101 protein-coding genes and 2 tRNA genes (2 of these 103 running past the window's edge) are annotated in these 114,894 nt (G+C 61.1%); 31 read left to right on the forward strand and 72 right to left on the reverse strand.

The window, feature by feature from the left end; translation table 11 throughout:
- A protein-coding gene (locus tag DESLA_RS0114115) for a lytic transglycosylase domain-containing protein (RefSeq protein ID WP_028572967.1) crosses the window boundary here: on the reverse strand, positions 1–1,522 show its 5' portion. The gene continues 101 nt to the left of window position 1, outside the view; 1,522 of the gene's 1,623 nt are visible here — the first part of the coding sequence; its start codon is at positions 1,520–1,522; its stop codon lies off the left edge, out of view.
- A 159-nt stretch (positions 1,523–1,681) separates the two neighbouring features.
- On the opposite strand from DESLA_RS0114115, the gene DESLA_RS0114120 reads away from it, so the two are divergent.
- Positions 1,682–2,443 (forward strand): TrmH family RNA methyltransferase, encoded by a 762-nt coding sequence (locus DESLA_RS0114120; RefSeq protein ID WP_035263251.1) that lies wholly within the window; start codon positions 1,682–1,684, stop codon positions 2,441–2,443.
- A 59-nt stretch (positions 2,444–2,502) separates the two neighbouring features.
- Here the strand turns inward: DESLA_RS0114120 and DESLA_RS0114125 are convergent, their stop codons facing one another.
- The gene (locus DESLA_RS0114125) at positions 2,503–3,597 is read right to left on the reverse strand and encodes a microcin C ABC transporter permease YejB (protein WP_028572969.1); all 1,095 of its coding nucleotides are present in this window, start codon (positions 3,595–3,597) and stop codon (positions 2,503–2,505) included.
- Between the two features lie 70 nt (positions 3,598–3,667).
- Complete coding sequence (locus DESLA_RS0114130; RefSeq protein ID WP_028572970.1) at positions 3,668–5,476, reverse strand: extracellular solute-binding protein; 1,809 nt, start codon at positions 5,474–5,476, stop codon at positions 3,668–3,670.
- Positions 5,477–5,670: 194 nt separating this feature from the next.
- Here DESLA_RS0114130 and DESLA_RS20635 point away from each other — a divergent pair, with 194 nt between their 5' ends.
- Complete coding sequence (locus DESLA_RS20635) at positions 5,671–6,435, forward strand: M48 family metallopeptidase (protein WP_169732634.1); 765 nt, start codon at positions 5,671–5,673, stop codon at positions 6,433–6,435.
- 82 nt (positions 6,436–6,517) lie between these two features.
- On the opposite strand, the gene DESLA_RS21900 is transcribed toward DESLA_RS20635, so the two are convergent.
- The 13 genes from DESLA_RS21900 to DESLA_RS23490 all read right to left on the reverse strand — a co-directional run bounded on the left by DESLA_RS21900 (position 6,518) and on the right by DESLA_RS23490 (position 25,070).
- Positions 6,518–7,531 (reverse strand): GDSL-type esterase/lipase family protein, encoded by a 1,014-nt coding sequence (locus DESLA_RS21900; RefSeq protein ID WP_084032093.1) that lies wholly within the window; start codon positions 7,529–7,531, stop codon positions 6,518–6,520.
- A 226-nt stretch (positions 7,532–7,757) separates the two neighbouring features.
- A complete protein-coding gene (locus DESLA_RS0114145; RefSeq protein WP_028572972.1) occupies positions 7,758–8,861 on the reverse strand; it encodes an NADH:ubiquinone reductase (Na(+)-transporting) subunit F in 1,104 nt (367 codons plus the stop codon).
- A gap of 72 nt (positions 8,862–8,933) precedes the next feature.
- Positions 8,934–9,542 carry an electron transport complex protein RnfA gene (locus DESLA_RS0114150; RefSeq protein WP_051434705.1) on the reverse strand — a complete coding sequence of 203 codons (609 nt, stop codon included), beginning with the start codon at positions 9,540–9,542 and terminating at the stop codon, positions 8,934–8,936.
- Between the two features lie 114 nt (positions 9,543–9,656).
- Positions 9,657–10,934, reverse strand: coding sequence for a phenylacetate--CoA ligase family protein (locus DESLA_RS0114155; RefSeq protein ID WP_245590067.1), 1,278 nt, complete (start codon positions 10,932–10,934; stop codon positions 9,657–9,659).
- Between the two features lie 185 nt (positions 10,935–11,119).
- Positions 11,120–12,400 (reverse strand): MFS transporter, encoded by a 1,281-nt coding sequence (locus DESLA_RS0114160; RefSeq protein ID WP_084032094.1) that lies wholly within the window; start codon positions 12,398–12,400, stop codon positions 11,120–11,122.
- A gap of 51 nt (positions 12,401–12,451) precedes the next feature.
- The gene (locus tag DESLA_RS20645) at positions 12,452–12,946 is read right to left on the reverse strand and encodes a hypothetical protein (RefSeq protein WP_035261870.1); all 495 of its coding nucleotides are present in this window, start codon (positions 12,944–12,946) and stop codon (positions 12,452–12,454) included.
- Between the two features lie 372 nt (positions 12,947–13,318).
- Positions 13,319–13,633 carry a cupin domain-containing protein gene (locus DESLA_RS0114170; RefSeq protein WP_028572976.1) on the reverse strand — a complete coding sequence of 105 codons (315 nt, stop codon included), beginning with the start codon at positions 13,631–13,633 and terminating at the stop codon, positions 13,319–13,321.
- A gap of 208 nt (positions 13,634–13,841) precedes the next feature.
- The gene (locus tag DESLA_RS0114175) at positions 13,842–14,660 is read right to left on the reverse strand and encodes a 4Fe-4S dicluster domain-containing protein (protein ID WP_211239060.1); all 819 of its coding nucleotides are present in this window, start codon (positions 14,658–14,660) and stop codon (positions 13,842–13,844) included.
- A 209-nt stretch (positions 14,661–14,869) separates the two neighbouring features.
- Positions 14,870–16,498: a hydroxylamine reductase gene (hcp, locus tag DESLA_RS0114180; protein ID WP_028572978.1), complete on the reverse strand. Its 1,629-nt coding sequence runs from the start codon at positions 16,496–16,498 to the stop codon at positions 14,870–14,872.
- A 255-nt stretch (positions 16,499–16,753) separates the two neighbouring features.
- A complete protein-coding gene (locus DESLA_RS0114185) occupies positions 16,754–19,843 on the reverse strand; it encodes an efflux RND transporter permease subunit (protein ID WP_028572979.1) in 3,090 nt (1,029 codons plus the stop codon).
- Between the two features lie 2 nt (positions 19,844–19,845).
- Complete coding sequence (locus DESLA_RS20650) at positions 19,846–21,075, reverse strand: efflux RND transporter periplasmic adaptor subunit (protein WP_051434707.1); 1,230 nt, start codon at positions 21,073–21,075, stop codon at positions 19,846–19,848.
- 33 nt (positions 21,076–21,108) lie between these two features.
- Complete coding sequence (locus DESLA_RS21905; RefSeq protein WP_051434708.1) at positions 21,109–22,818, reverse strand: sensor histidine kinase; 1,710 nt, start codon at positions 22,816–22,818, stop codon at positions 21,109–21,111.
- Between the two features lie 134 nt (positions 22,819–22,952).
- The gene (locus DESLA_RS23490) at positions 22,953–25,070 is read right to left on the reverse strand and encodes a methyl-accepting chemotaxis protein (RefSeq protein ID WP_051434709.1); all 2,118 of its coding nucleotides are present in this window, start codon (positions 25,068–25,070) and stop codon (positions 22,953–22,955) included.
- 374 nt (positions 25,071–25,444) lie between these two features.
- Between DESLA_RS23490 and DESLA_RS0114210 the strand changes: the two genes are divergently transcribed.
- The 3 genes from DESLA_RS0114210 (at position 25,445) to DESLA_RS0114220 (ending at position 27,671) form a co-directional block, all read left to right on the forward strand.
- Positions 25,445–26,788, forward strand: coding sequence for a 4Fe-4S binding protein (locus DESLA_RS0114210; protein WP_051434710.1), 1,344 nt, complete (start codon positions 25,445–25,447; stop codon positions 26,786–26,788).
- Positions 26,789–26,880: 92 nt separating this feature from the next.
- Positions 26,881–27,198 (forward strand): type II toxin-antitoxin system PrlF family antitoxin, encoded by a 318-nt coding sequence (locus DESLA_RS0114215; protein WP_028572981.1) that lies wholly within the window; start codon positions 26,881–26,883, stop codon positions 27,196–27,198.
- Positions 27,198–27,671: a type II toxin-antitoxin system YhaV family toxin gene (locus DESLA_RS0114220; RefSeq protein WP_028572982.1), complete on the forward strand. Its 474-nt coding sequence runs from the start codon at positions 27,198–27,200 to the stop codon at positions 27,669–27,671. Before DESLA_RS0114215 ends, DESLA_RS0114220 begins: the two co-directional genes overlap by 1 nt.
- A gap of 34 nt (positions 27,672–27,705) precedes the next feature.
- On the opposite strand, the gene DESLA_RS0114225 is transcribed toward DESLA_RS0114220, so the two are convergent.
- From DESLA_RS0114225 to DESLA_RS22995, 3 genes are all read right to left on the reverse strand, one after another.
- On the reverse strand, positions 27,706–29,157 hold the full coding sequence (locus tag DESLA_RS0114225; protein WP_028572983.1) for a TrkH family potassium uptake protein: 1,452 nt from the start codon (positions 29,155–29,157) through the stop codon (positions 27,706–27,708).
- A gap of 82 nt (positions 29,158–29,239) precedes the next feature.
- Entirely contained in the window at positions 29,240–30,604 is a 1,365-nt protein-coding gene (gene trkA / locus DESLA_RS0114230) for a Trk system potassium transporter TrkA (protein ID WP_028572984.1), read from the reverse strand.
- Between the two features lie 78 nt (positions 30,605–30,682).
- Positions 30,683–30,856, reverse strand: coding sequence for a hypothetical protein (locus DESLA_RS22995; RefSeq protein WP_156932977.1), 174 nt, complete (start codon positions 30,854–30,856; stop codon positions 30,683–30,685).
- 283 nt (positions 30,857–31,139) lie between these two features.
- Between DESLA_RS22995 and DESLA_RS20665 the strand changes: the two genes are divergently transcribed.
- From DESLA_RS20665 to chrA, 6 genes are all read left to right on the forward strand, one after another.
- A complete protein-coding gene (locus tag DESLA_RS20665) occupies positions 31,140–32,651 on the forward strand; it encodes a cation:proton antiporter family protein (protein WP_245590068.1) in 1,512 nt (503 codons plus the stop codon).
- Positions 32,652–32,747: 96 nt separating this feature from the next.
- Positions 32,748–33,800 (forward strand): magnesium/cobalt transporter CorA, encoded by a 1,053-nt coding sequence (corA, locus tag DESLA_RS0114245; protein ID WP_211239061.1) that lies wholly within the window; start codon positions 32,748–32,750, stop codon positions 33,798–33,800.
- A gap of 95 nt (positions 33,801–33,895) precedes the next feature.
- Positions 33,896–34,264, forward strand: a complete 369-nt coding sequence (locus tag DESLA_RS20670) for a PadR family transcriptional regulator (protein WP_245590069.1) — start codon at positions 33,896–33,898, stop codon at positions 34,262–34,264.
- Positions 34,265–34,276: 12 nt separating this feature from the next.
- A complete protein-coding gene (locus DESLA_RS0114255; protein ID WP_028572986.1) occupies positions 34,277–34,918 on the forward strand; it encodes an ABC transporter ATP-binding protein in 642 nt (213 codons plus the stop codon).
- Positions 34,915–35,691: an ABC transporter permease gene (locus DESLA_RS0114260; RefSeq protein ID WP_028572987.1), complete on the forward strand. Its 777-nt coding sequence runs from the start codon at positions 34,915–34,917 to the stop codon at positions 35,689–35,691. The genes DESLA_RS0114255 and DESLA_RS0114260 overlap by 4 nt, the downstream gene beginning before the upstream one ends.
- Before the next feature lie 85 nt (positions 35,692–35,776).
- Positions 35,777–36,994, forward strand: a complete 1,218-nt coding sequence (gene chrA / locus DESLA_RS0114265) for a chromate efflux transporter (RefSeq protein WP_028572988.1) — start codon at positions 35,777–35,779, stop codon at positions 36,992–36,994.
- A gap of 39 nt (positions 36,995–37,033) precedes the next feature.
- Here the strand turns inward: chrA and DESLA_RS0114270 are convergent, their stop codons facing one another.
- From DESLA_RS0114270 to tsoR, 6 genes are read right to left on the reverse strand one after another with little or no spacing between them, the layout of a single operon-like run.
- A complete protein-coding gene (locus DESLA_RS0114270; protein WP_028572989.1) occupies positions 37,034–37,816 on the reverse strand; it encodes a sterol desaturase family protein in 783 nt (260 codons plus the stop codon).
- Positions 37,817–37,863: 47 nt separating this feature from the next.
- Complete coding sequence (gene tsoC, locus DESLA_RS0114275) at positions 37,864–38,121, reverse strand: NEPxGxxU motif selenoprotein TsoC (protein WP_337833230.1); 258 nt, start codon at positions 38,119–38,121, stop codon at positions 37,864–37,866.
- Positions 38,122–38,178: 57 nt separating this feature from the next.
- Positions 38,179–38,469 carry an NEPxGxxU motif selenoprotein TsoC gene (gene tsoC / locus DESLA_RS20675; protein WP_376797690.1) on the reverse strand — a complete coding sequence of 97 codons (291 nt, stop codon included), beginning with the start codon at positions 38,467–38,469 and terminating at the stop codon, positions 38,179–38,181.
- A 2-nt stretch (positions 38,470–38,471) separates the two neighbouring features.
- A complete protein-coding gene (gene tsoB, locus DESLA_RS0114285; RefSeq protein ID WP_332113277.1) occupies positions 38,472–40,226 on the reverse strand; it encodes a rhodanese/DsbD fusion-like selenoprotein TsoB in 1,755 nt (584 codons plus the stop codon).
- A 29-nt stretch (positions 40,227–40,255) separates the two neighbouring features.
- Positions 40,256–40,717: an LULAXC motif selenoprotein TsoA gene (gene tsoA, locus DESLA_RS23610; protein WP_334290378.1), complete on the reverse strand. Its 462-nt coding sequence runs from the start codon at positions 40,715–40,717 to the stop codon at positions 40,256–40,258.
- Between the two features lie 18 nt (positions 40,718–40,735).
- Entirely contained in the window at positions 40,736–41,062 is a 327-nt protein-coding gene (gene tsoR, locus DESLA_RS0114305; RefSeq protein WP_156932978.1) for an ArsR/SmtB-type metalloregulator TsoR, read from the reverse strand.
- 471 nt (positions 41,063–41,533) lie between these two features.
- On the opposite strand from tsoR, the gene DESLA_RS20680 reads away from it, so the two are divergent.
- The 3 genes from DESLA_RS20680 to DESLA_RS0114325 are packed head-to-tail and all read left to right on the forward strand — an operon-like array spanning position 41,534 to position 44,390.
- Positions 41,534–42,850, forward strand: coding sequence for a multiheme c-type cytochrome (locus tag DESLA_RS20680; protein WP_051434902.1), 1,317 nt, complete (start codon positions 41,534–41,536; stop codon positions 42,848–42,850).
- Between the two features lie 36 nt (positions 42,851–42,886).
- Positions 42,887–43,561 carry a hypothetical protein gene (locus tag DESLA_RS20685; RefSeq protein ID WP_051434711.1) on the forward strand — a complete coding sequence of 225 codons (675 nt, stop codon included), beginning with the start codon at positions 42,887–42,889 and terminating at the stop codon, positions 43,559–43,561.
- Positions 43,548–44,390, forward strand: coding sequence for a formate dehydrogenase subunit gamma (locus tag DESLA_RS0114325; protein WP_035261874.1), 843 nt, complete (start codon positions 43,548–43,550; stop codon positions 44,388–44,390). The genes DESLA_RS20685 and DESLA_RS0114325 overlap by 14 nt, the downstream gene beginning before the upstream one ends.
- 96 nt (positions 44,391–44,486) lie before the next feature.
- On the opposite strand, the gene msrB is transcribed toward DESLA_RS0114325, so the two are convergent.
- From msrB to DESLA_RS0114380, 9 genes are all read right to left on the reverse strand, one after another.
- Positions 44,487–45,668: a peptide-methionine (R)-S-oxide reductase MsrB gene (gene msrB, locus DESLA_RS0114330; RefSeq protein ID WP_028572998.1), complete on the reverse strand. Its 1,182-nt coding sequence runs from the start codon at positions 45,666–45,668 to the stop codon at positions 44,487–44,489.
- An 81-nt stretch (positions 45,669–45,749) separates the two neighbouring features.
- Positions 45,750–47,237 (reverse strand): sensor histidine kinase, encoded by a 1,488-nt coding sequence (locus DESLA_RS0114335; protein ID WP_028572999.1) that lies wholly within the window; start codon positions 47,235–47,237, stop codon positions 45,750–45,752.
- Between the two features lie 3 nt (positions 47,238–47,240).
- Positions 47,241–47,942, reverse strand: coding sequence for a winged helix-turn-helix domain-containing protein (locus DESLA_RS0114340; RefSeq protein WP_028573000.1), 702 nt, complete (start codon positions 47,940–47,942; stop codon positions 47,241–47,243).
- 93 nt (positions 47,943–48,035) lie between these two features.
- Positions 48,036–48,860 (reverse strand): alpha/beta fold hydrolase, encoded by an 825-nt coding sequence (locus tag DESLA_RS0114345; protein WP_028573001.1) that lies wholly within the window; start codon positions 48,858–48,860, stop codon positions 48,036–48,038.
- Between the two features lie 76 nt (positions 48,861–48,936).
- Entirely contained in the window at positions 48,937–50,556 is a 1,620-nt protein-coding gene (locus DESLA_RS22550; protein WP_084032096.1) for a hypothetical protein, read from the reverse strand.
- 100 nt (positions 50,557–50,656) lie between these two features.
- Positions 50,657–53,743 carry a type I restriction endonuclease subunit R gene (locus DESLA_RS0114365; RefSeq protein WP_028573003.1) on the reverse strand — a complete coding sequence of 1,029 codons (3,087 nt, stop codon included), beginning with the start codon at positions 53,741–53,743 and terminating at the stop codon, positions 50,657–50,659.
- Positions 53,740–54,405 carry a four helix bundle suffix domain-containing protein gene (locus DESLA_RS0114370; RefSeq protein ID WP_051434712.1) on the reverse strand — a complete coding sequence of 222 codons (666 nt, stop codon included), beginning with the start codon at positions 54,403–54,405 and terminating at the stop codon, positions 53,740–53,742. The genes DESLA_RS0114365 and DESLA_RS0114370 overlap by 4 nt, the downstream gene beginning before the upstream one ends.
- The gene (locus DESLA_RS0114375) at positions 54,402–55,742 is read right to left on the reverse strand and encodes a restriction endonuclease subunit S (protein ID WP_028573005.1); all 1,341 of its coding nucleotides are present in this window, start codon (positions 55,740–55,742) and stop codon (positions 54,402–54,404) included. The genes DESLA_RS0114370 and DESLA_RS0114375 overlap by 4 nt, the downstream gene beginning before the upstream one ends.
- Positions 55,732–57,414, reverse strand: a complete 1,683-nt coding sequence (locus DESLA_RS0114380) for a type I restriction-modification system subunit M (protein ID WP_028573006.1) — start codon at positions 57,412–57,414, stop codon at positions 55,732–55,734. Before DESLA_RS0114380 ends, DESLA_RS0114375 begins: the two co-directional genes overlap by 11 nt.
- 301 nt (positions 57,415–57,715) lie before the next feature.
- Here DESLA_RS0114380 and DESLA_RS0114385 point away from each other — a divergent pair, with 301 nt between their 5' ends.
- The 3 genes from DESLA_RS0114385 to DESLA_RS20690 all read left to right on the forward strand — a co-directional run bounded on the left by DESLA_RS0114385 (position 57,716) and on the right by DESLA_RS20690 (position 60,023).
- Positions 57,716–58,675, forward strand: coding sequence for a patatin-like phospholipase family protein (locus tag DESLA_RS0114385; protein WP_169732635.1), 960 nt, complete (start codon positions 57,716–57,718; stop codon positions 58,673–58,675).
- A gap of 55 nt (positions 58,676–58,730) precedes the next feature.
- Entirely contained in the window at positions 58,731–59,186 is a 456-nt protein-coding gene (locus tag DESLA_RS0114390) for a YaiI/YqxD family protein (protein WP_028573008.1), read from the forward strand.
- Positions 59,187–59,291: 105 nt separating this feature from the next.
- Complete coding sequence (locus DESLA_RS20690) at positions 59,292–60,023, forward strand: ferredoxin-like domain-containing protein (protein WP_084032097.1); 732 nt, start codon at positions 59,292–59,294, stop codon at positions 60,021–60,023.
- On the opposite strand, the gene DESLA_RS0114400 is transcribed toward DESLA_RS20690, so the two are convergent.
- Both DESLA_RS0114400 and DESLA_RS0114405 read right to left on the reverse strand, forming a co-directional pair.
- Complete coding sequence (locus tag DESLA_RS0114400) at positions 59,953–60,792, reverse strand: transposase (protein ID WP_028573009.1); 840 nt, start codon at positions 60,790–60,792, stop codon at positions 59,953–59,955. The two genes, DESLA_RS20690 and DESLA_RS0114400, sit on opposite strands and share 71 nt — an antisense overlap.
- A 5-nt stretch (positions 60,793–60,797) precedes the next feature.
- Complete coding sequence (locus tag DESLA_RS0114405; protein WP_028573010.1) at positions 60,798–60,992, reverse strand: ferredoxin; 195 nt, start codon at positions 60,990–60,992, stop codon at positions 60,798–60,800.
- A 222-nt stretch (positions 60,993–61,214) separates the two neighbouring features.
- Between DESLA_RS0114405 and purD the strand changes: the two genes are divergently transcribed.
- Positions 61,215–62,492, forward strand: a complete 1,278-nt coding sequence (gene purD / locus DESLA_RS0114415; RefSeq protein ID WP_028573011.1) for a phosphoribosylamine--glycine ligase — start codon at positions 61,215–61,217, stop codon at positions 62,490–62,492.
- 96 nt (positions 62,493–62,588) lie between these two features.
- Here the strand turns inward: purD and DESLA_RS0114420 are convergent, their stop codons facing one another.
- Positions 62,589–63,806 carry a methyltransferase domain-containing protein gene (locus DESLA_RS0114420; protein WP_156932980.1) on the reverse strand — a complete coding sequence of 406 codons (1,218 nt, stop codon included), beginning with the start codon at positions 63,804–63,806 and terminating at the stop codon, positions 62,589–62,591.
- Positions 63,807–64,033: 227 nt separating this feature from the next.
- Positions 64,034–66,094: an elongation factor G gene (fusA, locus tag DESLA_RS0114425; RefSeq protein WP_028573013.1), complete on the reverse strand. Its 2,061-nt coding sequence runs from the start codon at positions 66,092–66,094 to the stop codon at positions 64,034–64,036.
- Between the two features lie 120 nt (positions 66,095–66,214).
- Between fusA and DESLA_RS0114430 the strand changes: the two genes are divergently transcribed.
- The gene (locus tag DESLA_RS0114430; RefSeq protein ID WP_156932981.1) at positions 66,215–67,273 is read left to right on the forward strand and encodes a hypothetical protein; all 1,059 of its coding nucleotides are present in this window, start codon (positions 66,215–66,217) and stop codon (positions 67,271–67,273) included.
- 24 nt (positions 67,274–67,297) lie between these two features.
- Here DESLA_RS0114430 and DESLA_RS0114435 read toward each other — a convergent pair whose 3' ends face one another.
- On the reverse strand, positions 67,298–67,651 hold the full coding sequence (locus DESLA_RS0114435; protein ID WP_035261878.1) for a DVU0772 family protein: 354 nt from the start codon (positions 67,649–67,651) through the stop codon (positions 67,298–67,300).
- 221 nt (positions 67,652–67,872) lie between these two features.
- Positions 67,873–68,079, reverse strand: coding sequence for a hypothetical protein (locus tag DESLA_RS0114445; protein WP_028573016.1), 207 nt, complete (start codon positions 68,077–68,079; stop codon positions 67,873–67,875).
- Positions 68,080–68,336: 257 nt separating this feature from the next.
- Between DESLA_RS0114445 and DESLA_RS0114450 the strand changes: the two genes are divergently transcribed.
- From DESLA_RS0114450 to DESLA_RS0114465, 4 genes are all read left to right on the forward strand, one after another.
- The gene (locus tag DESLA_RS0114450; RefSeq protein ID WP_028573017.1) at positions 68,337–69,377 is read left to right on the forward strand and encodes a response regulator; all 1,041 of its coding nucleotides are present in this window, start codon (positions 68,337–68,339) and stop codon (positions 69,375–69,377) included.
- Positions 69,374–71,470 carry an ATPase, T2SS/T4P/T4SS family gene (locus DESLA_RS20695; RefSeq protein ID WP_084032099.1) on the forward strand — a complete coding sequence of 699 codons (2,097 nt, stop codon included), beginning with the start codon at positions 69,374–69,376 and terminating at the stop codon, positions 71,468–71,470. The genes DESLA_RS0114450 and DESLA_RS20695 overlap by 4 nt, the downstream gene beginning before the upstream one ends.
- Positions 71,471–71,544: 74 nt before the next feature.
- Entirely contained in the window at positions 71,545–71,868 is a 324-nt protein-coding gene (locus tag DESLA_RS20700) for a hypothetical protein (RefSeq protein WP_035261882.1), read from the forward strand.
- A 5-nt stretch (positions 71,869–71,873) separates the two neighbouring features.
- Entirely contained in the window at positions 71,874–72,641 is a 768-nt protein-coding gene (locus tag DESLA_RS0114465) for an HD domain-containing protein (RefSeq protein ID WP_051434904.1), read from the forward strand.
- A gap of 96 nt (positions 72,642–72,737) precedes the next feature.
- Here DESLA_RS0114465 and DESLA_RS23230 read toward each other — a convergent pair whose 3' ends face one another.
- Both DESLA_RS23230 and DESLA_RS0114475 read right to left on the reverse strand, forming a co-directional pair.
- Positions 72,738–72,896 carry a hypothetical protein gene (locus DESLA_RS23230; RefSeq protein ID WP_169732636.1) on the reverse strand — a complete coding sequence of 53 codons (159 nt, stop codon included), beginning with the start codon at positions 72,894–72,896 and terminating at the stop codon, positions 72,738–72,740.
- A 51-nt stretch (positions 72,897–72,947) separates the two neighbouring features.
- Complete coding sequence (locus DESLA_RS0114475) at positions 72,948–73,577, reverse strand: LexA family transcriptional regulator (RefSeq protein ID WP_028573019.1); 630 nt, start codon at positions 73,575–73,577, stop codon at positions 72,948–72,950.
- Positions 73,578–73,776: 199 nt separating this feature from the next.
- Between DESLA_RS0114475 and DESLA_RS0114480 the strand changes: the two genes are divergently transcribed.
- Positions 73,777–74,886 (forward strand): aminotransferase class I/II-fold pyridoxal phosphate-dependent enzyme, encoded by a 1,110-nt coding sequence (locus DESLA_RS0114480; protein WP_028573020.1) that lies wholly within the window; start codon positions 73,777–73,779, stop codon positions 74,884–74,886.
- Between the two features lie 48 nt (positions 74,887–74,934).
- Here the strand turns inward: DESLA_RS0114480 and DESLA_RS0114485 are convergent, their stop codons facing one another.
- From DESLA_RS0114485 to rfaD, 12 genes are all read right to left on the reverse strand, one after another.
- Positions 74,935–76,446: a glycine betaine uptake BCCT transporter gene (locus tag DESLA_RS0114485; protein ID WP_028573021.1), complete on the reverse strand. Its 1,512-nt coding sequence runs from the start codon at positions 76,444–76,446 to the stop codon at positions 74,935–74,937.
- Positions 76,447–76,493: 47 nt separating this feature from the next.
- Complete coding sequence (locus DESLA_RS0114490) at positions 76,494–77,291, reverse strand: universal stress protein (RefSeq protein WP_028573022.1); 798 nt, start codon at positions 77,289–77,291, stop codon at positions 76,494–76,496.
- A 271-nt stretch (positions 77,292–77,562) separates the two neighbouring features.
- Complete coding sequence (locus tag DESLA_RS0114495) at positions 77,563–78,507, reverse strand: ADP-ribosylglycohydrolase family protein (RefSeq protein WP_028573023.1); 945 nt, start codon at positions 78,505–78,507, stop codon at positions 77,563–77,565.
- Positions 78,508–78,510: 3 nt separating this feature from the next.
- Positions 78,511–78,792 (reverse strand): CopG family antitoxin, encoded by a 282-nt coding sequence (locus DESLA_RS0114500; protein WP_028573024.1) that lies wholly within the window; start codon positions 78,790–78,792, stop codon positions 78,511–78,513.
- Positions 78,789–79,025: a BrnT family toxin gene (locus tag DESLA_RS0114505; RefSeq protein ID WP_245590072.1), complete on the reverse strand. Its 237-nt coding sequence runs from the start codon at positions 79,023–79,025 to the stop codon at positions 78,789–78,791. Before DESLA_RS0114505 ends, DESLA_RS0114500 begins: the two co-directional genes overlap by 4 nt.
- A 125-nt stretch (positions 79,026–79,150) precedes the next feature.
- Positions 79,151–80,470 (reverse strand): CgeB family protein, encoded by a 1,320-nt coding sequence (locus DESLA_RS0114510; protein WP_028573026.1) that lies wholly within the window; start codon positions 80,468–80,470, stop codon positions 79,151–79,153.
- Complete coding sequence (locus DESLA_RS20705; RefSeq protein ID WP_035263276.1) at positions 80,467–81,714, reverse strand: glycosyltransferase family 9 protein; 1,248 nt, start codon at positions 81,712–81,714, stop codon at positions 80,467–80,469. The genes DESLA_RS0114510 and DESLA_RS20705 overlap by 4 nt, the downstream gene beginning before the upstream one ends.
- 200 nt (positions 81,715–81,914) lie before the next feature.
- Positions 81,915–82,589, reverse strand: a complete 675-nt coding sequence (gene rpe, locus DESLA_RS0114525; protein WP_028573027.1) for a ribulose-phosphate 3-epimerase — start codon at positions 82,587–82,589, stop codon at positions 81,915–81,917.
- Between the two features lie 10 nt (positions 82,590–82,599).
- Positions 82,600–83,604, reverse strand: coding sequence for a class II fructose-bisphosphatase (gene glpX / locus DESLA_RS0114530; RefSeq protein WP_028573028.1), 1,005 nt, complete (start codon positions 83,602–83,604; stop codon positions 82,600–82,602).
- Positions 83,605–83,766: 162 nt separating this feature from the next.
- Positions 83,767–84,726 (reverse strand): hypothetical protein, encoded by a 960-nt coding sequence (locus DESLA_RS0114535; protein WP_028573029.1) that lies wholly within the window; start codon positions 84,724–84,726, stop codon positions 83,767–83,769.
- 9 nt (positions 84,727–84,735) lie between these two features.
- The gene (locus DESLA_RS0114540; RefSeq protein WP_051434714.1) at positions 84,736–86,505 is read right to left on the reverse strand and encodes an AMP-binding protein; all 1,770 of its coding nucleotides are present in this window, start codon (positions 86,503–86,505) and stop codon (positions 84,736–84,738) included.
- Positions 86,506–86,569: 64 nt separating this feature from the next.
- Positions 86,570–87,544, reverse strand: coding sequence for an ADP-glyceromanno-heptose 6-epimerase (gene rfaD / locus DESLA_RS0114545; protein WP_028573031.1), 975 nt, complete (start codon positions 87,542–87,544; stop codon positions 86,570–86,572).
- A 168-nt stretch (positions 87,545–87,712) separates the two neighbouring features.
- On the opposite strand from rfaD, the gene DESLA_RS23000 reads away from it, so the two are divergent.
- From DESLA_RS23000 to cobJ, 6 genes are all read left to right on the forward strand, one after another.
- Positions 87,713–87,853, forward strand: coding sequence for a hypothetical protein (locus tag DESLA_RS23000; protein ID WP_156932982.1), 141 nt, complete (start codon positions 87,713–87,715; stop codon positions 87,851–87,853).
- A 199-nt stretch (positions 87,854–88,052) separates the two neighbouring features.
- Positions 88,053–88,469 carry a Ros/MucR family transcriptional regulator gene (locus DESLA_RS0114555; RefSeq protein ID WP_028573032.1) on the forward strand — a complete coding sequence of 139 codons (417 nt, stop codon included), beginning with the start codon at positions 88,053–88,055 and terminating at the stop codon, positions 88,467–88,469.
- 275 nt (positions 88,470–88,744) lie between these two features.
- Positions 88,745–89,236: a siroheme decarboxylase subunit beta gene (ahbB, locus tag DESLA_RS0114565; RefSeq protein ID WP_028573033.1), complete on the forward strand. Its 492-nt coding sequence runs from the start codon at positions 88,745–88,747 to the stop codon at positions 89,234–89,236.
- Positions 89,237–89,457: 221 nt separating this feature from the next.
- On the forward strand, positions 89,458–90,726 hold the full coding sequence (gene hemL / locus DESLA_RS0114570) for a glutamate-1-semialdehyde 2,1-aminomutase (protein ID WP_028573034.1): 1,269 nt from the start codon (positions 89,458–89,460) through the stop codon (positions 90,724–90,726).
- The gene (locus tag DESLA_RS0114575) at positions 90,701–91,858 is read left to right on the forward strand and encodes a cobalt-precorrin 5A hydrolase (RefSeq protein WP_051434715.1); all 1,158 of its coding nucleotides are present in this window, start codon (positions 90,701–90,703) and stop codon (positions 91,856–91,858) included. The genes hemL and DESLA_RS0114575 overlap by 26 nt, the downstream gene beginning before the upstream one ends.
- A 31-nt stretch (positions 91,859–91,889) precedes the next feature.
- Positions 91,890–92,684 carry a precorrin-3B C(17)-methyltransferase gene (cobJ, locus tag DESLA_RS0114580; RefSeq protein WP_051434716.1) on the forward strand — a complete coding sequence of 265 codons (795 nt, stop codon included), beginning with the start codon at positions 91,890–91,892 and terminating at the stop codon, positions 92,682–92,684.
- A gap of 281 nt (positions 92,685–92,965) precedes the next feature.
- Here the strand turns inward: cobJ and rbp are convergent, their stop codons facing one another.
- The 18 genes from rbp to DESLA_RS20735 all read right to left on the reverse strand — a co-directional run bounded on the left by rbp (position 92,966) and on the right by DESLA_RS20735 (position 114,105).
- The gene (gene rbp, locus DESLA_RS0114585) at positions 92,966–93,295 is read right to left on the reverse strand and encodes an RNA-binding regulator (protein ID WP_028573037.1); all 330 of its coding nucleotides are present in this window, start codon (positions 93,293–93,295) and stop codon (positions 92,966–92,968) included.
- Positions 93,296–93,657: 362 nt separating this feature from the next.
- A tRNA-Asp gene (locus DESLA_RS0114590) sits at positions 93,658–93,734 on the reverse strand.
- A 10-nt stretch (positions 93,735–93,744) separates the two neighbouring features.
- Positions 93,745–93,820: transfer RNA gene (locus DESLA_RS0114595), tRNA-Val, on the reverse strand.
- A gap of 87 nt (positions 93,821–93,907) precedes the next feature.
- Positions 93,908–97,432 carry a PAS domain S-box protein gene (locus DESLA_RS21915; RefSeq protein WP_051434717.1) on the reverse strand — a complete coding sequence of 1,175 codons (3,525 nt, stop codon included), beginning with the start codon at positions 97,430–97,432 and terminating at the stop codon, positions 93,908–93,910.
- A gap of 242 nt (positions 97,433–97,674) precedes the next feature.
- Entirely contained in the window at positions 97,675–98,631 is a 957-nt protein-coding gene (cysK, locus tag DESLA_RS0114605; RefSeq protein ID WP_028573038.1) for a cysteine synthase A, read from the reverse strand.
- Between the two features lie 201 nt (positions 98,632–98,832).
- Entirely contained in the window at positions 98,833–100,122 is a 1,290-nt protein-coding gene (locus tag DESLA_RS0114610) for an O-acetylhomoserine aminocarboxypropyltransferase/cysteine synthase family protein (RefSeq protein WP_028573039.1), read from the reverse strand.
- 56 nt (positions 100,123–100,178) lie between these two features.
- On the reverse strand, positions 100,179–100,622 hold the full coding sequence (locus DESLA_RS20715; RefSeq protein ID WP_035261900.1) for an RrF2 family transcriptional regulator: 444 nt from the start codon (positions 100,620–100,622) through the stop codon (positions 100,179–100,181).
- 24 nt (positions 100,623–100,646) lie between these two features.
- A complete protein-coding gene (locus tag DESLA_RS0114620; protein ID WP_028573040.1) occupies positions 100,647–101,279 on the reverse strand; it encodes an AAA family ATPase in 633 nt (210 codons plus the stop codon).
- Positions 101,276–104,677, reverse strand: coding sequence for a hybrid sensor histidine kinase/response regulator (locus tag DESLA_RS21920; protein WP_051434718.1), 3,402 nt, complete (start codon positions 104,675–104,677; stop codon positions 101,276–101,278). Before DESLA_RS21920 ends, DESLA_RS0114620 begins: the two co-directional genes overlap by 4 nt.
- A 34-nt stretch (positions 104,678–104,711) precedes the next feature.
- Positions 104,712–105,563, reverse strand: coding sequence for a phosphate/phosphite/phosphonate ABC transporter substrate-binding protein (locus DESLA_RS0114630; RefSeq protein WP_028573041.1), 852 nt, complete (start codon positions 105,561–105,563; stop codon positions 104,712–104,714).
- Between the two features lie 21 nt (positions 105,564–105,584).
- On the reverse strand, positions 105,585–105,725 hold the full coding sequence (locus DESLA_RS22555; protein WP_211239062.1) for a GGDEF domain-containing protein: 141 nt from the start codon (positions 105,723–105,725) through the stop codon (positions 105,585–105,587).
- Positions 105,726–105,727: 2 nt separating this feature from the next.
- Positions 105,728–106,927, reverse strand: a complete 1,200-nt coding sequence (gene alr / locus DESLA_RS20725; RefSeq protein ID WP_084032229.1) for an alanine racemase — start codon at positions 106,925–106,927, stop codon at positions 105,728–105,730.
- A 56-nt stretch (positions 106,928–106,983) separates the two neighbouring features.
- On the reverse strand, positions 106,984–107,523 hold the full coding sequence (locus DESLA_RS0114645; protein WP_028573042.1) for a hypothetical protein: 540 nt from the start codon (positions 107,521–107,523) through the stop codon (positions 106,984–106,986).
- Positions 107,524–107,604: 81 nt separating this feature from the next.
- Positions 107,605–107,976 carry a hypothetical protein gene (locus DESLA_RS0114650; protein WP_028573043.1) on the reverse strand — a complete coding sequence of 124 codons (372 nt, stop codon included), beginning with the start codon at positions 107,974–107,976 and terminating at the stop codon, positions 107,605–107,607.
- 517 nt (positions 107,977–108,493) lie between these two features.
- A complete protein-coding gene (locus tag DESLA_RS0114655; RefSeq protein WP_028573044.1) occupies positions 108,494–110,884 on the reverse strand; it encodes an SLC13 family permease in 2,391 nt (796 codons plus the stop codon).
- 27 nt (positions 110,885–110,911) lie between these two features.
- On the reverse strand, positions 110,912–111,874 hold the full coding sequence (locus DESLA_RS20730) for a pseudouridine synthase (protein WP_051434719.1): 963 nt from the start codon (positions 111,872–111,874) through the stop codon (positions 110,912–110,914).
- 12 nt (positions 111,875–111,886) lie between these two features.
- Positions 111,887–113,569: an FG-GAP repeat domain-containing protein gene (locus tag DESLA_RS0114665; protein WP_028573045.1), complete on the reverse strand. Its 1,683-nt coding sequence runs from the start codon at positions 113,567–113,569 to the stop codon at positions 111,887–111,889.
- Between the two features lie 32 nt (positions 113,570–113,601).
- Positions 113,602–114,105 (reverse strand): hypothetical protein, encoded by a 504-nt coding sequence (locus DESLA_RS20735; RefSeq protein WP_156932984.1) that lies wholly within the window; start codon positions 114,103–114,105, stop codon positions 113,602–113,604.
- Positions 114,106–114,255: 150 nt separating this feature from the next.
- Between DESLA_RS20735 and DESLA_RS0114675 the strand changes: the two genes are divergently transcribed.
- A protein-coding gene (locus tag DESLA_RS0114675) for an RsmB/NOP family class I SAM-dependent RNA methyltransferase (protein ID WP_028573046.1) crosses the window boundary here: on the forward strand, positions 114,256–114,894 show its 5' portion. Its footprint extends 756 nt past the window's final position; the window shows 639 of its 1,395 coding nt (coding positions 1–639); it begins with the start codon at positions 114,256–114,258; the stop codon falls past the right edge of the window.

Raw genomic sequence — 114,894 nt, forward strand, 5'->3', positions numbered from 1 at the left:
GCTGGGCGATGCGCCACAAGGTGTCGCCGCTGCGGACCCGGTATTGGACCACATTGGTCGCGGCAGACGCTGTCCGTGTACCTGAGCGTTCGATCTGGGGGATGTACAAGCGTTGCCCGACGCGTAAGGTAGAGCCGGTCGTTATGCCGTTGGCCTGGGCCAGGGTTTGAACGGTGACGCCGTGTCGCCTGGACAGGCTCCACAAGGTGTCTCCGGACTGGACCACGTGATTGGCCCGTTGGCTGGCCCGTTCCCGGGTTGCGGAGGCTCCCCCGGTTTGCTGCGCAGCGGCCACTGCTGCTGGGGATGCCGGGACCATGACCGATTCACCGATTCGTAAGGTATTGCTGGTCCGGTTATTGATTCGTTTCAATACATCAATTGGCGTGTCGAAGCGGGAGGCGAGGACATACCACGAATCACCACGACGTACCTGGTAACGATGAAACCCTGAAAACGGAGCAGCTGCGGGTTTTTTAAGGTAGGCCTGCACGGTTGCCTGCTTGTCCTCGGGTACGAAGATGGACAGGTTCATTCCCGGAGGGCTGACCTGACGGCGAAACGCGGGGTTGAGTTGGCGAAAGGTGTCCCAGTTCATGCCGCAGGAGTTGGCCAGGGCTACGAGGTCGGTCCCGCCCTTGATCTCAATTTCCGCCAGTTTCGGGGTGTTGTCCCAGTCGATGGGATCAAAACCCAGTTCTTCCAGGTTTTGGATAATTTTCAAAATGGCCATGAACTTGGGGACGTAGTGCCGAGTTTCCAAAGCCAGCAGGTTGTTGATGGCGGCTAGGTCGAAGTAGTTGTCCGTCCCGCTGCGCTGCATGGCCCTGGAAATACGTCCCTCCCCGGCGTTGTAGGCGGCCAGGGCCAGGTTCCAGTCCCCGAACATGTCATACAGCCGGGAGAGGTAGGCGGCGGCGGCATGGGTGGACATTCGGGGGTCGCGGCGTTGATCGAGCCACCAATCAAAGGTCATGCCGAAGGATTGACCGGTCCTGGGCATGAATTGCCACATGCCTCCGGCGCCGGCACGGGAATAGGCCATGGGATTGTAGCCGCTTTCCAGGAACGGAAGATAAATCAAATCATGAGGCAAGCCGTATTCGGCGAAGATGTCGCGGACCTCGGGAAGAAACCGCTCGGACCGCTTCAACCACATATCGAAACGATCCCGCCCTTCATGGGTGAAGTAGCGAAAAAAACGTTCGACTTCCTTGGTCTCCTGAATATCCAGGACGAATTCGAACTCCAGAGGCGACTCCAGGGCCTTTTGCTCCGCTTCCGTCAGCGGAGTGTCGGTATCCACGTCGATCCGACCGTACGCATCAAGGGGAGGGTCCAGGAGAGAACGGTGTTCTTCCCCATCAAGCAGGATCGAAGCGCCGGGTTGTCCTTCGGCGACGATTCGAGCATCCTTGACCCCATCGGGCAACGCGTTCTGGGGAGACGGTTTTTGATGGCCCGCACAGGCGGACAGCAGTAATACCGTCACCAAGGCGAGGAAAGACAGTCGGATGTTCATGTGGTCTCCATGGGCATGGGGGCTCGTGAGGGATATGGGTGAGCGATCCCATTGATATTTCAAAAAGATTTCCTGATTAAGTCGTTACCAGCGTGGTCATTTAACGGAAAACATACTGAAATGCAAGATAAAATTCTGAAAAGAGCACAGAGCGACAACATGAAGCAAGATATTGACGAAGATCGAGGCTGTTGGACCGTGGGACGCAAACCGGTTCAAGAGATCTTATTTTCCAAACCGGAGCAGGTGGACCTGGTCTATATCCAGGACGGGGTCAGGTCGCATGCCCTGGAACGCATCGTGGACGTCTGCAAGAGCCAGAAAGTCCGCTACCGCAAGGTCTCTGATGCGGAGATGCGGCGTATTCATTCCGGAAACCATCAGGGCGTGCTGGCCCGGATATTTCAACCGGGCTTCACGAACATGGCCGCTGTCCTGGAACGGGCCGCGACGGCTCCCCTGCCACTGGTCCTGGCCTTGGATCAGGTCCAGGATCCCGGGAACCTGGGGACCCTGGCCAGGACCATGGTCGCCCTGAGTGGAGCGGGAATCATCCTGCCCAAAAATCGAACGGCGTTCCCAGGTGCCGTGGCCGCCAAAGCCAGCGCCGGAGCATTGAGCCGACTGCCCATCGCCCATGTGACCAACCTGGCCAGAAGCCTGGAATACTGCGCGGATCAGGGCTTTACGGTGTACGGAACGGTGGTCGGTGTCGGCGCGGAAAATCTGTTCTCGTTCACCCCGACCTTTCCGGCCGTGCTGGTGCTGGGCAACGAGGACAAGGGCATTCGGCCCAACGTCCTCAAGCGGTGCGATCGTAAACTGTTCATCCCCATGCCGGGGGAGATGCAATCCCTGAACGTGGCTCAGGCCGGCGCCATGGCCCTGGCCATGTTCGCCCGGGCCAAGACGTTGGGCTGATCGGGTATTGAGCTGATTGGGTGTTGAGCTGATCGGGCGAAGATCGTGATGGGGTGAGATCACCCCCGGGACTCGAAGTCGATCCGGGGGTCGATCAGGGTGTACATCAGGTCGCCTGCCAGATTGAGCAGGAGTCCCAGGAGGGTGAAGATGTACAGGGTTCCGAACATCACCGGATAGTCCCGGTTGATGGCCGCCTCGAAGCCCAGCAGGCCAAGCCCGTCCAGGGAGAAAATCACCTCGATGAGCAGGGCGCTGGTGAACAGGATGCCGATGAAGGCGCTGGGGAAACCGGCGACCACGATGAGCATGGCGTTGCGGAACACGTGGCCGTAGAGCACCCGCCGTTCCGCGAGGCCCTTGGAGCGGGCCGTAATCACGTATTGCTTGTTGATCTCTTCCAGGAAGGAGTTTTTGGTGAGCATGGTCAGACCGGCGAATCCGCCGATGACCATGGCCGCCACGGGCAGGGTCAGATGCCAGAAATAATCCAGAACACGCATGGGCCAGTTCAGTTCGTGCCAGTTCTCCGACGTCAGGCCGCGCAAGGGAAACAGGTCCAGAAAACTGCCTCCGGCAAACAACACGATCAGGAGGACGGCGAACAAAAAACCGGGAATGGCGTAACCTACGACGACCACGGCGCTGGTGGCCACGTCGAAGGCGGACCCGTCCCGAACCGCCTTGCGAATCCCCAGGGGAATGGAAATGGCGTAAACCAACAGGGTCGTCCACAGCCCCAGGGATATGGAAACGGGCATTTTCTGGAGAATCAGCGAAACCACGGTTTGGTCGCGGTAAAAGCTCTGACCGAAGTCGAATCGCAGGTAATTCCCTATCATTTGGACGAATCGGGTCACCGGGGGCTGGTCGAACCCATACATCCGCTCCAGTTCCGCGATCAGCTCCGGATCGATGCCTTGGGCTCCGCGATATCGGGACTGGTCCGCTTCCGAAAGATGGACGGCCTGCATCTCGCCCCGGTCCGTGCCGGCGATGCGCCCCGTGGCCGCGACGTCATGGCCGCGCAGTTGCGCGATCACCCGCTCCACCGGACCGCCGGGCGCGGCCTGGATAATGATGAAGTTCAGGACCATGATCCCCAGCAGCGTGGGAATCATCAGCAGCAGACGGCGCAGGATGTAGGCGGTCACGGCGGGTTTCTCGGCGAACGACGGGTTCGACAGTTCTGGCTGGCTGAAGGAATCTTGGGCCTGAGGGCGGCTACTTCGCCCACCAGGAGTCCAGGGCCAGGCCGTACCTGGGGTTGATCTCCGGCCGGGCGAGTTTGTCCCAATAGGCCACGCGAAATTCTCTGGAGTGCCAATGCGGGACGACATAGTGGCCCCGGAGCAGCACCCTGTCCAGAGCCCGGGTGCGGGTGATCAGGCTGTCCCGATCCGGAGCGCCGATGACCAGATCCACCAGCTCGTCCACAACCGGATCACGGATTCCGGCGATGTTCCGGGAGCCCGGAGTAGCCGCCGCCTCGGAGGTCCAAAAGTCGCGTTGCTCGTTGCCTGGAGACAAAGATTGGGGGAACAGACCCACGGTCATGTCGAAGTCGAAGTCATTCATCCGGTTCTGGTATTGAGTTGCGTCCACGGTGCGCACCCGTGCGGTGATGCCCAGCCGTTCCAGGTTGCGGGCATAGGGCAGGCAAACCCGCTCAAAGACCGAATCGTTGAGCAGGATTTCGAATTCCATGGCCTCCCCTCCGGAAGCGTGGCGCAGCTTGCGGTCCCGACCTGAAATGGTCCAACCGGCCTGCTCCAAGAGGCCCAAGGCCCGACGGAGGTTTTCGCGGATATTGCCGGACCCGTCCGTGGCCGAGGGCTGAAATTTCGCGGTGAAGATCTCTTCCGGCAAAATGTCCCGGCGAGGCTCCAGCAGGGCCAGTTCCTCCGGGGAAGGCAGGCCGGAAGAGGCCAGTTCAGAGTTGGAGAAGTAGCTTCTGGTCCGGGTGTAGGCACCGTGAAAGAGATTGGCGTTGGACCATTCGAAGTCGAAGACCTCGGCCAGAGCCTCCCGGACCAGGGGGTCGCGGAACATCGGTCGGCGGGTGTTGAAGACGAAGCCCTGCATGCCCGTGGGCAATTCGTGGGCAATCTCCTCCATCACGATCCGGCCCTGGCGCAGGGCCGGCCCGTCATACCCCGTGGCCCAATTCCGGGCCACATTTTCCTGTCGGAAGTCGTATTGCCCGGCCTTGAACGCTTCCAGGGCCACGTTCACATCCCGGTAATAGTCGTAACGCATGACGTCGAAGTTGTACCGACCACGGTTCACGGGCAGGTCCGCGGCCCAGTGGTCCTGCACCCGCTCGTAGGTGATGGACCGTCCGGGTTCCACACGAACGATGCGGTACGGGCCGCTGCCCAAGGGGATGTCCAGGGTCGTGCGTTCAAAATCACGGTTTTCCCAATACGCTTTGGACAGAACGGGCATCTGGCCGATGATCAGAGGCAGTTCGCGGTTCACTGCTTCCCCGAAAGAAAAGCGGACTTGGCGGGGGCCGATTTCTTCCGCGGAGGCCACGTTGGCGTAATAGGCCCGGTAGAACGGATGGCCTTTGGTCTGAAGCAGGTGCAGGGTGAAAATGACATCCTCCACCGTGATGGGCGAGCCGTCATGGAACCGGGCCTCCTCCCGCAAAGTGAACGCCACCCAGGAGTGATCCTCCGGGATTCGCATGCTTTCGGCGATCAGGCCGTATTCTGAAAACGGCTCGTCCTGGGACCGGTCCGTCAAGGTCTCGAAGATCATCCCGATGCCCAAAGGGGGCGTGCCGCGCAGGATAAAGGGATTCAGGCTGTCGAAGGTCCCGATGCCGGCGAGCCGCAACTCTCCGCCCTTGGGCGCTTCCGGATCGACATATTCGAAATGGGAAAAATCAGGCGGATATTTCAGATCATAATGCAAGGCCAGCCCATGTCGCCAGGGCGGTTCAGCGCCGGATGACGCGGGCGCGGCCAGGAACAGGGTGAAAACCAGAAGCAGGGCAAATCGGAAATGAAGCTGGAGTGCGGGCATGGGTCCTCGCTTTGCATGATCATGGGCGAAGTTGAGATGGAGCTCTTTCGCCTAAGGCTTTCCAGGAGAATACGGAACCATGAATGGCGAAGCAAGGGGATTCGAAAAGGAATCGAGGTAAGCGGGACTGCTCGTTCCGCGGCCCCTGCCCTTTCGCGATGACACCTGGGGTGGACTGGGCTATGATGGGAAGCATGCAGCGCGTTGAACTGGCCGACGGGCGGTCCTGTCCTTACCGGATTCAGGAGTCCGGTCGCGCCCGAAGAATCCGGCTCAGGCTGTCCGCCGCCGAGGGCATGGTGGTGATCGTGCCCGCCGGGGCGGTTCCGCCTCGCGAGGATCTGGAGCGACTGATCCAGACCAAATCCCGCTGGATCGCCCGCCATCTGCATCGGTTCGCACAACAGGAACGCACGGCGCGGGCCGGGAATCTCGCGTTGCCGGGATGTATCCATCTTCCGGCCTTAAATGAACGCTGGGATGTCCGATATGCCGGTCCGGATGTGAATCAAGCGCCATCGTCGACCCGGGTGCGCGTCGCGACCCAAGGTGTGCTCCAGGTTTGCGGGCCGGAGTCGGGCCGACACGAAGACCGCGCCCAAGCGCTTCGGGCCTGGGTCCGCGCCAAGGCCGCCGCCGTGTTGCCGGGTTGGCTGGGCGAACTGGCGCGTGAACTGCGGATGCCCTTTTCCAGGGTCACCGTCCGCGACCAGCGCACGCGGTGGGGAAGCTGCTCCCGTCACGGGCGCATAAGCCTGAATTGCAAACTGCTTTTCCTGCCCCGTACCTGGACCCGCTACGTCCTGGTCCATGAACTCTGCCACACCCGAATCATGAATCACGGTCCGGACTTCTGGGCCCTGGTGGCCATGCACGAGACGCAAGCGCTGCGTATCCGCGCTGAAATGCGTACGGCTTGGCGGAAACTGCCGGCCTGGTTGACCATGTCGTTGAACTGAAGACAAAAAATCTTCCGTCGTTCCCGCCCTTCGGAGGTCTCGTGCTATCCACTCCGACTGCCTGGTCGCCCTGCCGACGCATTCATTTATTGCGCTTGGCCAGTGAAAACCTCGCGCTTCTCGCCGGGTACGTATTTCGACCACGTCGGCCAAGGAAGAAAAGCGCGAACAGGCTCGCGAGCACGATCAACCAATCTCCAGTGAGTCGGTCATGAGCGGCAATGGTGCAGCCGCCGCCACCGCCACCGCCGTTTTCGTTCTCCGCTTCAAGAATTTTTTCGTAAAAGGTTTGAGCGATGATTTCCATTCCGGCGCTGTTGGGGTGCAGTCCGTCGGGGAGGAGGTACTGGCCTTCCCAGCCAAGGACCGGGGCCACGTCGGCCACGAGATAGCCGAACTCAGCGGCTCTGGCTTTGATGACTTCGTTCAGGTTGAGGATGGCGTTTTTTCTGCCGATTTTTGGTCCGTCCACCGGGGTGATCGTAGACATGACGGGTATGGATTTGTTCTCCGTTGCCTTCCGGGCAATGGTTAACAAATCGTTGGCAATAGTGTGAGCGGATCGTTCCATGACGTCGTTGGCGCCGTACATGATCAAGACGTAACCGGGTTTGAAGCGCCGCAGAAAATAGTCGGTGACTTGCACGCCATGATAAGCGCGTGCGCCCCCGGAGCCCCCATTGACCACTGTTCTTCCGATCAGTGCCTGCAATTGGGCCGGGTACGTCTCTTCCTGCGTTACGAAGGGGTATCCGGCGGTGATGCTGTCACCCAGGGCCACGATGACGTTGGGGTCGTTGTCGCCGAAATCATGAGCTGGAACCGACTCACGCTGCGGAGTGGTCGCTCTTTTTGAAAGGAGGTCCTCGAACGCGAAGGCTGGCTGTACCGCTAGGGCGAGCAGCAGGGTGAAAATCCCCAGGACGGCGATGATCATTCGATGCATGACGGTGTTCTCCGTTGAACAATAGAGTGGCGCGGAAAAGGGGCTTTCTGGATACATTGCCGACGCCGTGCCGGGGGTTTTGACCCTTGGCGAAGGGCCCCTCGGCACGGAAACCGCGGTCATGACGACCTCAATTTCGAGGTTGTTCATGAATAGCTGGCAGTTGTTAGTCGCTGCCAGCCAGCCATGTCAACCACCGTTTCGCGACGGCAAGATGAGGATCGTGTTCAAGCAAAGATGTGGAGTCCGTACGTCAGGAACACGTCGAATGGCGTGAAAAATGCGGGCGAGGATGGAGCGATCCTTCGCGAGGTGCCCCGGCTCGGGGAGGGCCCTGTGGGGAGTGGGTGTCGAAGATGTGGTGGACGGTGATCAGCTACTCAAACTTGTCGTAGAAAATGTTCGGTTCCTGAAGGCCGCGCTGTTTCATGGCGTCGACGCAGGCGTCGATGAGGTTGGAGGAGCCGCAAAGGTAGGCTTCGTAGGCCGTGGCGTCCGAAATGTACTTGGGCAGGACCGCGGGGATGCGGCCGCGTTCACCCTTCCAGTCGGAATCGGGATCTTCCCTGGTCAGGCAAGGCACGTAGCGGAAGTTGGGCAGCTCCTTTTCCAGGGCGAAGAGTTCCTCGGTGAAGAACAGGTCGTCCTGATTGCGGCCGCTGAAAAAGTAGATCGCCTCACGGTCGTCTCCGCGTTCGCGCATGTCTCGCAGAATACTCCAGATCGGGGCCATGCCGCTGCCTCCGGCCAGAAATACCGCCGGGGCCTTGGTGTCGGAGAGCTTGAAGTCGCCGAAGGGACCGCTCAAGAAAACCTCCTCCCCTTCCTCAAGAAGGTCGAAAACCCAGGTGGTGCAGATACCATCGGGCACCTTGCGGATGATCACTTCCACATGGCGGTTGTCCGAGGGGATGGAGGAGATGGAGTAGGCGCGCATGACCGCGTCGCGGCCCGCGTACTCCCGCGACTCCAGCTGGATGTACTGCCCCGCGACGAAGTCGATGGATTCCGGCTGGTTCAAGGCGATGCGCAGTTCCACCACGTCGTAGGTCAGCTTGCGCTTGTGCACCAGCTTGCCCTGGAAGCGCTTGGCCAGGAACAGTTCGTCCGGGATGGCCAGCTTGATGTCTCCGCGGACCTTGACCTGACAGGACAGTCGGACGTTGGCCTTGAGATCCTCGGGTGTCAGGTAGGGCTCTTCCACCGGACTGACCATCCCTCCGCCGTCCAGGACCTTGACCTTGCAGTAAGCGCAACTGCCCCGTCCGCCGCAGGCCGAGGGAATGAAGATGTCGTTGTCGGCCAGACTGGAGAGCAGGGAGGAACCGCCGGTGACCAACAGGGACTTCTTGCCGTCGTTGATGTCCAGGGTGCAGGGGCCGTAGTTCAGGATGCGGCGTTCGGCAAAGACGAGCAGGATGGCCAGCAGGAGGGTCATGCCGGACAGAAAGCCGACGGCGAGACCGATGGAAGCGAACATAAAACGTCGTGTGGATGGAGGTTGGGAGGAAGCGCCGTGTTCGTGGCGTCGTTTCGGTTCTGGACGTCGTCGTTAAATCCGGATCATGCCGGAAAATCCGACAAAGGCCAGGGACATGATCCCGATGACGATCAGGGTGATCCCCGGCCCGGCCAGTCCGCGGGGCAGGGCTTGCTCGTTGATCTTCTCGCGGATGCCGCCGATGATGGCGATGGCCAGGGCCCAGCCCGTGCCGGCTCCGGCCCCGTAAGCCAAGGTCTGGAGCAGGTTGTAGGGCGTGCCCAGCATGAACAGCGAGACGCCGAGGATGGCGCAGTTGACCGTGATCAACGGCAGGAATATCCCCAGGGCGTTGTAGAGCCCCTCGGAGATGCGTTCCACGACCATTTCCACGAACTGGACGAAAGCGGCGATGACCACGATGAACACGATCAGTCGCAAATACTCCAGCTCCAGGGGCACCAGCAGATACCTGTAGACGAGATAATTCAGCCCCGAGGTGCAGGTGGTCACGAAAATCACCGCCGCCCCCAGTCCCAGACTGGTGTCCACTTTCTTGGACACGCCCAGGACCGAGCACATGCCCAGGAAACGGGTCAGAAGAATATTGTCCGTAAAGGCCGCGGAAATAAAAATGAGCATGACCGAGGCAAAGCTGGTCAGGTTGGCGGCGTCTTCCATGCGTCCCTCCTCAGGGGAAAACCGGTTCGGGAACTCTTAGACCGGCTCAATTCGTCTGGCAAGCACCCGGGGGCGATGCACCGGGCCGATGGGGTTTCGGCCGCGGACCACGTTCTACTTCCCATCTTCATACGTCCGTTCATCCACCAAAGGCGGAGCATTTTCACCCAGCCTTTCACCGTCGCCGAGAATTCTTACTTCCGGGCGCAGCTTCAACCCTTCCTGGAACACGGCCTGGATTTTTTCCGGTTCCACGGCCTCGCTGAGCTCCACCCGCAGTTCCAGGCGGTCCTTGCCCTTGGGGTTGGACACCACCACCTGCCACCGGGCCACGGGCGGGATACGGCACATGGCCTGGGCCACCTGGTGCGGATAGATGAACTGTCCCTTGACCTTGGCCGTGTCGTCGGCCCGGCCCAGGATGCCGGCCAGTTTGGGGGCGGTGCGTCCGCAAGCGCAAGGTTCGGTGACCAGCCGGGAAAGGTCCCCGGTGGCGAAGCGAATCAGCGGATACACGGGATTGAACGGGGTGACCACCACCTCGCCGATCTCGCCGGCTGGAAGCGGCTCGCCGGTTTTTGGGTCGCAGATTTCCACCAGACAGCGCGAGGACAGGTGCATCCCGCCAAGGGCCGGGCACTCGTAGGCGATGCAGCCCAAATCCGCGGTGCCGTACCCCTGACGGACCAGCATGCCGAAACTGCTTTCCAGGTCCTGGCGCACGGACTCGGTCAGCCGTTCGGCGGCCACGAAGGCGGTTTTGAGCTGGAAGTCCCGACGCGGGTCCTTGCCCTGCCCCACTGCCTTGTCCCGGATGACTTTCAAAAAGCTGGCCATGCCCACGAACCCGGTCACCGGCCAAGCGGTCATGATCTCCACCTGCTGCATGGTATTGCCCGGTCCGGCCGGGATTACGGCGCAGCCAAGTTCGCGGAGCGGCTCCTCCAGCATCAGTCCGGCCGGAGTAAGATGATAGCCGAAGGTCATCTGCACCAGGTCGGACTTGCGAAAACCCGCGGCGTAAAACGCCTCGGTCCAACCCCAAAAATCCCGGCCAGGGCCTTCGGGGTCGGCGATGGGTCCGGGGGAAAAGTAGAGTCGGCGCAGATCGCCCAGGTCCGTGGTCAGCAGCCCGCCCAGACGCGGACCGGAGCATTGCAGGTCGATCAACTGCTTCTTGCGCAGCACCGGAATACGGGACCAGTCTTGCGGAGAATCGATGTCCTCCGGCGTCAGCCCAACGCCCTCCAGCCTGGCCTTGAACGCGGGCGCCTCAATCCAGGCGCGGCGGACCAGATCCCTGGCCGCCCGCCATTTACCGTCTCGGCGTTGCTCCTCGGGTTCCCGCTCCATTTCGTGAAACATGCCGTCCTTGCGCGATGCGTCGTCCATGGATAGCTCCTTTCTTCTGGTTCTGATGTCGATGCGGTGGGAGGCCCTGTGAAAGGCTCGGGCGGCGCGCCCACGTCCGGCTTTCCTACCGTCCCCGGCATGGTTAACCCGAACAAGGCGAATGTTCAACATCGTGGCCGATGAAAACGTGCCCCAAACCGTTATCTGATCCGTTGTCCGAACCGTCAATTGGGCCGGAGAAACCCGCGGACGAGCACCAGGACGATCAGGCCGGTCATGGCCGAGGCCGCCGCGATGGCGGAGAAGCCGAAAGACACGTAGAGCAGGCCGGCCAAGGCGCTGCCCGCGGCGTATCCGATGTTTTCCAGGGACGCGGACAGGCTCAGGTAGCGGCCCAGTTCTCCGGCGGGAACCAGTTCGGTTTGCAGGGCCCGAAAGGCGCTGCCCCGGGCCGCGGCGCAACCCATGATCAGGGCGAAGAGCAGGTACGCACCGCCGGGCCAATGGAGCAGCAACGGACTGACGAGCATGAACAGCCCCACTCCCAGGGAGCCGAAGATGATCAAGCCGGAGCGCCCGATCCGGTCCGAGAGCCGGCCCATGACCACGCTGCTGATCACCACGGCCACGCCGCCGATGGAAAAGACCCAGGCTACTTGCTGGCTGGTCAGCAGCAGGGAGCGCTCCATCCATAATGGAAAGAACGGGACGAACAACCCCATGCCGCCGAAAAGACAGACTCCAACCCCGCACCCGGCCAGCAACCGGGGAGTCGTCAGATGCCGGCGCATGTCCCTGAGCATTGCCGGCCAGGAGATGGACGGGGTGGGCGGCAGGGTCGGCATCCAGCGCCAGGCCAGCCAGCCCGCTGCGGTCATGAGCAGCCCCAGCAAGACGAAGGGCAGGCGGTCGTCCATGACCCCGGAGAGAAAGGCCCCGGCCGGGACCCCGAAGATCTGTCCGGCGGCGAAGCCGCTGATGATCCAGCCCGTGGCCCATCCGCGATGGGACGGAGGGATGTAGTCCCCAACCGCGGCCAGAGTCCCGGTGGTCAGGGCGCCGCCGACGGTTCCGGCCAGGACCCGCATCAGGAGCATGGCCGAGTAGGAGTGGGCCCACCAATGGGCGAAGAGCACCAGGGCCATCAGGCCGCTGGCCAGCATCAACAGGCGCTTGCGCCCGAGGCGGTCGGAAATGGGCCCCCAAAACAGGGTGCAGACGCCCATGGAGATGGCGTACCCGGAAATCAGCCAGCCCAGATGGACCTCCGGAACAGCAAGGCGGACACTGATCTGGGGCAGCAACGGAGCCACGATCATGAATTGGCTCCAGGTGGCGAAGAGCAGCACCCACAATACCGCGAGGATCTTGCGGGAGGAGGCCGGGTCGTAAGATGCCGTCGGATCAGCCGGTCCGCTTGGAGGGCTTCCTGGCGGGCCTGGCGAGGGATTGTTCTCGGTGGCGCGCGCGGGAAGCGGGACGGAAGGATCGCTGACGGGTGACATGAGGGTGCGAAAGCGGCGGTGCGCCGCTACGGAAGGCTCCCGGCGGTCGGATCAGGACTTTCCAGAGGCTTCGGGCGCTTCGGCGCAACACCGCAGCATTTTCAAGCCGTCCTCGAACAGCACTTCGATCATGTTCGGCTTGATGAACCGCTGAACGTACCCCGGGCCGAAAACCGAGTGGCTGATGACGTCGCCGTCCTCAAAGGCCGCGGTCATGGCGTAGGGCTTGACGTCCGCCGGGGCAGTTGCGGCGATCTTGCCTTCCCAAAGGGCCAGGGCCTCGGGAGAGGGCTTTTTGGGACCCGCGGGTTTCTTGGTCGCTGAAGCCCTGGGCTTTTTTTCAGCCGGTGCTTTGGGCTGGGCGGCGGCTTTGGGAGCAGGGGGCGCCTTGGGGGGGCGGTGAGCGTGTTGCCCTCCACACACCTTGCATTGCACCTTGCCGATTTTTTCATCGATCATGACCACCACATGGTGGTCCGTGACGGTTTTGCATTTGCGACATGCCGATTCGACCGAACTGCCGGCCTGGATGGTTTCGGTGTTCATAACGATCCTTCTGAGGGTCACGTCGCTCCGAAGAGTCCGTGACCGCTGTTCCGGGTAAAAAAAGCCACAAGGAGCGTTTCCCCTTGTGGCGCGCCAAACTTGAAATCTTATCCGTTTCCCATCAAACAGGCAATGGCCGCGAAAATCGTCCTCGTGCTCAGCCGGCCCAGCTGGTTGACAACCACTTCCCCGACCCCGCGGTAATCGTGGAATGCACCTCCACCCTGTTGGTTCCGCCTCTTTGCCGAGGCCTTGGTGCTGGATACCAGCAGCTGAATCCGTCGATTCCGATTCGGCCTCCAGGCGATCACAAATAAACGGGCCGGACTGAAAAGTCCGGCCCGTTTATTTGTTCACTGGTGATGGAATTCATCAAATCGGCGGAGCGATGGTCACCAAGGTCCGCATGTCCGTGGTCGCCTTGATGCCGTGGGGCACGCTGATGTCGCAGACCAGGACGTCGCCGGGCTTGGCCGGGAGGGTTCCGTCCTTGGCCAGGAATTCCCCTTCGCCTTCAACGATCAGGATCGAAAGCTGACCTTCAATGTCGTGGGAATGGATGGGCAGTTGCTGCCCGGCCTTGAAGTTGAAGTTCAGGATTTTGAAGTAGGGGGAATCGTGCACCAGAAACTTGCTCAGCCCCAGGTCGTTGAAGCCATTGGCTTCGAACAGATTGATCTTCTTCATGACGGTACTCCTTGGTTTAAAGGTGTTGTATCTCCTCAGCACATCTTGTGTCCCCTCTTGCTCCGGCAATCGGGGTCGGGGTCGCTATCGGTATCGGAGTCGGAATCGAAACAAGAAGAATTTGGAACGCATCCCAGCGTTTTCGATCCCGATTCCGATTCCGACCCCGGCAATAGAATTACTTCGTGCTGAGTAGCTGCACTCGCTCTTACAAAGGCTGCATGCCCTTGAACTCCGCCCTGCCTTGAGGAGCTACTCGGCCTTGGCGGGTGATCACGATTTCCTGGTACGGAATGTGTTTGCCGGAGACGAGCAGGGCCCGGCGGACGATTTCGGCCAGCCCGGCGCAGCAGGGCACTTCCATGGACAACACGGTGATGCTGTTGATCCCGGCCTGGTTGAAGATGTCGACGAAGCGCTCGACATAGCTTTGGGCGTCGTCGAACTTGGGGCAGCCGAGCATGATCACCTTGCCGGGCAGCAGTTCCTGGTGCAGGGCCGGGTAGGCGGCCGGAGCGCAATCCGCGGCCACCAGCAGGTTCGCGCCCTTCAAAAACGGTGCGTGCGGGGGGATCAGCCGAATCTGGACCGGCCAGTGGGTCAGGGCCGAGACCGGTTGATCCGTGGAACGCGGGCCTGAAGCGGCCGCGGAAACGCTGGGCGCGGGCTTGGCCGGGGCAAAGGTGGCCATGGCCGAGCCGGGGCATCCGCAGCCCAGGGTTGGGGCCGCTTTCGGCTTCGGGTCGGCTTGCGCCTGCTCCGCGGCCTTGAGTTCGTGCAGCCGCTCCTCCACGGCTTCCTCGTCAAACGCGTCGGCCTCGCGTTTGACGACCGTGATGGCGTCCTTGGGGCAGGTGCCCAGACAGGCGCCCAGTCCGTCGCAGTATTTCTCGGCCACCAATCTGGCCTTGCCGTCAATGATTTCAATGGCCCCTTCGGCGCAGCCGGGCACGCAGATGCCGCAGCCGTCGCACAGGTCTTCGTCGATGCGTACGATATCTCTCATTTCTTTCAGGTGCGTCGTCATGGTTCGGCTCTCCTTGTTGTCGCGGTTGGCGATCGCGCCGGACGTGCTTCCCGTGCGCGTGCGTCCTGTATGCCGCATTGAGGATTCGGCCGCCTTGACCTGGGTCAAGTTTGGAAAAAGGAATTGTTTTCTCTGGATGCCCAAAACGTAACCAAAAACAAAAAAGGGGGCGTTGCGCCCCCCTTTCACTCAGTTTCCTCGCCCCCCAGCTAGCCGAGAATGGTCTTCAGGTCTTCGTCCGGGGTGGTGATGGGTTTGATGTTGAAGGTGTCCACCAGGACCTGGAGCACGTTGGGCGAGGTGAAGGCCGGCAGTGAGGGTCCGAGGCGGATGTCCTGGATGCCCAGGTGCAGCAGGGTCAGCAGGATGGCCACGGCCTTTTGCTCGTACCAGGACAGGACCAGGGACAGGGGCAGCTCGTTCACGCCCACGCCGAAGGCCTTGGACAGGGCCACGGCCACCTGGATGGCCGAGTAGGCGTCGTTGCACTGGCCCATGTCCAGCAGCCTGGGCAGGCCGTCGATGGCGCCCAGATCCTTGTCGAAGAAACGGAACTTGCCGCAGGCCAGGGTCAGGACCACGCAGTCCGACGGGACCTTTTCCACGAACTCGGTGTAGTAGTTGCGGCCGGGCTTGGCCCCGTCGCAGCCGGCCACCAGGAAGAAGTGCCGAATCTTCTTGTTCTTGACCAGGTCGATAACCTTGTCCGCCGCGGAAAGCACCGCGTTGCGGGCAAAGCCGGTCATCACGGTCTTGTCGGGACCTTCCTCGGTGAAGCCGGGCATTTCCAGGGCCTTGGCGATCACCGGGCCGAACTCTCCGTTTTTGACGTGTTGCACTCCGGGAAAGCCCACCAGACCGGTGGTGAAGATGTTGCCCTTATAGCTTTCCTGAGGGCGCTGGATGCAGTTGGTGGTCATCAGAATGGCCCCGGGAAAAGCGCTGAATTCCTTCTGCTGGTTCTGCCAGGCCGTGCCGTAGTGGCCATGAAAGTGCGGGTAGGCCTTCAGCTTGGGATAACCGTGGGCCGGGAGCATTTCACCGTGAGTGTAGATGGTGATGTCCTTGCCTTCGGTCTGCTTGAGCAACTCTTCCAGATCCTTCAGGTCGTGACCCGAAACCAGGATGGCCTTGCCCTTTTTCGGCCCCAGGGGAACGGACGTGGGAACCGGGTCGCCGTAGGCGCCGGTATTGGCCGCATCCAAAATTTCCATGGTTTTCAGGTTGACTTCGCCGCAGCGCAGCACCAGGCCCAGCCAGTCCTGCAGCTCCAGATCCGTGCGGGTCATGGTGGCCAGGGCTTCATGAATGAAGGCGTAGACGGAGTCGTCCGTTTGCCCGAGAATGCGGGCATGATCCGCGTACGCCGAGACTCCCTTGATGCCGAACAACAGGGTGTGCTTCAGGGAGCGCTTGTCCGGGTCGGTCACCTTGTCGTTGTGCAGCCCGTGCTCTTCGCCCTGGTGGACCAGTCCGTCCATGCTCGGGGCGGGTTCAAACGCGGATTCGGGTGAATCGAATTCCGCGACGCCGCCCGCGGCCTTGACCCTGGCCCGCAGCTCCTCGCGATAGGCCACGGCCTGCTTGATCAGGGGCACGAACCGCTCCGGATCGAAGTCCACGTTGGTCAACGTGGAAAACAGCGCCTCACAGGCAAAGGCATCGGCCTCGGCGCTCTTCACGCCCACCTTGCGGCCCTCATGGGCCACCAGTCCCAGCCCTTGCAGCGCATACACCAGCAAGTCCTGCAACGCGGCAACGTCCGGCTGTTTGCCGCACACGCCGACCTTTTCGCATCCCTGTCCCTTGGCCGTCTGTTCACACTGGTAACAAAACATGGTCATGATCCGCCTCCTCTGAATCTATGGTTGGTGAAAGGGTCTTTCGTCGAACACGATTCCAGTTATACAGTAGTTCGTACGTCGCGCCTTGATCTATGTCAAAAAGCTCCAAAGCCGCTTGAGAGTATTGGATTTTTTGACAAAAATCACCAACGATATCAAATAGTTGAGTCGTATGCCAAACCATGGCAAACATGGCCGGGATGCCCGCCTTCTTCGGGCTTGATATGGGGCACCGCGTTATCACGCCGTTCATTTTTGGGAATCTCTTTTCTCCAGAGCCACGAACAAGGTCGGGATGACGATCAGGGTGAGGACCGTGGAGGCGGTGACGCCGCCGATGATCACGGTGGCGATGGGAGAAAACCGCTCCGCGCCCACGGCCATTTCCAAGGCCAGGGGGAGCATGCCCGCGATGGTGGACAGACTGGTCATCATGATCGGCCGAAATCGGGTGCTCACTGCCTCGATGACGGCTTCCTCAGGTTCCAGGCCGTCCTGAATTCTGCCGCGGGCCAGGTCCAGCAGGATGATGGCGTTGTTCACCACGATGCCCACCAGCAAGATGATGCCCAAAAGCGCGGGCATGGACACGTATTTTCCGGCAATGATCAAGGCCGCGCCGACCCCTGTGAACTGCAGGGGAATGGCGGACATCACGGTCAGGGGGTGCTTGAAGCTGGAAAACTGGATCACCAGGATCAGATACACGGCCAATCCGGCCAGGGCCAAGGCGCGCAGCATGCGTGCGCGGGCTTCCGCGAAATCGCTCTGCTCACCAGCCAGAACCGTCTGATACCCGGGTGGGGGAGTGAACTCCCGCAACCGGGCGGAGACGTCTGCGACCACTTCGGAAAGCGGGCGTCCGAAATGAAATCCATGCACCTCCACGGTGCGTTGTCCGTTTTCCCGGGTCAGGATGCGCGGCCCCAAACCGTGCTCCAGCCGAGCGATTTCACGCAGCGGAACCGGGCCGCGGGGCGTGTTCAGCAGGATGTTTTCCAGGTCTTCCAGGTGTTGCCGATTCGCATGGGCATAGCGCACCACGATGTCCAGGTCACGGCGCGGGGATTGACGCAGGTTCGTGGCCACTTGGCCGTCCAGGGCCTGATGCGCGATGCGGGCGGCCTGGCTTCCGGTCAGGCCCAGTTCCGCGACCCGTTGATGGTCCAGATGGACCTTGATTTGCGGCGTGTCCAGGCTCCAGTTCGCGTACAGGTCGGAAATTCCGGGGACGCCGCCCAGGTGGCGCAGCAGTTCTTTCGCGGTTCGATCCAGCAGGACCGGATCGTTGCCCGAAACGCGCACGACGATGGAGGCGCTGGTGGAGGCCCTGGCCGTGCCGCCCATTTCCTTGGGCACCCCGAGGGTCACGCCGGGGGTGCGTTCCAGAATGCGGCGGACCTGGTCCATGATCTGCCACTGGCTTTCCAGACGCTCGGTGCGTGGGGTCAGGTCCACGGCGAATTCGGCCTGGTTCACGCCCATGGCCCCGCGGTCCCCCATGGCCCGGGCGCCGACTTCGTGTCCGGCGCGCAGCGTGGTGCGCAGGACGACGGGATTGTCCACCAGAAACCGTTCCGCCACGTTCACGGCCCGTAGAGTGTCTTCCAGTGGAGTGCCCGGCGCGAGATCCACCAGCACCCGGAAACTGCCCGAGTCGAACCGAGGCAGCATCTCGCTGCCGGACAGGCGCAGCATGGCCAGCCCGGCGATCAGCAAGGCCGCGGCCAGGATCAGGGTCAGCCGGGGATGGCGCAGGGAGGACCGCAGACCGGCCAGGTACAGGACGCGCACGCCGGAAAACCAGCGGGTCAAAATCGCGCCCAGCCCGGCCTGAAAGCCCGTTTCGCGGGGCGGCTTGAGCCAGTACGCGCCCAGCAGGGGGATCAGGGTCACGGATATGAAAAAAGACGAGGCCAGGGCAAAGGCCAGAGTCATGGACAACGGGCCGAACATCTTGCCGATGAAGCCGCCCAGAAACATCAACGGCAGGAGCACGCCCAGGGTGGTCAGGGTTCCTCCCAGCTTGGCGGCGAACAACTCCGACACGCCGTCCACGGCCGCGGTTCGCGGGGCCTTGCCCAGCACGGCCATTTGGCGGTGAATATTCTCCAGGATCACGATGCCGTCGTCCACCAGCAGCCCGATGGCCAGAACCAGGGCGGACATGGTGACCATGTTCAGATCCAGCCCGGCCAGCTGCATCAGGGAGAACGTGGCCAGGAAGGCCGTGGGGATGGACAGAGCGATGATCGCTGCTTGGCGCAGATTGGCCAGAAACAGGAACACGATGAGCACGGTCAGGAGCACGGCGAAAAACACCGTGCGGGTCATGTCCGCGATGACCCGTTCCGTGAACTCCGAATCATCCCCGGCAACGGCCATGTCCACCCCGGGGTGGCCCAGGCGTAACTCGGCCAGGGCCTCGCGCACCAGCCGGGCCGTTTCCACGGTGTTGGCCTCGTCGCGCTTGATCACCTGCACGGCGATGGCCGGTCGGCCGTCATGGCGAAAGGCGGAGCGATCCTCTCCGGGCCGGAACCGCACGTCGGCCACGTCGCCCAGGAAAACCCGCTGATCGCCCTTGGCGACAAGAACCAGACCGCGGGCGTCCTCGGGGCCGCGGATCGGCTCCTCGAACCGGATCACGCTTTCCAGCCCGCCGTGCTCGATGCGTCCGCCCGGAGCGGAAATGTTCCAGTTTCGCAGAGTGCGGACAACGTGGTCGAAATCCAGCCCCAGGGACTCCAGCCGGTCCCGATGCACGGCCACGTGCAGCTCGCGTTTGGACCCGCCGAAGACGTCCACCGCGGCGATGCCGGGAAGACGCTGGATGCGTTCCCGGATTTCGTTGTCCGCGAGTTCCCGCACCTCGTCCAATGGTATTTCAGGGGGCGTGCCCGGCGAGCTCAGGGCCACGGTGATGATGGGCTTGTCCGATGTGGAAAATTCCAGCACCTGGGGCTCGCCCACGGCGGCGGGCAGGTCGCGACGCACGCGGCCGACCGCGTTCTGGACATCCACCGCGGCCAGGGCCGAGACCCTGTCGTACTGGAATTCCAGGCGGATCACGGACAGATTGGTCTGGCTGGTGGAACTGATCCGCGTCACGCCGTCCAGTCCGGTGAATTCCTCCTCCAGCAACTTGGTCAGGTCTAGGTCAACGTCTTCGGCGGCCATGCCGGGGTATTCGGTGATCACGGTCACCGTGGGCGGGTTGGTGTCCGGAAACAATTGGACCGGAAGCTGGAATCGCGCCTGGACGCCCAGGATCATCACGGCCGCGAGCAGGGCGAGGACAGCGTGTTTGTGCCGCAAGACCAGCTCCGGCCAACGCATGGTCACCTTCCTCCCTCGGGCTCCTGGGGCGCTTTCGGCTCTCGAGCTTCTCCGGGTTCTGAAGCAACAAAGACCGCCTCTCCCGTGGCCAATCGAGGATTAAAGGTGGTGATCAACCTCTCGCCGGGAGCCAGACCGGACAGCACCTGAACCCAGCCCTGCCGGGATGGACCCAGCTCAAGATCCCGGCGCACGGCGACCCCGCCTTCCACGACAAAGGCCCTGGCCGAAGTCTGCCCTCGGTGGATGGCCCTAGCCGGGATCAGGATCACCTCCTCTTCGTCCGTGTGCTCCAGCACGGCGCGCACGGCCATGCCGGGACGCACGGTCCCGCCGGGGTGACCGGTCGATGCGTCCGGAGGAAAAAAAGCGCTCAGGGTCAGATTACGTGTGGCCGGGTCCAGGGTCGGATGCACCAGCTCTACCCGGCTGGGCCAGGTTTGGCCCACTGCCGGAACGCCCAGGGACACGGGTTGCCCGGCATGAATGTCGGACGCATCGCCCTGGGATACAGCCACCACGGCCTTAAGCCGTTCCTGGCTGGTCAACGCGATCAGGGGCGCTCCGATGCCGACGAACTCCCCTTCGTGCACGAACACTTCCTGCACGAGTCCGGCAAAAGGAGCCTGCTCACGGGCATAGTCGACCTTGGCCCGGGCAAGATCCAGAGCGGCTCGTGCCTCACGGGCCTGGGCTTGCAAGGCGTGTACGCGCTGCCGCGCAGCATCCAGGGCCGCCTGGGCGATGCCGTCCTGGCGGAAGAGTTCGTTTTCCCGCAGCAAGGTGGTCTGCGCCAGGTCCAGCTCCCCGGCGATCCGTTCCTCCAAAGCCATCAGGCGCTCCACCTCCCGGCGCGATTCCGTGTCGTCCAGGAGGACGAGCTCCGCGCCCCGGGATACGGCCTGACCTTCCCGCAAGGCGAAGGCAAGCACCTTGCCCGGAACCCTGGCCGAGACCACGGCTCGCGTGTCCGCCTCCACCGTGCCCTGATACTCCCGGGTCAGGACGAAGGGCGCGGTTTGAACGGACATGACCTCCACGGCAATGGGCGGAGGGATTCGGGCCGGTTCCGGATGCAGACGCGCTTGCATCCGCTGCGCAACGCCCAGGCCGATCCATACGACCAAGCCGATAAGGAGCAACGCCACGATCAGGCGCGACGCGACGGATGTCATGCCTCCCGTCGACTCAACGGCGACCCCGTCCGCATGACTCATGTCCACTTGCTTCATGCCGCATCTCTTTGTGATGGTTGCTACACGAGGTCATGCCCGCCCTTTTGGCAGCGTAAAAAAAACGGTCGTTCCCTGTCCTGGTTTGCTTTCCATCCAGATTCGACCACCGTGCTTTTCGATGAACTGTTTGCAGATGACCAGGCCGAGGCCGGTACCCTTTTCGCCTTCCGTCCCAAGCTGGCGCTTGTCCCTGGAAATGGTGAAGAGGTTCGACAGCTTTTCCTTGTTTATGCCGATACCGCTATCCTTCACGGCCATCTGAATAACGTCGCCTTCTTGTCGGGCCGTGACGAGAATTTCTCCGCCACGGGGCGTGAATTTCACGGCATTGAAGAGCAGATTGCGAATGACGGTGTTGATCATCGGCTTGTCGATCATGGCCGTCATGTCGCGGGGGATATCAATGATGATGGAGATGTCCTTCTGGTCGGCCACGCCCTGGGTCGAATTCAGGCTGATGCTCGCCAGTTCATGCATACTGGATGGCTCAAGGATAAACTCCATGTTGCCTTGACCCATGCGCGCCCATTGCATCAGATCATCAAGCAGAGCCATCATGTGGTTTGTGTTTTTGTGCAACTCTGAAGCCAGACGGGTTACCTCCTGTTCGGAAAAGACATCAATATCCTCGGCAAGCATCTGTGTTGAGGTCATCAGTCCGGTCAAAGGGGATTTCAGGTCATGGGCGATAATGGAAAAGAGTCTGTCTTTGTCCTCATTGGATATCCGCAACTGCTGGTTGACCAGCCTGATCATCTCTTCGGCCTGTTCGCGTTCAGCCATTTCTCTTCGCAGCTTGGCATTGGACGTTTCAAGTTCCATCGTCCGTCGGCGAACACGATCTTCAAGTTCGTTTCGTTCAATTTGGAGAGCTTTGGACATGCTGTTGAACGTGTTGGCGAGGTCGACCAGTTCCGTGCCTTTTGGCGGCTTGATCTGCTCTCCCAGGTGCGCGGGGTCCGTGGCAATGGCCTGGGCCTTGTCGCGAAGATACCCCAACGGATTGAATATCCAGCGTTTGTTCAGGATCACGGTCACGCAGAAAAGGCCCACGAGTACGGTCCCGAACGCAATGGCCAACTGCAAGGTGAGTTGATTGACGGAGGTGTATGCCGCCTCAAGAGGAATCCGAATGGACACGGCTGAGACGACCTCGTCCTCTGTCCGATGAAAGCTGCGCTCCGAGCCGTAAGCTTCCACCATGCCCCGCGGGGCACGCTCCGGTTCGGAGTGGCAACGAAGACATGTTGCTTCCATGGTTTCGCCGCGTTGCAGAACGGTGAAGTAGGGTTCACCGTCGAATATCCGGATTTCAGACAGAAGATCCAGTTCGTCGTCCCGGTTCAGCCTTTTAATGAACTCCCGCTCCAGGGCGTCGGCTTCGTTGTCCGGGTGACGCGCGTCGATCGCCGCCTCCTTGTAATAATAAGGAATGTCATGCAATCCTTTAAAGTACTCTTCCATTTCACGCACGGCATATGATGAGGACATCCATACCGGTTCGAACTGTTCGCCCAGTTCAGGCGCGTTCGTCGCGGCGAAGTCAAACAGGATCGGCTTGAGTTGATGCGAGAAGTAGGTATGTACGGCCAGCCTGGAATCCAGAATCACCTGGGCCTTGTCTTGGGCTTCCCGCAAGGCATGCTCTTTCATTCTGGCATTCACAAAGAGAATCGTGATCAAGGCGGCGACAAGAATGACTCCCCCTATAGTCAAGGCCAGGCGGGAATTTATGCTCATACGTCCTCCTGTCGTTCATCGAAAAGAACCGGTGCTTCATGATTGCCGTCGGTGCACGGTGCAGGTGCATCGTCTCTCTACGCGGTTAGGACATTCAGCGTACGGCACGGAAGAGCCGTGTCAAGCAATAGCCTCTACCCCTTGGCCATGACCTCCACCAGACGTTGCAGTTCCTGAGCCTGTTCAGCCAACTCGTTCACCGCCGAGGCCGACTCGTCCATTCCCGCTGCGGTTTCGTCGGCAACCTGGTTGACCTCGGAAATGGCCCGATTGATTTCCTCGCTGGCCGCGGACTGTTCCTCGCTGGCCGCGGCGATGGAGCTGACCTGATCCGATGTGTCCGCCACCAGCTCGACGATCCGCTCCAGGGTCTTGCCGGAATCGTTGGCCAGGCCCGTGGCGTCCTGGATGATGGTCACGGACTGATCCACGCTCTGGGCGTTGACCTGGGTCACGGACTGGATGCCATGGATGGCCTGTTCCACTTCCTTGGTGGCGACCATGGTCTTTTCGGCCAGTTTGCGCACCTCGTCGGCCACCACGGCGAAGCCGCGTCCGGCGTCCCCGGCCCGGGCCGCCTCAATGGCAGCGTTCAGGGCCAGAAGGTTGGTCTGGTCCGCGATGTCGTTGATCACGCCGATGATCCGTCCGATGCCGTCCGCGGCCTTGGCCAGCTCGCCCATGTTCGTCTTGAGTTCCGTGGCTTGATCCTGGACCCGGCCGATGGCGCCCACCACCTTGCGCACCGCGTCCGCTCCGGCCAGGGCGTCCTGGCGGGCCGAATCCGCGGACTGGGCCGCGTTGGAGGCGTTTCTGGCCACTTCCAGAACCGTGGCGTTCATTTCCTCCATGGCCGTGGCCGTTTCGGTGATCCGCTCTTTCTGTGTTTTGGCTCCCTGGGACGAATGCTCCACTTGGGCGCTGAGTTCCTGGGAAGCGGAGCTGAGCCGCTCCACCACGTGTTCGATCTTGGCCGCGGCCTGGATCATGCCTTCCTTCTTGGCCCGCTCGGCCTGGGCCCGGGCCGCCTCGGCCTCGGATGTGGCCTGTCTGGCCCGTTCGGCCTCCTGGGCCGCTTCCGTGGTCTTGGCCTCGGCCTCGGCGATTTTCTCCTTCAAGGCGTCGACCATGGTCCGCAGCGCGTCGCACAACACGCCGATCTCGTCGCCCTGGCGGATGGTCAGTTTCTGGCTCAGGTCCCCCTGGGCCACGGCCCGGGCGAAGCTCACGGTCCGGCTCACGGGACCGGAAATGCCGCGCATGATGGCCGCGGCCAGCAACCCGGTCACGACCAGGGCCGCCGCGATCAGCGCGGACACCAGCGCAAAGGCGCTCCTGGCCTGTCTGGCCAAGTCCTCGGCCATGGCTTCCATGTCCCGAGCCGAGGTGTCCTCAATACGCTTCAACCCCTCAATGCGCGACGTGGAGTCACGGAACCATTGCCCCGCGTCTCCGGCCAACGTCCCGCCCTCCATGCTGGAGAAGACGCGATCCCGCCACGGCGCCACCCGCGGGCCGTGTTCGTTCATGACGTTCGTTAAGGCTGTTCGCTGGGTCGGCGGCGCGTAGGCGACGAACACGTCGAACAGTTCATCCTGACGGACCAACACGTTCAGCCAGCGCCGTAACTGTTCTCCGGTCATCCTTTGCGCGGTGAAGATATTGGACAGAATAGCCCGTTCCTGGCCGGCATATTCCTTGGCTTGCAACAGGGCCGCGTAGGCCACGGCGACCCGGGTGGCGTCGCTGTCGTCGGTGGCGTTGGGCATGGCCCGGATCGAGGCCATCAGGCTTTCAATTAATCCGGTATACTTGTCCACGGTTTGAATACCGGTGATGTTGCGCGCGGAAACCTCGGCGCGGAACTCCCGCAGTCGCCCCAGTTCACGGGACTGCGCCTGGGCCTGGGACCGCACGTTCTCCAGCCCTGCCAGCCCGGTGTCCACGAAATCCTGAAAAGCCGCCAAGCTCTGGTCCGTGCGACGAAGCTGCGCGTTCAGCTCAGCGCCGAACTCGCGGCCCTGGGAACTGACGAATCCGGCGGAAAGCCCCCGCTCCACCTGCATGTCGTGGATCAGGTTGCCGATTCTGACCGAAAGCAGGATCATTTGCTCCAGCCGCTGCATGTCCGCCATGGTTTGCCGACGCTCCTTGAGCACTACGCCGGATATGATCAGCATGGCCGCGATGGGCACGATAATCAACAGCATCAGTTTGACGCTGATCCGCAAGTCGCCCAATATTCTTTGCATTCCGCACCTCCGTCGCTTGATTGTCGGCCTGATTATCGGCTTGGTCGTCCGCCCCGTCGCCCGGAGCAGTTCATGATCGCATTTATCTTCCCGTCTGAACCACTTTCCTGGAAATCCGTCAACACGTCGGGTTAGTATCGAAGATTTGGCACAAGCTCTTTCGAGTCTCTCCCCGGCACGTCACCAAAGACGAATCGTCCAACGAGCTTGTCTCGACTCTGGCCCTCGCGGCAATCCCGCGCCTTGATCTGAATCAAATTGTGTAACGTTGAAGAGCAAAAAGGGACGAGATCAAAAATTGATCCAGATCAAGGCCGGCGCGAAGATTTTCGGCCTATCAATGAGTCTCTCTTCCCTCGGACCACGGAGCCCGTATGACCTCGCCCACATCTCCATTGCGCACCACCCTGCGTACTTTTGGAGCCTTGACCCTGCCGACCTTGTCCTGCCTGTTGCTGGCGGCCCATTACCTGCGTTCCGGCGACCTGGGAATGGTGGCGGTCTGCCTGGCCTTGCCCGGCCTGTTTTTTCTTCGCCAGGCCTGGGTGCGTCCGGTGCTGCAAGCGGCCTTTGCAGCGGGCATGGCCGTCTGGGTACTGGCCATGATGGACCTGATCCAGTTTCGCCAAGTGGTCGGCCTGCCCTGGCTGCGGCTGGCCCTGATCCTCGGCTCGGTGGCCATGGTCACGGGCAGCGGAGCCTTGTTTTTCGAAACCCGCGTTCTTCGAGAACGCTTCCGCCGAAGGCCGGAAGCGGCATTGGTCCAGGCCGGGGCGTTTCTGCTCACGGTTTGCGCTTTGGTGCTGGCCCAGGCCAAGGTTTCCTTTCCGATCCTGCTCGCGGACCGCTTTTTCCCGGGCTTCGGCGTGCTCCAAATTCTGGGCATGGGCCTCTATGCGGCGTGGATCGCGGGCAAGCTGACGGATCCGGAGAGGGCTCCGCTGGTGCGTGCCCGGATGTGGCTGTTCTTTTCCCTGGTCTTTTTCGGCCAACTGGCCCTGGGTTTAGCGGGATGGGAGCGGTTCTTGATGACCGGGGACCTGCATCTGCCGGTTCCGGCCTTGATCCTGGCCGGACCGATCTATCGCGGGGAGGGGATCTTCATGCTCACTCTCTTTCTGAGCACGGTTCTCCTGGTGGGGCCGGCCTGGTGCAGCCATCTCTGCTACATCGGGGCCTGGGACCACCAGGCGGCCTTGCGGACCAAACGTCCGCAAGGCCTGCCGTCCTGGGCCTTCCCTGCCCGCCTGAGTATTTTCGCGCTTGTGATGGTTACGGCCCTGGGGTTGCGCCTGATGGGCGTACACTGGACCTGGGCCGTGACGTTGGCCGCCGGATTCGGACTGGTGGGAGTGGGGATCATGGCCGCAATATCCCGTAAAGTGGGCGTGATGGCCCATTGCACGGTCTTTTGTCCGATAGGGTTGGCCGCGGTGGCCCTGGGGCGACTGCTGCCCTGGCGGCTGCGCATCAACCGGGACTGCGACGCCTGCGGTCGCTGCGCCCGGGTCTGCCGGTACGGCGCCCTGGAGCCGGAACACCTCGTCAACCGGAAACCCGGCCTGTCCTGTACCCTCTGCGGAGACTGCATCCACCGCTGCCGCGACGGTCGGTTGACCTACGGCTTTGCCCGGCTCTCGTCGGTCGCATCTCACCAATTGTTCGTCCTGCTGATCAGCACCTTGCATGCCGTGTTCCTGGCCACGGCCAGGATTTGATTCGAGTCGAAAAGAATGGTTCGGATCAAAAATCAGGGTTGACGCCGCAATGCACGCGCATTACCTTCAACCAATGCCATGAAGGAGGTATCATGCCAGCATCAACTTTGTTTGAGTCAACTCTGACAGAACGCTACCAAACCACCATTCCCAAGGTCGTTCGGGAAACCCTTGGACTCGGGAAAGGGGATAGGCTCAGGTACAGCATTGACGCGGGGGAAGTGTTCATTGCTCGTGTCGACGAGGAGGAAAATGATCCCGTGCTGGAGGAATTCCTCGCATTTCTGGTCCGAGACATGGAACAACATCCAGAACGGATTCAGGCGATAGACAGTGGTCTAGCCCAACGGATCACGTCGTTGGCGCAAAATATTCAAGTGGATCTTGACCAGCCGTTGGAAGAAGATTGATGAGCGACGCTGCACGGCCACTCGTCGTCAATGGATGGTCAATTTACGCCCACCCTTTGTTCCTGGACCAGTTAGAACGGCTTGCCGCGCAAGTGGCAAGTCTGAGGGACAAGGACCCACGAGGGTACCAGAAAAAAAATATCGCCAAACGTCTTGCCGCCATCTCCAAGCTGGCCTTCGAGATCATTCCCCAAGACCCGCGGCGTCCGGAATACCGCCAGGGCGGAACGCTGGGCGGCCAACGCAAGCACTGGCTCCGAGCCAAGTTTTTTCAACAATACCGGCTCTTCTTCCGTTATCATCAGAAAAAGCGAATCATTCTCTATGCCTGGGTCAACGACGAGCAGACAAAAAGGGCGTACGACAGTGGAAACGACGCTTACAAGGTCTTCCGGAAAATGCTCGACAAAGGATGCCCTCCGGAAGACTGGGAAAGCCTTCTGGCCCAATCGAAGGCGCACTCGAAGACATAATCGGCACAACAGCGCCTGCTCAGGACTTTAACCGTCACGCCCTCCAGAAGGCCGGCAGCAGGAAGATGATCACGGCGTAGAGTTCCAGCCGTCCCAGGAGCATGCCCCAGGCGAGCAGCCACTTGGCCGCGGCGGGCAGGTGGGCGAAGTTCTGCGCCGGCCCAACGTCGCCGAAGCCCGGGCCGATGTTGCCCATGGCCGCGATGGCCGCGCTGAAGGAGGTGACCATATCCAGCCCCATGGCCGCCAACAGCAGGGACAGCACCAGGTACAGGGCCGCGAACAGGCCCAGAAAACCCCAGATTCCGCTGATTACGCTTTCCTCCACGGGCTTGCCGCTCATCTTGACCTGGACCACGGCCTGGGGATGGATGACCCGGAAGCTTTCCCTGTACATATGCCTGGCCGCCAGGAGCACGCGCATGCACTTCACCCCTCCGGAAGTGGACCCGGCGCATCCGCCGATGAACATGGCCGCGAAAAGAAGAGCCCCTGCCAGTGGCGGCCAAAGGGCGAAGTCCGCCGTGGCGTAGCCGGTGGTGGTGATGATGGAGACCAGGTTAAAGGCACTGTACAGGAACGCTTCACCCAGGGTTTCGTAGGTCCGGTTTGTCCAAAGCGTCACGCCGATCACGGCAATGGCGCCCAGGACCAGCAGAGTGAAGAATCGAGCTTCGGAATTGCGCCACAACGCCAGAGGACGTCCGCGCAGGGCTTGGTAGTGCAGAGCGAAATTGATCGCGCCCAGGAACATGAACACCGTGACCACCAGATGCAGATAAGCGCTCTGGTAATGGCCCATGGACAGATTCTTGGTGGAATAGCCGCCCGTGGCAATGGTGGCGAACATGTGGCACAGGGCGTCGAAGAGGTTCATCCCGCCCAGAAGCAGCAAACCCACCAGCACGGCGGAAAAGAGCAGGTAGACCTTCCACAGCGACAGGGCCGCGGCCCGGACCCGGGGCTTGATCCGGTCCTGTCTGCCGCCGGAAAATTCGGCCCGGTAGAGGTGCATGCCGCCCACCCCGAGGATGGGCAGTACGGCCACGGACAGCACGATGATGCCCATGCCGCCGATCCATTGGGTCATGCTGCGCCAGAACAGCAGACCCGGAGCCACGACTTCGATATCCGTGAGCACGGAGGAGCCCGTGGTGGTGAAGCCGGAGACCGACTCGAAAAAGGCGTCCGTAAAGGTGTCGAACACGCCGCCGAGGTAGAAAGGCAGGGCCCCGACCAGCCCGGCGCTGATCCAGCACAGGGCCACCACGCTCATGGCCTCCCGGCTGGTCACGGTTTCCGGAGCGTGCTTGCGCCAAACCAGGTACAGCGCCAGCCCCGCGAGGCTGACCGAGACCATGGAGACCAGCAGGGGCGTGACGCCCGCATCCCCGTAATACAGCGAACAAGCCAGGGCCGGGAGCATGAGCAGGCCCACGGCGGCGATGATCACGCCGGTGTAGGAGAGGATGCCTCGCCAGTGCATATGTTTCCCTTGCAATAACCTGTGAGGGGTGGCTTGTGGTTGTTGCGGACGAATCTCCAGGCACAGGCCACGGATCACGACCTCAGATGTATTCCAGTTTGACGGCCAGGACCCGCTCCACTTTGGAGATGTTCGCCCGGGTGGAGAGGATCACGATTCTGTCACCGGGCCGGATCACGCTTTCCCCGTCCGGAATGATCACCTCTTCGCCGCGGATCACGCAGAGAATCAAGGCGCCCTTGGGGAAGCGCAGGTCCTTGATCGGCTTGTGGACAATGGGCGACTTTTCTTGGGCCACGGCTTCCAGGGCCTCGGCTTCTTCGCCGCGGATGAAGACCGAGGAAATGACCTTGCCCCGGCGGACATGGCGGTAAATGGTGTGGACCGCGGATATCCGGGGACTGATCACGTTTTCCAGGCCGATGGCCCGGACCAGGGGAATGTAGGCGAACTTGTTGATTCGGGTGATGGTCTTGGCCGCGCCCAGCCGTTTGGCCAGCAGGGAGAGCAGGACGTTGGTCTCCTCGCCGCCGGTCAGGGCGATGAAGGCGTCGGTTTCCCGGATGCCTTCCTCCTGAAGCAGGTCCCCGTCCGAGCCGTCGCCGTGGAGCACGATGGTCTTGTCCAATTCTCCGGCCAGCTTTTCACAGCGTTGCGGGTCGCGTTCAATGAGCTTGACGGACAGGCCTTTGCGTTCCAAGGCCTTGGCGGCCAAGAGCCCCACGCTGCCTCCGCCGACGATCATGGCGTTGCGGACCTTTGTCGTGCAAGGGGAAAACAGAGGCAGGACGCGCTCGACCCGGTCGCCGGCGCAGATGAAGTAGACCACGTCCTCCCTGCGCAAGGCGTCCGGGCCGGTGGGTATCAGCAACCTCTCGTCGCGGACAATGGCCGCGACGATGAACCGGTCGTCCCGGTAGCGATCCGGGATATCCATCAGCCGCACGCCGATCAGCGGGCTGTCCGGACAGACCCGCACCCCGATCAGCTTGACCCGTCCCCCGGCGAACGGGTTGACCTCCATGGCCCCGGGAACCTCCAGCATCCGTTCCAGGGCCAGAACCACTTCCTGATCCGGATTGATCACATGAGCGATGTTCAGGATTTCCCGGGTCAAGGTGGATTTGTAGTGCAGGTATTCCTGGTTGCGGATCCGGGCCAGTTTGGTCAAGTCCGGGGCCAGGGCCCGGGCGAACAGACAGGCCGTGAGGTTGGTTTCATCGCTGTCCGTGACCGCCAGCAGCAGCTTGGCCTGCTGAATCCCGGCCTGCTCCAAGAGCACCGGGCTGCTCCCGGACCCCAGAATGGTCTGCACGTCCAGGTGATCGTTGATCCGCCTGAGAGCCTCCGGGCTCTTGTCGATGACCACCACGTCCTTGTGCTCCAGTGAGAGGCGTTGAGCCACGTGAAAGCCGATTTCCCCGGCCCCGATGATCACAATGCGCATACGGCGGATGCTCCTTGTCGAAATTGCCGGCCCGTTTCGTAAGCCTTCCAAATGGGCTCCATACGCCCGGCAGGACCATCACGCAAGAAAACCCTCCGGAGGCTCCACGGCAAGTTTGTTCTCATCGAAATCCAAATCGAAATCCAAATCGCGATCCAAATCGCGATCCAAATCGCGATCGAAATCGCGATCGAAATCGAAACTTGAAAAATGCTGTGCATCACCCCGTGATTGCGTCATCTTCTTGGACATGATGTTCGATTTCGATCACGATTTCGATTTCGATACCGATTCAGATAGCGGGTGAGAGTCGAACAAATCTGCCCCCTCCGGTGGCCATTGACACCCTTTCTTGATGTTTGCGTGGGGTTTTGTCACAAGCCGCTTGGCGATTTGGACGCCGCGGATTACCGCGACCATCTTGGTCGCTGTTTTTCGCGCCATTTATCTCTCTTTCCGGAGTTCAATCAATGCTCATTATTTTAGTCAGCTTCGCCTTTGTCTTCGGCTTGGCCCTGACCCGGAGCTGCCGCCCATGGTCGGATTCCTCGTGGCCGGGTTCGCCTACAACATGGCCGGTCTTCTGCCGCCTGCCGGACTGGATATGGTGGCGGACCTGGGCATCACGTTGTTGTTGTTTTCCATCGGACTGAAGCTGGACGTCCGCGGTCTGCTCAAGGCCGAGATCTGGGCCGGCGCCACGGCTCAGATGCTCCTGACCACGGCCTTCATGTGCGGGGTTCTGCTCTTGGGGCAGTACTGGCTGGATACTCCGCTAATGGACATGACCTGGCAGACGATTTTGGTGCTGGGTTTCGCCCTGTCCTTTTCCAGCACGGTGTTCGCGGTCAAGGTGCTGGAGGAGAAAGGCGATCTGACGGCCTTTTACGGTCGGATCGCCATCGGGATTCTGATCATGCAGGACCTCTTCGCCGTACTTTTTCTGAGCGCTTCAGAGGGCAAGGTCCCAAGCGTCTGGGCCTTGAGCGTGCTGGCCCTTCCGTTGTTGCGACCGGTGCTCTACCGGCTCCTGGACATGGCCGGCCGGGGCGAGCTGTTCATCCTGTGCGGACTGTTTATTGCGCTGGGCGTCGGGGCCGAAGGCTTTGCCCTGGTCGGCCTGAAGCCGGATCTCGGCGCGTTGGTGGTGGGCGTGCTGATCGCCGGGCATCCCCGGGCCTCGGAACTGTCCAAGGCCCTTTTCGGCTTCAAGGAATTGATGCTGGTGGGCTTTTTTCTCTCCATCGGCATGACGGGCTTGCCCACGCTGGAAATGCTGGTCGCCTCCGTGCTGCTCTGCCTGCTCCTGCCCGTGAAAACGGGCATCTATCACTTCATCGTCAGCCGCTTCGGCCTGCGGGCGCGTTCCAGCCTCTTCGCCTCGTTGTCCCTGACCAACTATTCGGAATTCGGGCTGATCGTGGCGGCCATTGCCGTGGGCCAGGGGCTGCTCTCCGCGGACTGGCTGCTGATCACGGCCATGACCGTAAGCATCAGCTTCGCCATTTCCGCTCCGCTGAGCACCCATTCCGAGTTCGTCTACCGCCGGATGTTCACCTGGCTGTGTCGATTTGAGCGGGATTATTGCCACCCTCACGACGCACCCATCGACCTTGGCGAGGTGAAGGCCGTGGTTCTGGGAATGGGGCGCATCGGCACCGGAGCATACGACGAGCTCCAAAAAACCTATGGCAAGCAAATCTGTGGCGTGGAGCACGCCCCGGAGCGGGTGGACTTCAACCGCGGGCAGGGCCGCAACGTGATCCTGGGCGATGCCTGCGACACCGAGTTCTGGCTGAAACTGCGCAAGGACATCCAACTGGAGTTGGTCATCCTGGCCATGCCCAACCACCAAGGCAACATCTACGCGGCGCAACAGCTGCGCAACCTGGGCTTCAACTGCCAAGTCGCGGCCATTGCCCGGTTCCCGGAGGAAGTGGAAGAACTGTCCGCCATCGGCGTCTGCACGGCCTTCAACATGTACGAACAGGCCGGGACGGGCCTGGCTCGCAGCGCTCTTGAAGGATGCCGGTTGGCGCAAGAGTGACGGCGGAACGGTTCAAGCAAAGCTGCCGCCGCGTTGCTTTCTTCCTTGTGGACGTGCCAGGCGAAGGATTGGTGAAAACGGATGAGAAGCAAATTCATGAAGAGTCGACAGGCCAAGGTCGGGGCCGCTCCGGGTACCATGGTGCATGTGGGGGAGCGAATGGCCGACAAGACTTCTTTGCGGGTGGTGACGTACAACGCGGCGGAGGTGCGGACCTGGCCTCCCCGCGACAGCGCCGAGGGCATTTTCCCATCCATTGGGCAGGGGGTCACGTGGATCAACGTGGACGGCCTGCACCAAGTTGACGTGGTCACAACCCTGGGTCGCGAATTCAACCTGTCCGCCCTGGTTCTGGAAGATATCCTGAACACCGATCACCGGCCCAAACTGGAGATCCACGACGACTTCCTGTTTATCGTCGTCAAGATGCTGGTTCCCGAACCAGCCCGTGACTCCTTCCGTGTCGAACAGCTCAGCCTGATCCTGGGCGATGCCTTTCTGCTGTCGTTCCAGGAATCGGAAGGGGACGTTTTCGATGCGATACGCCGGCGCATCACCATCGGCAAAGGTCGCATCCGCCAGAGTGGTCCCGACTATCTGGCCTATGCCCTGCTGGACGCCGTGGTGGACAATTACTTTCTGGTCCTGGAAACCATCAGCACGGAATTGGAACGCCTGGAGGAAGCCCTGCTGTCCGCCCCCGGGCCGAGCGACCTGCATCGTTTCCACCGCCTGCGACGGGAGGCGATCCTTTTGCGCCGGATCATCTGGCCGCTCCGGGAGGCCCTCGCCGGCCTGATCCGCGACGACTCCGCCCTGATCAAGCCCGAGACCCGCGTCTTTTTACGCGACGTTCACGACCACGCCGTTCAGGCCATGGACATCGTGGAAAGCCTCCGGGACCTGGCGTCCAGCCTTTTGGAACTGCACCTCTCCCGAAACAGCCAGCGCATGAACGAGACCATCAAGGTGCTCACCCTGATCGCCACGATCTTCATCCCCCTGACCTTCATCGCCGGAGTCTACGGCATGAATTTCGAATTCATGCCCGAACTGCGCTGGCCATGGGGCTATCCCTTGATCCTGCTGTTCATGCTGGGCGTGGCCGTGACCATGCTGCTGTATTTCAAGCGCAGACACTGGTTGTAGCTGCAAATAAATCTCCCGAGAGTCGATGTCGGCGCTTGCGCAGCAGGCCGGGAAACATTATATCGAATTTCGATATCGAATAAAGGCGGTCTGCCATGCCCCGAGAAAGCTCCACCAAAATGTTGGAACACCACGACCTGCTCTCCGGGCTGGTCCGGCTGCACGTGCTGCACCACGCCGCGGAGCAGGAAATTTACGGGCAGTGGATGATCGACGAGCTGGCCGAGCACGGGTATCGGCTGAGTCCGGGGACCCTGTACCCGATGCTGCACGCCATGGAACGCAAGGGGTACCTGGTCTCCCGCACGGAAAAGAACGGGAAGGTGACGCGCAAGTTCTACCGGGCCACGGCAAAGGGGCTGGAGGGTTTGGCCGTGGCCAAGGAACGGCTGCGGGAGCTTGTGGGCGAAACCATGCCGGAGCATGCGGAAGTTCGGAAACAAGGCGCTCCGAAAACCGGTTAGGGAGATCAACGGTTGTTTGAATTCATCGACGTGCACTATGACAACATTCTGGACCTGCCGCACCTGGTGCTCGGCACGGAACAGGTCACCTCCCTGGTGGGGGCCAGCGGCAGCGGCAAGACCACGGTGTTGCGCCTGCTGAACAAGATGATCTCGCCCACCCGCGGACGTATCCTGTTCCAGGGCGAGGACCTGACTCAAAGGGACTCGGTCCGCCACCGTCGCGACGTGGTCATGCTTTCCCAGAGTCCGGCGATCTTCGAGGGCACGCTGGGGGACAATCTGCGGGCCGGGTCGCGGTTTCAGGAAAAGGAACCGCCCGGCGACGGTGATCTGAAAAGATTATTGGAGCAGGTCCGCCTGGCCAAGCCCCTGGACGAGGCGGCAGACAAGCTTTCCGGCGGGGAGCGCCAGCGGCTGGCCCTGGCCCGGGTGCTCCTGCTGGAACCCCGGGTCTATCTGCTGGACGAGCCCTCCTCGGCCCTGGACGAGGAAACCGAACAACTGATCTTCGACATGCTCACCGCCCATGTCCGGGCAGCGGGCAAGACCATCATCATGGTCACCCATTCCAAGGCCATGGCCCGGAAGTACTCGGACACGATCATCGAGATGTCCGGGGGGAAAGTGCGTCGAGAGGAGGCTCGTCCATGAACGACGTCATTGATCTGACCATGCTCCAGGTCGGCCTGGCCTACATCTTCGTGCTTATCGTCCTGGCCATCGTCCGTTTCCGGGGCATCGGCCGCGAGAAGGAAATCGTACTGTCCTCGTTGCGCATGACGCTGCAACTGGTCCTGGTCGGGTACGTGCTGGTCTACGTGTTCGACAATCCGAGCCCGTACGTCACCGGCCTGATCATCGTGGTCATGGAAGCGTTCGCGATCCACACAATATTCCGGAAATTCCGGGACAGGCTGACCAATCCCCTGCGCAAGGTCATCGCCTTTGCCATGTGCTTCGGCACCCTGACCTGCATCGTCTATTTCCTGCTGGTGGTGGTCCGCGTCACGCCCTGGTACGAACCCAGGTACTTCATACCCATCGCCGGGATGATCATCGGCAATTCCATGACCGGCATCTCCCTGGGCGTGAAGTCGCTGCTGGAGGGCATGACCACCCGCAAGCACCTGGTGGAGGAAGCCCTGATTCTCGGCGCCACGCCCAAAGCCGCCACCCGAGGGATCGTCAACGGGGCCTTTGACTCGGCCATCATGCCGACCATCAACTCCATGGTCGGCATGGGCATCGTTTTTCTGCCGGGAATGATGACCGGCCAGATCCTCTCCGGCACCGTCCCGACCACGGCCATTGCCTACCAGATCGCCATCATGCTCGGCATCCTCGGCGCCGTGGCCCTGACCATCATCACCATGCTGCAGCTGGGCTGCCGCACGTTTTTCAACAAGCAGGACCAGTTGGTGTGACGCGGAACCGATTCCCCCAGGAGCGGCTTTCAAGTTTTTCCTCTGAGCATCAAGGACACACCGAACTCTCATCAGGAGTTGACCAATGGATGACCATCCAACGAACACCCGGCGAATTTGGGAGGTTTTCAAGGCCTTTCTTGCTTTAGGCCTGACCTCCTTCGGCGGTCCCATCGCCCATCTGGGTTATTTCCGGACGGAGTTCGTGGCTCGGCGGAAGTGGCTGAACGAGTCGAGCTACGCCGATCTGGTGGCCATGTGCCAGTTCCTGCCCGGCCCGGCCAGCAGCCAGGTCGGGTTCGCCCTGGGGCTGATGCGGGCAGGGCCGTTGGGGGCCGCCGCGGCCTGGCTGGCCTTCACCCTGCCCTCGGCCGTGATCCTGGTGCTCTTCGCCTACGGGGCCGCGGTCATGGGCGGGCCCATCGGCATGGGCGTGATTCACGGGCTGAAGATCGTGGCCGTGGCCATCGTGGCCCATGCGGTCTGGGGCATGGCCAAAAACCTCTGTCCGGATCGGGAACGGGCCGGGATCGCCCTGGGGGCCGTGCTGATCATCGTCTTCACGGGCGGGGCCCTGGGCCAGGTCGCCGCCATCATCGTCGGGGCCCTGGCCGGATTGTGGTTGTGCCGGGCCAAGGCGGACCACTGCGCGGAGCGGGCCCATTTTCCGGTTTCCCGGGCCGCCGGCTTTGTTTCCCTGGCGCTTTTCCTGCTCCTGCTGCTGGGACTTCCGTTGCTGACAACACTCACCTCGGCCCAGGGGCCGGCCCTGGTCGATTCCTTCTACCGGGCCGGGGCCCTGGTCTTTGGCGGCGGCCACGTGGTCCTGCCGCTTCTGGAAGCCGGAGTGGTGCAGCCCGGCTGGGTCACGCCGGATCAATTCCTAGCGGGCTACGGCGCGGCCCAGGCCGTGCCCGGACCGCTGTTCACCTTCGCGGCCTATCTCGGCGCGGTGGTCGAACCGGCCCCCAACGGCCTGCTCGGAGCCCTGCTCGCCCTGGTCGCGGTTTTCGCGCCGGGTTTTCTGCTCCTGGTGGCCGTGCTGCCGTTCTGGAACGACTTCTGCCGCGTCGAGGGCGCGCAGGCCCTGATGCGCGGGGCCAACGCCGCTGTGGTCGGCATTCTCGGGGCGGCCCTGTACCACCCGGTCTGGACCAGCGCCATTCTCGGGCCGTATGAATTCGCCCTGGCCCTGACGGGGTTCGTGCTGCTGGAAAAGTGGAAAGCCCCGTCCTGGGCCGTGGTGATCATCTCCGCACTGGGCGGCTTGCTGATCAGCCTGGCAAAGGGAACGGCCCTGTAATGCAGCGCCACGGATGGACAGACTGGAGCCGGCCGGCCCTCACACAAACGGCATGAGCAGCAGCTTGCGGAGTTTTTGGAAGTTCGCGTCGCGGAAAATGTTCAGGCCGATGGGCATGTGTTCGTGGCCCTGGGCGGGCTGGTCCTGGTAGGTTCGAAACAGGCGGTCCCACCAGGGGAAGTTGAACCCGAAGTTCCTGTTCGCTTCCTTCATGTTCGTGGAGTGGTGAACTCGGTGCATGTCCGGCGTGACCACCAGCCGCCGCAGCCGGGCGTCCGCGGCCAGGGGCAGACGGATGTTGGAGTGATTGAACATGGAGACGCCGTTAAGCATGATTTCAAAGACGATCACCGCCAGGGCCGGTGGCCCCAGGACAAGTACAACCAGCAACTTGATGCCCATGGACAGGATGTATTCCAGGGGGTGAAAGCGCACCCCGGTGGTCAGGTCGAAGACCGTGTCCGCGTGGTGCACTCTATGGATGCGCCACAGGGGTATCCAATAGTGCAAGGCCCGGTGCTGGAAATAGATGACCAGGTCAAGCAGCAGCAGGCCCGCGATGAACTGCCCGGGATAGGGGAGGGGCACGTTGTTCAGCAGCCCCCAGCCCCGCTCCGTCGCCAGCAGGGCCAGCCCCACGGGCAGGACCGGAAACAGGATGCGCAGCAGCAGCAAGGAGCCCGCGACCAGGCCGAGGTTGCCCACCCAGCGGATCATCCGTTGGGGAGGCGTTCGCCGACGAGGAAAGAGGTGCTCGGCGATCCCGAAGAGCAGCAAAGCGCCCGCGAAAAACGCCAAACGCCACCAGTGTTCGTGTTCCATGCGCTTCTCCGCGATGCCCGGTTGATGGCCTTTCTCCGAACCGCCGGTCAGGAGAAAATGCGGCTCAGGAAGCCTTTTTTCACCTTTTCCGGTTCCGGCAGGCCCAGGTGTCGGCAGATGCAACACTCCAGCTCGTGCTCATCCACGTCCTTGCCCTCGACCACGATCTCGTCGTTGACCATTACAGCCGGCGCCACGGGCAGATCCAAGGCAAAATACTCGTCAGTGGAGTACTCCGCGATGGGCTTGGAAATGGTCTCCACCTCAATGGCGTATTTCTCGCCCAGACCGGGCGAGATTTTCAGGAAATGCTTTCAAGGTTTGCCTCGTGGTTCGTTCAGAAAAAACCGTACCAGGACCATTCAATGGCCTCCTTGGATTGTGGGGTCCGCGTCCAATTGATCCCGCACCGCCGCGAAAATCTGACCTTCCTCCATAAAACCGCCGCTGATGAGCACGTGGTCGTTGATCATGATTCCGGGAGCCACCGGCAGGCCGAGACTTTTGTACGCCTCGGTGTGAAACTCCTCGCGGGGTTTGGAGACGATCTCCGTTTCCACGCCGTTAAGCCGGCCCAACCTGGGCAGCACGGACAGATAGTGCTGTCAGGTCTTGCCCCGGGGTTCATTCAGAAAAAAACGCACCTTGACCATGATCATTCCTCCCGTGAATCGGTGTTGAGCAGTTGATCCATGCGCCCTGCGAAAGCCTCAGGGGCGAGAAAGTCCACCAGCCGCAGGTCCGGGCGCTCTCGGCCCCGGGCGTCGAGAAAGACGATGGTCGGCACGCCGCGGACCCGGTACTCGCGCAACAGCCGCTCATGCAGCGGATTGCCGCCCCGGGTCACGTCGATCTTGATCATGACCATGTTCCGAGCGCGTTCGACCACGTCCGGATGGTGGAAGGTCACGGCTTCCAGCTCCCGACACGGCGCGCACCAGGTGGCGGAGAAGTCGATGATGACCGGCTTGTCCTGTTCCCGGGCCTGTTCCAGCAGTCTTTCGGAATAGGGCTGCCACTCCACCCCGGCGCCGCGTACGGCCCAGGAACCCACCAGGAGCACGGCCAGAAGCAGCCCGGCCAGGCCCACGCCGTTCTTGATCCAGGGGAAAGCTCGAAAGGTAGCCGTGGAGCGGTCCACCCAGGCCAGATGCACGGCCGCGGCCATGGCCACCCCGACCATCAGGAACAGGCCCCAGGGCTCGCCCAGCAGCGGGCGGACGAAATAGGCGGCCATGCCCACCAGGACCCAGCCCATCAGCTTGCGCACCCAGATCATCCATTCCCCGGAGCGGGGCAAACGCTGGAGGTTGCCGGAAAACACGGCCAGCACGAACAGCGGGATGCCCAGACCAAGACTGAGGGTGAAAAAGACCAGAAAGCCGATCCAGGGGCTGCCCATGGTCGCCACCCAGGTCAGCAGACCCAGGACGAACGGCCCGATGCACGGCGCGGCCACCACGCCCAAAGTCAGGCCCATGAACAGGGTGCCCACGTACCCGGCCCGGGATTTGGACGCGGCCCGGGTCAGGGCCGCGGGCATGCGCAGCTCCCAGAAGCCGAACAGGCTCATGGCAAAGGCCACCAAAACCAGGGCGATGACCCCAAGGACCAGAGGATTCTGGAGCAGCCCGCCCATCAAGCCCCCGGTCATGGCCGCCACCGTGCCCAGGATGGAATTGGTCAGGGCCAGTCCGCCGATGTACAGCAGCCCGTGGGCGATCAGCCCGGCCTTGCCCTGCTCGTCCCGCCCGGCGAAATAGGACACGGTGATGGGAATCAGCGGATAGACGCAAGGCGTCAAATTCAGGGCCATGCCGCCGAAAAAGATGCCCAGCAGGGTCCAGACCATGGCCCAGCCGGACAAGGGGCCCGGCGCTTCCGGAGCAAACGGGGCCTCGGCGTGGCCGTCGTCGAACTCTGGCAGGGTGGCTGCCGTGGGATACCCTTTCTCCTCCCACTCCCGAAAACCCAACGGATCGCGATAAACGTTCACATAACCCAAGGAGACGGCCACCCGGGCCGCCGAGTCGCTGCGGACTCAGGCCAGACCGTCTCAGTAAAAGACGATGGTCCGCTCCTTGTCCTCGCCCAGGACGGCCCGCAGGTCGTCTTTCTTGCTCCATCTGGCCCACCAGGTGGGTTCCATGGAAAAGACCACGGCCCCTTCCATGTGCCCGGGGGCGAACTCCCATTCCTGGCGGGTGTCCACCAGCAGCAGGTCCGGGTCCCTCTGGTACAGCTCCCAAAGCTCGTCCGTGGTGATCACGCCGTACCCGCCGCGCTCGGCCTCGGCCAGGACGTCGTCCCAGCCGGCGTCTTGCGGCGTCACGGCCCGGCTGGTCAGCCACAGGGCGCTTCCGGCGGCGATCACGAAAAGAAGAAGTCCGAGTACGATGCGCTTCGACATGACGGCCTCCTTTGGGGTTGGAATGCGGCCTACTTGATCCGGCCTTCATGCCGCAGCTTTGCCAGGAGGAAGTCGGCCCCGGAGCGGGAAAGCCCTACGGCTTCGGCCACCTGGTCCGCTTCCAGAGTGCCCGAACGGGCCATGTGCAGCACTTCCTCCTCCAGCTCTTCCAGCCAGTTCTCGAACAGCACCAGGATTTCCGGGTGAGCGATGGCCATCAGCTGCCGGGAGCGGGCCACCTTGTCCACAAGGCTTTGGCACATTTTTGTTGGATCGACACCTTCGTCCATGCATTCGGCCAGTCAGAGGTGGACCATGCTGCTGACCTTGTCTTCCCCCTGTTCCGTGCCTTGCCCCCCGGTCATGCCGACGATGATTGTCAGCCGCTGTTCGTCGGAAAGCAGGGGAAAGACCTCCGCGGCCGCGTCGGCCACGACCCGGGCCGCCTCTTCCGGAGGCATGGTGCGTAGGATGTTGCGAAAGTTGTTCATTGTCGCTTGTCTCCGTGGTCAAAAGGATTTTTTCTCGGCAAGCAGAGCCTGGGCCAACGCGCTCAAGGTCCGCAGGATGAACAGGATTTCCTCGGAAGCCAGGGTGTAGAAGATGAAGGGCCCGCGCCGCTCCACCCGGACCAGCAGGGCCCGCTTGAGTTCCTTCAGGTGATGCGAGACCAGGGGTTGGGAAAGGTCCAGGACCTCGGCGATCTGGTTCACGGACTGCTCTCCTTGACCCAGGTGACACAAAATCCGCAGCCGGTTGGCGTCGGACAGCACCTTGGACAGAAAGGCCGCGTCGGCGAGTTGCTCTCGGGGAATGCAGGCAGGCTTCGTCATCATGACCTCAACGAGAAATAAGCATATAAACAGATATTGATATATTGACTGGAAACGATACGGTCAAGGGCTGGAGCGAAATGGATTTCAACTCGCGGTTGACTTAAATTGATGGATTGATTCATAGATGAAGGAACTATTCAGCACATCCTGGGTAGAGCCTCATCCCGATGCTGGATTCCCGCCTTCGCGGGAATGAGTTTTTTTCCCTGTTGCCTGAATCAGTCGTACCCGCGAAGGCGGATATCCTGGACGCTTATACTCGGATGAACCGGTAGTTACGAACAAACATAATCGCAATTTCCGTCCGGGATTTTTTCCCGTCTCCCGGGATTTTCTTCGTCTAGAATTAGGAGATTCCCCTACAGACAAGACCAACCTACATGCTATTGAGTTGGTATGCTTTTCACGCCCAGGCGCACGGCTGCGGTCAATTATCAGTTCCACCCCAACATCCTTATCAAGGAGGTCGGCATGAAGCGCAAGATTACCGTACTGGTTATGGCGGGTTTTTGGATAGCGGCCGTGGGGCTTTTCGCCTGCGGCAGGGAGCAGGCCGTGGATGTTCGCGAGGTCAAGGCCCAGCCCAAGGAATTCGTCGGATCGGACACCTGTCGCAACTGTCACCTGGAACACTACGACTCCTGGAGAATGACCCTGCACAGTCGGATGCTCATCGACGTGCGGGAGAACCCTTACGCCATCCTGGCGGATATGAACCCCGACCTGATCCGGGCCGACCTGGAAAAGGTCAAGGACCGGCTCAAGGTTCCGGTGGAGGACGTCTACATCCCGACCAAGGATGAAATCCTCTACACCATCGGCACGCAGTGGAAACAACGCTACATCGTCCAGAAAGACGGCAAATATCATGTGGCGCCGGTCCAGTACAATATCGCCACCAAACGCTGGGTCAACTATTACGACGACGCCTGGGACAAGCGGGACTGGCTGGTGCGCTGCGGCGGTTGCCACGCCACGGGCGTGGACCTGGACAACTACACGTTCGCCGAGACATCCATCGGCTGCGAGGCCTGCCACGGCCCCGGCTCGCAACATACGGCTCTTCCACGCACTGCTTTGTTCGAGAAACGGGAAACCATCATCAACCCGGCCAAGCTCACCGCGGGCATCGCCGTGCAGATCTGCGGCTCCTGCCACACCCGTGGCAATGCCAAGCATGAAACGTACCCTGAAGCCGGCTGGCCCGTGGGGTTCACCCCGGGCATGGTCATGGAGCCGATTTATGAAAGCTCCTACGACAAGGCGGACATGCGGCGTCTTTACCCGGACTACGCTTCCCGCTCACACCACCAGCAGTATATAGACTGGATGCAGTCCGAGCATGCCGTGCAGGGCGTGACCTGCACCTCCTGTCACTCCGTACACCGTCTGGGTATTTCCCCCACCAGGTTCCAGACCAAGGAAGCCGGGTCCAGCCAGTGTCTGAGCTGCCATACCATGGTTAACGCCAATCGGGCCCATTCCATCCATTCCTTCGCCAACTGCCTGGGCTGTCACATGCCGCGCATCGCCAGCACGGCCGAGCCCAACGACATCCGCAGCCACACCTTCAACGCCAGGGCGCCCATGGACACCATTGACGACCCGAACCTGCCCAATTCCTGTCAGATTTGCCACTATCACAAGGACGACGATCTGGCCGAGTTGCAGCGTAAGTATGAAATCCTGACCCAGTTGCCACAGCCCCAAGGAATGATGATTCCCGCGGTAACGTACGATACATTCACGGAACGTCCCGGAACCGCTCCCGTGGCCAGCCCGGAATAATGTTCAGGGGAGATTCAAACCAACAAGGGGGATGTCATGATCATCAAAAAAGCGACGCCCCTGCTCTTCATTCTGATGCTGCTCCTGCCCGAACCGGTGTTCGGGCAGGAGGAGATGGCCTCCCGGTACTACCGCTATCGCAGCACGGAAATGAGTACGGGCGTTTACGAGGAGTACGAAGTCCGACCCCGGTCCATGGGCCGGGTCGACGCCGTCGGGGAAGTTCAGGGCCGAGGCCTCAGCAGGATCGACGAAGAGGAAAGCCGGGCCTTGAACCGGATGTTTCTGAACGACGCGCACCAGGGGCTGCGGTTTTACGAACAACGCCGCTGCGTGTCCTGCCATGTCGAGGAGGCGCGCAACAACCGCCACTACGTCCGGCACGGCATCACCTGTCGCCAGTGCCACGGCGAGGAGCCCATCGCCAGCAGCAACCACTTTTTTTCCCGGTTGAACAACATTCGCCAGCATACCCACGTCTGCGCCAAATGCCACGAAGGAGCCTCCGCCTCCTTTGCCCTGTACAAGGTGCACGAGCCCAATCCGGCCATGATCAGCACCGCGGACGTTCTTCCGCTGCTGTTTTATGCCTTCTGGATCATGATCGCCGTGGCCGTGGGCACCTTTGCCCTGTTCCTGCCGCACACCTTCTTGTGGGGCGTGCGGGAACTGTTCATCAAGAAAGCGAGGTCCGACGATGAGCAGCACTGAGAGCAGCACTAACGCCAAAATCCGGATCAAGCGGTTCACCGCGACGCAACGATTGTTTCACTTGGTGCTCATGGTCACCTTCCTGGTCCAGTCCGCCACCGGGCTGGCCAGGATGTACCACGAGACGGCCTGGGGGCAGGGTCTCGGGAATATTTTCGGCGGATTCGAGGCCTCCCTGACCGTGCACATCTACGTGGGCATCTTCATGGTCTGCGCGTTCGTGGTCCATGTCCTCTATGCACTGCTCAACATGGTCATCAACCGAACCGGCCTGTTCGGGCCGGATTCCCTGCTGCCCCGGTTCGCCGACCTGAAGCAGGCCGGGCAGCACGTGGGCTGGATTCTCGGTCTTTCCAGGCATCCGCCGTTGGATCGCTGGGGATACTGGGAAAAATTCGACTATTGGGCTGTTTTCTGGGGTATGGTCATCCTGGGCGGGACCGGCCTGCTCCTGGCCTATCCCCTGGCGTCCAGCAACTACATGCCCGGCTGGGGGCTGAACGTGGCCTTCTGGGTGCACCGCATCGAGGCCATCCTGGCCATGGCCCATATCTTCGTCATCCACTTCTTCATCGCCCATCTGCGGCGCAGCAACTTCCCCATGGACCGGACCATCTTCCAGGGCAGCGCGGACCTGCGCGTCGCCGCGCACGAACGTCCGGCCTGGTTGGCCCGGCTGAAGGAATCCGGCAAGCTGGACCAGATGATCGTGGGGGAGGCTCCGGTCTACAAACGGGCCGTCTTCCTGATCATCGGCTTCGCCGCCGTGGCCGCCGGCGTGTACATGCTCATCGGCGGGCTGGTTCACGCGCCCCTGATTACGTGGTGATGAAAGAGAAACAACCGGCGTACCCCAACACCAAAAACGCCCCTCCGCTCGACGAGCGGAGGGGCGTTTTTACGACATCGGTGCATCCGGTTATCTTCACTGATCCACTTCACTGATCAGGGCGCCGTAGCCCTGCTCTTCCATCTCTTCGATTGGGATGAACCTCAGCGCCGCGGAGTTCATGCAATAACGCAGGCCGGTTGGAGCCGGACCATCGGCGAATACGTGTCCCAGATGAGAGTCCGCGTAGCGGCTGCGGATTTCGGTGCGAACCGAAAAAAAGCCTCTGTCTTCTTTCTCCACCACCCAATCCGGGTTGATAGGTTTGGTAAAGCTGGGCCAGCCGGTGCCGGAGTCATACTTGTCGCGGGATGAGAACAGCGGTTCGCCGGATACAATATCCACATAGATACCCGGCCGCTTTTCATCATTGTATGCGTTCTTAAAGGGGGGCTCCGTACCGTCTTTTTGGGTGACGTTGTACTGCACCTTGGTCAGCCGAGCCCTGAGTACCCTGTCGTCCGGTTTTTCAAAGGTAGCGGGGTTGAATCCCTCCACCTGGATTTGCCGACGGTTGGATTCGCCACGATCAGCCTGCCCGGGGCCATCACCGATTTGCGGACGATACCGGGAGTAATCTACTTCCATATCTTCTCCCCAGACGGATTCGATGAATTGGTAGCGTCCCGAGTTGAAGGTATAATACTTGTAGCGCAGCGGATTTTTCTTGGAGTAATCCTGGTGGTACTCCTCGGCCTCGTAGAAGACTTTGAAAGGGACGATCTCGATCACGACCGGAGCGGCATAGCGGCCGGACTCCTCCAGTGCCTTCACTGAGGCTTCCGCGGCCAGTTTCTGCTCCTGGTCATGATAGAAAATCGCCGGGCGATATTGCCTGCCGCGGTCCACGTACTGGCCTTCGGCATCCGTGGGGTTGGCGGTCCGCCACAGCGCCTGAAGCAGTCCTTCGTAGGTGATCACCGTTGGGTCATAATAGACCTGTACGACCTCGGTATGGCCGGTGCGACCACCCGCGACCTCCTTGTAGGTCGGGTTTTTCTCTTCGCCTCCGCTGTAACCGGATACCGCCTCGACCACGCCGGGGACTTTTTCAAAGGCTTCCTCCACACACCAGAAGCACCCACCAGCGAAGGTGGCAAGAGCCAGATCACGATCGACCGGGGCATACTTCGAGTCCATGTCGCTGGAAGCGCTCAGTTGGAATCCCGCCAATGCCATGACAGCCGCTGTGAACATCAGGAACAGATACCGTTTCATAATCTTAACCTCCTGTTTGTGAATACAGTAATCTGTTTTGCATGAAATTCATCACAGCCGGTTCACCAGTTGATAACATTTTTATAACGACGGCTCAGTGGGAATGTAGACCGGTAACAGGATGCAGAAGGATGCGCCCCCCGCGGCACGATTTTCAACACGGATATCACCGCCCTGAAGCGCCATGATCCTGCGGGCAATCGCCAAGCCGAGCCCGGCATGGCCGGCGCCGGAAGACGCACCCCGATAGAAAGGCTCAAAGATATGTGGCAGGTCCTGCTCTGGAATGCCCGGGCCGGTGTCGTGCACGCAAACCCCCGGTACACCGCCCTCCTGACCAACGACCACTTCAATATGACCCCCAGCGGGGCTGTAAGCAATGGCATTGCCGATCAGATTATCCAGCACCCGTTCGGTCATGGCAAGGTCCGCGTAGGCTGTCGGCAAATCCGGATCTCCGCTCAGGGTAAGCTCCAGTTGACTGTCCCGCGCTGCCTGGCCGTGTTTCTGAACCACGTCGTGCACCAGTTCCGCCAGTGGGAACGGCTCCGGCACGGGCTGCTTCTCACGGGCCTCAAGGGCGGCAAGCTCAAAAAGCTCATCAACCAGGCGGCTTAAATGCCGACCTTCCTTGAGGGCGATATCAAGCAAGCGGTCCTGTTCTTGCGGACTAAGACGATCGCGTCGTAATTTCAGGCTTTCGATGTAGCCCTGCATGGAAGCCAGCGGTGTGCGCAGATCATGGGACACCTGGGCGACCAGCTGACGGCGCTGGGCATCCTTTTCCGTCAGCTGTTCGATCTGGGAGGCAATCCGGCGCGCCATCTCGTCAAAGGTAACGCCCAGGTAGTCGATCTCGTCACGCACCACGGGCCGCTTGTCGCGCCAAGTGACGGGCGGCTTCCGGCTCATGTCGCTGTTCTCGAAGGCCTCCACCAACCGCGTCAAGTCTGTCAGGCGGCGGGTCAGCAAACGAAAAATCGCCAGCCCCGCGACCAGCACCACCGCCAGGCTGACCAGCAAAGCCCAGGCGCTCAGCGCCAGCACCCGCCCACCCCGTGCCATGGTTTCCGCGGCATCGTATTCCTCACCGCGCAGCACCACATAAAGATATCCATCCGGATTCTCTTCCGACGGCACCGGGGTCACGGAAAAAACTTTCTGTCGATCATGACTACGGGGATCGTCGCCCAGTACGGGGTAACGGTTCATGTCCTCCAGCAGTCGGCGAAGCGGTTCCAGCGAGACCTGTTTCCGTTTGATCTTTGCCGGATCAGCCGAATAGGAAAGGATGGTTCCATCCAGATCCAGCAGATATATTTCGATGCTCGGGTTGATGGTCATGTACAGTGCGAACAGCTCTTCCAGGGCACTCCGGTCAAGCTGTCCCTCGCTGACCAGGTTCCTGTCCGACACCAGATTCCTTGCCAGGTCCCGGTGCAACTCCTGGTTTACTGACGCACTGTATTCACGCAACGAATAGAGGCTGATAAAGGTATACAGCAGGCCGACGGCCAGTAACAACACAAACAGCCCCGCGGCCAGCCGGGTGTAGAGCGTTTTCAGCATGAATTATTCCCGAAAGCGATAGCCCACCCCCCAAACGGTCTGGATAAACTCCGGTCGGGCCGGATTCGTTTCGATCTTGCCCCGCAGGCGATTGATGTGGGTATTGACGGTATGCTCGTAACCTTCGTGGGTGTAACCCCACACCGTGTCCAGCAGCTGGACACGGCTGAACACCCGGCCAGGATGGCTGGCAAAGTGCCAGAGCAGCTCAAACTCCCGTACGGTGAGTTCCACCTCCCGGTCCCTTACAAACACCCGGCGGCGCACCGGATCAATCCGCAGACCTTCGACCGTCAACTCGTTATTGCTGGTTCCTACGGCCGACGCGGATGCCATGGCATCCACCCGCCGGAACAGGGCCTTCACCCTCGCGGAGAGTTCGGCCACGCTGAAGGGTTTGGTGAGGTAATCATCCGCTCCGATTTCCAGCCCCAGAACCCGGTCCAACTCCGTGTTTTTAGCCGTCAGCATCAGCACCGGAACATACCCCGATCCGGCCCGGATCTCGCGACACACGGACAACCCATCCATTCCAGGCAACATCAGATCGAGAATCACAAGGTCGATATCCCCTTCACGAAACCGTTCAAGACCCGTATCACCCCGGTCACAAAGAACGGGGTTCATGCCAAGCTCGGCCACATGCATCCGTACGAGTTCACCAATACCCGGATTGTCCTCAATAATCAGTACGTTTCGAGTCATAGCTTCCTGCTCTGGCACCCCTTGAAGGTCCCCGGTCATTTCATGGAATCAGACTCATGCATGCTGTCGTGGTTCAGTTTCATCTCGTCCACTCTATTTCTCTGTCTGAGTGAAATCCAAAATTTCCTTTAGTACCTCATCAGGCCTTTCCTCAATGACGAGGTGGCCAGCATCATCAATAACGCGAAGAGTCGACTTCGGGATCATGCCGTGAAGCGCTTGCCCTCGCTCCAGCGGTATCCAGCTGTCTTCGCGTCCCCACAGAATCAGGGTAGGAGTAGTGATGGTATGATAAAGCGCTTGAGCCTCATCGGTATATTTGGAATCCGCCTGAGCCATTTGGCGATAAAAAGCGGCTTTCCCGTTTTCGCCGGTCCATGGCAAAACAATGCCGTCAAGTGTCGCTTCATCAAGCGGCTTGAAAGCAGCCGTTTGCACATAAGCCCGGACCACCGCTTCATGAATATAGTCCGGCAACCCTGCAAACGCGGCTTCATGGGCCTTTACATGCCGGAAAAAGGGCGATCCCCAAGGAGAGACAGCGACCGGGTCAATCAGAATGATCTTTTTAAAGCGCCGACCATTGAGAAGATGAGTTCTGAGGGCTGTTGCGCCGCCGAAATCATGACCAACGACAATCGGATCATCCAATTCCCATTGGTTCAGCAAACAATCCAGAACCTTGTTTTGTACACCCAATGAGACATCACCGTCATCTTTGCTCGACTGGCCGTAGCCCAGCAAGTCATAAAAGAAGACGGTGTACTCCCTGGATAACCGCTGGATCAAGTGACGTAGATTGAATGAGGACCAGGGTGTTCCGTGTACAAGGACCATTGGCGGGCCGTCACCCAACCGCCCATAACGAATTTCACGCCTTTTATAGTCAAAAGATTTAGAAAGTTCCCAGCTATTCATCAATCAGACTCCTTTTTCTAAATAACGCTCCGCACAATCGGATGGAAATGAAGCGCAGCGTAATTGCAAATCTGAGCTAATGCGTTTGTTGGCCTGTGTTTTCTTTAAGCCAAGCCCGGTTCCATGCAATACGATACCCACCTAATTGTTCAATAGTAGAACCAATTATATCAGGACTTCGTATTCTTTTAATCCGCTTTATTTGAATTGTGCAAACTAAATGAGGACCTAATCCAAACCCTGAGAGACGTCTGCGACGATAATCTTTACAGAAGACGCTAATACGTGCGTAACCCAAGGGAAGAAAGCGGATAATTTTGTACATTGGCGTTTTTTTTCGTGCTTCCGAGAGAGCTTTTCTCACCGCTTTCCTTCGAATTTTTCGAATAATATCTTGTGTTATTGAGCTATTATGACATTCTATGAAGATGCTCCCATTAAGTACAACCCCCCAGCCATTCCTATGGGTATTTGCTTCTCGGATATATATTTCAGGTTGGCCAATTTGCCTTTTTATTTCTGATATAGCAATTGGCATATTAAGTTTGAAACTCAACATAATATTCTGAATCCGGGCAACGAAGCGGGGTATTTTTATTCGTGGGACATAATAAACTAAATCGTTTTCAAGTACGCCTTTGTAATCTTCAAGAATGGTATCTTGCTTATTCCTTAATTCATGGAGCTTTTTGCCATCGAATGCCGCCCAACCAGGCCAAGCTGAAGATGAACGAATGGAAAAGAAATATCGATCATAGCCTGGCGCAAAACTTTCAACAAGAATTCCTGTCTGAAATGTAGATATCTGAACCTTTCCGTGATCAGCAGTGTTTGGTCTTGCATATATTATAAGTTGGTTCAATCCCGTGAATTTAGAAGGTGTACATCCCACAACCTCCCACCACGGGGTTTTGGTTTCCGCTTTAAGCTCCTCCAGTAGCAATTGTTGAGGTAATTGGTATCCATTTGGTTGATGTGCTAAAAGGAAAAGGGAAAGTGCAAGAGCCAGAGAATTGCAGGAATCAAGAAGATCATCAAATAGCCTAACGATATCTCTATCGCTATATTTTTCTTCATTTCCTTTCTTGTCACGGTACAGAATTTCGTTCTGAAGATATGTAATGCCACCGTGGGCAATGGCATTTCGGACTATGTGTTTGTATGGGGTGACAACATCAAACAATACAGTTCTTATTATTATCTCCTCGACGATTGGGAATAAATCTAAGCCATCTGTTCCTCTTCCACGATCAATACGTGAAAAATAGGCAACGATACGACAAAATGGAGTGAAAACGGATTCTGTAAGCCTAAGGTAAGAAGGGTGTACTTGTTGATCGATGAACCTAATGACCTCAATATCATCAAGTTTCTTAAAAAAATCATGCCAGTCTAAGTTGTTCATTTCTTCGAGATGAAGGAATGTACGGTTCAATTCAGCATCATGATCAGTCAGATATTGTTTCAATGCACCTTGATTAGCTCGATTTCTATCTTCCAACCACCCAAAGAGTTTACTGTAAACAAGTTGCGAATAAAAACGCTGTGGCGTTCTTTCAATGTATTTGTGAATAGAAAGGAAGTGATCGTGTGGACAACTTTCCAACTCAGGAAAGTGTTCCTTGATATCGCTACGTTTTCGTGCGTGAGTGTTCCGTAGCAGGGGATTTTCAAGTATGTTTCTCAAAGCTTCCATTTAATTGAAGGCCAACGCCGCGCTCTGCGGCAAATCTGGAGCGCAGCGGAAAATTTGTCCGGCAGCGCTTTGTGTAGGTCTCTCGCATCACCGGTGCACATCAAGATTGAACCGCGTTCTCCGTCGACAACTCAGCTTGTCGCAACACGAGCTGTGTCGCGCCCTCCGCGAGGTCTGGCGGGTATCCGTACTTGGCCAGCAGCCGCCGCACGTTGCGCCGCAGGCTTGCCCGCACCGACTCGCGCTGGGTCCAGTCGAGCTTGGGCATGTTTCTGACCATCTCGGTGAGCTCCCGGGCCATGAGTCGGAGCGTGTCGCTTTGTATCGCCTCTCGGGCCGATTCGTTCTCCGCCAGCGCGTCGTAGAAAGCGGTTTCCTCGCTGCTCAGGCCGAGTTCCTCGCCGTGCTTCCGGGCGTCGCGCAGGTGCTTCGCCAGGTCGATCAGGCGGGTGATCATCTCGGCGGTGGAGATCGCCTTGTTCGTGTAGCGCAACATGGCGTCTTCAAGGGCCTCGCGGAACTTCTTGCTCTGGACAAGGTTCGTGCGCTCGGTGATGCGAATCTGGTCGTTGAGCAGCTTGCGCAGTGTCTCCAGGGCCAGGTTCTTCTGCTCCAGCGCCGCCACCCGACCGAGGAACTCGTCGCTGAGGATGTCGAGGCGCGCTTCCGACAGGCCCGCCACGGCGAACAGGTCGATCACCTCGTCGGCATCGACCGCGCCGCCGATCACTTGGCGCACGGCCGCGTCGATGTCGCGCTGGCGAGCGTGGCCCGGGCCGCCGCCGCTATCGTCGGCCAACCGCTTGCGGATCATCGCCACCGCGCGCTGAAAGAAGGCCAGATGCGGCGTGATGGCTTCGGTCTCGGGGCGCGGCACCGCCAGTGCGAAGGCTGCTGACAGCTCCTTGACCAGCGTCCTCAGGCGCTTCCAACCATCCTTCTGGCCGAACACGTGGTCGATGGCACGCAGGTACACCGGCAGGACGTCTCCGGGCGTCGCGTCGAGTGCCTGCTCGTAGTCGCAGCCGTGGAAGAAGCCGCGCAGCTTCTCGAACGCCGCCTGCATCGCGGGCACCGCTTCGTCCTGCACCCTCCGGACGGCCTCGCCCGTGCCACCGGCCTGGGTGTAGGTCGCCAGCGCGTCGGCCAACTGGTCGGCCAGCCCCAGCAGGTCCACGATCAAGCCGCCGGGCTTGTCGCCATAGACGCGGTTCACGCGCGCGATGGCCTGCATCAGGTTGTGCCCGGCCAGCGGCTTGTCCAGATACATGGTGTGCGCCGGCGGGCAGTCGAAGCCGGTCAGCCACATGTCGCAGACGATCACCAGCCGCAGGTCATCGTCCGGGGCCTTGAAGCGCTCTGCCAACCGCTTGCGCGCCGCCTTCGTCCGCACATGGCTGCGCAGCGGCTCGGGATCGTCGGCTGTTCCGGTAACCACCACCTTCATCGCGCCGCGCTCGTCATCCGCGTCGTGCCAGTCAGGGCGCAGTACGCGTATCGCCTCGTACAGCCGCGCGGCGATGTCGCGGCTCATGGTCACGATCATTGTCTTGCCTTCCATGGCTGCCCGGCGCTTCTCCCAGTGCGTGACGATGAACGCCGCCAGGCGTTCAATACGCTCCTGGGCGCCAACCAGCGACTCCAGCGGAACGCGAATCCGGTCCTCCGCCGACTCCCCGTCGCGGTCGGTATTGGCCGCGTACTCGAGCTTTTCCTCGGCGACGCGCGAGCCTTCCTCGTTCACCTTCAGCTTGATGATGCGCGACTCGTAGTAGAGCGGCCGGGTGGCGCCGTCCTCGACGGCCTGGCGGATGTCGTAAACGTCCGCGTACTCGCCGAAGACGTGGATCGTGTTCTTGTCGTCGCGCTCCAGCGGCGTGCCGGTGAAGCCGATGAAGGTGGCGTTGGGCAGCGCCTCGCGCATCCAGCGCGCGCCGCCCTCGACAAAACCGTACTGGCTGCGGTGCGCCTCGTCGGCCATCACCACCACGTTGGATCGGTCCGACACCACACCGTGCGCCTCGGCAAACTTCTGAATCGTCGTGAACACCACGCCCCCCGCCGCGCGGTCGAGCAGCGCCTTCAGTTGCTCCCGGCTCTCAGCCTGGACGGGAGGCTGGCGGAGCAGCGCACGCCCTGCGGCGAAGGTGTCGAAGAGCTGATCGTCGAGATCGTTGCGGTCGGTGATCATGACCACCGTCGGGTTGGTCAGGCGCGGTTCGCGGATCAGCGCACCGGCCAGCATCAGCATGGTCAGCGACTTGCCCGACCCCTGGGTGTGCCAGATCACGCCGCCGCGACCGTCGCCCTCACCTGAGGGCGGCCTGAGACTCGTCAGCACGCTGGCCCGCGCCTTGCGCACCGCGCGGAACTGGTGGTAGCCCGCGATTTTCTTGGCGATGTCGCCTCTTTCGTCCTCCTCGAAGGTGACGCAGGTCCGCAGGTAGTCCACCAGCGCCCGCGGCTCGAACAGCCCCCGGATCAGCGCCTCCAGCGTTGGCGCGCCGCCGCCGTCGTCGTGCAGCGGACGCCAGGGCATGAAGCGGCTGCGCCCGCTGGTGATCGAACCGACGCGGGTCAGCATGCCGTCCGAGACCGCCAGCAGCAGGTTCGGCACGAACAGGTCGGGGGCGGTCTGCATGTAGCGGTCGAGCTGGTCGATGGCGACGCCGAGGTCGGCCTGGGTGTCGGTCGGGTCCTTCAACTCGATGACCGCGACCGGCAGGCCGTTCAGGAATACCGTCAGGTCCGGGCGGATAAGTTTTTGTGAAGCTCCGGCGACACTGAGCTGGCGTACCACGAGGAGATCATTCGCCGTCGGCTTGTCGAAATCGATGAGGCGCGCGCGTCCTCCGCGTGTTTCACCGTTCCCATGACCAATTCGGGCATCACGGTATTCGACCTCGACGCCATCGGTGAGCAGCGCATGGAACCAGCGATTGTTCTGAAGCAGCGTGGGATGCGGCGGGCGCGACAGAATGCGCACCACCTCCTCGACGGTGTCGTGGGGCAGGTCCGGGTTGAGGCGATGCAGGGCCGCGCCGAGGCGGCCATTCAGCACGACCTCGGTGGCTTTGCCACGCTCGCCTGCGTCGTCAATCTCGACGCCGCGTTTGGTGGCCGCGCCGATTGCGCCGAAGTAGACGGCGGCGACATCCTCGACGCTGTGTTCCGAAACAGCACTCATGACTGCCTCCGGGGCTGTTGGCGGGTTCGATAGAGCCGCTCAGTGAAGCCGCCTTCCTGCTCAAAGGCGGCGGCCTGCGCCTGAACTTGACGGTCCAGCAACGAGATCGCCACGCCGATCAGAACCAGCGCCGCATTGGCCGCAGCGCCAGAATACATGGATTGCATGGATTGCATGGACGGCATGGACCGGGCATCAAGTCCGATCTGTCCATCGATCTGTCCATCGGGTCCAGCCAATCCATGATCTCGAACCCAGATCGCCACCTCGTCCACGGTGGTGCAGCGGCGGGCCACCAGCATCTTGCGCCGCGGGTCGTCCGGCACCCACAGCGCCAAGCCCCGCTGGCGTAGGAAATCCTCGTAGTCCAGGCGCAGTTCTTCGAGGCTGGCCTTGGCCACGTTGGTCAGCTTCAGTTCCATTTTCTTCGAGGTGCCGCTGGCCACGCTCCCCTCGGCGATATTCTGCACCCCCGAGCGCGCCGCCTGCACCATCTGGTCGTGGGTGCGGCTGCGCCGGTCGATGTAGCGGTTGCAGAAGCGCACGGTCACGTCATAGGCCAGTTGCGCCACCTGGAAGCTCTTCAGCCGCCGGTATCCCCCATGCTTCGGCAGCAGCGGCTCCCGCCCATCCCCCCGACCCCGCCCATCTCGTCCATTCATGGCGCCGCCTCCACACGGACCTGGCCGCTCAGCAACTTGGGTAGAAGGTAGTCGCGCATCTCGGCGAGCTTGGCGGATTCGTCGTGATTCTTAGCCACAAGTGCAAACAGCGAGTCGGCGATACCAGCGAACGCCTCCCGAGTTGATGCCGGGGGCACGGTGACCGGTCGATTGAGGACATCCCCGGGTCGCACCCGTTGATGGCTGTTTGATGTGCCGGATGCACCCTGTGCGAGTTCCTCGCGAAAGGCGGCCTGTTGGAACTGGCAATACAGGTAGTGCCGATCCGAGATCTGGCTCGGCACAAAGACCATAAACTCAGTCGATGCGATCTGTTTCCTGCCGCGAGGCCTTGGTGGAAGCCATACCCTCGCGATTCGCGGGTTCAGCTTAGACAGAAGTACACACCCCTCTACGACGAGGAACTTGTTGCTCTTGATGGCGCTTCCCGCCTCGACGACAGGACGCATCCCTGCATCGAATGCGGGGATGCTGAAATGATCGACAATCTCATCAGGGCTCTCCTGCGGTTTGACCTGTGTCTTCGAGATGGTTGCCAGGTCACTAATCGTTCCGGCATCCCACCCCTCCGGCACGGGGCCGATGGCGGAGTCGACGAAGCGGGTAGGCAGGGCGTCGAAGACGGGCTTCGGCATGGAAGGGAAGGCGGTCGCGCCGCCAGCCTTGGCCTTGACCGGCTCGAAGTCCACGAACCACGCCCGGAAGATCGCCCGCGCCAGCCGCTCCAGCGCCCGTGCCGTCCGCCGGTTCTGCTCGATCTTGTCGTCCAATGCGCCGAGGACGGCGGCGATGGCGCGTTGTTCGTTGGTTGGGGGCAGCAGAAATGGAAGCGCCCCTAATATCGAAGTATTCAGATTGGGCATCGTTGCGCCAACGGCATGACGCACAACCCACTCACGCGACGCGGGATGACTCAGAAAATACGATGCATAGCGTGGATCTACGACTCCTTCGCCAAAGCGGACTCGAAGACAACCGGTTCCGCAGAGCCAGCCGTTCTCCTTTTCCGTAATCAGCGCCCTGCGTTCCACGTCACCACGTCGGCTGTAGACGATGTCACCTGGTTTCACGAGATACCGAGAAAGCCTCTCTGCATCGCCTGGGGTGATGCGAGCAATCCCTCCCTCATCTACGCGGTCTTGAGAGATGTTCTGCGGCATGATTGAAGGCACGCCAATCGCCACGTAATCAGATGCGTGAAGCTGACTTCCGAACGGGCCCGTCTGGATGTCACCACCGCCACGGCGGCAGACTTCGCCCATGAGTTCCCACTCCCAATTCGCGGGAGCTGATTGAAACAGTGCATCAGCCGCCATTCTGCAAGCCTCCCAACCGCTCCCGCACCACCGCCATCAAACGCTCCCCCTCCCCAAAGCACTCCTCCAACTCCGCCAACAAGCGCGGGTACTTCTCCGCGAACGGCTCGCCGTCGTCCTCCTGCGCCTCGGCACCGACGTAGCGACCGGGGGTGAGCACGAAGCCGTGCTTGCCGATGCCTTTGATGGTCTCGGTCTTGCAGAAGCCGGGGATGTCGCGGTAGGCCCACTTGCCGTGTTCGGCCTCGTCCCACCATTCGGGCGCGGGCTCGCCGCGCCATTGGCGGAAGGCGTAGACGATGCGGCCGAGGTCGGAATCGAAGTTTGGGTCGCCCATGCCGTCGGCCAGCATGCTCTCGCCGTCGTCGCCGCCGGTCAGTACGCGCAGCGTCCGGGTCTGCATGGTGCCCAGTTTGCGCGCGTCGATGAACAGCGTTTCGCCTGTGCGGTCGCGCCCGCCATGCTTGAGGTTCTTGCCTGTCTTGTCGCGGGTCAGGAACCAGAGGCAGGCGGGGATCCCGGTGGTCAGGAAGAGTTGGGCCGGAAGCGCGACGATGCAGTCCACCAAATCGGCTTCGACGATGCGCCGGCGGATGTCGCCCTCGCCGCCGGAGCCGGTGGAGAGCGAGCCGTTGGCCATGACGAAGCCGGCCACCCCGCCGCCGTGGCCATTGGGCGGCGCGAGGTGGTGGATGAAGTGCTGGATCCAGGCGTAGTTGGCGTTGCCGACCGGCGGCGTGCCGTAGCGCCAACGCACGTCGTCGGCCAGGAGCTTGCCCGACCAGTCCGAGATGTTGAATGGGGGATTGGCAAGGATGTAGTCGGCCTTGAGGTCGGGGTGCAGGTTGCGCAGGAAGCTGTCGGCGGGCTGCGAGCCGAGGTTGGCCTCGATGCCGCGGATGGCGAGGTTCATGTGCGCCAGTCGCCAGGTGGTCGGGTTCGACTCCTGGCCGAAGATCGAGATGTCGGTCTTCTGTCCGCCGTGGGCCTCCACGAAACGTTCCGACTGCACGAACATCCCCGCCGAACCGCAGCACGGGTCGTACACGCGGCCCTCGTAGGGTTCGAGCATCTCGACCAGCAAGCGCACGATGCATCGCGGCGTGAAGAACTCGCCGCCGAGCTTGCCCTCGGCCTGGGCGAACTTGCCGAGAAAGTACTCGTAGACGCGGCCGAGCGTGTCGCGGGCCTTGGCGCGGTCGCCCTTGAAGCCGATGTCGGCGATCAGGTCGATCAGGCCCTTCATCTTCTCCGGCGCGATGCCGCGGCGGGCGTAGTCGCGCGGCAGCTTGCCCTTGAGGTTCGGGTTGTCGCGCTCCACGGCGAGGATGGCATCGTCGATCAGCGTGGCGATGTCAGGCCGCGCGGCCTGGTTTGGGAGGTTCTGCCAGCGCGCCTCGGGCGGCACCCAGAAGACCCGCTCGGCGGTGTACTCGTCGCGGTTCTCCAGCAAGCCTTCGAGTTGTGGGCCGGTGATGCCGTCGGCTTCCAACTCGACCTTGAGCTCATCGCGACGGGCCTCGAAGGAGTCGGAGATGTACTTCAGGAAGAGCAGGCCGAGGACCACGTGCTTGTACTCGGCGGCGTCGATCTGCCCGCGCAGGGCATCAGCCGATTTCCAGAGAATCTCGGCGCGGGCCAAATCGGTGTTGTTCGTCTCAGTTTTCGCCATCAGGGTTTTCCCAGGTCGTTCCAATCCCCCCTCCTTACTCATTCCTTGGACATTTTACGCGCCATATCCTAATTTCTCCTGGGCCTTGATCTTTATGGATTACGCGCTGGAACGTCACCTGCAATTCCAACAGGAGACAAAAGACGAGCGGGCGGTTCAATTCTTCAAGTGTCGGGATGTTTTGAATCCATCACAGGAAACCGGTAAAATACCGAATGGTTGGACTTTTAAACTACAATTGGAGTGGAAGCAATCGCATGACGGAGGAGAAGGCATCATCGTCGAGTCGAGCGCAATCGCCGTGTCGCGGACGCATCGTGAACGACTGCGGACCCTGCACGCACAGGACCGCAAAGCCGGGCTGTCGGGCGCGGTCATTGAGGAAAAGATCGCCATGAAGCTGACAAACGCGGGCCTGGTGCTGGAAGGCGGGGGGCTGCGGGGGGTGTTTACGTCCGGGGTGTTGCGGCGGCTCATGGATGAGGGGCTGTGGTTCGCCTCGGTGTACGGGGTGTCCATGGGCGCGTGCAACGGGGCCAACTACGTGGCCCGGCAGCCGGAGCGCAACCGGATGGTGAACATCGGGTTCGTGCGGGACCGGCGCTATCTGAGCTGGATGCGGCTGCTGCGCGGCGGGGATTTGTTCGGCATGGAGTTCATCTTCCGGGTCATTCCGCGGCGGATCATCCCCTTTGACTACGCGGCGTTCCGGGACAGTCCCGTGACGTTCTGGGTCGGCCTGACCGACTGCGAGCAGGGGGAGGCGGTCTGGTTGGAGAAGGGCGGGTTCGCCCGGACCGACGACTCCGTGGACGAGGTGTTCCGGGCCACGGCCAGCCTGCCGGTGATTTCCTCCCCGGTGCGCTACGAAGGGCGGATGGTCATGGACGGCGGCATCGCCGACCCGGTCCCCGTCCGCGTCTGCATGGACCAGGGCCACGCCAAGCGGGTGATCGTGCTCACCCAGCCGGACGGGTACGTCAAAAAGCCGGGTAAAAGCGGCTGGGCCTGCAGATGGCGGCATCCCGAGCTTGCGGGCATGCACCGGATGCTGGCCCGCCGCCATGACGTCTACAACGAGACCCTGGCCGCGATCCGGGACATGGAGGCCCGAGGCGAGGCCTTTGTCATTCGGCCGGACACGACCATGGGCGTGGGCCGGATCTGCCGCGAACCCAGGAAGCTTTACGACCTCTACGACCACGGCTATTTCACGGCCCAGAGCCGGATGGACGCCTTGCGGGCGTATCTGGCGGCTTGAATCAGGGCCGACCCTCACGGTTCTTTCCACTCATCAGCCCAAAGGATGAATGCAATTGCTGCACATCTACATTGATGCCGACTCATGTCCGGTCAAGCAGGAGGTGTATCGCGTCGCAAGCCGGTACCAGCTTGATGTGACGCTGGTGGCCAATTCTCGGATGCACGTACCCCGTGAACAGCGGGTGGCGCTCATGGTGGTGAAAGGCGGTTTTGACGCGGCTGATGATTGGATTGTCGAGCACGTCGGCATCCACGACATTGTGGTCACCGCCGACATCCTGCTGGCCGACCGCTGCCTGAAAAAGGGTGCGCTCGTTGTCGGCCCAACCGGAAAACCCTTCACCGCCGAAAGCATCGGCTCAGCCGTGGCAATCCGGGACCTGATGGCGGAACTTCGCAGCTCCGGGGAGATGACGGGAGGGCCTGCGCCGCTCAAAAAACAGGATCGCTCACGTTTCCTGCATCAGCTCGATGAAATGATCCAATCGATCCGTCGCGAACACCGGTGAGGTTTGGCTTGAGCCGGTTGATCCGGAATTGATCCAGGTCAAGGATCGTGTCCGTCGCTGTGGTAGAGTCGCTCGAAACCAAGCACCAACGACAAGGAGACGATCATGTCCAAGACCCTACCTTTGAAATCCTACAACATCCTGCCCGGTCCCAAAATGGGCCTGATCACGCCGGAGTATCTGGAGTCCGTGGCCGCGGCGGTGCGCAAGCACGACATCCCCCTGCTCAAGATCACCTCGGCCCAACGGCTGGCCATCGGCGGGCACGGGCCGGAGGCCGCGGCGGATATCTGGCGGGCCTTGGGGTTTCCGGACGGCCCGAAAAAGCCCGTCGGCGTGCATTACATCCAGGCTTGTCCGGGCTCGCGCTGGTGCAAGTTCGGCCAACTGGATTCCCTGGAACTGGGCCGCAAGGTGGATTCGGCGATTATGGGCATGGAATTGCCGGCCAAGACCAAGTTCGGTCTCTCCGGGTGCGGCATGAACTGTTGCGAGAGTTATATCCGGGACGTGGGGCTGTTCGGGAAGAAAAAAGGCTGGACCCTGATCTTCGGCGGCAACGGCGGCGGACGCCCCCGGGTCGGGGACGTGATCGCCAGGGACCTGACCGACGACCAGGCCGTGGAACTGACCCGGGCCTGTTTGAATTTCTACGCCGCCAAGGCCAAGCCCCGGGAGCGGACCGCCCGGTTCATGGAACGGATCGGGGTGGAGGTGTTCAAGCGAGCGGTGCTGGGGGAGGGGACCGCCTACTTGGACGGGCGGCTCAGTTCGACGGCTTCGGCTGGCAAAGATGCTTCAGGAGGAGGGGGAGCCAGTTCTCCTGAGGCGTGTTGAAGCGGAATTCGAGTTCCTTGAGATACAGCGGGCAGCATTCCGGGGTGAAGCAGCGGTAGCGGGTCAGCCAGGCCTCCGCGAACCGCCAAAATGTCCGGTCCGCGTCCAAGGGGAGGGATTCCTGATTCCACTTCTTGGCGAACAGTTTACGCAGGTTGCCGCAGCAGGCGAAAAACAGGGCCTCGCGGCCCTCGGCGGGTTCGGTGTAGACAAGGGTGCGCCAGATGCGCTTGCGTAACGGACGTCCGAGAATTTCCCGGACATCCAGGTCGGGAAGCAGCTCAAAGCGAATGCTTCCGGGCGATCGGCGCAACGCGAACACCGGGGCTCCCCTGCCCAGGCAGTGGTCATTTCCGGCGGCGTTGTTCTTGCGGCAGTGCTTGCGCAGTTCCCCTTGTTCGTCGAACAGCGGCGCAAAGGACGGGTCTCCGGCCAGGAGGCTGAACCGCAGCGTGTTCACCGCCTTGAGCGTGGTTTCGTAGGAAGCCTGGACTTCTCCGGCCATTTCCGTGACCGGGACGCCCTCCACGAACAAGCGCATCAGGGCCATCCACTGGGCTCGTGAGAGCGCGCACCGATTCAGCCAGCGGCCGGTGAAGTCGTGAAAGGTGTACACGCACTCCCCACAACGGTAGCGACCGTCCTTGAGCGGATAGACGGATCGCTGTCCGCAGCGGGGGCAGCGCACTTCGCCCTCGGGCCAGCAATGGGTCGCGAAAAGCGTTTGTTGCGGGTTTCGGTCCGAGGTGAACGCGCCGCGGCAGGCCATTGCCCCTATCCTTCCCAGTGAATGCACTCCACCGGGCAGTTGTCCACGGCCTCCTGAATCTGATCTTCCGGGCCACCCTCTTCCTGAATCACCTCCGCCTTGCCCGTCCCGATGTCCAGGTGAAACACTTCCGGACACATCTCCTCGCAAACTCCGCACCCGATGCATTCGTCTTGGTCAATGAGCACTTTTCTGGCCATGATAGTCCTCCTTTGGAGTCAATCCGGACGTCGAACTCGTTCCGGCTTCGTCGCGAACATCTCGCGCGGCCCGGGATTTGATTCGCGTATTGTACCAGTCCGAGGTTTTAAGAGTGAACCAGGCGTTTGTCCACCCTGCTTGACAGATCATCCGTCCCCCACATAACTCCCTGCTGAAAAATTACCGCCTCGAACCTCAAGCCTTTCCCCTGGAGTTGCATCATGCGCATCCTGCTCGTCGGATCCGGTGGCCGCGAACACGCCCTGGCCTGGAAACTCAAGCAAAGCCCTCTGGTCGAGACCTTGCTCATCGCGTCCGGAAATCCGGGCACGGTCGGGATGGGGGAGAATTTACCGATCACGGACGACGACATACCCGGCCTGGTCCGCGCCGCCCGGGAACACAAGGTGGACATGGTGGTCCCCGGCCCGGAACTGCCTCTGGTCCTGGGGCTCAAGGACGCTCTGGCCAACGAAGGCATCGCCTGTTTCGGACCCAGCGCCTTCTGCGCCCGGCTGGAGGGAAGCAAGGTCTTTGCCAAAAACATGATGCGCAAGGCCGGGATCCCCACGGCGGACTTCCAGGTTTTCGAGGAAGCCCACGAGGCCAGGGAGTATGCCAAAAAGCACTCCTTGCCCATGGTGATCAAGGCGGACGGGTTGGCCGCGGGCAAGGGAGTGATCATCGCCAAGACCCGGGAAGAAGCCCTGGAGGCCATTGACGCGATCATGGTCCGGCGGATCTTCGACGCGGCCGGGGAGCGGCTGATCATCGAGGAGGCCTTGGTGGGCGAAGAAGCCTCACTGCTGGCCTTTTGCGACGGAAAGACCGTGGTTCCCCTGCCCTCGGCCCAGGACCACAAGCCCGTGGGCGAAAACGACACCGGCCCGAACACCGGGGGCATGGGCGCCTACTGCCCGGCCCCGATCCTGCCCGAGGACAAGCTTGCCGCACTGACCGAGACGACCATCACTCCCCTGACCCGGTTGCTGGCCGAAAAGGGGCAACCCTTTCAGGGGGTCATCTATGCCGGACTGATGTTCACGGCCAAGGGGCCGTACGTGTTGGAATACAACGTCCGCTTCGGAGACCCGGAATGCCAGCCGCTGATGGTCCGCCTGGAGTCCGACCTGGCGAAAATCATGTCCGCCTGCTGCGAAAAACGGCTGGCCCAGGTTCCGGTGCGGTGGTCGGAAAAGACGGGGCTGTGCGTGGTGTTGGCCGCGCCGGGGTATCCCGGGGCCTACCCCAAGGGCATGCCCATCTCCGGATTGGACCGGGCCGAAGCCGTGCCCGGGGTCACCGTGTTCCAGGCCGGCACGGCTCTGAGGGAGGGGCGGCTCGTAACCTCCGGAGGCCGGGTCCTGGGCGTCACCGCCCTGGCCCCGGGCTTGGCCGCGGCCAGGGCCGCCGCCTATCAGGCCGCGGATTTGATCGATTTCGAAGGCAAATATCTGCGCCGGGACATCGGGGCCAAGGGCATCGACCGGGCTGGGTGAGGGCCCGATCTTCCACAAAAAAAGCCCCGGGGTTCGGACCGCATTCCTCGCGGACGCCGAGCCTCGGGGCTTTTTCTTCCAATTCTCCCTGGCCGATCAGTCCTGGACCGTCCCCATGACCACGCAGACCGGATCGCTGGTCAGGGTCTGGTCGATGTGCGGGTCGTCCTCGGGCCGCCACCAGTTGCGGATGCTTACGGTTCGCAAATCCGTCAAGGCCGGGAGGGTCTGAAAATACTCCAAAACCAGGCCGATGCGCTCAAATTCATGCAGATCCATCCACATCCGCACGGCCTTGGTCGGGAACCAGCGGCTGGAAATCCCCACCAGCAGCATCCCGCCGGGGCGCAGCACCCTGGCGCACTCGGCGATGACCGCCTGTGGGGAGGTCAGGTACTCGATGGACAGGCTGCATGTCACGGCGTCGAAGCTCTTGTCCGGAAAGGGCAGCTTGGGGGCCGCGTTCAGATCGTGGACCACCCGGTCGGCCAGGCGGGGGTTGGCTTCCATTTCCTCCAGGTTCAAGCCCAGTCCGGTTACGTGGAGGTCGAGATGTTCCGGAATGTGGGACAGGACACTGCTCATCAGGTCCAGAACCTTCGCGCCTGACGGCAAGGAGGACAGGGAGTCGGCGTAGGTTTGCTCCAGAAACGCCCCGGCCTGGGCGTCCACGTGGCCGATGATCCGGGGCGCGGCGTAGAACAGCGTGTCCTCAGTTTCATCCAGGCGGCGCAGTCCATTTTGCAGATCAAAGCTGGTCGGGCGTCCGTGGCGGCGCTGCATGCCCGGCCCGCTGTCCGCGATTTCCTCCAGCCAGCAGGTCAGCCGCCCTCCGGTTTCCGTGGCCTTGTCCGCCAAGTCCAGGATCGTGGCCCGCAGGGTTAATGGAAAGCCTGCCAGGGGATGGTTCAGGTCCACGACCATGTTCGAGGCATCCAGCTCGATAATCCGTCCTGGTCGGGAGTCCTGCGGGTACACCCCGAGCATGTCCCCCAGTATTCCTCGTGGGTAAAAACGGCCCCGGGCCGGTTCGATGACCCGTCCGCCCACGGTCCGGCGCTGGAATCGGGACCGGGGTACGCGATGGATCAGCTTCGGGTCATGATCCGGGATGGCTTCTCCGGGTTGATACGTTTTCTCCACCGTGTCGCCCACTGCCTTGCCCAGAAGGGCTTCCTTGAATCCGGGCGGAAATACGTCTCGCCAGAGGTTCACGCGCCGGGCCAGATACCGCTCCTGATGCCGGGCTTGTGGGCTTTGCCATTCCAGGGCCAGTTCCAACGTCGTCAAACTGTGTTCACCAAGTCCGCTCACAATCTCCTTCTTTGCTCACCCTGTGTTGGGTTCAGAGGTTAATTGGTCAGGTGGGCCAAATGCAAAGGGGCGGCTAAAAGCCGCCCCTTTGCAACCGAACACGAGGAGTTCTCCCCTGTTCCGGCAGCTTAAGTGCAGAGATAGTACCTCAATCGGCCCGGTCAAGCCTCAGGCAGGCTCCGGTCCTTGATCCGGGCAAAGCCCCGGGCAAAACCCCGGGCAAAGCCCTATTCATCCTTGACCTTGGACTCGGCCACCACCTTTTCCGCCACTGGCGGCGGGCATTCCTCGTAGTGGTCGAATTCCATGACAAAGGTGCCCTGGCCTCCGGTCATGGAGCGCAGGGTCGGGGCGTACTCCAGGACTTCGGACATGGGCACGTGGGCCCGGATTTCGGTGACCCCCGCGTGGGAGTCCGTGCCCAGGACCTTGCCCCGGCGGCTGGACAGGTCGCCGATAATGTCGCCCATGAACTCGTCCGGGGTGTACACGGTCATCAGCACGATGGGCTCCAGAAGCTGGATCTTGGCTTCCTCGGCCCCTTTCTTGAAGGCCAGGGACCCGGCCACCTTGAAGGCCATTTCCGAGGAGTCCACGGTGTGGAAGGAGCCGTCGAACAAAGTGACCTTGAAGTCCACCAGGGGATATCCGGCCAGGACCCCGCGCAGGGAGGACTCCTGGATGCCCTTGTCCACGGCGGGGATGTACTGTCGGGGAATGGCTCCGCCGACGATGGCGTCCACAAATTCGTAACCCGCGCCACGGGGCAAAGGCTCCATCCGGATCCAGCAGTCCCCGAACTGGCCTCGCCCGCCGGACTGCTTCTTGTGTCGGCCCTGAACTTCGGCCCGACCCTTGATGGTCTCGCGGTAGGGTACCTTGGGCGGCTTGAGCACGATGTTCACCTTGTAGCGGCGGCGGCACTTCTCCACCGCGGTCTCGATGTGCATCTGGCCCATGCCGGACAGCAGCATCTCCCCGGTTTCCTGGCCACGGGAGAGGCTCAGGGTCACGTCTTCGTCCAGGAGCTTCTGGACCGCGGCGTAGACCTTGTCTTCCTCACCCTTTTCCTCCGCGCCCAGGGCATAGGTGATCATGCTCGTGGGCAGTTGCGGGGCGGCCAGTCGGAAGGGCTTTTTCTCGTCGCACAGGGTGTCCGCGGTGGCGGTGCTCTTCAGCTTGGCCACGGCGACGATGGCCCCCGGCCCCAGGGGTTCCTTGCACGGCGTGGTGGTTTTGCCCTGGAGCATCAGGAGCTGCCCCAGCCGCTCCCTGGCGTCCTTGCCGGGGTTGAACAGGGCCATGTCCGGGGTGACGACGCCGGAGAGCACGCGCAACACGCTGAGCTGACCGGTGAAGGGATCGGCGATGGTCTTGAAGACAAAGCAGGCCGCCGGAGCGTCGGGACTGGAGGGGCGCTGTTCGCCATCCGCTCCGGTCCAGTCGGCATGGTCCAGGGGAGAGGGCATCAGGTCCTGGATCACGTCCAGGATCAACGGGCCGCCCCGGTTGGCCAGGGCCGCGCAAACCGTCACCGGCACCAGCTCGCCGGAGAGCACGCCCTTGCGTAGAGCGCCCAGCATTTCCGGCAGGGTCAGCGTACCCTCTTCCAGATACTTTTCCATCAGTTCCTCATCGCTCTCGGCGATGTTCTCCATCATGGTCTCCCGGAGGGTCGCCACCTGGTCGGCCAGGTCCCCGGGCATTTCACCGGGCTTGAGGTTCCCGGCATCGTCGAACAGCAAGGCCTGCTCGGCCAGAACGTCCACAACCCCCCTGAAGTCGGTCTCCGAGCCCAGGGGCAGATGCAGCAGGACCGGCTTGATGCCCAGGATGTCCTGCAATCCGCCAAAAGCCATCTCGAAATCGGCCCGATCCCGGTCCATTTTGTTGATGACCACCATGGCAGGCAGACCGGCCTTTTTCACTTCAGCCCAGAACCGCTTGGTCAGGGGCTTGACGCCGTCCACCGCGTCGATCACGAAGACCGCTCCGTCAGCGGCGCTCAGAAGGTAGGGCAGGTCGCCGCAGAAATTGTTGTCCCCGGGCGCGTCGATGAGAAAATGCTGGTTCTTTTTCCAGGAGTAATGGCCGAATCCGGGCTGAATGCCGCCCCGTCGCTTGACTTCCTCGGGTTCGTAATCCAGGCAGGTGGTGCCCTCGTCGATCTTGCCCAGGCGATTTGTCACCGAGGTGTTGAACAACAACATTTCGGCCACGGATGTTTTTCCGCTGCCTCCATGTCCGACCAGGGCGTATGTGCGTTGGGTGCTGAGCTTATCCTGCATTCGGCCTCCTTCAGGGATTGTGTTGGGTAAGGGTTGACGCCGTCAGGCGATGATGATGCGCTGTTATAAGCTTTGCACCTATAGAGACGGGGTTGGAAGAATGTCAAGGGAGGCTCTCAAATGACAGGCTGGATAAGGGTTTATGCGTCCCAGCTGGATTGTTCGGGGACCAGTTTGTTCTGGGCCGGTCCTCCTCCCGAGGAGTTGTGCCGGTCGTTGCTGGCCGTGGGGCAGTTGGACCCCGTCCTGGTCCGGGTCCAAGAGGACCGGGAAGGGCAGAGGAATCGGGAAGGCCGGAAGGACGGAGGAGGCCAGGGGGAGGGCGGCTACAGGCTGTTGTCCGGATACCGCAGGGCGACCTTTCTGGCCCAAGCGGGCCGGGAAATCGCGGCGAGGTGTCTGCCCGGGCCGGGATCGCCGCTGGAGGACGGACTGCTCTACCTGCACGCCAATATTCATCGGCCCCTGGACGAATCCATGCGCGTCCAGGCTCTGCGGTATTTTCAGCCGCTGCTTGAACCGGAAGAGCTGACCCGGCGCGTTGCTCCCCTGCTGGGCGTCCCGCCTCGCTCCGGGATGTGGCGAAAGTATCTCACCTGGCTCGAATTACCCGCGTCCTGGGACGATCTGCTGTACGCCGGCAACGTCCCCCTGGCCGCGGGAACGACTCTGGCTACGCTCCGTCAAGACGAACTGGAAGCGTTGCGGCCGTATTTTACGGCCTGGAAATGGTCCCAAGGCCGGGCCGTTCAGTGGCTGACCCTGCTCAAGGAAACGGCATTGGGCCGCGGGTGGTCCCTGAGCCAGGCCCTGGAAGCCGCCGCAGCCCAGCAGGTGCTGGAAAGCGGTCTCGCCCCCCAGGACGCCCTGCAAAATCTGACCACTCAGGCCAAGGCACTCCGCTATCCCCACCTGGACCGGATGGAACGCCGCTTCGCGGATCTGGCCAAACGATTTTTCGGCTCGTCCCGCTGGGACATCACCCCCAGCCCGAACTTTGAATCCGACACCGTGGAACTGCGTTTGCGGGCCCGAAGCGTCGAGGAACTCCGGGCCGGGGTCCAGGCCCTGGACCAGGCCCTGGACCGGGCCCTCGGAACGAGCGCGACGCCGGAGAGCTCCGGGGACTCTTTGGAGGGACTGTTTCGGATCAGCCGGGAGGAGAGAGCCGGACCGTGACGTTCGGTCTCTTTTCTCCGAACGTTACTTCTTCTCCAACTCGGTCGTCAGCCATTCCTTGATTTCCGGGCTCAGCTCGTGAATCCCCTTCAGTCCGCCGATGGACTCCAGGTACCGCTTGGCCAGATCCTCGGGCAGCCGTTTCTCGCACAGGGTCGTGGAGCCGTAGTTGGTCATCTTCATCAGCACCACCTTAGGCTCCTCCCAGGTGTCGATAACGAAGTAGATCGAGTACTCGTTCGAGCCCCGCACGGGCTGACGCATGGCGTCGTGCCAGTTGTTGTTGCCCCATTCCAGGAACATGGTCACCGCGTCCTCGTGGATCATGTCCCAGTTGACCTCGTTCAGCCACACCTTGCAGGCGTCCAGATCGCTCATGCTCATTGCCCCTTTGCGGTTTGGGTTGTGTCTTGGGTTATACTTGGGTTGCGTGTTCGACTACAATCAGTTCGTTCACCGGAAAATCCAGCTTCGCGGCCCGCCCACCGGCTCCCCCCTTGGGAAGGCCCGCGCTCCCAGAGAGGAGCACCGAGAGGAGCACGGCGAGCAGCGCCGCCAGGAGCACTGCAATAATGCCTTACCGATCTCTGATCGCTTCCTCAGCCGTATTGCCTTCCCGGCTGCCCCTGAAAGAATTCGTTGACCGCCTGGCTGACGTAGAGTTTGACCTCTTGCTCGCCTTCCTCCAGCAGAACGTTCGACTCGGCGAACAGGCCCAGATCCTCGGCCACGTCCTCCCAGTGTTTTTTCATTTTCGCGATATCGGGATCCCCGACATCAAACCGCCTGATGGCTACCCAAGACATGGTCGCCTCCTTTATTGTTGTTGGTTGGTGTACACGAATAGGATCGGCCCGAGTGCGCAATGTGCGTCATGGACGCACATTGCGTCGCGAGCCGCATCGAATCGCCCAGCAATAATTGCCCCCATGGTTCAAGTCAATTTTGTTGCATTTCTCCCTGCCCGAGGCTATGCGTCGAGGTCATGTCGGGTTGCTTTTCTCAGGATGCAAGCATGTTGAATGGTATTCCGGTAACGCTGGATGGAACGGATGGAGTTGAGATGGAATCAAGGACCGTGGAGGAGAACAAGAGCGAATACGTCGGGTCCGTTCTCCTGATCGAACCCGATGCGGGCATGGCCCGGGCCATGGAGTCCGAATTGGCCAGGGGCAAGTTCGCCGTCCGCGTGGTCCGGAGCCACCTCGGGGCCTTGGGAATGATTGAGGATCTGCGAGAACCGCACGTGGTGCTCGTCCCGGCCGAAGCCACGGATATCGACGGGTTTGATTTCGTCCACCTGGTTCGACACCGCAACCGCTTCCTGGGGCAGTGCCTGCCGATCATCATGGTCGGTTCCGGGGACAATTTCGCCAGAATTGCTCGCAGTGACGATGGCGGGATCGACGATTTCCTGTTGCGTCCGTACTTTCCTGGAGAACTGGCCTGGCGGGTGCGCAAAGCCTGGAAGGTTCTGGAGAAGCGGCGCCAATCAGCCTCCCTGGAATACATGGACACGTCCTCCGGCATCCTGACCCCGGCCGGGCTGAAGCGCGCCATCCATGAGGAGTTGAACAAGTCGTTTCGTAAACGGGCCTGTTTTTCCCTGGCGGTGATCGCGTTTCATCGCTTGGAAGACGTGCATCTGAACTACGGGCTGATGATGGCCGAATGGATGGAGCGGGACCTCTCCGTTAAAGTCCGGCTTTCCCTACGCAGTTACGACCGGTTGGGCAAAATTGAGTTCGGGAGGTATTGTGTGCTGGCCCCGGACGTGGACCGGGAGCACCTGCAAATGCTGAGCTATCGCCTGAGCGAACAGGTCAGGGATTGGAACGAGTCCGTGTCCAGGAATTCCCATATTCGCACACCCCTGGAGCCGAAAATCCGCCCTCTGACCGTTCTTCCCCAATTTGAACCCCACCATCTGACCAAGGCCGCGACCTTGCTCTGGGACTGGGTAGAGCAGCATGAAGGCCATGTGGATATTCCCCGGGCCGAGTTTTCCGAAATTGCCCTGACCCCGAAGGTCGTCATGGAACGTCTTTTACCCGGCTTTTCATCCGGCAGCGGTATTCCGCTCGACCATCCGCAACGCCCATGACCGTCGCCCCGACCTCCCCATTGCAAGGCGAAGTGTTGTTTCGCCAAGGACGCTTTCAGGATGCGGTGCAATCCTTGCTGGATGAATATCGTGGAGGCAGGAAGACCTTTGCGGTAACCACCCTGCTGATCCAATCCATGCGTGCCCTGGGGCAGCACCGGGAAATGGCCGACTTTCTGGCCAAGGCGGTGATGGAATCCTCGCTTTCCATGCCCGAGCAAGCCGCGCTCTACTATCAGCTGGGTCAGGCCTTGTTCCAGGCCAAGGACATGACCCAGGCCAAGCAGGCTTTTTGGCAGGCCCATCGGCTGAACCCGAACCATCCGGGACTGGCAGAAAAATTGAAAGCCATCGGCCATCGGGAGCTTCGGCCGCAACACCGCTACAGCCTGTTGGTGTCCCGTGGCCTGCTGACCGAGGACCAACTCGCGGAAATGACCCAGGCCGCCAAGGATGCCGGCGAGGATCTGGACCAATATCTGCTCAGGGAAGTGAAGCTGGACAAGACCGTGCTGGGCGAGTCCTTGTCCGCGTTCTACGAAGTGCCCTTCGTGCCCTTTGATCCGAATGTCGACGCGCCCTTTGAACTGCTGGAAAAACGCAAGCTGGACCCGGATTACCTGAAACGTTCCGGCTGGACCCCGCTGGCTGTGGACGGCAACTCCATCACCGTGTTGATGGCCAACCCTTTTGATCACGCCCGGCTGGACGAGATCCGGTTCATTTTCGGCACCAGCCGGATCGAGCCCAAGGTCGCTCTGGCCTTGGACATCCAGGGTTTCATCGACTTGTTCTACCGCAGCCTGGGGTCCGAAGAACTGATGGAACTCGGGGACTCAATGGAGGCCCAGACCGACGAGGAACTTGAAGCGGACCTGGACGAGGAAACCGGGGTCTCGGACTCCGAGGTCGTGCGCCTGGTCAACGCCCTGCTGGTGGAAGCCTGGCGCCGCAACGCCTCTGACATTCACATCGAGCCCGACCCTCAGAATCGCTATTGCACGGTGCGCTTTCGGATTGATGGCAGTTGCCACGAATTCCGCAAGATCCGCGCGGGGATGGCCAAGCCGCTGATTTCCCGGGTCAAGATCATGGCCCATCTGAACATCGCCGAGCGTCGGCTGCCCCAGGACGGCAAGATCAAGATGCGCCTGCCCGAACTGGGCAAGATTGTCGAATTCCGGGTGGCCATCCTGCCGACCATCGAGAATCACGAAGACGTGGTTCTGCGTGTGCTGGCCTCGGGCAAGCCCTTGCCTTTGGAACGGCTGGGCATGTCCGACGAGAACCTGGCCAAGTTCAAGTCCTCGGTTTACAAGCCCTATGGGCTGATCATCGTGGTCGGGCCCACCGGTTCCGGAAAAACCACGACCTTGCATTCGGCCATCAGCTACATCAACACCCCGGAGCGCAAGATCTGGACCGCGGAGGACCCGGTGGAAATCACCCAGGAAGGGCTGCGCCAAGTTCAGATCAATCCGAAAATCGGCCTGGACTTCGCCACCACCCTGCGCTCTTTCCTCCGGGCCGACCCGGACGTGATCATGATCGGCGAGATGCGCGACGCGGAGACCGCGCACATCGGGGTCCAGGCTTCGCTGACCGGGCACATGGTCTTTTCCACCCTGCACACCAATTCCGCGCCCGAAACCATCACCCGTCTGCTGGACATGGATCTTGACCCCTTCAATTTCGCGGACTCCCTGCTCTGCGTCGTGGCCCAGCGCCTGATCAAAACCCTGTGCCCCCAGTGCAAGGAGGCCTATCGTCCGGACAAGCAGGAGGTGGACGACCTGGCCAAGGAGTTTGGGCCGGGCTTTGAGCAGTACATTCCCATGTCCCGGGAAATCTCCCTGTATCGGGCCAAGGGCTGCGGGCAGTGCAACCATGGGTACCGCGGCAGAACGGGGGTCCACGAACTGATGACCAGCTCCACGCAGATCAAGAACCTGATCAAGCGCCGCGGCCACACGGAAGAAATTCGGGACCAGGCCGTGGCCGACGGGATGCTGACCCTGAAGCAGGACGCCCTGCTCAAAGTGCTCCAGGGTTTCACGGACATGGCCCAGGTGCGCTCGGTCAGCGGATGGTAAGCAAACCTTTCAACGAATCAGAATCGAAATTCGCGGCCGAACAGCCGTGGATAATCTTGAGGAGAACGTCGTAAATGGAACTATCGTCCGTCGTTGAACTGCTTTTCACGGCCCAGGGCCCGTCCGAATGGGCCCACTGGCCCTTTGGCCCGTCGTTTGTCGGAAGCTGGCTGAACATGCTCACGAAGTTCGTCTTCATCGGCCTCGTGCTGGCCTTGATGATGTACCTGCTGCGGTATTTGTTCGGACCCGGCGGTCCCATGAGGGATGAAGGCCTGGACGCATCCCCTGATGAGCAGGTCCTTGAGCAGGCCTTGGCCGTGTTGCGCAAACGGATGATGGAAGGGCGCATCGAACCCGAGGATTTCGAACGGGCCAGGAAACTCATGGAGCAGTGACCGGCATGGACATGGAAGCCCCAGTCCTTGCCTTGGTGGGCTTTGCCCGGGAACATTTCCCCGCTGATGCGCAAGACCGGGCCAACATGGCCCTCAAGCTGGATCACTGCCTGCGGGTCTTTCAGGAGGCCGAAACGATCACGACCCGGGAAGGCCTCTCCCCGAACGCGACCCGCCGGTCGCTGTGGGCCGCCTTGTTCCACGACGTGGGACGGTTTCCGCAGTACGTAGCCTATAAAACCTTCGACGACCGCAAATCCACGGATCATGGACGTCTCGGGGTCCGGACCCTGAAGCGACGCAGCCTGCTGGAATCCCTGGACGAACAGGACCGCAAAGCCGTGCTGACGGCGGTGATCCTGCACAACAAGCGCTTCTTGCCCCCTGATCTGCCGGACCAGGCCGCGGTCCCGGCCCGGGTGGTCCGGGACGCGGACAAACTGGACATCTTCCAGGTGATGCTTGAACATCTGCGTCCCGGCGCATGGAACAACCCGGTGGTCACCCTGGGATTGCGCGACGAGCCCGGCGTTTGCACGGATGCGCTGGTGGACCAGATTCTGGCCCGAAAACTGGGCGACTATGCCAGGATGCGCACGCTCAACGACTTCCGGCTGCTGCTGTGCAGCTGGGCCTTCGATCTGAACTTCCCCGCCTCCAGACAGGCCGTTCAAGAGCGCGGCTACCTGAACGAACTTCTAGACGAACTCCCGGACCTGCCCAAAATTCGTCGCGTGCGGGAAACCGTGCTTTTTGCTTTGGAACGGAAGTAATCGCCGTTTCAGGGCCGGAACCGTCTCTCGCCAAATAAAAACACTCCGCCCAGCATGGCGGCCGGAGAGCAGCGCTGTCCAGACGCCACGCCGCGGCTACAGCAGATCGTTGATGTTGATGGGCTTGCCGCAGTTTGGACAGCGCATCAGTTTGGTCATTTTGGCCCGGGGTTGATACAGGTGCCGGATGCCCTTCTTCGTGATCACATACGCCACCATGACCGGATGACCGCATTCACAGAACCGCTGTTGCATTGGAATGTCTCCTTGTGTTTACAAAAGTAAATCAACAGGGCAAAAAAAATATCAGGCGTAGCTCCGACTGCTCCACAGAACCCGACCAATGACCCGCAACGTCTCGACCTCGTCGCCCTGCAAGGTGACCGGCTGATAGCGTTGATTGGTGCTGTAAAGCGTAATCAGGCCGGGACGGGCCTGGACTCTTTTGATCTGCAACACGTCCGCCAAGCCGACCACGTAGAGGTTGTTGTTCAGAACTCCGGTTTGGCTTTGATCAAGCAGGATGCTGTCGCCGGGTTCCAACTCCGGAGACATGCTGTCGCCGACCACGTCCATGACCACCATGTGTTCCGGCCGGCCTTTCCTGGCGACCCATTTCCGATCAAAAGGAATTTCATCGACGATATTGTCCCGCACGTCCAAGGAACCGATGCCGGCGCAGGCCCTGGCCGAGACCTTGGGGATGTATCGGGTCTTGTGCTTGTCGGCCTGATACACCGGTCCGATTCCGGTTTTCAGCCACTCCGGATTCACCCCGAACATGCTGGAAAGGGTCAGTGCCCAGCCTTTGGGCACGCCTCGCGTCTTGGCCAGGGTGATGGCCGGGGGTTCGATGCCCAGGAGGTTGGCCAAGTCTTTTTGGCTGCCGATCTCGGCGACCTGGGATGCGCGTTTGAAGAAATCGTCGAATTTCATGGGGTAGCCTTGGGACGGACTGTTTACAAAAGTTAACGACTTGTCAAGCCCCTAGGCATCCTCCATGATGAGCTATCATTTTCCAGCAGATGGGAATTGTTTGAGAAAGGAGGGAACACTCGTGGCGATTATTTCCAAGGACAGATTGGAAGTGATGACGTTGCACTGGAAAAGCTACTTTGATGAGGACTGAAACGCTATGCACCTGAAACCTTTTCGATTGGAGCGATATTTCGCCAAATATGAATTCACGGCTCCATTTCTGCTCTGTACCTCGGACAGCGAGAGCATGTCTCTGGGCGAACTGCTGGCCATGGAACCCGATGCCGAGCGGCGTTTCCAGGCGCTTTGGCTGGGCTACACGGAATCGCTTGGCGATCCTGAACTGCGGCGCGAAATCGCGGCGCTGTACGACACGGTATCCGCGGAGCATGTTCTTGTTCACGCCGGGGCTGAAGAGGCGATCTTCAACTTCATGCATGTCGCGCTGGAGCCGGGGGATCACGTCGTCGTGCATGCGCCGTATTATCAATCCCTGGGTGAGGTGGCCCTGAGTATTGGCGCGCATGTCGTCCCGTGGCGCGGCGATCCGGAGCGGGGCTGGGCCCTGGAGATCGACGACCTCGTGCCGCTGTTGACCCCGCGCACGAAATTGGTGGTGGTTAATTTCCCACACAATCCAACGGGCTTTCTGCCGTCCGCGGCATTTGTCGGGGAACTGGCCGCGCTGTCCAAACAGCATGGCTTCATCACCTTTGCCGATGAGGTCTACCGGGGCCTGGAGCTTGATCCTTCCCGTCGCTTGCCGGGCTTCGTGGACCTGGACGAACGGGCCGTCTCCCTGGGGGTGATGTCCAAGGCCTACGGCCTGGCCGGATTGCGCATCGGTTGGATTGCCACCCACGACAGGGAGCTGTATCGGAAAATGGCCGCCTTCAAGGACTACACCACCATCTGCAACAGCGCTCCCAGCGAGTTTCTGGCCGCCTTGGCGCTACGCAACGCCGCTGGGATCATCCAGCGGAACCTGGAAATCGTCCGCTCCAACCTGGATACTCTGGACGCCTTTTTCGCCGAACATGCCCGCTGGTTCGACTGGCAACGACCTCCTGCCGGTACGGTGGCCTTTCCGCGACTGAAAGGCACCGATGTGGACAGGTTCTGCGCCGATCTCGTGGAGCGGGCCGGGGTGCTGTTGCTTCCGGGAACACTGTATGAGCCGGGGTTGAACCATTTCCGGGTCGGATACGGTCGACGCAACCTGCCTCAGGCCTTGAACCAACTGGCTTCCTATCTGGCGACATCCTGAAGCCGGGCTGAAACCGCGCTGGCCGGGCCTTTTTGGTACAGCGACATTTCACGTTGACGTCTCGACGTATTGCCGCAATCGGCTCTCCCGTGCTTCGGAGGCCAGGGCCTTCCAGATGTTGTAGCACATGAACAGCAGGACGAAGTTGAACGGCAGGGCTGCGGTGATGGCCATGCGTTGCAGGGCGGTCAGGCCTCCGGAAACGAGCAGGATGGCGGCAACGGAGGATTGGGTGATTCCCCAGGTGATTTTCTTGGCCAGGGAGGGGTTGGGCGATCCTTTGCTGGTCATGATGCCCAGGACAAAGGTGGCCGAGTCCGCCGACGTCACGAAAAAGACGATCAACAGTACCAGGGCGGCGTTGGACAGGATCAGCGCGCCGGGAAAATGGTCGAAGACCAGAAACAGGCCCGTGGACACGTCGTTTTGGACCGCCATGCCGATGTTCGTCCCTTGTTCCAGCTCCAGGAACAACGAGGCCCCTCCGAACACGCTGAACCAGACAAAGGTCAGCAAGGTCGGCACCAGCAGGGCTCCGCTGACAAACTCCCGGATGGTCCGGCCACGGGAAATCCTGGCCACGAAGATGCCCACGAAGGGCGACCAGGCGATCCACCAGGCCCAGTAGAACAGGGTCCAGTTCTTGTACCATTCCTGTCCCAGGAACGGATTCACCGCCAGGCTCATTTCCAGCACGTTGCCCACGTATCCGCCGATGGTGTCGGTAAACACATTGAGAATGTACGAGGTCGGTCCGGCGATCAGCATGAACAGAAGCAGGACAAAGGCCAGGAGGATATTGGTCTTGCTCAGGGTCTGAATGCCCTTGTCCAGGCCCACCGCGGCGGAAACCATGAATAGAAGCGTCGTAACCAGGATGATCAGCAGCGTGTAGCCGGTGGAGGAAGGCAGGCCGTAGAGGTGTTCCAGGCCGCTGTTGATCTGGATCGCGCCAAGCCCCAGGGAGGTGGCGATTCCGAAGATGGTGGCGAAAACGGCCATGATGTCGATGAAGTGGCCGATGGGACCGTAAATACGGTCGCCGAGCATGGGATAGAAGCAGGAACTGATCAGGGGCGGCATGCCGCGACGGAAGGAAAAATAGGCGATGCCCAGGCTCATCACGATATAGATCGCCCAGGGATGCAGGCCCCAGTGAAAGAAACTGTAGCGCATGGCGAACGTCGCCGCCTGTCCGGTTTCCGGCTGGATGAATTCCGGCGGGTCCATGTAGTGACTCAGGGGTTCGGCCACGCCCCAGAAAATCAGGCCGATGCCCATTCCAGCGGCGAACAACATGCTGAACCAGCCGAAGTAGGTGTACTCGGGCTTTTCATGATCCCGCCCCAATTTGATCTCGCCGTATCTGCTCAAAGCCAGGACCAGGCAGAACACCAGGAAGAAAAAGCCGGAGAGCATGTACGCCCAGCCGAAATGGGCGATGATCGCCCCGTGGAGGGCGGCGGAAGTACGGTCCAGAAATGCCGGATCAATCACCCCGGCAAGAACGAACACGACGACAATGACCAACGAGGTCAGAAAGACCTTGTCTTGGAACATACGAGACTCCCATCTGTTGGGATGGTTGGCGGGCTTTGTCAATACAGTCAGGGAATCAGCAAAACGGAACTGGACACCCCGGATGTGACCCGAGAGCAGGTGGAACCGAGCAGTTTGGAAGGGAACGGTTCATTGAGTCGCCCCAGGACGACCAGATCGGCCTGGATCTGCTCGACGACATCAATGATGTGTTTGGCCGGTGAGCCGATCCGGGAGATCAGGGCGACTTCCTGGAAGTCGTCCGTGAATTTTGCGCGCAGCTCATTGAGCAACATTTCGACGTTTTCCCTGCGCAGCTGCTCCGTGTCCGGGTCAGAGGCCCGTTCGCCCACATGGAGGATGGTCAGCTTGGAAACGAAACGGCCCAGCATGCGCACATACAGCCAGACCCGGCTCGCCGCTTTGCGAAAGTCCGTGGCAAAGACAATATTGTGAACCTTCTCTGTCCGGACCAGCACCGGGCGCTGTTTGTGAATGAAGACCGGAATATCGGAAAGGCGGATGACGTCTTCGGTCGTGCTCCCTAATAATGACGAAACCAGGACGTTCTTTCGACTGGCGGGCAGGTAGATCACGTCCGCGGCCAACTCCATGGCGGTCCGGGTGATCTCCGAGGCCACATGACCTTGCGTGACCACGGACTTGGCCTGGATGCCCACCTGGTTCAGCTCGTCGGCAAGGTGCGCCAATCGCGACTGGACCATGTCCTTGTCGCCGAGCCCGGGGTTCATCACATGGACCAGAACAATCTCCCGGCCGCCGAATCGTTCGATGAATGATGAGCGGATCTTTACATCAGTGAGGGATTCGCTCAGGTCCACCGGCTGCACAATTATTTTCAGCATCGCACTCCTCTGGCGGATCGGATCACGTTTCTGGAAACGGGTATCCAAAGTCAGCCGACCGCCCTCCGGATCAAAGGAAATATCAAGGCGTGTGGTACCTACTCAGCTCATTTTGTATCCGCCCTTGCTCCGGCAATCGGAGTCGGGGTCGCTATCGGAATCGGAATCGGAACAGCAAAAATTTTGAACGCTTCCCAGCGTTTTCGATCCCGATAGCGAAGCGCCGATCCCGACTCCGACCCCGACAACGGCGTTACTCTATGCTGAATAGTTACGGCGTGTGGAGCAACTGTTCGGCCAGTTCCAGGGCATCCACGGGCCAGTAGATTTCCGGACGGGGACGGCGCACTCCGGGTAGGCCCTCCTGGGGGCGGCAGGCGAGGACGGTTTTGGTCCATCTTTCCGGCACGGCGCTCAGGCCGTGGACCGCGCCCAGCAATGCCCCGCAGATGGCGGCGTTGGTGTCCGTGTCCCCGCCGCGCATGACCGTGTCCACGATCCCGTCTTCCAGACTTGGGGCGTTGAGCAGCTGCCAGACGGCGTTGCCGAAGGCGATGAGCACCCAGCCCTGGTGATGGAGATAATCTCTTGGCGGTTCGTTGATGCAGGCTTTGATCACACGGAACAGGAGCGGGTCGGCGTCCATGTCCTGGGCCCATACGAGCATGTCGACGACAAGTTCCTTGGGATTGGCTCCGGTGGCAACGGCACGGGCAATGGCCATGGTGAAGAGGGCGTTGACCTGGAGACAAATCGGGTGGGGATGGGTCAGTTCAGCGTCTTGGACGGCCCATCGGGCCACCTGGCTCAACTCGAATCGCGAACCGAATATGCCCAGGGGGCTGATGCGCATCAGGGCCCCGTTGGCTTGGCTGTCCTGATTTGGTTCGCCGGTCAGTCCGGCGGTGATGGTCGCGCCGCGGGAGAAGGGGGCGGAGCGTAGCCAGTCGAGATAGCCCCGGTTCGCGGCCCCGGCGTCGTAGTCGCGGCGGGAAACGAGCATCCTGGCCAGGGCCAGGGCCATTTCGGAATCATCCGTGGGTTGGCCCGCGAGGGTGTCGTGCGCACCGCCGTCGGCCATGTCGCGCACCCCGTCGGGATACGCGCGCTGGATTTGCTCCGAGGACTGAAATTCCACCAGGCTTCCCAGCGCGTCGCCGGCCAGTTGCCCCAGCAGGCATCCCTGGGCTCGTTCGATGATATGTTTTGCCCGCATGTTTTACCCTACTTCCTTCAGTCTTCCGGAAACGAGCTTGTGCAATGCCCCTGAGATGTAGGTCTGGTAGGGAATGCCTTCACGCGCGGCTCGCATCCGTAAACGTTCCAGGTCGCGAGAAGATATTCGGATATTAATCCGTTTATCTTTCTGGAGGGTTCTGCGCGCTGAGGCTTCCAGTTCCTCTTTCTCTGCTTCCAGATTGGGAATTCTCTGGAATTCTCCACGTTCAAAATCTCGAAGAATCTGTTCTTCCTCCGCATCAAACTGCATCGTATCGGTCATGACAGATACTCCTTTGTTGCTTTGCGACTGGGGATGACGGTTTTCAGAAACCTGACGCCACTCTGTTTGATGTACGGAACCAGCCAGACATAACCGTCCATGTTCAAAATGATGATGTTCTGGCGAGGATAGCGATCCCGGTTAGGATGCCGGATGACGTCCAGTACCTGACCGTTCTCAATGCTGACCACGACATCCTCGAAGCTTATGCCTCGTGTTTGTTCGAGAAACACGTTTTTTTCCTCGCTCCAGTCAAATCTGCTCATGGATCGAGATTAAACCATGTGTGCCGTATGTCAACGGAATGCGTTTGAATTCAGCTCGGCCTTTGACGGTGAAAGGCAGGGGGCAGAGCGTCTTACCGCCTTCCCCCGCCATACTGCTTGCGCCATTCGTCCAGAAACAGCAGGGCGGTTTCCAGTTCGCTGAGGGTACCTTGGCGTTGACGGATGGTCCAGATCAGGTCTTCGAAGCGGACGGTGGGGCGCAGGTCCAGGTCCTGGAGCAGGGCGTCCACCTGGGCGCGCAGATCCGGGGAGAGGGCGGCCAGGGGGGAGGCGTCGGGGGTTGGTTCGGGAGCGCCGGAGTCTGTTTTGGTCCGTGCCGCGCCCAGGCCGAGGCGGTCCTGGAGGAATGCCAGCAGGGTCGCCATGCGGTGCTGGTAGGTGTGCTCGCGCAGCACCCGTTCCCGGGCCAGGCGGCTCATGGCCAGGCGCTCTTCGGGGTGGGCCAGGTAGTGGTGGATGGCGTCGCGCAGATCGTCCATGTTCTCGAACACGGCCAGCTCCCGGTCCGTGAACAGTTCGGCCAGCAGGCCGCGGCGGTCCACCAGTTGGAACGCTTGGCAGGAGGCCAGTTCGAAGGTCCGGGGGTTGACGAAGTCGCCGCCGGGAACCAGGGGATCGGCCTTGACGCTGGAGTGCAGGTTCAGGTTGATCTTGGCGGCGTTGAAGATCTTGACCGCCTCCTCCGGGGTGATCCGTTCCCCGGGGCGTTGCAGCAGCGGAGTCAGGGGGCCGTGAGTGGGCCAGTCGTTGCCCCAGATCTTGAAGTCCAGGGACAGGAATTGGCGGAAGGCGACCAGGCGGTTGGGATATCCCGCTCCAAGGAAGGAGAGGTCCGATCCGTAGCGGCGCTGGTCCACGGCGGACAGCTCCCGGGTGATCTCCAGGGGGCGGTGAAAGTCCGGGTCCGCGGCCAGGGGCAGGTAGAGGGCGTTGCGCTGGTCCAGCTCTTCCAGCAGGCCGAAAAACGGCTCCTTCTGGATCACCGCGAAGGCGTCGTAGAGCCGGGCGAAGGCTTTCCAGTAGGGAAAGACCTGATAATCCTCCACGAACCACATGGCCGTGGGCACCTTGTCCCGGCGCAGGCGTTGCAGGGCCTGGCGGCTTAACGGAGCCTGGGCCAGGGCCAGGACCAGGTCCGGCTCGAAATGTTCCACCTTGGCCAGGACGGTCTGGGCCACGAGTTGGAGGAAGCCGTTTTCCAGGGCCACCAGCCGATCCGCGGCAATGCGCTGTTCCTTGAGGGCCCGGAATGCGCCGTGAAATTCCGGAGCCTCGAAGCACTCCACCGTATGGCCCAGGGCGCGCAGGGCCCGGACGCAGTAGCGGCCGATGGGCAGGGACCCGCCGTACATGGGCAGGACCGTGAGAATTCGCAGGGGCGTGGAGGTCATGGCGTGTCGATCATCCAGTCAGGTTCATGGTACAGGGCTTCAGCCGCGGTCTGCTCCAGAAGGACCCGACGCGGGACGATCCGCAGCCGGTGGGAGCGCAGCAGCTCGCGGCGGGCCGTTCGGGCTTCCTGGTCCGGCAGTTCTCCGGCCAAGGGGTGGAACTCCAGGCCGAAGTCGTCCAGTCCGGTGCGCAGCAGGCAGAGGGATTCCGGCGGAGCGGGATGGTTGGTCCGCTCCGGTCCAGCGGACGGGGCCGATCGGGCCAATCGGGCCAGGACGGCCTTGTCCGCGAAGGCCTGGGCGCAGGCCGCGGACCGGGGGCAAGGCGCGGCTTCCAGGCAGGGAGCGCAGGGTTCCACGGATTGCCAAACCTGATGGCCTTCGCCATAGGGTCCGGTCTCGAAGGCCCAGGCCGAGGAAAGGAAAAAGGCCGTGACCGGGGTGCCCAGGTGCGCGGCCAGGTGCATGGTCCCGGTGTCCGGGGTGAGCAGCAGGTCCAGCCCTTGGACCACGTCGCGCAGACCGGTCCAGCCGGTGCGCCCGGTGAGGTCGTTCAACCTGGCCTGGATCGTGGCCGGGAGCAGGGGCCGCAACGCTCTGGCCGGTTCGCGCTCCGCAGTCGTTCCCAGCAGATGAATCCAGCCGTCGATCCGGGCCGCCGCGGCCTGGATTACCCTGGCCAGGATGGGAACCGGCAGGGTCCGCCGGGCATGGCGTCCGGCCAGGACCACGCCCAGCCCTCCGCCCTTGGGCGTTGCCGGAGGGTTGACCAGGGCCGGGGATTGGGAAGGGTCAAGAAAAAAACCCCAATAGTCCATCAGATTCAGGGGATTGGCCGTTCGGTGCGCACTGAGCCGGAAGACCGTTTCCGGCCACGCACCTCGCAGCGCCTGGCCCTGATGCCACCGATAGCCCACGACCTGCTCCGGCGCGAACAATCCGGCCAGGACATGGTTGAAGCCTGAATGGTTCAGGTTGTAGACCCGGACCACGTCCGCGGCCTTCCAGGCGGAGAAGATATCGGCGCAGGAGCGGATCAGGGTCGCGGGTTCCGAATGCGGGTCATGGACCGGCAGGCCGTGGACCATCACGTCCGGATAGATCATCTCGGCCAGTTCAACCAGCCCGGCGTCCACGGCCAAATGGACCTGGTTGCCGGGGTCGGCCAGCAGGCCGCGAATCAGCCGTTTGGTCTGGATGATATCCCCGAAGCGGGCCAATTGGATGATAAGATGCACGTTCATGGCGGTTGCCCGAATGATTCCCATTCAGCAAGGCGCAAACAGTCCGGGCATGCCCTGAGTCGAAATCGAGATCGAAATCGGAATCGAAATCGTTCTTTCCGCCATTCTCGCGACATACCTGTTTTTATCGATTTCGATAGCGATTTCGATTTCGATCTTGAGCAAATTTGTCGTCTTCTGTTCGTCCATTTGCAAGGTCGCTATTCTCTCTTCACGGCCCGCATGAAGGTTTCCAGGCGGTCTGCATAGGGCGGGAAGCCGAAAAAAGCTGAGCCGGAGACGAAGACGTTGGCGCCCAAATCGGCCAGCTCGCGGATGTTTTCCGGGCTCACGCCGCCGTCCACCTGGATGAAGGTCTCAGCCCCGGCCTCCTGGATCATGGCCCGGAGACGCTGGATTTTTTGCCTGGTGAAGGGGATGAACTTCTGGCCGCCGAAGCCGGGATTCACGGTCATGATCAGGACCATGTCCAACTGAGGCAGCAGATATTCCACCATGTCCAGCGGGGTGTGCGGGTTCAGGGCCACTCCGGCCTTGGCGCCCAGGCGCGTGATTTCGGAAACGGTCCGCTCCAGATGCACGCAGGCTTCGGCGTGGACGCAGAGCAGGTTCGCCCCGGCGTCCACGAACTCTGCCAGGTAGCGGTCCGGCTGTTCGATCATCAGGTGGACGTCGAAGAACAGCCCGCAACTCTTGCGGCAGGCCTTGATCACCGGCGGGCCGAAGGTGATGTTGGGCACGAAGGCCCCGTCCATGACGTCCCAGTGCACCCATTGCAGCCCGGCCTGCTCCAGGGCGGCCAGTTCCTCGCCGATGCGGCTGAAGTCCGACGAGAGCAGGGACGGGGTGAGAATGATGGGGGGCGTGCTCGGCATTGGCGGTCTCCTAGTGCGAGTCGGTTTTATTGTATTCGATGGAGCTGATGCGCATCAGTTTGGAGAAGGAATGCTGGGCCTCGATCCGGCGGAAGGTTCCGGTTCTGCCGCGCATGACCATGGAGTGGGTCACCGCGCCCTTGCCGGTAAATTCGACGCCCTTGAGAAACGTTCCCCCGGAAATGCCGGTGGCCGCGAAAAAGACGTCGTCGCTACGGACCAGATCGTCCACGGTCAGGACGCGGTTCACGTTGTATCCGTTCTCCTCCACGGCCCGGCGCTCGTCGTCGGACTGCGGGTCCAGCATGCACTGCATCTCCCCGCCCATGATCCGGATGGCCACTGCGGCCAGCACGCCTTCCGGGGTCCCGCCGGTACCGATCATCATGTCCACCTCGCCGCCCGGGGTCGTGGCCATCAGGGCTCCGGCCACGTCGCCGTCCGTGTGCAGCTGGATGCGGGCTCCGGCTTCGCGGATTTCCTTGATCAACTTTACGTGCCGGGGCTTGTCCAGGATAAAGACCGACAGGTCATCCACGGACTTGCCCAGGGCCTTGGCCACCCGGCGCAGGTTCTCGGCCACCGGGGCCTTGATGTCCACCTGGTATTTGGCCTCGTGGGGCACGGCCATTTTTTTCATGTAGAAAGCCGGGCCGGGATCGTAAAGCGTTCCACGCGGGGCCAGGGCGACCACGGCGATGGCGTTGGGTCGGCCGTAGGCCAGCAGGCGCGTGCCTTCCACCGGGTCCACGGCCACGTCCACTTCCGGCCCGTTGCCCGTGCCGAGCTTCTCTCCGTTGTAGAGCATCGGGGCTTCATCCTTTTCGCCCTCGCCGATGACCACCACGCCGTCGATGTCGATGGCGCTGAAGCTCAGGCGCATGGCCTCCACCGCGGCATAATCGCCGCGCTCTTTGTCGCCTTTGCCCAGCCAGCGGGAAGAGGCCAGGGCCGCGGCCTCGGTCACCCTCGCCAGGTCCAGGGCCAAATTGCGTTGCGGGGTTTCTTGGGACATGAACGTCTCCTCCATCATGCATTATTTGCTTGAGAAAATGTAGTTTTCGGCGTCGGAGTCGGGATCGGGGTCGATGATGTTTGTGCGCCAACAACCAGAATTCGATCCCGATTCCGATCCCGATAGCGACACCGAAAGAGAATTATTGAAATGAAAATTGTATCACTCCAGCAAGTCCGCCGCCTGCTCCACGGTTTGCACGTCGCCCAGGTTGCGGCGCATGATCTGGTGGATCGGGGCGTAGGCATTCGCGGTTCTCCTGATGAGTTCGATCAGCTCCAGTTCGTCCCGGATGGCCTCCGGATCGAAGTGCTGTTCGACGATGCCCAGCATCCGCCGCGTTTCGAAATTGTGCGCTTGCCGGACCCGTTCCATTTCCTCGGCCTGGTCCAGGTAGCGCAGCAAGGTCTCGCGGCGCTTGGCCAGGGCCGTGGGAATATCATCTCCGGAATACTCCAGAAAAGCCAGGGCCCACCGGATCACGTCCAGAGGGCGGCGTAGCGGCGTTTTCGGCTTGGGTACGTTTGGGTCGGGCTTGGGATCCGGTTCTTGATCCGAGCCGGGGAGGCAACCGTGCAGCAAGGTCAGGATAAAGGTCTCCTGGCTCGGGGTCCAGGGCAGTCGGGCTTGTTTGCAGGCCAAGGCCAGGCTCGCCGCGAGCTCTTGTCGACCCGATGTGGTCGAAGCGCGGAGAAGATGATGAATCGGTCCCGGCAGACTCTTGCCCAGACGCAGACGGCTTGCCAGCAGGCAGGCTTCGTCCTGGGCCAGGGTCAGCCACATTTCAGTTCGGTCTGGAAGGCGTAAACGCAACCCGGCATGGGCTAGCAGAGCGGCCACGGTATCCTGGTCCGGCATGACGGCCTTGTCGTCGCGTTGTTTTCGTTCCAGCAGCCAGCCTTCCACGGCCAAGCCCAAGGGCTGGTCTGGAAACAGCACCAGGTCGCGCATGGACCAGGCTTCGGCGTCGTCCGGGTCGGTCAAGCGGGCGGCGAGTTCCTCCGCCTCAGCGCCTCCCAGAACCTGGGAAATGGTGGTCAGGGCCGCTCCGTCCAGGTCCATGCCCTTTTCCAGAAGGGAACGGATCAGGGCCGCGAGTTCGGTGTCCGGTCGTTCGTGCATGGCGGTTCGTCAGAACGGCGGCGAGGCGCTGGTGTAGAGATAGCGCTTGATTTTGTGGGTCGGGGTTTTTTCAAAGGCCTCGGTCTGCTCGATCATCTTGCTGACCCGGGCAAAGGAGGCCAGTCCGGCGTTGGTGCGGGCCCGGATGGTTTCCAGAAGGTCGGTGACGTACTTGCGGGCCTCGAATTCGCTCATCTTCCGCCAGGAAACCTCTTCGTCCAGCCGGTCATAGTCCAGGAAGACCCGGGCCGCGACCTTGCCGTTCAGGTCAAAGGCCAGGGATTCCAGGACGTAATCCTGTTCGTTCAGGACGTTCTCGATCTCCTCAGGGTAGATGTTCTCCCCGCTGGGGCCGAGAATCAGGTTCTTCAGGCGGCCGCGGATGAACAGATAGCCGTCCTTGTCCAGCGTGCCCAGGTCCCCGGTGCGCAGCCAGCCGTCCTCTGTGAAAACTTCGGCGGTCAACTCCGGCTCCTGGTAATACCCTTGCATGACATTGGGACCGCGGACCTGGATTTCTCCGACAACCTCGCCGTCGGCCCGTCCTCGGGGCGGCGAATCGCTCTCCTGCTGCACGGCGATGCGGATCTCGACGCCGTTCAGAGCGCGACCCGAGGAACGCCGACGGACGCTCGCCGCGCCGGTCCCGGCCACCAGGGGCGATGCCTCGGTCAACCCGTAACCCATGGCATAGGGAAAACCGGCTTCGCGTAAAAAGGTCTCCGCTTCCACGGACAGGGGGGCTCCCCCGATACAGTAGCCGCGCAGGCTGCCGCCAAATGACTGGTACATCTTTTTCCCGGCGAGCTTGTGCAGCAGACCTCGGCTCAGGTTGAAGCGATACAGGGTCCGGCCCACGGCGCTGCCGGTGAGTTTGGGCTGAATGCGGCGCTTGAAGATCTTTTCAATCACCAGCGGGACGCTGAGCATGAACGTGGGGCGGATCTTGGCCATGGCGTCCATCAGCATTTGCGGCGAGGGGACCCCGCCGAGGTACCGGACCTGGGTCCCGTGCATCATGGGCAGCAGCAGACCCAGGGTGAACTCCATGGTGTGGGCCAGGGGCAGGATGGAGAGCATCCGGTCCCGCGGCCCCAGGTCCACCAACTCCCGGGTCATCCAGGCGTCGGAAACCACGTTGCGGTGGGTGAGCATCACCCCTTTGGCCCGCCCCGTGGTCCCGGAGGTGTAGACGATGGAGGCCAGGTCGTCCTCCTTGGGGGTCGCCGGAGTGCCGTGGCCGGTCACGTGCCGGGCCAGGGATTGCAGGCGTTCCCGGTCCTTGAGGCTGGAGCGGATCACGTCCTTGACCCGACCGGCCCAGGATTCCGGAGGCAAAATCCGGAAGTCGTCCAGGACGATCACGGTCAGGTGCTGCTGGTTCAGGTCTTCCAGTTTCGCCAGGCAGCGTTGCGAGGCCATCAGCACCTTGGCCCCGCTGTGTCGGAGAATGTGCAGGACCGAGGACGGGTGAAAGTCCGGGAGAATCGGGACCAGCACGGCTCCCAGGGAGCTGGCGGCGAAATAGACCATGGGCCATTCCGGCCGGTTTTCACTGAAAATGGCTACTCTGTCCCCATGGCCCACTCCAAGGTGGGTCAGGGTTTCGGCATGTTCCCTGATCTTGGTTCGGAATTCGGCATAGGTGATGGGGTCTCCCTCCACCAGGCCGAGGAGCGGGCGGTCGCCGAACAACGAGACTCCGCGGTCCAGGGTTTCGGGTACGGTGCGGGGAGGGGCTTGGGGAGTGAAGCCGTCGTTTGTTTGCGTCGTGGTCATGGCGGCCCTCGAAATAAGTTGAGATGATGAATTGAAATGGAGCGGCGGAGTCGGACCGCGGAGCTCAAGCCAGGTAGGGATCTTCGGCCATCAGGTAGGTGCGCACGTAGTCGGCCACTCCGTCTTCCAGGGAGCTGAAAGCGGCGGGACAGCCCAGGGAGCGCAGCCGCTCCATCCCGGCCTTGGTGTAGTATTGATATTTCTCCCGGATGGCCTCCGGCATGTCGATGTATTCGATGTCCACGGGCCGATCCATGGCCGCGAAGACCGCCCGGGCCAGCTCGTTCCAGGACTTGGCCTCTCCGCGTCCCAGGTTGAAGATTCCGTTCACGGCTCGGTTTTCCAGCAGCCACCAGACCACGTCGACGCAGTCCTTGATGTAGACGAAGTCCCGGCGCTGCTCGCCGTCGGCGTAATCCGGACGGTGAGATCTGAACAGGCGCAGCAGCCCGGACTCTCCGATCTGGTGAAAGGCCTTGCAGACCACGCTCATCATGTCGGCTTTGTGGTACTCGTTGGGTCCGAAAACATTGAAGAACTTCAGGCCGACCATCCGGTCGGCAACGCCCGTGCGCAGCGCCCAGAGATCAAAAAGCTGCTTGGAATAGCCGTACATGTTCAGAGGCTTCAGCCCTTCCATGGCCGCGGGATCGTCGTCGAAGCCCCGGGAACCGTCCCCGTAGGTCGCGGCGCTGCTGGCATAGATGAAGCGGATGTCGTGTCGCAGGCAAAACCGGGCCAGGATTTGCGTGTACCGGTAATTGTTCTCCATCAGGTACTCGGCGTCCGTCTCCGTGGTGGACGAGCAGGCGCCCATGTGCAGGATCGCCTTGACCTCCGGTCCGAGCTTGCCTTGTTCCAGGAGCTGGAGAAACGCGGCCTTGTGCAGATAGTCGGCGTACCGCAGGTTGACCAGGTTTTTCCATTTTTCGCCCCGGCCCAGATCGTCCACGATCAGCACGTCCGTGACGCCCTGTTGATTCAGTTTCCAAACCAGGGCGCTGCCGATGAATCCCGCGCCTCCCGTAACCACGTACATGCTCTCCTCCTCAGTGCGCTGTCATAAAAGTTTCCCGCGCTCCGGCCACGCGCTCTTGTCGGCTGTACCTCGGAGTCTTGTTCGCTGGCAAGCATCGCGGGGAGATCGCGAGGAGAAAATGCTTTCATCGCTTCCCGTCGAACTGCCCGCTGTTTTGGGAGTCATCCAATGTCCTTCGGAAGCGAAGCGAGATCCGGCACGATGATGGCGTATTCCCATATCATCCATGCCGTGGGATGTGTTCTCACTAAAAAAACAGCCCTGCTGGAGTTGATTGAAGTGACCATGTTCCGTGGAGTTCTCATTTGATTGAAATGAAGAAGCGGGTCGGAGAATTGGAGATGAAAAGCGTGGTTTATTGGAAAACACAATTGTCAGGAAGGTTGTCGAGATGTTTTTTATGGATGTCGTCAATGCAATATGAATCTCAATGCTTGACTTAAGCGGCCTTTTTGTTATGAGTGCATTTGTTCGTTCGTCATTCATATTTTTTGAAAGGAGATTCACAATGGATGAATTCATCAAGCAAGCGTTGGAGATCGTAAAGGCTCAGGCTGGAGTTCGGCCCATGACCGAAGAAGAAATGATGTCCATGGTCACCAAAATCGCGACCAGTCTGCGAGCTGTTGCGGAAGGCGGAGTCGTGGGAGACGCGGGAGCGGAAGCCGCCCCTGAATTGAATATTGATCCGAAAAAGGCGATCAAGGAAAAGTCCGTCACCTGTCTGGAGTGCGGCAAGACCTTCAAGGTTTTGACGAAAAAGCACCTTGCTTCTCATGGCCTGACCACCGAGGAATATCGTGCAAAATACGGCTATAAGAAGGGCACCCCGTTGATCGCGAAAGCTCTTTCTAAGGCTCGACGCAAGAAAATGCAGGAAATGCAGCTTTGGACCAAGAAAGGGGTCAAGCCCGGTAAGGACTAAAGCCATTCTTGCGGCGTCATTAGAATCGGCCGAAAAAAGCCCTCCTTGCCTGGAGGGCTTTTTTTATGGCGATTTCTGGTGTTCTGTTGGAAACGTTCCAGCCCGGCGGGAACCACTGCATGAGGAAGCTTTTCGGTGTTGCGATCAGAGCCGGAAACATCTAAAAGGGCGACAAAAACGTCCCGGTTTTTTTGGGGTGCCGGGAACATCCCGGTGGAACGCTTTCGTGCATGACCGGGCGAAATATCAGCCGACCGGCAATGGAGCGGAGTCCAATGAGCACGTCAACGAATTCTCACGAACACACCGAGGCCGAACAGGCGGCCTTGCGTCTTCTTCAGGCCGACATCCCGGACACGGAGCGGCCCTACCTGGAAATCGCCGAACGGACCGGCCTGACCGAGGAGGCGGTTTTGGATCTGCTGCGCCGTCTGAAAGACCGGGGCGTGGTGCGTCGCTTCGGAGCGACCCTGCGCCACCAGCAGGCCGGATACGGGGCCAACGCCATGGTCGCCTGGTTCGTGGAACAGGAGCGGGACCTGAACGAGGTCGGAGCGATCATGGCCAATCGTCCGGAAATCTCCCACTGCTATCAGCGAGTGAACTGCTACGCCTGGCCTTACAACCTCTACACCATGGTCCATGCCCGCAGCCGCGAGGACTGCCTGGACGTGGTGGAGCAGTTGGCCCGGATCGCCCAGGTGCCCCAGTACGACATTCTTTTCAGCCGCAAGGAACTGAAGAAAACGTCCATGGCTTATTTCTAGCCGCAAGCACCCCGGCATGCTTTGGGTCGAAATCGCAATCGAAATCGCAATCGAAATCGGTATCGAAATCGAAAAACAAGTTCGCCATTGAATGACGGCGATTTCGATTTCGATCCCGATTTCGATTCTGACCCAAGGCCAACCCTACGGTATTTTGAAAACAAACTATAATTGCCATTTTCCAGCTAATTACGAACCTATAGCGTATCGCGAGGAGAATCATGTCTGATTCGAAAACCTTGTTCGCCAAGGCCCAGGAGCTGATTCCGGGCGGGGTGAACAGTCCGGTGCGGGCCTGTCTGAGCGTTCAGAGCGACCCTCTGTTCATCGCCAAGGCCCAAGGCTCGAAGATGTGGACCGTGGAAGGCCGCGAACTCATCGACTACGTCATGTCCTGGGGCCCGATGCTTCTCGGGCATTCCCATCCCGCCGTGGTGGAGGCCGTGCACAAGGCCGTGGATCAGGGCGCCAGCTTCGGCGCGCCCTGCCAGGCGGAGGTGGAACTGGCCGAGCTGCTCACGGCTGCCTTGCCCGGAGTGGACATGGTCCGGATGGTCAATTCCGGAACCGAGGCGACCATGAGCGCCCTGCGTCTGGCTCGCGGCTTCACCGGGCGCAACAAGGTGGTCAAGTTCGTGGGGTGCTATCACGGCCACAGCGACGCCTTCCTGGCCAGCGCCGGCTCCGGGGTGGCCACCCTGTCCATCCCCGGCACGCCCGGCGTTCCCGAGGCCGTGGTCGCGGACACCCTGCTGGCCCCATATAATGACCTGGACGCCGTGGAAGCGCTGTTCCGGGAACATGGCGACGAGATTGCAGCAGTGATCGTCGAACCCGTGGCCGGGAACATGGGCATGGTTTTGCCCCAGCCCGGATTCTTACCCACCTTGCGCGTGCTGACCGACCGGCACGGGGCGCTGCTTATTTTCGACGAGGTGATCACCGGCTTTCGTTTGGCCTACGGCGGGGCTCAGAACGTCTTCGGCGTGATTCCGGACCTGACCTGCCTGGGCAAGATCATCGGCGGCGGATTTCCGGTGGGCGCGTACGGCGGACGGCGGGAGATCATGTCCCGCATCGCGCCGTGCGGTGACGTGTACCAGGCCGGGACCCTGTCCGGAAACCCGGTGGCCATGGCCGCCGGGGTGGCGACCCTCAAGGAATTGGCCAAGGCCGACTACATGGACTTGACCATCCGAACCAAGGCCCTGGCCTCGGAACTGAAAAGCGTCCTGGAAGAGCGCGGCGTAACCGTGCAGCTCAACTGCATGGCCTCGATGTTCACCTTGTTCTTCGCTACGGACCCGGTCACGGATTTTGCCACGGCGTCCAAGTCCGACTCCGCGACCTATGCCTCCTTTTTCCGCCAGATGCGCGACGCCGGAGTGGCCCTGGCGCCCTCGGGCTTCGAGTGCGCCTTCACCTCCTTCGCGCATACCGACGAGGACTTTGAGCGGACCCTGGATGCCTGCCGAACCGTCCATTTCTAACGGTTCCCTTTTCGCGGATGCCCAGGGCGTTGTTGATTCGTCTTCCACCGCGGTCTGGGCCCTGACCTCTCGCGGTTGCGACCTGGCCCGGCGGATCGCCGTCGGGCTGGGCGCGATTCTGTTCGTTCCCGAAAAATACGCCATCGATTCCGGCGAACGGACGTTCCACCGCTTTACATCGGCCTTTTCCGAACACTTCTTCCGCTTTCGCCGCCACGTCTGCGTCGCGGCCTCCGGCATCGTGGTCCGGTGCGTCGGCCCGCTGTTACGGAACAAGACATCGGACCCGGGAGTGGTGGTCCTGGATCAGGACGGACGCCACGCCGTCAGCCTGGTGGGCGGACACCTGGGCGGGGCTAACGACTTGGCCCGGGAAGTGGCCCGAATCTCCGGGGGCCAAGCCGTGATCACCACGGCCACGGACACGGCCGGGCTGCCGGCTTTGGATATCCTGGCCCGGGAACTGGGGCTTGTCGCGGACCGTCCGGAGCGCTTCGCCGCTCTCGCCGCGGCCTTGCTGGACGGGGAGATCGTCCAGGTGCTGGATACGGAAGACTGCCTTTGGACGCGATTATGTGAGATGGGCCACGGGGCGCTGTTCGAGCGGGTCCCGGACGTCGAGGCGTGGCGGGACGACCGGCCCGGGATCTGGGTGTCCTGGAAGCGCCCGCCCGCTCGACATTTTGGTGAATCGATCGGCGAACCGCTTGGTGAACCGGCGATTCTCGGTCTGCACCCGCGCTGCCTGATGGCCGGGCTAGGCTGCCACCGGGGCGTGAGTGAGGCGTCGATTACCGCCTTTGTCCGCGAGGTGTTCGACAAAAACGAACTGGCCCTGCCCAGCCTGGCCGCGCTGGGCACGGTCCAGGCCAGATCCGTGGAACCGGGGCTGCGTTCAGCCGCCACGGCCCTGGGCGCGAACGTGACGTTTTTTTTCCCGGAACAACTCCAAGCCGTCCGGACGCCGAATCCATCCGAGACCGCGGCCCGACTGGTCGGCACCAGGAGCGTCTGCGAGGCCGCGGCCTTGCTCCTGGCCCGCACCGACACGCTGCTGGTGGCCAAGACCAAGGGCGTTGCATTGACATTGGCCGTGGCCCTGCGCCGCGCCCCGACCGGTTTATGCGATTGACCGCAAACGAACAGACCAACCGAGCACGATCATGACTCATTTGCCCAATGCCGACCATTCACCCTCCGCGCCGGTTCTCTCCCCTGGTCGTCTTTCCGTTGTCGGTCTGGGGCCGGGGAGTCCGGAGCTGCTGACGCCCCAGGCTCGGGACATTCTGGAGCGGTCCCAGGCCATCCTGGGCTACGACGTGTATATTGATCTGATCCCCAGGGAACTCCTGGCCGGAAAACAGGTTCTGGCCTCGGGCATGCGCCGGGAGGTGGAGCGTTGCAACCAAGCCGTGGACCTGGCGCTAGCTGGGGTGGATACGGCCCTGGTCAGCAGCGGAGACGCCGGGATCTACGGCATGGCCGGGCCGTGCCTGGAAATCCTGGAACAGCGCGGGGCGTTGGACCGTGTGGATTTCGAGGTCGTCCCCGGGATTCCGGCTCTGGCCGCGGCCGCGGCCCTGCTGGGCGCACCCCTGATGCACGATTTCGCGGTGATCAGCTTAAGCGACCTGCTCACCCCCTGGGAGCGCATTTTACGACGCATCGATCACGCCAGTCAGGCCGATTTCGTGTTGGTTCTGTACAATCCCCGCTCCAGGGGCCGGGACTGGCAACTGGCCAAGGCTCTGGAGGTCGCGGCTGAACATCTGGTCCCCGAAACCCCTGTTGGCTTGGTCCGCAACGCCTTCCGTCCGGGTCAGGAGGTTTCGGTGTGGACCCTGGCCACGCTCCCCGTGGACCGGGTGGACATGTTGAGCATCCTCTTCATCGGCAACAGCCAGACCCGCGCCCTGGGCGCGAGGCTGCTCACGCCCAGAGGGTATCCTCTGGACTGAACGTCGCGGGAGCCGACCGAAGACAAAAAAACGTAACTACTCAGTACATTTTGTGTCCGATCTTGCACCGGCAATCGGTGTCGGGGTCGGCGCTACGCTATCGGAGTCGGAATCGAAACAGGAAGAATTTAGAACGCATCCCGGCGTTTTCGATCCCGATTTCGATTCCGATTCCGACCCCGGCAACAGAATTACTTTTGTGCTGAGTAGTTACAAAAAAAAACCGCCCAGGCAGGGATACGGCCTGGGCGGTTTTTTTGATTGAAGAAAAAGGTCGGGTTCTACCAGTCGCGCTGCCTGCCGCCCCCACCACCGGAGCGTCGGCCCTTGCCGCCGCCACCACCGTCAAACCGGGGACGATCTTCCCGAGGGCGAGCCACGTTCACCGTCAGGGGGCGTCCTTGATAATCAGTGCCATGAAACAGATCAATGGCCTTCTGGGCGTCCTCGTCGGAACTCATTTCCACAAAGCCGAAGCCTTTGGAGCGTCCAGAGTCGCGGTCCTTGATGACGGCGACGGATTGTACCGAGCCTGCATCCGAGAACAGAGCGTGCAGATCGTCTTCGGTGGTCGAATAGGAAAGGTTGCCGACGTACAGTTTGTTGTCCATGCGAGAATCTCCAGTTTACGTTAGACCGCGTGCAAGCAAGCAAGACCGGTCGCCCGACAGCGGGCCGCTTTTCAATGTTGTCCTCTCCGCCAAGCCTCAAACCTCAGGAGCAGCCGTTTATTCGGCCCGGGTCCGGCTATTGATCGGAAACCTCGGACCGGGAAGATCAGGCGTGGCTCCCGATCTTCGCACTCCTGATCTCCGGCTACTTGAAAACAAGCAAAGGCACAAGGGGCAAACCGCTCGGAGAGCGAAAAAATATGTTTCGGGGAATGAAAAGAGCGGATGAGGGGGCGCGCCAACAAAAAAGGCCGGGAGAAAACTCCCGGCCTTTAGCGCAAGCCCGTTCGGGCTTTGAATTCTGGCGGGGCCGACGGGACTTGAACCCGCGCCCTCCGACGTGACAGGCCGGCGTTATAACCAGCTTAACTACGGCCCCGCATATTGTGTGGTGGGCGGAACAGGGATCGAACCTGTGACCCTCGGCTTGTAAGGCCGATGCTCTCCCAGCTGAGCTATCCGCCCATCCCGCCCTGAAGGAAACGGTGTTTATGCAAGAAGCAAGAAAATGTCAATGGGCTTTGTGGATCTGGTTTGAAAAAATGAAGCCGCTCAACTTCGCGGGAGCGTGAAGAAAAAGATCGAGCCAAGGCCTGGAGCGCTTTTCGCCCAAATTCGACCGCCATGTCGCTCCACGAATTCCTTGCACAGGATCAGTCCCAGGCCGCTGCCGGTTTCTCCCTCCGTTCCCGGGCTGCTCGTTTTTCGGGCTAAAGCGAAGATGTTGTTCAAGGTTTCCTGATCCATGCCCACACCGGAATCTTGAACAACGACGGTGGACTCTTGATTCATTTCCTCCGCGAGGACGTCCACCTTTCCCCCGCGCACCGTGAACTTGAGGGCGTTGGAGAGCAGGTTGCGGATCACCGTGTTGAGCATGGCCCGGTCCGCGAAAACGACCAATTCCGAGGCCACCATGTTATTCATGGCGACCTGCTTTTGGATGGCCGCCGGACGAAGAAGCCCCATGTTGTTGGCGATCACTTCGCGCAATACGCACGGGACCGGCTCGAATGCCGTCAACCCGCGCTGCATCCGCGACCAGTCCAGTAAATTCTCCAACAACGCGAAAAGATCGCCCACGGTCTTACCCATGATTTTCGCGATCTTCCACAGCTCTTTCGGGGACAGACCACCATCCTCCTCGACCACCATCCTGGCCAATCCCAAGAGCCCGGACATGGGGGAACGCAGGTCATGGGCGATGATGGAGAGAAATTTGTCCTTATCCGCCAGGAGCGTTTTCAATTCTTCACGGTGTTCTTCCAGAGCCTGCTCGGTCAGCTTGCGATGGGTGATGTCCTCCCGGATCAACACGCCTCCCGCCACCTTGCCTTCCGTGATGATGGGCTCCCCGCGAATACTTGCCCAACCGGAATGTCCTCCCATGAATTCCGGAAAAAAAACTTCTTTGAGTTCGATGCTTTCTCCCCTGAGGATTCTGGTCACTTCTTCGCCGACTCCAGCCTTCACCAATCCCGGCAATTCATGGATGAGTTTGCCTATAAAAAAGCTTTTTTCCAGTTTTTCCCGGGCAAACACCTTCATGTGCCAGTCGTTGACAAAGGTTACGCGGCCTTGGTGATCAAAACGCATGATGGAGATAGGGCACTTTTCGGCAAGAGTCTTGAATTCTTTGTGGCCTTCCCGCGAGGCCTGCTCGGCCAGCTTGCGCTGGGTGACGTCGGTCATGGTTATGATGGAACAGCCGTCAGCGAGGCGATTTACTCGAAATTCGACATGTTTGGCTACGCCGTTCGCGCAGGTCACCGGATAGTCCCGGATTGTCTTGGCGGCTTCCAGTGGCGACTGTTTCCAGTACTCCAGGGCCTCTTTTCGCCGTCTTTCGTCTGGATAGGCCAGGGGAAACCAGTCCTCAAGCGTGCGAATGCAGCCGGGTGGGTACCCTGTCATTTCGTGAAATCCGTTGTTGCTCTTCAGGAGGTTGCCCGCCCGATCCCAGACGACGATTCCCAGGGGAATGTTCTCGAACAACCCCTCCAGCAGAGAATACTGACTGGCGATGGTCGCTTCAGAGGCGTTGCGCATGATCGCCGCGCCGATGGCCGTGGCAATGATGCGTAAAGCGTTCTCTTCCGCGGAGGTCCAGGTCCTGGGCTGGCGCACGGCGTCGAAGCCGAGAAATCCCCAGAAAAAGCCGTCAACGCGAATTGGGACCGCAAGCAGACTTTGGATTTCCTGGGACTCGAGAAGAGCTCGCTCCATTTCCGGGAAACTTCGGACCAACCCTTTGATACACCTTCCGGTTTTCATTTCCCTGAGCCAACGAGGAAAAACTTCGTCATATGGGGCGTTTTGGAGTTCCGGATTGTCGATCTGAGGGGATATGCCGGGCATGACCCATTCGAAGATCTGCTTGGTCCTCATCCGTCCGGTCCCTGCTTCTTCCTGGTTTCTGAAGATGTAAACCCGGTCCGAATCGGTGATCCGCCCTAACCTTGCCAGAATGTCGGAGATCACCTGTTCCTGGTCCGTCTCCCGCAGCAGGCTCACCGTGGCTTCGGCTCCCAGTTCCAACAGCTTGTCACGTTTTTGAAGTGATTCGTTTGCGAGCTTCAATTCCGTAACGTCCATCATCATGATCAGGGTCCCGTTGAACTTCTTCTTGGAGTCAATGAATGGAGAGGCGGAATGGAAGGTCCAAATTGCGCGACCATTTTTATGGATCAAGCGGATGAGGTAACGAACAGTACTCCCGGCGCGGTTTTTGGCGGATTGGGTATGCACAATATCCAAGTCTTCCGGATGCACATATGCAAGTGCGAAGGTATCCAGCACCTCCTCGGAAGTGTAACCAAACAATGTCTCAATATTCTTGTTGGCGAAGGTGATCCGCTGCTCCGCGTCCACCATGACGATGCCTTCGTTGGCCGTTTCCAAGACCTGACGATGCAGACGCTCGCGCTGTTCGAGACGTTCATGGATCTCCATGAAAGAGCTCAGGTCGTGGATCGTGACCACCACGCCGGCGACGTCTCCGTTCCTCCGGCAAGGGGTGTAAATAACGTGAACGTATTTGCGGCTGCCGTCCCGGTAGGTTCGCCACTCGTGAAAGGAGCACTGCTCTTCACCGGTAAGCGCTTTTTCGACTCTGGGCCGCATAACCCTCTCAAAGTCCTCCCGGCCCCAATAGTCGATCAGGAACTCAGTCCATTGCCTGCCCTCGACTTCATCGGCCGACACCCCCATCAGGGCTTCATATTGCCTGTTGACCGCGACGATCGCGCCGTCGGCGTCGACAAACGCCTGGGCGTCGTGGGAGCTGTCCACCATTTGCTCGAAGATGCGCAGGCCTTTTTCGGCTTGTTTGCGCTGTTCGGCCTCCAGCTTGTACTTTTCTGCCGCTTCGGCGAGTGCCTGGTTTTTTTGGACCACGTACGCTTCCAGTTCCTCCTGGCGAAGCGTGACGGCCTGGTTCAGGGTCATGCAGTCCGTGACGTCCTGAATGATCAGTTGCATTGTCGCTGGGTTATGCGGACTCGTTCGAAACGTGTCCGGATTGAGCATTAGCTTGCGGTCTCGGCCATGTTTGGTCGTGATGTCGACCTGCATGCCGGAATCCGGCCGTCCCTGAGCCGCCATCTCTAAAAAACGAGCCGCGGAGTCCTGTTGGGACGGGTGGACATGCCGGAGGAAGCGTTTGGTCGACGGCTTGACGGAATAAGGCGCGTATCCCAGCAAAACGTACAAAGACTCGGACCAGTACGGTTTCAGGTCCGGCCCTCCCAAAAACCAGGTCGCTAAAAGGGCCATGAAGCAAAACCGGCCATTCGACGGCATCAAGGGCGTATTTTCCGGACAAGGTGACGATTTTTCCCGGACGGTCGGAACCGGATCAAAATACAGGAAGAAGTTCAAGGGCGGAGTGTTCAGCACCCGGGCCAAGTCCCGGATCAGCGAGAAGGAAGGCGAGGCCTCGCCCCGTTCGATCCGACCGACGTGCTTCACACTCAACCCGACCCGGACCGCCAATTCGGCCTGGGTCATGCCCTTGAGCGTGCGCAAGTATTTGAGCCGGCTGCCAAATGACCGTGAAAGTGTTTCGGCTTTGTTCATAATGTTTTAGGGTGCTGGTGATCCTTTTCAGAGTTTGGACAGTTTGTAACAAAGAGAGAACGTGCGTAAAACAACCTGGGATGTCCTTTTTGGGATGATTTTGGCCGGAATCTCGCGCCCGGCGCGTCAACATACGCCGCCGGATGGACCGAGGCGGGCGACAAAAAAACGCCGGAAGATCGAAAAAACGATCTCCCGGCGCTGGATGCGAGGGTTGTTTTCTGTTGTTCAGCGAAAAGTACTCAACCTACACCCTCAAACAACACGGTGGACAGGTAGCGCTCTCCGGCATCGGGCAGGATGACCACCATGGTTTTGCCTTCGAATTCCGGCTGGGTGGACAGGCGGGCCGCGGCGGCCGCGGCGGCGCCGCAGGAGATGCCGCAGAGCAGACCCTCTTCCAGGGCCAGGCGGCGGGCGAACTCCACGGCCTCCATGCTTTCCACCGCTTCGACCCTGTCCACCACGGACAGGTCCAGGGTCTTGGGGATGAAGCCCGCGCCGATGCCCTGGATCTTGTGCGGGCCGGGTTTGAGTTCCTCTCCGGCCAGGGTTTGGGAGATCACCTGGCTTTCCCTGGGTTCCACGGCCACGGACAGAATCTGCCTGCCCTTCTGGTGCTTGATGAACCGGGAGATGCCGCTGATGGTCCCGCCGGTGCCCACGCCGGAGATCAGCACGTCGATCTCCCCGTCGGTGTCGTTCCAGATCTCCGGGCCGGTGGTGACCTCGTGAATGGCCGGATTGGCCGGGTTCATGAACTGCTGCGGCAGAAACCAACGCTTGGGGTCTTCCGCGGCCAGGGCTTCGGCCCGGGCCACGGCCCCCTTCATGCCTTCCGGCCCCGGGGTCAGGATCAGCCTCGCGCCGAACGCGGCCAGGACCCGCCGCCGCTCCACGCTCATGGTCTCGGGCATGGTCAGGGTCAGCTTGTAGCCCTTGGCCGCGCACACGTAGGCCAGGGCGATGCCGGTGTTGCCGCTGGTGGGTTCGATGATCTCCGTGTCCGGTCCCAGCAGACCACGCTTTTCCGCGTCCCAGATCATGGACGCGCCGATGCGGCATTTCACCGAATAGGCCGGGTTGCGGCCCTCGACTTTGGCCAGAACCTTGACCTTCTTGTTGGGGATGATCCGTTGCAGCCGGACCAGAGGCGTATTGCCGATGGACAGGGAATTGTCGTCATAAATGCGGGCCATAAGGATTCTCCGGTGGTGACGAAGCAGGTGAAAGATATGGGTGGGCTGCTGGCTGGGTGTCGGAAAGTCATTCTTCGGCAGTCCGTTCAAAAAAAACAGTTGCAAGGAGCTAAAAGGCTCAAGCTCGAAGCGTATTTCTTCATACGTGAGAGTTTGAACTTTTTTTGGCGACAAGGCAATTGGGAGTTTTTCAACGGACTGCTAGCCGACGGCCTTGCGCAGGGCTTGGTCCATATCGGCCTTGAGGTCGTCCACGTGTTCCAGGCCCACGGACAAGCGGATATAGTCTTGGGTCACGCCGGTGGCGGCCTGCTCCTCGGCGGTCAATTGCTGGTGCGTGGTGGAGGCCGGATGGATGACCAGGGTCTTGGCGTCGCCGATGTTGGCCAGGTGCGAGAGCAACTGGACCGAATCGATGAATCGCGTCGCGGCCTGTGTGCCGCCCTTGATTCCGAAGCCGAGAATGCCGCCGAAGCCCTTCTTGAGATATCTGCCGGCCATGGCGTGGTTCGGGCTGTCCGGCAGGCCGGGGTAATTGACCCAGGCCACGGAGGGATGGGCGGCGAGCCAGCGGGCCATTTCCAGGGCGTTTTGAGAGTGACGCGCCTGGCGCAGGGTCAGGGTTTCCAGGCCGATCAGGAATTGGTGGGCGTTGAAAGGGCTCAGCGCCGCCCCGGTGTCCCGCAGCCAACTGACCCGGGCCTTGAGGATGAAGGCCACGTTGCCCATGCCCGGGACGTCGCCCAGGGCGTCCCAGTAGACCAGCCCGTGATAGCCCGGATCCGGCTCGGTGAATTCCGGAAACTTGCCGTTGTTCCAGGCGAACTTGCCGGAATCCACGATCACCCCGCCGATGGAGGTCCCGTGGCCGCCGATGTACTTGGTGGCCGAGGACACGACGATGTCCGCGCCGTGGTCAAAAGGCCGGAACAGGCCGACGCCCACGGTGTTGTCCACGATCAGCGGGATTTCGGCGTCGTGAGCCACCTGGGCCAGGGCCTCGAAATCCGGTACGTTCAGCTTGGGATTGCCGATGGTCTCGATGTACAGGGCCCGGGTTTTGTCGGTGATGGCCGCGCGAAACGCCTCCACGTCGTCGGCGTCCACGAAGCGCACGGTCCGGCCCAGTTTGGGCATGGTGTGGTGAAAGAGCTGGTACGTGCCGCCGTAGAGGTTGTCGCCAGCCACGATCTCGTCGCCGACCTGGGTGATGGTCAGCAGGGCGTAGGTGATGGCCGCCATGCCCGAGGCCGTGGCCAGGGCTCCGGTGCCGCCCTCGATGGCAGCGATGCGCTTCTCGAAGACGTCTGTGGTGGGGTTCATGATCCGGGTGTAGATGTTGCCGAACTCCTTGAGCGCGAAAAGATTCGCGGCATGGGCGCTGTCCCGGAACACGTAGGAAGTGGTTTGGTAGATGGGCACGGCCCGAGCCCCGGTGGTCGGGTCCGGTACTTGCCCGGCGTGTAGGGCGATGGTTTCCAGTCCGTTCATGACGATGCTCCCGTGGGGTTGATGGTGACGCGGCCTCCTTCCTCTCTTTGGCGGGCTCAGATGCTGTAATCCGGTCCCTGGGCGGTTCGCCGCTTCCTTTCCCGCTCCAGAATCTGTTCCAGGGAGATCCCTTGCATCAGATCCCCCAGTCCTTGGCTGATTTCATCCCAGACATCGCGGACTTCGCAGTGCTCGTGGCGTGGACACGTTTCGGGCCGGGTCAGGCACCCCACCAAAGCGCAGTCTCCCTCAATGGCCGTGTACACGTCCCGGATCGTCACATCGCCGGGCTCGCGGGCCAGCCGGAACCCGCCGTCCTTGCCCCGTTCCGCAGTGATCAAACCCGCGGACTTCAACGGCGCCACCACCTGCCAGAGGTACTTCTGGGAAATGCCCTGCCGCCGCGACGCCTCGCGCAGGGTGACCACGCCCTGGTCGCCGTGCTCGGCCACGTCCAGCAGAAAGCGCAGCCCGTACCGAATTTTCGTGGGTATCTTCATGGAGTCGGCTTAATGTCTATGAATTCAGTAGACATAGTTGGCGAAAGAAACGGCGTCAAGTCCCGGTTTGAAGTTGGTGGCAACATCAGCAAGAGGTGGAGCGCGCTCTACCTTTTCTCCACCTCTTCCCACGCAAACCCGGCAATGTTCCGCTCCTCGGGCTCGAATTCCACGCCGATCAGGTAGACCGTTGTCCAGGATCGGCTTGTCGTACTCGTCCACCAGAATCACTACCTGTCGACCAAATGTGTCGTGCAGGGTCTTGATCAAGTCGGCAAACCGGGTTCGCAGGTCCGTGTAAACCGAGGTGATCGCGTAGGCCTTGGCATGCTCATCCAGGATATAGGAAAACGCCCCTTGGAGCTCATCCAGGCTGCGCGTCACCCCGGAGCCGAAGCTGACATGAACCACCGGATGGACGGTCTCCCAGTCCCAATTGTGTTCCAGATACAGCCCCTGGAACAGCTCCTTCTTGCCCTGAAACGCGGCCTTGATGGTGCTGAGCAAGAGGCTTTTTCCGAAACGTCGGGGCCGGGAGAGGAAGTAGTATTTCCCCTCATCGCGAAGTCCGGCGACAAACGAAGTTTTATCGACATACGCGAAGTTCTCTCGAATCATATTCTCGAACGTCTGGATGCCGATGGGCAGTTTTTTCATGGGAGTCGCCTCCTGAATGGTGATGATGTCACATTCGAATCGCGGTCCAGTGACCCGTTCGACGCGGTCGCGGAGGCCGTGCCGGACAGTTCGGGAAGTGGATCGCCGGACGACTCTGCAAGGCGCTTGACCGCGTCCAGGGCGGTGTTCAGTTCGGCCTCCATCCGGCTCAACAACTGGTCCAGGTCGACGGTTTGGTCGGCCCGCAGGGCCATTTCCACGGCCTTGGACGCTTCCGACAGGTCGCGGGCCTCCAGCGTCGCGGCCACGCCTTTCAGGGAATGGGCCAATATCCGGGCATCGGCGGTGTCTCCTTCCTTGATCAGCCCACGCAATCGGGCCATGGCGCCCTCGTACTCCTTCCCGAAAGAGAGCAGCAGTTTGCGCAGCAGGGCCGTTTTGCCGTTGCAGCGCGCCAAAGCTCTGGGAATATCGAAGGGCGGCAGGGAGAGGGGAAGGGAGGGCTGGGGGGGGAAGGCTGAGGGTTGAAGGGGAGGATTCGCGATCATTCCGCCATTCATTTCCTGACTGTCGACCTCTGACTCCTGACTCCTGGCCTCTAACCCCCGACTTCCACCTTTCGCGGGTATCCAGTGCAACAAGGCCTGCCTGAGCACTTCCGGCTCCACAGGCTTGGTCAGGTGGTCGTCCATGCCGGCGTCCAGGCTTTTTCGGCGGTCGTCGACCATGGCATGGGCGGTCATGGCGATGATCGGCGTTCGCCGATCATGGTTCACGGTTCCGGGTTCACGGTTCACGGTTGGGGCCCGGGTAGCGCCGGAATATGTTGCATTTGGCGCGACTCCGTCGGGCGCACCGCGGTGCGCCCCTACACCAATACCGTCAACCGCTGAACCGTTGAACCGTGAACCGTGAACCTCTTCATGAACCTCGAATGCGCGAATGCGCTTCGTCGCTTCCAGCCCGTCCACCAACGGCATTTGAATGTCCATCAGGATCAGGTCGTACTGTTCCGATGTCGCCCGGCGCAAGCCTTCTTGGCCGTTGACCGCGATGTCCACGGACAGGCCCAGGTCGGTCAACAGTTCCACGAGCAAGTCCCGGTTCAGCGCATTGTCCTCCACCACCAGCACGCGCCGACCGGATAGGCGGGAGGCGTCGGCGATTTCATGCGCTGAGCGGGTTTCGGAGGGTGGCGTGTGATTTTGCTCGATGGCGGCGGGGTCGGCGAGATCGAGGCGGACCGTGAAGGAGAAGGTGCTGCCCTTGCCTGGTTCGCTTTCCGCCCGGATGGTCCCGCCCATCATTTCCACGAACTGCTTGCTGATGGGCAAGCCCAGGCCGGTGCCGCCGAACTTGCGCGTCGTGGAGGTGTCCGCCTGCCAGAAAGGCTGGAAAAGACTGGGCAGCTTCTCCGGTTCGATGCCGACGCCCGTGTCCTGGATGGTGAAAAGCAGCTCAACGCTTTCGGGCTTGCCGTTTCGTCGTGAACCGTGAACGTCGTCCTTACGAATCTGTTCCACGTGCACCCGCACCCCGCCTCGCAGCGTGAACTTGACGGCATTGATGGTCAAGTTGGTCAGCACCTGGCCGAGGCGCAGGGGGTCGCCGACAAAGAGGTCCGGTGTGTTCGGGTCAACGGTGACGTCCAGGGTGATCTGCTTTTCCCGAGACGCGAATCCGACCATGGACACCATGTTGTTCAAAACGTCCCGTAAGCGAAAGGGCGTGTGCTCCAGTGTTATTTTGCCGGCCTCGATCTTGGAAAAGTCCAGGATATCGTTGATAATGCCCAGCAAGGATTTGGCCGCGAAATCGATCTTGGCCATGTAGTCCTTTTGCTTGGGCGTCAGTTCCGTGAGGAGGGCCAGATGGGACATGCCGATGATCGCGTTCATGGGCGTGCGGATTTCGTGGCTCATATTGGCCAGGAAGTCGCTTTTTGCCCGGCTGGCCGCCTCGGCCTGGCGGGCCAGCAGTTCAGCGTTTTCGGCCGCCCTACGGAGATCGTCGTTCAAGTGTCTGAGCTGTTCTTCGGCCAAACGGCGATCCGTAACGTCCATGATGAAGCCTTCCAGAAACAGCAGTTCGCCATCGTTGGAAAAGACGCCCCGGCCCCGTTCCCAGATCCAGCGCTTGCCTCCATCCGCGCGGATGATGGGGAACTCTTCCTCAAAGACATCCCGGTTGGTGAGAATCGGTTGCCATTTGTGCCAGATTTGCTCGCGCAGCTCCGGCACGATCAGCTGGTTGAACACGACGCGACCGGAGAGAAAGTCCTCGGGGTGGTGCCCGGTGATCTGAAAGCATCCGGCGCTGACGTGGAGCATGGCCCAGTTCGGGTCGTTGCGACACCGGTAGACGAATCCGGGTAGGTTGTCGGTCATGCTTTGCAGGGAACGTTCTTTTTCCCGCAGGGCCTCCATGGCCTCGGTTAGTTCACAGGTATAACGTTCGTTTTTTGCGGTCCCTTCGGCGATTTGATCCAGGAGTCGAAGCAGGGCCCGAGCGATCCGACCCGCTCCGTGATCGGGGTCCCGTCCCAAGACTCGCAGATTGGTCCGGAACGCTCCGGCGTCTTCGGGGCGTTCGGCATGGCCGAGCATGGCATCCACGACCAGGGAATAGGGGCGCATGTAGCGGCGTAGAAAGAAGATCAAGCCCAGCAGGAGAATCGTACCGGTCAACAGCGGTCCGATGAACATCTGCCGTTTGAGCTGAGCCAGGCTTAGGTCCGCCGTGTCTTCGCTCAGGTACATGGTCATCCGGGACGGACTGCGGGGATCGCCGAGCTGGTCTCGCCAGATATAGCGCTGATGGCGGATGTCCCCCGGCTGCGGAGCGGACGCGATGAGTTGGTCGCCTTCCCGGAATTCCAGGGTGATGTTTGGGTGATCCGTAAACGTCCGGAGCAGTTCCGGGGTGATGTGGATGACCATCAGGACCGCGCCCAGGGAGATGTCGTCGTACTTGTCGATTCTTTGCCCGGAAACCCAGCTCAGCTTCCCGTCCACGATGTCGGTATTGCGGTATTGGCCCTCTTGCAGGGTCCGCCGGATCGCTTTCAGTTCGGAGCGGTCGTCCCCGAAACGAAACTCGTCCGGGGCCCTTGCCAGGACCGTTCCGACGGTATCCGTGACCACGACCATGTCGCTTCGCCCTCGAAGCTGGTTGCTCCATTCGAAAAGCATGTGGTTGTCCGACGTCTCCACGGCATGGGCGACGTCGGCGGAAGAGGCCAGCACCGTGGCCGAAAAGTCGGCTTCCTGAATCAGGCTGTTTACGGAGTGTTGGACGGCCAGGGCCTGCAGATCGGCCCGGTCCTCCAGAGCTTGGTCGTGGAGCAGCGCGGACTGGCGAATGAACAGCGTATTCACCCCCAGCAAGAGGCTGAAGGGGACCAGTACCAACAGCATGATCTTCACGCTCAGGGCCATGCGCCGCTTCTCCTGGTCAGCTCGAGGGTAGGGGCTAACGGAGGGCTTCGCGGAAGCCGTCGTACAGGGAATCGTCCAGCACGGAAAAACCGGCCGCGGGCCAGCCGACCATCTCTTTCATGGCCGTATTGAAGGGATGGTCCAGTGGCATGGCGTCCAGGGCTTCTTGGTACATGGCCGCCCGCTCCGGGTTGATGTGGCCCGGTGAAACGATGGCGTCCAGAGGGATGGGGTCGGATTTGAGCAGGACCCGGAAGATGTCTCCGTGGGTCTGAACCGCGCTGTGGTAGGTTCCGTCGGAAACCGCGCCCAGGTCGATGGAGCCGGCCACCAGGGCCTCGATGATCCGGTCGTGGCGTTTGAGGAAAAAGACGTTGCGGAAGTACGTCTCCGGCTCAATGCCCAGGTTGCGGAGCATCATGGCCGGGTAGGCGTAGCCGGAGGTGGACCCCGTGTCCGTGAAACCCATTCTTTTGTCCTGGGCCTGGGATAATTCCGTGATCGCGCTCTCTTTCAAGGTGATAATGTAGGAGTGGTAGTAGGGGATGACCTCCCCGGCGTCCTGGTTGAATTCCATGTAGGTGGCGATATATTGCAGGGCGGGCAGCCGCTCTTTGAGTTTGAGGTAGTTGACCGGGTTGAGCCAGGCGATATCCACGGAGCGGTCCTCCAGGCGCAGGACCATTTCATTGTAGTCACGGGTGATGGTCGGGGTGATGGTTTCCCCGGTCCGATCGCTGAGGTACTCGGCCAGGATGCGCATGGGCGGAAGCAGTTTCTGGGGGTCGGTCATGGGGTAGACGGCGAGGCGCAACTCCCCGGCCGCCGTGGAGACGGTGAACGGGAAAACCATGATGGCCAGGCAAATCAGAAAAATGCGTCGCATGCTCGATGTCCTCCGTGTCCCTCAGCACGTTGATTTCGCGAAATCATCCATCCCCAGGGCAAGGCAGACCCGGTTTCGACCCTGGGATTTCTCCCGGTAAAGCTGTTCGTCGGCCCGGGCCACGAACTTATCCGGCGTGGTGGTCTGGTCGCAGCGAGTCATGATCATCCCCAGGCTGATGGTGACGTATCCGATCGAGCATGATCGAGGTCTCCTTGACTCGCCTCGGACGAGGCGACGTATTCCCGCGGATTCATTCCCAGCATGCAGAAGACTTCATACGGAATTGTCCCCCACCAGGAGGACAGTTCTTCCGGCGTAATCGCGTCACCTTCGTCCGGGCCCAGCAGCACGGCCATGTCTCCGGGCGCGACGCCGGGAACGTGGGACACGTCTACGGCGGTCATCTGCATGCACACCCGGCCGAGGACTTTGACCCGTTGACCGCGCAGCAGCATCCAGCCCTTGTTCGACAATCCCCGTGAATAGGCGTCCGCGTACCCGGCGGCGACCACGGCCACGGTCTTGTCCCGGTCCGCGACAAAGGTCCGTCCGTAGGAGATGGACGCCCCCTTGGCCAGGGGATGCACGGCCAGCACCGGAGCCTGGACGCGCATGGCCGGGCGCAGATCTCGGCCCAGATATTCCAATTCAGTGCCGTGGAATGGGTTGGCCCCGTAAAGGGCGATGCCCGGTCGCTGCCGGTCCCAGGCCAGTTCAGGATAGGCCAGGAGCCCCGCGGAATTGGTCAGGGAGCAGCGTGGGAGTATTCCAGCGGTCGTGAGGCCGGACTGGAGACGGGCCTGGACGATCAGGTACCGGGTCGCCTGTTCCCGGACGAATTCCGCCTGGTCGGGGTCGTCCGCAGTGGCCAGGTGGCTGAACAGCCACCGAGGTTCCACATCGCGGCAGTGGGCCAGGGTCTCCAGGACCATGTCCACCTCCGCATGGTTAAAGCCCAGCCTGGCCATACCCGTGTCGAACTTCAGGGCCACCGCGGCCCGGCGCTTTGTCGCGTCGGCGGCGGTCTGGAGCCACGTCAACTGGTCGTGTCGCGCGGCTACCGGCACGATATCGCGTTGCACCGCCTCGCGGGCCTCTTCGGAGGACTGGGGACCCAGCAGGGCGAACACGGTCCCCCGGACCTCCGGGCGCAATCGGGTCGCCTCGGCCACCGTACCCACGGCGAAACAGTCCGCCCCGCTCTCCGCCAAGGCTTTGGCAACGGGGATCAATCCGTGACCGTAGGCATCGGATTTGATCACGGCGATCAGCCCGGTCCCCCGGGAGCGCAACAGCCGAAAATTATCCTGGATTGCGCCAAGGTCCACGGTGACCCGGAGCAGGTTGGAGTCAATGGGCATGATGCGAGCGTCCTGTTCGGTCAATTGCCGTTCGATTTCGCGGTAATGATTTCAAACTACAGCACGTCTTCAATGGCCAGTTCCGCCACGTCCACGTCCACGGCCAGCCAAACCAGTTCGAGGTCCCTGGCGAAGAAATAGTGAGCCTGCCCCTGGCCCAAGGCCATGTAGAAAACGACGTCGTTTTTGACGCGGGGCATCAGGTGAGAAAAGCCGTGGCCTTCCTTGGCCATGATCTCGGCCATCTCTTCCATGTCCGTCACGACCCGTCGAGGATCGTCGTACAGGGAAACGTAATACGTGGCCGAACCCGGAGGCCCTTTGTATTCGGCAATGTAGTTGGCTTGGGTGGCCACGTCCCCGTGATGCATCCGGTTGATGATCGCGGCGGCGCGCCGGCCGTCGATCAGCTCGACCAACTCCATTCCGGCGATGGTTCGAGGGATGAATTCAGGGATGGAAGAAGACGCTTGGTCCGCTGTTTGATCCGCCGCCGCCGGGATCGGCATGTAGACGGTGATCAGGGCGAGCAGGATGATAACGGCGGGGGTCGGGTGCAGGGTAATCTTCGGAGAAGAAGATGCATGGAGCCGCATAACGACGTTCCTTGATAGCTGGTGGGTTGATCGAACGTAACGCGGGGAGACCCGTGCGATCCGGGCCTCTCCGCGTTGATTTCAATTTTTGACCGTCACGTCCACGACGTTTTGGCGGGCGATGCTGATTTCTTGGCCTCCTTCCTGCTTCACGAAGACGTGCATGAAGCCCATGACTTCATACGCTCCATCCTCCAGGGCGGAGGTGTCCCATCGGACCGGAAAATACGTGTCCTGGTCCTCGGACTCTCCGATCTTCACCCAGGTGCTTTCGCCTTTCTTCCGGTAATACCAGGGGTTGGTAATCCTGTTAACCGGGCCCTTGATGTTAAGTTTCGCCAATTGCTTGGCCAGTAATTCCCTGTCCAGATCCTCACGCAGCAGAATCGTGCCGGAGTAGACCTGAGACACCTCGGTGGGCACGATGAAGAGTGGTCCCCAGTTGTACGACATGACGCGCCTCCTTTTTTCGATGCTGATTTCTCGGTGCTCTCTCGACGTTTTGAACTGATCGATCACGGATCGGTCGGTTACCTGGAAAACCGTGTATACACTTTCCCGTTATCCAACTCCATCAAGCAAAGCAACCGACTACAGCCGAACATGGGAGATTTGTTCTCGATTCTCACACGCTATTAGGATCGGTATCGAAATCGTGATCGAAATCGAAATCGAAATGAACGTCATATCCTACGAGGTGCTGTAATTACAGTAATGCGCAGTATTTGTAACTACTCAGTACATTTAGAGCCCGCTCTTGCTCCGGCAATCGGTATCGGGGTCGGCGCTTCGCTATCGGAATCGGAATCGAAACAGGAAGAATTTAGAACGCATCCCAGCGTTTTCGATCCCGATCCCGATTCCGATTCCGACCCCGGCAACAGAATTTCTCTGTGCTGAGTAGTTACCAGTATTTTTCGACTTCGATACCGATTTCGATAAGAACGGGTTTGCCCGACTACAGCCGAATCTATGCCGGAAAGAAAACCGGCAGCAGCCAGACGCAGACCAGCATGGAGATGATGGTCAGGGGAACGCCCAGTTTCAGGTAGTCCACGAAGCGGTAGCCGCCGGGACTCATTACCAGCAGGTGGGCCGGATGGGACAGCGGGCTGGCGTAGCTGGAGGAGGCGGACATGGCTACGGTCATCATCAGCAATTGGGGCGAGATGGCCAGGGTTTCGGCGGTAGTCAGGGCCACCGGGGCCATCAGGACCACCAGGGCAGCGGTGGGGATGACCTGGGTGCCGAGCACCGTGGCCAGGAACAGGGCCGCGACCACCCAGCGGGGGCCGAGGTCTCCGACCACGGCGAGCAGAGCCTCGGCACCCATCTGGGCCGCGCCGGTGTTTTCCACGGCCACGCCCAGGGGGAGCATGCAGGCTATCAAGAAGACGACCTTCCACTCAATGGCTCGGTAGGCCTCGTCCATGCTGATGCATTTGAGGAGGACCATCAGGGTCGAGCCCACCAGGGCGGCGATGGCAATGGGCAACAGGCCGAAGATGGCGCTGAGCACCACGCTGAGCATGATCGTCGCGGCGATGGGGGCCTTTTCCAGACGCGGGGCCTGGGCCGCGGACTGGTCGAGCACGAGAAAGTCGGGATTGCGGGCAATGGCTTCCAGGCTGCGCCGGGGGCCGTGGACCAGCAGGGCGTCCCCGAACTGAAGGGGCAGGTCCTGCAGTCCGGTCCGATGGGCCCGCCCCTTGCGCCAGACGGCCAGGACGCTGACCCCGTACTGATCCCGAAACATCAAATCGGCCAGGGTCTTTCCGGCCAGGGAGGTCCGCGGTGAAAGCAGGACTTCGGTCACGGCCACCTGTTGAGATTCCAGCTCGGCCAGCAGCTCGCTGTCCTGCTCGGCGATGGTCAGTTCCTGCAAGCCTTGCAGCAGCTCCAGGTCCCGTTCCGTGCCCTGTAACACGAGCAGGTCGCCGGGGCGGACGATTTCACTGGCCGCGGGCATGCAGACCATGGCGTCGTCCCGCAGGATGCTGACCACGGTCAGGCCGAAGGCGTTGCCCAACCGGCTGTCCATCAGATCCCGTCCGGCCAGTACCGAGCCCTCCGGCACCCGCACGGCCAGAAAGTGGACCTTGCCGCCCGGAAGCACGCTCCGAAGTTCGCCCGAACTTTCATTGGAAGCTTCCCTCAAATTTCGCAAGGGGCCGGTCTGAATCGGGATCGGGTCCGTGATAATCCCGTTTTGAACCAGCTTGTCCAGAGGCTCCCGCTCCCCTTGGAGCAGGAGGCGGTCTCCCGGAGTGAAGCGGTGATACTGCGGATGCCTGAGGGTCCGACCCTCGACCGTGCGGACGCGCAGCACCTGGACCAGATGCTCCCGCCGCAGGCCGCTTTGGGCCAGGGTTGTTCCGACCAGAGGGGACTGCTCGCCGACATGGCCTTCGACAATGGCCGTGCGCTCGCAAAACAGGGCGTCCAGATGCCCAAGCGGTTCCACCCGCAGGTGCTGGTCGCCGTGGAAGCGTTGGAGCTGTTCCGGTTGCCCATGTACGATGACGGTGTCTCCGGCCTCGAGCACGTCCGTGGCCCTGGGGGCCAGCATCAACATGCCCTTGCGTTGCAGGGCCACCACGGTCAGGTACAGGGCCGAGCCGATCCGGCTTTCGGCCAAGGTGCGGCCGTCCAGGGGGGAGTCGGCCGGGATGGTGATGGAGAAAACATGGGAGTCCATCTCGTAGGAAGCCCCGGAAGACCGTCCCCGCTGTCCCGTCGCGGACGGTCCGGGCTTGTGGGTCGGCAGCATCCGGCGGCCGATGAGCACCACGAAGATGATCCCGGCCGCGACGATGGCCGCGGTGATGGGCGTGAAGTCCAGCAGGGCGAAGGGCGCGTAACCGGCGTTGCGCAGGGCGTCCGTGGCCAGGATGTTGGGCGGGGTGGAAATCCCGGTGAACGGCCCGCCCAGCAGGCAGCCCAGGGCCAGGGGCATTAACAGCCTTGACGGAGGGCGACCGCTGCGCCGGGCCAGTTCCATGGTCGCGGGCAACAAAATCGCGGCCACGGTGACCGTGTTGATCAGGGCGGAAAGCAGGCTTGCGGCCACCATCAGGGCGATGATCAAAACGGCCTCGCTGCCTTTGGCGAAGTGTTGCAGCGGCTTGCCCAGTTGATGGGCCACTCCGGTGCGGGTCAGCCCGGCGGACAGAATGAACATGGCCCAAACCGTGACCACGGCCGGACTGCTGAAGCCGGCCAGAGCGTCTTGCGGGGAGACGAGACCGGTCAGGGCCAGGGCGGACAGCACCAGCAGTCCCACCAGGTCCACCCGCAGCCATCCAGCGATGAACACCACCAGGGCCGCCGCGATGATCGTCGTCAGAAGAAAGATATCCATGGCGTACCGTGATCCTTGAAGAGTATTTCAGAGAGCGGAAATGTCGTTGTTCGGGCGGTTTTCAGCCAAGTCGCGGGTCGCCTCGGACAGCGCCTCCACGGAGAGTTCGGACGGCAACGCCCAAGGGGGAGGCCAGTTCGGGAGCAGATGAAATTCCTGACCGGGCCAGACGATATGCCAGGCATGGAGCAGCATGCCGCCGGGGCGGGGCGGGCCGCCGTATTTGACGTCTCCGATCAGAGGATGACCGCGGGTGGCCAGTTGCACCCGGATCTGGTGGGTGCGCCCGGTCAGCGGCGCGACCAGGACCAGGGCGGCGTCCTGAGACTGGAAGAGGGTTCGGACCAGGGTCCGGGAAGGTTTGCCCGCGCCGACGCGCATTTTTTCACCAAGGCCCGTGCGGACCTTGGCCGTCTCGTCCCGCAACAGCGCGGGCTCGCGCCAAGAGGGGCGTCCCTGGACCCAGGCCAGGTAGGTTTTGCGAACCTTTTCGGAACGCCACAGGTCTTGCAGGGCTTGGAGCCGGGCGTAGGTCTTGGCCACGACCAGCAGGCCGGAAGTGTCCCGGTCCAGGCGGTGAGCCAGGGCGGGCTTCCAGGGGTGATCCGCGAAACGAGCGGCTAGGCGGCCCGCGACGCCGTCCTGGTGGCCGGTCCCGGCGTGGACCGGGAGACCTTTGGGTTTGGCCAGGACGAGCAGGTCGTGGTCTTCATGCACCACGTCAAGAAGGCGGTCTTCGGGGCTGTCGAGAACCGGAGCGGGGGAAGGTCCTGGTTCCGGCAGGTCGTGGGGCGGAACGCGGACGCGGTGGTTTGCTTCAAGACGGGTCCCGGGCTTGGCCCGGGACCCGTTCACCCGAACCTGGCCGGTACGGATCCAACGCTGCAAGGCCGAAGCCGGGACCGCGCCGACCAGGCGGCGCTGGAGGAACTGAAGCAGCTTCTGCCCGGCCTCGGGTTCGCTCACCGTCCAGACTTGGACTCCCGGCACGGCTATCCGGTACTATTCCAGACCGATGTCCAGAGTGGTCCCGGCATCCGGCACGGTGTCCAGGTCCAGGGCGTAGGTCAGCAACACGGTGCGGCGTTGGGTGAACCCGGTCACTCCGGGGTGGGTGTTCACCAGGACGAAAAGTTCGGTGCGTCCGTCGTTCATCACGTCCGCCAGGCCGTAATCCACCACCGTGCCGCGAATGCGCCGGGTCTTCCAGTTGATGTTCAGGTTGATGCCGTCCCAGAACAGGGAGTGGATTTCTCCCTGGGGGAAATACCGGTAGCGGGCGAAGAACTGGGCCGAAAGAGAGATGTTCCTGTTGACCAGCAGGTTCCAGGGCGAGTTTCGGTCCAAACGAAACGGGACCAAGCGCGAGGGAATGTAGTAGTAGTCCCGCATCTCCTCGTCCTTGAGCTGGCCGAGGCCCGGCATGGAGTCGTCCGTCACCAGACCGAGGGCCGAGCCTGCATAGGACTCTTCGGTGACCGACTGGAAGCTGTTGGTGGCCGAAAAGATTCGCAGTTTGTCGCGATGGTCGGCGATGACGATCTTGAAGTCGTTGTCCTGGGGCAGAAAGGTGAAATTAAAGACGTTGGCCTCCTTTGGCAGGTTCAGAGGCGTGCCCGGTTCCAGACGCCCGTCCATACGCAACACCTCGTGCACGCTGGAGTCGAAGAGCCGATTGCGACCCTGGCGCTGTCCGATCAGGACGTGACGGTAGTCCGGGGGATGGCGCACCACGTTCATGTACAGGGGGATGCGGTCTTCAAGGAGCGTGAAGCGACCGTCGACGAAGCTGAGGATGAACGAGCGCGGAGCTTCTTCGAGAATCGCCGAGACGATGATTTCCTGAGAACCGTCCCGGTTGATGTCCAACAGGTTGATGTTCAGGCACTGAATCCGGGTTGGGGCGGCGTATTCAGCCAGGGGCATCAGCCTGTTGTCCACCACGTGGTAGGCCAGGACTTTGTTGTCCGTGAGGAGGAATATCTCGTTTTTGCCGTTGCCGTCGGCGTCGCCGACCGCCATGCCCAGGGAGGCGAAGGGCAGGGCCTGGCTGCGCCAGCGGCCTGGCGCATCCGCTGAGCCGGCGTACAGGATTTCCGGATTCAGGTGGTAGGGATTCCGTTCCGGGCCGTATTCGTTGTAGATCAGGTCCGGATGGCTCGGCCCGGCGGCCTGGGTTGGTTGGCCCGCCTGGGGCTGGGCGGCCTGCTCCTGGCGTCTGCCGAAGACCTGGGCGTTGATCTCCCGGGCCACGCCTTCCAGCGCGGGAATCAGGTCGTTGAGAGGAACCTGGGCGGAGTAGGGAAAGTCATTGCCCTGGACGTCCAGGACATGAGCGTCCAGACTGGCTTGGTCGCCGAGAATCGTCACGCTGCCGAAGATCAGATAGTCCGTGCCCAAGGCGTCAAGCGCCGTTTGGGCTTCTTCCTGGGAAGCCGGGGTCGTGGGAACGACCTGGGTGATGACGGGCCTGTCCACGTCTTCAAAGCGTTCGGCCCACTTGAGCCGTGAGGTGAGCATGGTCTGCACGCCCTGCCCCAGGTAGGCATACTGGTCCGGGCCGTGCACGGTGAAGGGCAGCACGGCGAAGCGCTTCAGCGCGTCCTCGGCCAGGACCGCCTTGGGCGGCGTCGCGCAGGTGAACAAAACAACGGCCATCAGCAAAAAACGAAAGAAATGACGCATGGAGGTCTCCTTGACATTGGCGGGGAGGGATATCATGTCGGGCTGGTCGCGTCGCGCAGGATCACGACGAGTTGTCCGGGACCGGGACGGCTCAGCGTGACCCGGGCGGAGTTGACGATGGTTTGGGCCAGGGTTTCCAGTTCCTCCGAAAGTCCGGGCCGGAAGGCGGAAGGTCGGCCTTCGGGAAGGTGCAGTCGGAGGTGATTTTCGACGTCGTCGCTGAACAAATCCGGTCCGATCCACATTTGCACGTCGCCGCGGGGTTGGGATACTAGCGAGAGATACAACAGCCACAACCCATGAATCCTATCCCGATCCGGTGTTCCGGGAGCCAGCAGCAATTCCAGCTTCGTGGACAGGTCGTCCACCACCGCGCCCAGTCTGGACTCCAGGGTGTCGAGTACAGCGGAACGTCGACTCGGCGGACAGTGCTCCAGGGCTTGGAACAGGGCTGCGAACAACGCGGCTGAAATATCCCGTGAACCATCTCCGGAAGCCGTTAGGTTCGAAAAGGTGAAAGGCGAGTCAAGAGACATGCCGGAAACGGGATCGGGCAAGGGCTCGGAGAATGGGGCGATCAACGGAAATGGTCCACTGTTGTTTGGAGAGTCGAAAAAATCATTTTAGACGCTTTCATTCACCAACGCAAATGATCATTTGCGTACATACGGGAGAGAACAGGCCGCATGCCGAGAAGTTTTCGCATCGTCTGCCGACCTGAGCACGTCGGGCTGGTGGAGGAACTGCTGCGGGCCGAAGGCCACGTCTTCGCCCAGGAGCCTTTTTCCCCTCTGGCACGCCGGCTGATGGAGGAACCGGCTCCGCTGGGAGCTTCCGCTGCCGCGGCTTTTGGTCTGATCTACATCCAGGACCGTTCCTCCATGCTCGCGCCGCTCTTGCTCCATCCGCCCCAAGGCGGCACTGCGCTGGACATGTGCGCCAGCCCGGGCAGCAAGACCGGTTTGTTGGCTCAACTTGTGGGCACCTCCGGCATGGTTCTGGCCAACGAGCCCAACCCGCGGCGGCTGGCGACGCTGCGCCAGAACTTGACGGCCCTGAACCTGATCCAGGTGGCCACCTGCGGCCGTCCCGGACAGGAATTGCCCTTGCCCGAAGCTTCGTTCACCCATATCCAGTTGGACCCTCCGTGCAGTGGATGGGGAACCGTGGAACGCAACCCCCGTGTTCTGGAAATGTGGCCGGAACACAAGCTCGGGCCGCTGGTCGCCCTGCAACGCGAGCTGTTGCGCAAGGCCGCCGCGCTGCTGGCTCCGGGCGGACGGCTGCTCTACTCCACCTGCACCACCAACCCGGGGGAGAACCGG

The sequence above is a fragment of the Desulfonatronum lacustre DSM 10312 genome (genome assembly GCF_000519265.1).
In the GTDB taxonomy this organism is placed as follows: domain Bacteria; phylum Desulfobacterota; class Desulfovibrionia; order Desulfovibrionales; family Desulfonatronaceae; genus Desulfonatronum; species Desulfonatronum lacustre.

Excerpts from the sequence above, each read along its gene's own strand:
- DESLA_RS20680 (WP_051434902.1), top strand. The coding sequence starts at position 41,534 with ATGAAGCGCAAGATTACCGTACTGGTTATGGCGGGTTTTTGGATAGCG.
- DESLA_RS0114650 (WP_028573043.1), bottom strand. The coding sequence starts at position 107,976 with ATGTCGTACAACTGGGGACCACTCTTCATCGTGCCCACCGAGGTGTCT.
- fusA (WP_028573013.1), bottom strand. The coding sequence starts at position 66,094 with ATGCAGGATAAGCTCAGCACCCAACGCACATACGCCCTGGTCGGACAT.
- DESLA_RS20645 (WP_035261870.1), bottom strand. The coding sequence starts at position 12,946 with ATGAACACCGAAACCATCCAGGCCGGCAGTTCGGTCGAATCGGCATGT.
- chrA (WP_028572988.1), top strand. The coding sequence starts at position 35,777 with ATGGATGACCATCCAACGAACACCCGGCGAATTTGGGAGGTTTTCAAG.
- DESLA_RS23230 (WP_169732636.1), bottom strand. The coding sequence starts at position 72,896 with ATGCAACAGCGGTTCTGTGAATGCGGTCATCCGGTCATGGTGGCGTAT.
- alr (WP_084032229.1), bottom strand. The coding sequence starts at position 106,927 with ATGCCCATTGACTCCAACCTGCTCCGGGTCACCGTGGACCTTGGCGCA.
- DESLA_RS0114450 (WP_028573017.1), top strand. The coding sequence starts at position 68,337 with ATGGAATCAAGGACCGTGGAGGAGAACAAGAGCGAATACGTCGGGTCC.
- DESLA_RS21900 (WP_084032093.1), bottom strand. The coding sequence starts at position 7,531 with ATGAACAACCTCGAAATTGAGGTCGTCATGACCGCGGTTTCCGTGCCG.
- DESLA_RS0114405 (WP_028573010.1), bottom strand. The coding sequence starts at position 60,992 with ATGGCCAGAAAAGTGCTCATTGACCAAGACGAATGCATCGGGTGCGGA.
- DESLA_RS0114490 (WP_028573022.1), bottom strand. The coding sequence starts at position 77,291 with ATGCTGAAAATAATTGTGCAGCCGGTGGACCTGAGCGAATCCCTCACT.
- DESLA_RS0114175 (WP_211239060.1), bottom strand. The coding sequence starts at position 14,660 with ATGACGACGCACCTGAAAGAAATGAGAGATATCGTACGCATCGACGAA.
- DESLA_RS0114365 (WP_028573003.1), bottom strand. The coding sequence starts at position 53,743 with ATGAGTGCTGTTTCGGAACACAGCGTCGAGGATGTCGCCGCCGTCTAC.
- rfaD (WP_028573031.1), bottom strand. The coding sequence starts at position 87,544 with ATGTACGTGGTTACGGGAGGCGCGGGATTCATCGGCAGCGCCCTGGTT.
- DESLA_RS22995 (WP_156932977.1), bottom strand. The coding sequence starts at position 30,856 with ATGTCCAAGAAGATGACGCAATCACGGGGTGATGCACAGCATTTTTCA.
- DESLA_RS0114325 (WP_035261874.1), top strand. The coding sequence starts at position 43,548 with ATGAGCAGCACTGAGAGCAGCACTAACGCCAAAATCCGGATCAAGCGG.
- purD (WP_028573011.1), top strand. The coding sequence starts at position 61,215 with ATGCGCATCCTGCTCGTCGGATCCGGTGGCCGCGAACACGCCCTGGCC.
- trkA (WP_028572984.1), bottom strand. The coding sequence starts at position 30,604 with ATGCGCATTGTGATCATCGGGGCCGGGGAAATCGGCTTTCACGTGGCT.
- DESLA_RS20685 (WP_051434711.1), top strand. The coding sequence starts at position 42,887 with ATGATCATCAAAAAAGCGACGCCCCTGCTCTTCATTCTGATGCTGCTC.
- tsoR (WP_156932978.1), bottom strand. The coding sequence starts at position 41,062 with ATGATGACGAAGCCTGCCTGCATTCCCCGAGAGCAACTCGCCGACGCG.
- DESLA_RS0114345 (WP_028573001.1), bottom strand. The coding sequence starts at position 48,860 with ATGAATAGCTGGGAACTTTCTAAATCTTTTGACTATAAAAGGCGTGAA.
- DESLA_RS0114435 (WP_035261878.1), bottom strand. The coding sequence starts at position 67,651 with ATGAGCGATCTGGACGCCTGCAAGGTGTGGCTGAACGAGGTCAACTGG.
- DESLA_RS0114155 (WP_245590067.1), bottom strand. The coding sequence starts at position 10,934 with ATGGACGACGCATCGCGCAAGGACGGCATGTTTCACGAAATGGAGCGG.
- DESLA_RS23490 (WP_051434709.1), bottom strand. The coding sequence starts at position 25,070 with ATGCAAAGAATATTGGGCGACTTGCGGATCAGCGTCAAACTGATGCTG.
- DESLA_RS0114210 (WP_051434710.1), top strand. The coding sequence starts at position 25,445 with ATGACCTCGCCCACATCTCCATTGCGCACCACCCTGCGTACTTTTGGA.
- DESLA_RS0114540 (WP_051434714.1), bottom strand. The coding sequence starts at position 86,505 with ATGACCACGACGCAAACAAACGACGGCTTCACTCCCCAAGCCCCTCCC.
- rbp (WP_028573037.1), bottom strand. The coding sequence starts at position 93,295 with ATGGACAACAAACTGTACGTCGGCAACCTTTCCTATTCGACCACCGAA.
- DESLA_RS0114665 (WP_028573045.1), bottom strand. The coding sequence starts at position 113,569 with ATGCGTCATTTCTTTCGTTTTTTGCTGATGGCCGTTGTTTTGTTCACC.
- DESLA_RS0114225 (WP_028572983.1), bottom strand. The coding sequence starts at position 29,157 with ATGCACTGGCGAGGCATCCTCTCCTACACCGGCGTGATCATCGCCGCC.
- DESLA_RS0114220 (WP_028572982.1), top strand. The coding sequence starts at position 27,198 with ATGAGCGACGCTGCACGGCCACTCGTCGTCAATGGATGGTCAATTTAC.
- rpe (WP_028573027.1), bottom strand. The coding sequence starts at position 82,589 with ATGCCGAGCACGCCCCCCATCATTCTCACCCCGTCCCTGCTCTCGTCG.
- DESLA_RS0114215 (WP_028572981.1), top strand. The coding sequence starts at position 26,881 with ATGCCAGCATCAACTTTGTTTGAGTCAACTCTGACAGAACGCTACCAA.
- DESLA_RS0114380 (WP_028573006.1), bottom strand. The coding sequence starts at position 57,414 with ATGGCGAAAACTGAGACGAACAACACCGATTTGGCCCGCGCCGAGATT.
- DESLA_RS0114170 (WP_028572976.1), bottom strand. The coding sequence starts at position 13,633 with ATGAAGAAGATCAATCTGTTCGAAGCCAATGGCTTCAACGACCTGGGG.
- DESLA_RS20670 (WP_245590069.1), top strand. The coding sequence starts at position 33,896 with ATGCCCCGAGAAAGCTCCACCAAAATGTTGGAACACCACGACCTGCTC.
- DESLA_RS22550 (WP_084032096.1), bottom strand. The coding sequence starts at position 50,556 with ATGGAAGCTTTGAGAAACATACTTGAAAATCCCCTGCTACGGAACACT.
- cysK (WP_028573038.1), bottom strand. The coding sequence starts at position 98,631 with ATGGCCCGCATTTATGACGACAATTCCCTGTCCATCGGCAATACGCCT.
- DESLA_RS20695 (WP_084032099.1), top strand. The coding sequence starts at position 69,374 with ATGACCGTCGCCCCGACCTCCCCATTGCAAGGCGAAGTGTTGTTTCGC.
- DESLA_RS20665 (WP_245590068.1), top strand. The coding sequence starts at position 31,140 with ATGGTCGGATTCCTCGTGGCCGGGTTCGCCTACAACATGGCCGGTCTT.
- DESLA_RS0114610 (WP_028573039.1), bottom strand. The coding sequence starts at position 100,122 with ATGAACGGACTGGAAACCATCGCCCTACACGCCGGGCAAGTACCGGAC.
- DESLA_RS0114145 (WP_028572972.1), bottom strand. The coding sequence starts at position 8,861 with ATGTTCGCTTCCATCGGTCTCGCCGTCGGCTTTCTGTCCGGCATGACC.
- DESLA_RS22555 (WP_211239062.1), bottom strand. The coding sequence starts at position 105,725 with ATGACTCGCTGCGACCAGACCACCACGCCGGATAAGTTCGTGGCCCGG.
- cobJ (WP_051434716.1), top strand. The coding sequence starts at position 91,890 with ATGACTCATTTGCCCAATGCCGACCATTCACCCTCCGCGCCGGTTCTC.
- DESLA_RS20715 (WP_035261900.1), bottom strand. The coding sequence starts at position 100,622 with ATGAAGATACCCACGAAAATTCGGTACGGGCTGCGCTTTCTGCTGGAC.
- DESLA_RS0114260 (WP_028572987.1), top strand. The coding sequence starts at position 34,915 with ATGAACGACGTCATTGATCTGACCATGCTCCAGGTCGGCCTGGCCTAC.
- DESLA_RS21920 (WP_051434718.1), bottom strand. The coding sequence starts at position 104,677 with ATGGCCCTGAGCGTGAAGATCATGCTGTTGGTACTGGTCCCCTTCAGC.
- DESLA_RS0114630 (WP_028573041.1), bottom strand. The coding sequence starts at position 105,563 with ATGCGACGCATTTTTCTGATTTGCCTGGCCATCATGGTTTTCCCGTTC.
- DESLA_RS21905 (WP_051434708.1), bottom strand. The coding sequence starts at position 22,818 with ATGAGCATAAATTCCCGCCTGGCCTTGACTATAGGGGGAGTCATTCTT.
- DESLA_RS20700 (WP_035261882.1), top strand. The coding sequence starts at position 71,545 with ATGGAACTATCGTCCGTCGTTGAACTGCTTTTCACGGCCCAGGGCCCG.
- DESLA_RS0114335 (WP_028572999.1), bottom strand. The coding sequence starts at position 47,237 with ATGCTGAAAACGCTCTACACCCGGCTGGCCGCGGGGCTGTTTGTGTTG.
- DESLA_RS0114480 (WP_028573020.1), top strand. The coding sequence starts at position 73,777 with ATGCACCTGAAACCTTTTCGATTGGAGCGATATTTCGCCAAATATGAA.
- DESLA_RS0114150 (WP_051434705.1), bottom strand. The coding sequence starts at position 9,542 with ATGGAAGACGCCGCCAACCTGACCAGCTTTGCCTCGGTCATGCTCATT.
- DESLA_RS20690 (WP_084032097.1), top strand. The coding sequence starts at position 59,292 with ATGTCCAAGACCCTACCTTTGAAATCCTACAACATCCTGCCCGGTCCC.
- hcp (WP_028572978.1), bottom strand. The coding sequence starts at position 16,498 with ATGTTTTGTTACCAGTGTGAACAGACGGCCAAGGGACAGGGATGCGAA.
- DESLA_RS0114485 (WP_028573021.1), bottom strand. The coding sequence starts at position 76,446 with ATGTTCCAAGACAAGGTCTTTCTGACCTCGTTGGTCATTGTCGTCGTG.
- DESLA_RS0114185 (WP_028572979.1), bottom strand. The coding sequence starts at position 19,843 with ATGCGTTGGCCGGAGCTGGTCTTGCGGCACAAACACGCTGTCCTCGCC.
- glpX (WP_028573028.1), bottom strand. The coding sequence starts at position 83,604 with ATGTCCCAAGAAACCCCGCAACGCAATTTGGCCCTGGACCTGGCGAGG.
- DESLA_RS20650 (WP_051434707.1), bottom strand. The coding sequence starts at position 21,075 with ATGAAGCAAGTGGACATGAGTCATGCGGACGGGGTCGCCGTTGAGTCG.
- DESLA_RS0114555 (WP_028573032.1), top strand. The coding sequence starts at position 88,053 with ATGGATGAATTCATCAAGCAAGCGTTGGAGATCGTAAAGGCTCAGGCT.
- DESLA_RS0114270 (WP_028572989.1), bottom strand. The coding sequence starts at position 37,816 with ATGGAACACGAACACTGGTGGCGTTTGGCGTTTTTCGCGGGCGCTTTG.
- DESLA_RS23000 (WP_156932982.1), top strand. The coding sequence starts at position 87,713 with ATGTCCTTCGGAAGCGAAGCGAGATCCGGCACGATGATGGCGTATTCC.
- DESLA_RS0114535 (WP_028573029.1), bottom strand. The coding sequence starts at position 84,726 with ATGCACGAACGACCGGACACCGAACTCGCGGCCCTGATCCGTTCCCTT.
- DESLA_RS0114575 (WP_051434715.1), top strand. The coding sequence starts at position 90,701 with ATGCCTGCCGAACCGTCCATTTCTAACGGTTCCCTTTTCGCGGATGCC.
- DESLA_RS0114645 (WP_028573042.1), bottom strand. The coding sequence starts at position 107,523 with ATGCGGCTCCATGCATCTTCTTCTCCGAAGATTACCCTGCACCCGACC.
- DESLA_RS0114340 (WP_028573000.1), bottom strand. The coding sequence starts at position 47,942 with ATGACTCGAAACGTACTGATTATTGAGGACAATCCGGGTATTGGTGAA.
- msrB (WP_028572998.1), bottom strand. The coding sequence starts at position 45,668 with ATGAAACGGTATCTGTTCCTGATGTTCACAGCGGCTGTCATGGCATTG.
- DESLA_RS20635 (WP_169732634.1), top strand. The coding sequence starts at position 5,671 with ATGCAGCGCGTTGAACTGGCCGACGGGCGGTCCTGTCCTTACCGGATT.
- DESLA_RS0114500 (WP_028573024.1), bottom strand. The coding sequence starts at position 78,792 with ATGACCGATACGATGCAGTTTGATGCGGAGGAAGAACAGATTCTTCGA.
- DESLA_RS0114510 (WP_028573026.1), bottom strand. The coding sequence starts at position 80,470 with ATGACCTCCACGCCCCTGCGAATTCTCACGGTCCTGCCCATGTACGGC.
- ahbB (WP_028573033.1), top strand. The coding sequence starts at position 88,745 with ATGAGCACGTCAACGAATTCTCACGAACACACCGAGGCCGAACAGGCG.
- DESLA_RS20735 (WP_156932984.1), bottom strand. The coding sequence starts at position 114,105 with ATGTCTCTTGACTCGCCTTTCACCTTTTCGAACCTAACGGCTTCCGGA.
- DESLA_RS0114375 (WP_028573005.1), bottom strand. The coding sequence starts at position 55,742 with ATGGCGGCTGATGCACTGTTTCAATCAGCTCCCGCGAATTGGGAGTGG.
- DESLA_RS0114495 (WP_028573023.1), bottom strand. The coding sequence starts at position 78,507 with ATGCGGGCAAAACATATCATCGAACGAGCCCAGGGATGCCTGCTGGGG.
- DESLA_RS0114465 (WP_051434904.1), top strand. The coding sequence starts at position 71,874 with ATGGACATGGAAGCCCCAGTCCTTGCCTTGGTGGGCTTTGCCCGGGAA.
- DESLA_RS21915 (WP_051434717.1), bottom strand. The coding sequence starts at position 97,432 with ATGAACAAAGCCGAAACACTTTCACGGTCATTTGGCAGCCGGCTCAAA.
- DESLA_RS20705 (WP_035263276.1), bottom strand. The coding sequence starts at position 81,714 with ATGAACGTGCATCTTATCATCCAATTGGCCCGCTTCGGGGATATCATC.
- DESLA_RS0114370 (WP_051434712.1), bottom strand. The coding sequence starts at position 54,405 with ATGAATGGACGAGATGGGCGGGGTCGGGGGGATGGGCGGGAGCCGCTG.
- DESLA_RS0114475 (WP_028573019.1), bottom strand. The coding sequence starts at position 73,577 with ATGAAATTCGACGATTTCTTCAAACGCGCATCCCAGGTCGCCGAGATC.
- DESLA_RS0114445 (WP_028573016.1), bottom strand. The coding sequence starts at position 68,079 with ATGTCTTGGGTAGCCATCAGGCGGTTTGATGTCGGGGATCCCGATATC.
- hemL (WP_028573034.1), top strand. The coding sequence starts at position 89,458 with ATGTCTGATTCGAAAACCTTGTTCGCCAAGGCCCAGGAGCTGATTCCG.
- DESLA_RS0114400 (WP_028573009.1), bottom strand. The coding sequence starts at position 60,792 with ATGGCCTGCCGCGGCGCGTTCACCTCGGACCGAAACCCGCAACAAACG.
- DESLA_RS0114160 (WP_084032094.1), bottom strand. The coding sequence starts at position 12,400 with ATGTCACCCGTCAGCGATCCTTCCGTCCCGCTTCCCGCGCGCGCCACC.
- DESLA_RS0114655 (WP_028573044.1), bottom strand. The coding sequence starts at position 110,884 with ATGGATATCTTTCTTCTGACGACGATCATCGCGGCGGCCCTGGTGGTG.
- DESLA_RS0114430 (WP_156932981.1), top strand. The coding sequence starts at position 66,215 with ATGACAGGCTGGATAAGGGTTTATGCGTCCCAGCTGGATTGTTCGGGG.
- DESLA_RS0114130 (WP_028572970.1), bottom strand. The coding sequence starts at position 5,476 with ATGCCCGCACTCCAGCTTCATTTCCGATTTGCCCTGCTTCTGGTTTTC.
- DESLA_RS0114620 (WP_028573040.1), bottom strand. The coding sequence starts at position 101,279 with ATGAAAAAACTGCCCATCGGCATCCAGACGTTCGAGAATATGATTCGA.
- corA (WP_211239061.1), top strand. The coding sequence starts at position 32,748 with ATGAAGAGTCGACAGGCCAAGGTCGGGGCCGCTCCGGGTACCATGGTG.
- DESLA_RS0114120 (WP_035263251.1), top strand. The coding sequence starts at position 1,682 with ATGAAGCAAGATATTGACGAAGATCGAGGCTGTTGGACCGTGGGACGC.